102 protein-coding genes, 1 tRNA gene and 1 pseudogene (1 of these 104 only partly in view) are annotated in these 112832 nt (G+C 73.7%); 38 read left to right on the plus strand and 66 right to left on the minus strand.

What is annotated here, in order from left to right; translation table 11 throughout:
- Window positions 1-199: the 5' end (the start) of an SAV2148 family HEPN domain-containing protein gene (locus ACF1AK_RS00585; protein ID WP_391496589.1), read on the minus strand. It extends 1082 nt beyond the left edge of the window; 199 of the gene's 1281 nt are visible here — the first part of the coding sequence; the start codon lies at window positions 197-199; its stop codon lies off the left edge, out of view.
- Window positions 200-688: 489 nt separating this feature from the next.
- Between ACF1AK_RS00585 and glgX the strand changes: the two genes are divergently transcribed.
- From glgX to treZ, 4 genes are all read left to right on the plus strand, one after another.
- A complete protein-coding gene (gene glgX / locus ACF1AK_RS00590; protein WP_391496590.1) occupies window positions 689-2836 on the plus strand; it encodes a glycogen debranching protein GlgX in 2148 nt (715 codons plus the stop codon).
- A 95-nt stretch (window positions 2837-2931) separates the two neighbouring features.
- Window positions 2932-3669 (plus strand): hypothetical protein, encoded by a 738-nt coding sequence (locus ACF1AK_RS00595; protein WP_391496591.1) that lies wholly within the window; start codon window positions 2932-2934, stop codon window positions 3667-3669.
- A gap of 80 nt (window positions 3670-3749) precedes the next feature.
- Window positions 3750-6281, plus strand: a complete 2532-nt coding sequence (gene treY / locus ACF1AK_RS00600; RefSeq protein WP_391496592.1) for a malto-oligosyltrehalose synthase — start codon at window positions 3750-3752, stop codon at window positions 6279-6281.
- Window positions 6278-7996, plus strand: a complete 1719-nt coding sequence (treZ, locus tag ACF1AK_RS00605) for a malto-oligosyltrehalose trehalohydrolase (RefSeq protein ID WP_391496593.1) — start codon at window positions 6278-6280, stop codon at window positions 7994-7996. The genes treY and treZ overlap by 4 nt, the downstream gene beginning before the upstream one ends.
- Before the next feature lie 7 nt (window positions 7997-8003).
- On the opposite strand, the gene ACF1AK_RS00610 is transcribed toward treZ, so the two are convergent.
- Window positions 8004-8897 carry a transketolase family protein gene (locus tag ACF1AK_RS00610; RefSeq protein ID WP_391496594.1) on the minus strand — a complete coding sequence of 298 codons (894 nt, stop codon included), beginning with the start codon at window positions 8895-8897 and terminating at the stop codon, window positions 8004-8006.
- A gap of 65 nt (window positions 8898-8962) precedes the next feature.
- On the minus strand, window positions 8963-9664 hold the full coding sequence (locus tag ACF1AK_RS00615) for a transketolase (protein ID WP_391496595.1): 702 nt from the start codon (window positions 9662-9664) through the stop codon (window positions 8963-8965).
- Between the two features lie 54 nt (window positions 9665-9718).
- Between ACF1AK_RS00615 and soxR the strand changes: the two genes are divergently transcribed.
- Both soxR and ACF1AK_RS00625 read left to right on the plus strand, forming a co-directional pair.
- Window positions 9719-10222: a redox-sensitive transcriptional activator SoxR gene (gene soxR / locus ACF1AK_RS00620; protein WP_391496596.1), complete on the plus strand. Its 504-nt coding sequence runs from the start codon at window positions 9719-9721 to the stop codon at window positions 10220-10222.
- Window positions 10219-10623: a Scr1 family TA system antitoxin-like transcriptional regulator gene (locus ACF1AK_RS00625; RefSeq protein ID WP_391496597.1), complete on the plus strand. Its 405-nt coding sequence runs from the start codon at window positions 10219-10221 to the stop codon at window positions 10621-10623. Before soxR ends, ACF1AK_RS00625 begins: the two co-directional genes overlap by 4 nt.
- Before the next feature lie 64 nt (window positions 10624-10687).
- Here the strand turns inward: ACF1AK_RS00625 and ACF1AK_RS00630 are convergent, their stop codons facing one another.
- The 5 genes from ACF1AK_RS00630 to ACF1AK_RS00650 all read right to left on the minus strand — a co-directional run bounded on the left by ACF1AK_RS00630 (window position 10688) and on the right by ACF1AK_RS00650 (window position 15374).
- Window positions 10688-11206 (minus strand): hypothetical protein, encoded by a 519-nt coding sequence (locus ACF1AK_RS00630; protein ID WP_391496598.1) that lies wholly within the window; start codon window positions 11204-11206, stop codon window positions 10688-10690.
- Entirely contained in the window at window positions 11203-12591 is a 1389-nt protein-coding gene (locus ACF1AK_RS00635) for a DUF58 domain-containing protein (RefSeq protein WP_391496599.1), read from the minus strand. Before ACF1AK_RS00635 ends, ACF1AK_RS00630 begins: the two co-directional genes overlap by 4 nt.
- A complete protein-coding gene (locus ACF1AK_RS00640; protein ID WP_391496600.1) occupies window positions 12588-13667 on the minus strand; it encodes an AAA family ATPase in 1080 nt (359 codons plus the stop codon). The genes ACF1AK_RS00635 and ACF1AK_RS00640 overlap by 4 nt, the downstream gene beginning before the upstream one ends.
- 190 nt (window positions 13668-13857) lie before the next feature.
- The gene (locus ACF1AK_RS00645; protein WP_391496601.1) at window positions 13858-14397 is read right to left on the minus strand and encodes a hypothetical protein; all 540 of its coding nucleotides are present in this window, start codon (window positions 14395-14397) and stop codon (window positions 13858-13860) included.
- On the minus strand, window positions 14394-15374 hold the full coding sequence (locus tag ACF1AK_RS00650; protein ID WP_391496602.1) for a DUF4129 domain-containing protein: 981 nt from the start codon (window positions 15372-15374) through the stop codon (window positions 14394-14396). Before ACF1AK_RS00650 ends, ACF1AK_RS00645 begins: the two co-directional genes overlap by 4 nt.
- Before the next feature lie 157 nt (window positions 15375-15531).
- Here ACF1AK_RS00650 and ACF1AK_RS00655 point away from each other — a divergent pair, with 157 nt between their 5' ends.
- The gene (locus ACF1AK_RS00655) at window positions 15532-15771 is read left to right on the plus strand and encodes a hypothetical protein (protein ID WP_391496603.1); all 240 of its coding nucleotides are present in this window, start codon (window positions 15532-15534) and stop codon (window positions 15769-15771) included.
- A gap of 105 nt (window positions 15772-15876) precedes the next feature.
- Window positions 15877-16893, plus strand: coding sequence for a hypothetical protein (locus ACF1AK_RS00660; protein ID WP_391496604.1), 1017 nt, complete (start codon window positions 15877-15879; stop codon window positions 16891-16893).
- Between the two features lie 113 nt (window positions 16894-17006).
- On the opposite strand, the gene ACF1AK_RS00665 is transcribed toward ACF1AK_RS00660, so the two are convergent.
- The gene (locus tag ACF1AK_RS00665; protein ID WP_391496605.1) at window positions 17007-18098 is read right to left on the minus strand and encodes an RCC1 domain-containing protein; all 1092 of its coding nucleotides are present in this window, start codon (window positions 18096-18098) and stop codon (window positions 17007-17009) included.
- Between the two features lie 110 nt (window positions 18099-18208).
- Window positions 18209-18679, minus strand: a complete 471-nt coding sequence (locus ACF1AK_RS00670; RefSeq protein ID WP_391496606.1) for an SsgA family sporulation/cell division regulator — start codon at window positions 18677-18679, stop codon at window positions 18209-18211.
- A gap of 220 nt (window positions 18680-18899) precedes the next feature.
- Here ACF1AK_RS00670 and ACF1AK_RS00675 point away from each other — a divergent pair, with 220 nt between their 5' ends.
- On the plus strand, window positions 18900-20540 hold the full coding sequence (locus tag ACF1AK_RS00675; protein ID WP_391496607.1) for an alpha/beta hydrolase: 1641 nt from the start codon (window positions 18900-18902) through the stop codon (window positions 20538-20540).
- A 79-nt stretch (window positions 20541-20619) separates the two neighbouring features.
- Window positions 20620-21027, plus strand: coding sequence for a hypothetical protein (locus ACF1AK_RS00680; protein WP_391496608.1), 408 nt, complete (start codon window positions 20620-20622; stop codon window positions 21025-21027).
- On the opposite strand, the gene ACF1AK_RS00685 is transcribed toward ACF1AK_RS00680, so the two are convergent.
- Window positions 20979-21920: a LysR family transcriptional regulator gene (locus ACF1AK_RS00685; RefSeq protein ID WP_391496609.1), complete on the minus strand. Its 942-nt coding sequence runs from the start codon at window positions 21918-21920 to the stop codon at window positions 20979-20981. The two genes, ACF1AK_RS00680 and ACF1AK_RS00685, sit on opposite strands and share 49 nt — an antisense overlap.
- A gap of 77 nt (window positions 21921-21997) precedes the next feature.
- Between ACF1AK_RS00685 and ACF1AK_RS00690 the strand changes: the two genes are divergently transcribed.
- Complete coding sequence (locus ACF1AK_RS00690; RefSeq protein WP_391496610.1) at window positions 21998-22729, plus strand: hypothetical protein; 732 nt, start codon at window positions 21998-22000, stop codon at window positions 22727-22729.
- Here ACF1AK_RS00690 and coaE read toward each other — a convergent pair.
- The 4 genes from coaE to rpsA all read right to left on the minus strand — a co-directional run bounded on the left by coaE (window position 22713) and on the right by rpsA (window position 27972).
- The gene (gene coaE / locus ACF1AK_RS00695) at window positions 22713-23306 is read right to left on the minus strand and encodes a dephospho-CoA kinase (protein ID WP_391496611.1); all 594 of its coding nucleotides are present in this window, start codon (window positions 23304-23306) and stop codon (window positions 22713-22715) included. The two genes, ACF1AK_RS00690 and coaE, sit on opposite strands and share 17 nt — an antisense overlap.
- A gap of 33 nt (window positions 23307-23339) precedes the next feature.
- Entirely contained in the window at window positions 23340-23981 is a 642-nt protein-coding gene (locus ACF1AK_RS00700; RefSeq protein WP_391496612.1) for an MBL fold metallo-hydrolase, read from the minus strand.
- A 24-nt stretch (window positions 23982-24005) separates the two neighbouring features.
- Entirely contained in the window at window positions 24006-26249 is a 2244-nt protein-coding gene (locus ACF1AK_RS00705) for an MMPL family transporter (protein ID WP_391496613.1), read from the minus strand.
- Window positions 26250-26481: 232 nt separating this feature from the next.
- Window positions 26482-27972, minus strand: a complete 1491-nt coding sequence (rpsA, locus tag ACF1AK_RS00710) for a 30S ribosomal protein S1 (RefSeq protein WP_350543883.1) — start codon at window positions 27970-27972, stop codon at window positions 26482-26484.
- 418 nt (window positions 27973-28390) lie between these two features.
- Between rpsA and ACF1AK_RS00715 the strand changes: the two genes are divergently transcribed.
- Window positions 28391-29245 carry a class I SAM-dependent methyltransferase gene (locus ACF1AK_RS00715; protein ID WP_391496614.1) on the plus strand — a complete coding sequence of 285 codons (855 nt, stop codon included), beginning with the start codon at window positions 28391-28393 and terminating at the stop codon, window positions 29243-29245.
- A 3-nt stretch (window positions 29246-29248) separates the two neighbouring features.
- Window positions 29249-31756, plus strand: coding sequence for an ATP-dependent helicase HrpB (hrpB, locus tag ACF1AK_RS00720; protein ID WP_391496615.1), 2508 nt, complete (start codon window positions 29249-29251; stop codon window positions 31754-31756).
- 23 nt (window positions 31757-31779) lie between these two features.
- Here hrpB and ACF1AK_RS00725 read toward each other — a convergent pair whose 3' ends face one another.
- Window positions 31780-31983 (minus strand): DUF397 domain-containing protein, encoded by a 204-nt coding sequence (locus tag ACF1AK_RS00725; protein WP_391496616.1) that lies wholly within the window; start codon window positions 31981-31983, stop codon window positions 31780-31782.
- Entirely contained in the window at window positions 31976-32809 is an 834-nt protein-coding gene (locus tag ACF1AK_RS00730) for a Scr1 family TA system antitoxin-like transcriptional regulator (protein WP_391496617.1), read from the minus strand. The genes ACF1AK_RS00725 and ACF1AK_RS00730 overlap by 8 nt, the downstream gene beginning before the upstream one ends.
- Window positions 32810-32956: 147 nt before the next feature.
- On the opposite strand from ACF1AK_RS00730, the gene ACF1AK_RS00735 reads away from it, so the two are divergent.
- Both ACF1AK_RS00735 and ACF1AK_RS00740 read left to right on the plus strand, forming a co-directional pair.
- A complete protein-coding gene (locus ACF1AK_RS00735; RefSeq protein ID WP_391496618.1) occupies window positions 32957-33379 on the plus strand; it encodes an ATP-binding protein in 423 nt (140 codons plus the stop codon).
- Between the two features lie 102 nt (window positions 33380-33481).
- Window positions 33482-34300, plus strand: coding sequence for a DUF4037 domain-containing protein (locus ACF1AK_RS00740; RefSeq protein ID WP_391496619.1), 819 nt, complete (start codon window positions 33482-33484; stop codon window positions 34298-34300).
- A 128-nt stretch (window positions 34301-34428) separates the two neighbouring features.
- Here ACF1AK_RS00740 and ACF1AK_RS00745 read toward each other — a convergent pair whose 3' ends face one another.
- Entirely contained in the window at window positions 34429-34887 is a 459-nt protein-coding gene (locus ACF1AK_RS00745) for a hypothetical protein (protein ID WP_391496620.1), read from the minus strand.
- Window positions 34888-35181: 294 nt separating this feature from the next.
- Here ACF1AK_RS00745 and ACF1AK_RS00750 point away from each other — a divergent pair, with 294 nt between their 5' ends.
- Window positions 35182-35733 (plus strand): hypothetical protein, encoded by a 552-nt coding sequence (locus tag ACF1AK_RS00750; RefSeq protein ID WP_391496621.1) that lies wholly within the window; start codon window positions 35182-35184, stop codon window positions 35731-35733.
- Between the two features lie 110 nt (window positions 35734-35843).
- Here the strand turns inward: ACF1AK_RS00750 and ACF1AK_RS00755 are convergent, their stop codons facing one another.
- The 6 genes and pseudogenes from ACF1AK_RS00755 to polA all read right to left on the minus strand — a co-directional run bounded on the left by ACF1AK_RS00755 (window position 35844) and on the right by polA (window position 42527).
- Window positions 35844-36521, minus strand: a complete 678-nt coding sequence (locus tag ACF1AK_RS00755) for a tyrosine-protein phosphatase (RefSeq protein WP_391497323.1) — start codon at window positions 36519-36521, stop codon at window positions 35844-35846.
- Between the two features lie 36 nt (window positions 36522-36557).
- Window positions 36558-36863, minus strand: a pseudogene (locus ACF1AK_RS00760) (NUDIX domain-containing protein); the annotation flags it as partial.
- 67 nt (window positions 36864-36930) lie between these two features.
- Window positions 36931-37692 (minus strand): GNAT family N-acetyltransferase, encoded by a 762-nt coding sequence (locus ACF1AK_RS00765; RefSeq protein ID WP_391496622.1) that lies wholly within the window; start codon window positions 37690-37692, stop codon window positions 36931-36933.
- Window positions 37693-37806: 114 nt separating this feature from the next.
- Window positions 37807-38913, minus strand: coding sequence for a DUF3103 family protein (locus ACF1AK_RS00770; protein WP_391496623.1), 1107 nt, complete (start codon window positions 38911-38913; stop codon window positions 37807-37809).
- Between the two features lie 155 nt (window positions 38914-39068).
- Window positions 39069-39758 (minus strand): hypothetical protein, encoded by a 690-nt coding sequence (locus tag ACF1AK_RS00775; protein ID WP_391496624.1) that lies wholly within the window; start codon window positions 39756-39758, stop codon window positions 39069-39071.
- An 87-nt stretch (window positions 39759-39845) separates the two neighbouring features.
- Window positions 39846-42527, minus strand: coding sequence for a DNA polymerase I (polA, locus tag ACF1AK_RS00780; protein WP_391497324.1), 2682 nt, complete (start codon window positions 42525-42527; stop codon window positions 39846-39848).
- 374 nt (window positions 42528-42901) lie between these two features.
- On the opposite strand from polA, the gene ACF1AK_RS00785 reads away from it, so the two are divergent.
- The 6 genes from ACF1AK_RS00785 to ACF1AK_RS00810 all read left to right on the plus strand — a co-directional run bounded on the left by ACF1AK_RS00785 (window position 42902) and on the right by ACF1AK_RS00810 (window position 49656).
- Complete coding sequence (locus ACF1AK_RS00785) at window positions 42902-43315, plus strand: PaaI family thioesterase (protein ID WP_391497325.1); 414 nt, start codon at window positions 42902-42904, stop codon at window positions 43313-43315.
- A gap of 544 nt (window positions 43316-43859) precedes the next feature.
- Window positions 43860-45089 (plus strand): branched-chain amino acid ABC transporter substrate-binding protein, encoded by a 1230-nt coding sequence (locus ACF1AK_RS00790; RefSeq protein ID WP_391496625.1) that lies wholly within the window; start codon window positions 43860-43862, stop codon window positions 45087-45089.
- 134 nt (window positions 45090-45223) lie between these two features.
- Window positions 45224-46153 (plus strand): branched-chain amino acid ABC transporter permease, encoded by a 930-nt coding sequence (locus tag ACF1AK_RS00795; protein ID WP_391496626.1) that lies wholly within the window; start codon window positions 45224-45226, stop codon window positions 46151-46153.
- A gap of 5 nt (window positions 46154-46158) precedes the next feature.
- Window positions 46159-48093, plus strand: coding sequence for a branched-chain amino acid ABC transporter permease (locus ACF1AK_RS00800; RefSeq protein WP_391497326.1), 1935 nt, complete (start codon window positions 46159-46161; stop codon window positions 48091-48093).
- A 7-nt stretch (window positions 48094-48100) separates the two neighbouring features.
- Window positions 48101-48943 (plus strand): ABC transporter ATP-binding protein, encoded by an 843-nt coding sequence (locus tag ACF1AK_RS00805; protein WP_391496627.1) that lies wholly within the window; start codon window positions 48101-48103, stop codon window positions 48941-48943.
- On the plus strand, window positions 48940-49656 hold the full coding sequence (locus ACF1AK_RS00810) for an ABC transporter ATP-binding protein (protein WP_391496628.1): 717 nt from the start codon (window positions 48940-48942) through the stop codon (window positions 49654-49656). The genes ACF1AK_RS00805 and ACF1AK_RS00810 overlap by 4 nt, the downstream gene beginning before the upstream one ends.
- 45 nt (window positions 49657-49701) lie before the next feature.
- Here the strand turns inward: ACF1AK_RS00810 and ACF1AK_RS00815 are convergent, their stop codons facing one another.
- Window positions 49702-50373, minus strand: a complete 672-nt coding sequence (locus ACF1AK_RS00815) for an ANTAR domain-containing response regulator (RefSeq protein ID WP_391496629.1) — start codon at window positions 50371-50373, stop codon at window positions 49702-49704.
- Window positions 50374-50464: 91 nt separating this feature from the next.
- Between ACF1AK_RS00815 and ACF1AK_RS00820 the strand changes: the two genes are divergently transcribed.
- Window positions 50465-50547 (plus strand) — tRNA-Leu (locus ACF1AK_RS00820).
- A gap of 102 nt (window positions 50548-50649) precedes the next feature.
- Window positions 50650-51435, plus strand: a complete 786-nt coding sequence (locus ACF1AK_RS00825) for a helix-turn-helix domain-containing protein (RefSeq protein ID WP_391496630.1) — start codon at window positions 50650-50652, stop codon at window positions 51433-51435.
- A 43-nt stretch (window positions 51436-51478) separates the two neighbouring features.
- Here ACF1AK_RS00825 and pyk read toward each other — a convergent pair whose 3' ends face one another.
- A complete protein-coding gene (gene pyk / locus ACF1AK_RS00830; protein WP_391496631.1) occupies window positions 51479-52909 on the minus strand; it encodes a pyruvate kinase in 1431 nt (476 codons plus the stop codon).
- 285 nt (window positions 52910-53194) lie between these two features.
- Here pyk and ACF1AK_RS00835 point away from each other — a divergent pair, with 285 nt between their 5' ends.
- From ACF1AK_RS00835 to ACF1AK_RS00845, 3 genes are read left to right on the plus strand one after another with little or no spacing between them, the layout of a single operon-like run.
- Complete coding sequence (locus tag ACF1AK_RS00835; RefSeq protein WP_391496632.1) at window positions 53195-54274, plus strand: hypothetical protein; 1080 nt, start codon at window positions 53195-53197, stop codon at window positions 54272-54274.
- A gap of 30 nt (window positions 54275-54304) precedes the next feature.
- Entirely contained in the window at window positions 54305-55948 is a 1644-nt protein-coding gene (locus ACF1AK_RS00840; RefSeq protein ID WP_391496633.1) for a substrate-binding domain-containing protein, read from the plus strand.
- Complete coding sequence (locus ACF1AK_RS00845; RefSeq protein ID WP_391496634.1) at window positions 55935-56501, plus strand: hypothetical protein; 567 nt, start codon at window positions 55935-55937, stop codon at window positions 56499-56501. Before ACF1AK_RS00840 ends, ACF1AK_RS00845 begins: the two co-directional genes overlap by 14 nt.
- 80 nt (window positions 56502-56581) lie before the next feature.
- On the opposite strand, the gene ACF1AK_RS00850 is transcribed toward ACF1AK_RS00845, so the two are convergent.
- Window positions 56582-59692, minus strand: coding sequence for an AAA family ATPase (locus tag ACF1AK_RS00850; protein ID WP_391496635.1), 3111 nt, complete (start codon window positions 59690-59692; stop codon window positions 56582-56584).
- Window positions 59693-60340: 648 nt separating this feature from the next.
- Here ACF1AK_RS00850 and ACF1AK_RS00855 point away from each other — a divergent pair.
- On the plus strand, window positions 60341-61018 hold the full coding sequence (locus ACF1AK_RS00855) for a LuxR C-terminal-related transcriptional regulator (protein WP_391497327.1): 678 nt from the start codon (window positions 60341-60343) through the stop codon (window positions 61016-61018).
- Between the two features lie 203 nt (window positions 61019-61221).
- Complete coding sequence (locus ACF1AK_RS00860; protein ID WP_391496636.1) at window positions 61222-63048, plus strand: bifunctional metallophosphatase/5'-nucleotidase; 1827 nt, start codon at window positions 61222-61224, stop codon at window positions 63046-63048.
- Between the two features lie 65 nt (window positions 63049-63113).
- Here the strand turns inward: ACF1AK_RS00860 and ACF1AK_RS00865 are convergent, their stop codons facing one another.
- Both ACF1AK_RS00865 and ACF1AK_RS00870 read right to left on the minus strand, forming a co-directional pair.
- Complete coding sequence (locus tag ACF1AK_RS00865; RefSeq protein WP_391496637.1) at window positions 63114-64088, minus strand: BtrH N-terminal domain-containing protein; 975 nt, start codon at window positions 64086-64088, stop codon at window positions 63114-63116.
- Complete coding sequence (locus ACF1AK_RS00870) at window positions 64085-64894, minus strand: MerR family transcriptional regulator (protein ID WP_391496638.1); 810 nt, start codon at window positions 64892-64894, stop codon at window positions 64085-64087. The genes ACF1AK_RS00865 and ACF1AK_RS00870 overlap by 4 nt, the downstream gene beginning before the upstream one ends.
- Window positions 64895-65076: 182 nt before the next feature.
- Here ACF1AK_RS00870 and ACF1AK_RS00875 point away from each other — a divergent pair, with 182 nt between their 5' ends.
- Window positions 65077-66003 carry an NADP-dependent oxidoreductase gene (locus ACF1AK_RS00875; protein ID WP_391496639.1) on the plus strand — a complete coding sequence of 309 codons (927 nt, stop codon included), beginning with the start codon at window positions 65077-65079 and terminating at the stop codon, window positions 66001-66003.
- 44 nt (window positions 66004-66047) lie between these two features.
- Entirely contained in the window at window positions 66048-66980 is a 933-nt protein-coding gene (locus ACF1AK_RS00880; RefSeq protein ID WP_391496640.1) for an AraC family transcriptional regulator, read from the plus strand.
- 7 nt (window positions 66981-66987) lie between these two features.
- Here ACF1AK_RS00880 and ACF1AK_RS00885 read toward each other — a convergent pair whose 3' ends face one another.
- From ACF1AK_RS00885 to hisI, 20 genes are all read right to left on the minus strand, one after another.
- Window positions 66988-67869 carry an SAM-dependent methyltransferase gene (locus tag ACF1AK_RS00885; RefSeq protein WP_391496641.1) on the minus strand — a complete coding sequence of 294 codons (882 nt, stop codon included), beginning with the start codon at window positions 67867-67869 and terminating at the stop codon, window positions 66988-66990.
- Window positions 67870-68041: 172 nt separating this feature from the next.
- Window positions 68042-69499 (minus strand): aldehyde dehydrogenase family protein, encoded by a 1458-nt coding sequence (locus ACF1AK_RS00890; protein ID WP_391496642.1) that lies wholly within the window; start codon window positions 69497-69499, stop codon window positions 68042-68044.
- A gap of 88 nt (window positions 69500-69587) precedes the next feature.
- On the minus strand, window positions 69588-70454 hold the full coding sequence (locus tag ACF1AK_RS00895; RefSeq protein ID WP_391496643.1) for a helix-turn-helix domain-containing protein: 867 nt from the start codon (window positions 70452-70454) through the stop codon (window positions 69588-69590).
- 465 nt (window positions 70455-70919) lie between these two features.
- Window positions 70920-72380, minus strand: a complete 1461-nt coding sequence (locus ACF1AK_RS00900; protein ID WP_391496644.1) for a glutamate synthase subunit beta — start codon at window positions 72378-72380, stop codon at window positions 70920-70922.
- Complete coding sequence (gene gltB, locus ACF1AK_RS00905) at window positions 72373-76974, minus strand: glutamate synthase large subunit (protein ID WP_391497328.1); 4602 nt, start codon at window positions 76972-76974, stop codon at window positions 72373-72375. Before gltB ends, ACF1AK_RS00900 begins: the two co-directional genes overlap by 8 nt.
- A 444-nt stretch (window positions 76975-77418) precedes the next feature.
- Window positions 77419-78141 carry a VIT1/CCC1 transporter family protein gene (locus ACF1AK_RS00910; RefSeq protein ID WP_391497329.1) on the minus strand — a complete coding sequence of 241 codons (723 nt, stop codon included), beginning with the start codon at window positions 78139-78141 and terminating at the stop codon, window positions 77419-77421.
- Between the two features lie 168 nt (window positions 78142-78309).
- Window positions 78310-79311, minus strand: a complete 1002-nt coding sequence (gene lgt, locus ACF1AK_RS00915) for a prolipoprotein diacylglyceryl transferase (RefSeq protein WP_391496645.1) — start codon at window positions 79309-79311, stop codon at window positions 78310-78312.
- A 155-nt stretch (window positions 79312-79466) separates the two neighbouring features.
- Complete coding sequence (locus tag ACF1AK_RS00920) at window positions 79467-80330, minus strand: DsbA family protein (protein ID WP_391496646.1); 864 nt, start codon at window positions 80328-80330, stop codon at window positions 79467-79469.
- A gap of 65 nt (window positions 80331-80395) precedes the next feature.
- Entirely contained in the window at window positions 80396-80857 is a 462-nt protein-coding gene (locus ACF1AK_RS00925) for a MauE/DoxX family redox-associated membrane protein (RefSeq protein WP_391496647.1), read from the minus strand.
- 120 nt (window positions 80858-80977) lie between these two features.
- Window positions 80978-81274 carry a hypothetical protein gene (locus ACF1AK_RS00930; protein ID WP_391496648.1) on the minus strand — a complete coding sequence of 99 codons (297 nt, stop codon included), beginning with the start codon at window positions 81272-81274 and terminating at the stop codon, window positions 80978-80980.
- A 211-nt stretch (window positions 81275-81485) separates the two neighbouring features.
- Window positions 81486-82295 (minus strand): tryptophan synthase subunit alpha, encoded by an 810-nt coding sequence (gene trpA / locus ACF1AK_RS00935; protein ID WP_391496649.1) that lies wholly within the window; start codon window positions 82293-82295, stop codon window positions 81486-81488.
- Between the two features lie 2 nt (window positions 82296-82297).
- On the minus strand, window positions 82298-83557 hold the full coding sequence (gene trpB / locus ACF1AK_RS00940; protein ID WP_380286793.1) for a tryptophan synthase subunit beta: 1260 nt from the start codon (window positions 83555-83557) through the stop codon (window positions 82298-82300).
- Window positions 83558-83612: 55 nt separating this feature from the next.
- Window positions 83613-83762 carry a tryptophan biosynthesis modulator TrpM gene (gene trpM, locus ACF1AK_RS00945; RefSeq protein WP_374119904.1) on the minus strand — a complete coding sequence of 50 codons (150 nt, stop codon included), beginning with the start codon at window positions 83760-83762 and terminating at the stop codon, window positions 83613-83615.
- A gap of 10 nt (window positions 83763-83772) precedes the next feature.
- Window positions 83773-84579, minus strand: a complete 807-nt coding sequence (gene trpC, locus ACF1AK_RS00950) for an indole-3-glycerol phosphate synthase TrpC (protein WP_391496650.1) — start codon at window positions 84577-84579, stop codon at window positions 83773-83775.
- Between the two features lie 189 nt (window positions 84580-84768).
- The gene (locus ACF1AK_RS00955) at window positions 84769-85221 is read right to left on the minus strand and encodes a DUF2752 domain-containing protein (protein WP_391496651.1); all 453 of its coding nucleotides are present in this window, start codon (window positions 85219-85221) and stop codon (window positions 84769-84771) included.
- A 90-nt stretch (window positions 85222-85311) separates the two neighbouring features.
- Window positions 85312-85560 carry an HGxxPAAW family protein gene (locus ACF1AK_RS00960; protein WP_391496652.1) on the minus strand — a complete coding sequence of 83 codons (249 nt, stop codon included), beginning with the start codon at window positions 85558-85560 and terminating at the stop codon, window positions 85312-85314.
- Between the two features lie 174 nt (window positions 85561-85734).
- Complete coding sequence (locus tag ACF1AK_RS00965) at window positions 85735-86379, minus strand: TIGR02234 family membrane protein (protein WP_391496653.1); 645 nt, start codon at window positions 86377-86379, stop codon at window positions 85735-85737.
- A 20-nt stretch (window positions 86380-86399) separates the two neighbouring features.
- Entirely contained in the window at window positions 86400-86846 is a 447-nt protein-coding gene (locus tag ACF1AK_RS00970; protein WP_387673408.1) for a hypothetical protein, read from the minus strand.
- Window positions 86847-86913: 67 nt separating this feature from the next.
- Window positions 86914-88428, minus strand: coding sequence for an anthranilate synthase component I (locus ACF1AK_RS00975; RefSeq protein WP_391496654.1), 1515 nt, complete (start codon window positions 88426-88428; stop codon window positions 86914-86916).
- Window positions 88429-88484: 56 nt separating this feature from the next.
- Window positions 88485-88856, minus strand: coding sequence for a phosphoribosyl-AMP cyclohydrolase (gene hisI, locus ACF1AK_RS00980; protein WP_391496655.1), 372 nt, complete (start codon window positions 88854-88856; stop codon window positions 88485-88487).
- A gap of 168 nt (window positions 88857-89024) precedes the next feature.
- On the opposite strand from hisI, the gene ACF1AK_RS00985 reads away from it, so the two are divergent.
- From ACF1AK_RS00985 to ACF1AK_RS00995, 3 genes are all read left to right on the plus strand, one after another.
- Window positions 89025-89669 (plus strand): hypothetical protein, encoded by a 645-nt coding sequence (locus ACF1AK_RS00985; RefSeq protein WP_391496656.1) that lies wholly within the window; start codon window positions 89025-89027, stop codon window positions 89667-89669.
- 82 nt (window positions 89670-89751) lie between these two features.
- A complete protein-coding gene (locus ACF1AK_RS00990; protein ID WP_391496657.1) occupies window positions 89752-90390 on the plus strand; it encodes a TIGR03085 family metal-binding protein in 639 nt (212 codons plus the stop codon).
- Window positions 90391-90512: 122 nt separating this feature from the next.
- Window positions 90513-91298, plus strand: a complete 786-nt coding sequence (locus ACF1AK_RS00995; RefSeq protein WP_391496658.1) for a VOC family protein — start codon at window positions 90513-90515, stop codon at window positions 91296-91298.
- A 244-nt stretch (window positions 91299-91542) separates the two neighbouring features.
- On the opposite strand, the gene hisF is transcribed toward ACF1AK_RS00995, so the two are convergent.
- The 8 genes from hisF to hisD are packed head-to-tail and all read right to left on the minus strand — an operon-like array spanning window position 91543 to window position 97315.
- Window positions 91543-92313 (minus strand): imidazole glycerol phosphate synthase subunit HisF, encoded by a 771-nt coding sequence (gene hisF / locus ACF1AK_RS01000; RefSeq protein WP_391496659.1) that lies wholly within the window; start codon window positions 92311-92313, stop codon window positions 91543-91545.
- Window positions 92310-92750: a Rid family hydrolase gene (locus tag ACF1AK_RS01005; protein WP_391496660.1), complete on the minus strand. Its 441-nt coding sequence runs from the start codon at window positions 92748-92750 to the stop codon at window positions 92310-92312. Before ACF1AK_RS01005 ends, hisF begins: the two co-directional genes overlap by 4 nt.
- The gene (gene priA, locus ACF1AK_RS01010) at window positions 92747-93472 is read right to left on the minus strand and encodes a bifunctional 1-(5-phosphoribosyl)-5-((5-phosphoribosylamino)methylideneamino)imidazole-4-carboxamide isomerase/phosphoribosylanthranilate isomerase PriA (protein WP_380286808.1); all 726 of its coding nucleotides are present in this window, start codon (window positions 93470-93472) and stop codon (window positions 92747-92749) included. The genes ACF1AK_RS01005 and priA overlap by 4 nt, the downstream gene beginning before the upstream one ends.
- 20 nt (window positions 93473-93492) lie before the next feature.
- Window positions 93493-94128 carry an imidazole glycerol phosphate synthase subunit HisH gene (gene hisH / locus ACF1AK_RS01015; protein WP_391496661.1) on the minus strand — a complete coding sequence of 212 codons (636 nt, stop codon included), beginning with the start codon at window positions 94126-94128 and terminating at the stop codon, window positions 93493-93495.
- Window positions 94129-94161: 33 nt separating this feature from the next.
- Window positions 94162-94314, minus strand: coding sequence for a hypothetical protein (locus tag ACF1AK_RS01020; protein WP_380286810.1), 153 nt, complete (start codon window positions 94312-94314; stop codon window positions 94162-94164).
- On the minus strand, window positions 94311-94904 hold the full coding sequence (hisB, locus tag ACF1AK_RS01025; RefSeq protein ID WP_391496662.1) for an imidazoleglycerol-phosphate dehydratase HisB: 594 nt from the start codon (window positions 94902-94904) through the stop codon (window positions 94311-94313). The genes ACF1AK_RS01020 and hisB overlap by 4 nt, the downstream gene beginning before the upstream one ends.
- A gap of 6 nt (window positions 94905-94910) precedes the next feature.
- Entirely contained in the window at window positions 94911-96011 is a 1101-nt protein-coding gene (locus ACF1AK_RS01030) for a histidinol-phosphate transaminase (RefSeq protein WP_391496663.1), read from the minus strand.
- On the minus strand, window positions 96008-97315 hold the full coding sequence (gene hisD, locus ACF1AK_RS01035) for a histidinol dehydrogenase (RefSeq protein WP_391496664.1): 1308 nt from the start codon (window positions 97313-97315) through the stop codon (window positions 96008-96010). The genes ACF1AK_RS01030 and hisD overlap by 4 nt, the downstream gene beginning before the upstream one ends.
- Window positions 97316-97418: 103 nt before the next feature.
- On the opposite strand from hisD, the gene ACF1AK_RS01040 reads away from it, so the two are divergent.
- The 3 genes from ACF1AK_RS01040 to ybaK are packed head-to-tail and all read left to right on the plus strand — an operon-like array spanning window position 97419 to window position 100289.
- Entirely contained in the window at window positions 97419-98999 is a 1581-nt protein-coding gene (locus ACF1AK_RS01040) for an oxidoreductase (RefSeq protein ID WP_391496665.1), read from the plus strand.
- A gap of 52 nt (window positions 99000-99051) precedes the next feature.
- A complete protein-coding gene (locus ACF1AK_RS01045) occupies window positions 99052-99780 on the plus strand; it encodes an LON peptidase substrate-binding domain-containing protein (RefSeq protein WP_391496666.1) in 729 nt (242 codons plus the stop codon).
- 14 nt (window positions 99781-99794) lie between these two features.
- Window positions 99795-100289: a Cys-tRNA(Pro) deacylase gene (gene ybaK, locus ACF1AK_RS01050; protein WP_391497330.1), complete on the plus strand. Its 495-nt coding sequence runs from the start codon at window positions 99795-99797 to the stop codon at window positions 100287-100289.
- 91 nt (window positions 100290-100380) lie between these two features.
- On the opposite strand, the gene ACF1AK_RS01055 is transcribed toward ybaK, so the two are convergent.
- The 6 genes from ACF1AK_RS01055 to ACF1AK_RS01080 form a co-directional block, all read right to left on the minus strand.
- Entirely contained in the window at window positions 100381-101100 is a 720-nt protein-coding gene (locus ACF1AK_RS01055; RefSeq protein WP_391496667.1) for a hypothetical protein, read from the minus strand.
- A gap of 79 nt (window positions 101101-101179) precedes the next feature.
- Complete coding sequence (locus tag ACF1AK_RS01060) at window positions 101180-101992, minus strand: ABC transporter permease (protein ID WP_380286819.1); 813 nt, start codon at window positions 101990-101992, stop codon at window positions 101180-101182.
- The gene (locus ACF1AK_RS01065) at window positions 101989-102987 is read right to left on the minus strand and encodes an ABC transporter ATP-binding protein (RefSeq protein WP_391496668.1); all 999 of its coding nucleotides are present in this window, start codon (window positions 102985-102987) and stop codon (window positions 101989-101991) included. Before ACF1AK_RS01065 ends, ACF1AK_RS01060 begins: the two co-directional genes overlap by 4 nt.
- Window positions 102988-103051: 64 nt before the next feature.
- Window positions 103052-104332, minus strand: a complete 1281-nt coding sequence (locus tag ACF1AK_RS01070) for an NYN domain-containing protein (RefSeq protein ID WP_391496669.1) — start codon at window positions 104330-104332, stop codon at window positions 103052-103054.
- 243 nt (window positions 104333-104575) lie between these two features.
- Window positions 104576-105604, minus strand: coding sequence for an aspartate-semialdehyde dehydrogenase (locus tag ACF1AK_RS01075; protein WP_391496670.1), 1029 nt, complete (start codon window positions 105602-105604; stop codon window positions 104576-104578).
- Window positions 105605-105701: 97 nt separating this feature from the next.
- Window positions 105702-106592 (minus strand): dihydrodipicolinate synthase family protein, encoded by an 891-nt coding sequence (locus ACF1AK_RS01080; RefSeq protein ID WP_391496671.1) that lies wholly within the window; start codon window positions 106590-106592, stop codon window positions 105702-105704.
- A 72-nt stretch (window positions 106593-106664) separates the two neighbouring features.
- Between ACF1AK_RS01080 and ACF1AK_RS01085 the strand changes: the two genes are divergently transcribed.
- Window positions 106665-107552 carry a LysR family transcriptional regulator gene (locus tag ACF1AK_RS01085; RefSeq protein ID WP_391496672.1) on the plus strand — a complete coding sequence of 296 codons (888 nt, stop codon included), beginning with the start codon at window positions 106665-106667 and terminating at the stop codon, window positions 107550-107552.
- A gap of 33 nt (window positions 107553-107585) precedes the next feature.
- Here ACF1AK_RS01085 and dnaE read toward each other — a convergent pair whose 3' ends face one another.
- From dnaE to ACF1AK_RS01100, 3 genes are all read right to left on the minus strand, one after another.
- A complete protein-coding gene (dnaE, locus tag ACF1AK_RS01090) occupies window positions 107586-111131 on the minus strand; it encodes a DNA polymerase III subunit alpha (protein ID WP_391496673.1) in 3546 nt (1181 codons plus the stop codon).
- A 209-nt stretch (window positions 111132-111340) separates the two neighbouring features.
- Complete coding sequence (locus ACF1AK_RS01095; protein ID WP_391496674.1) at window positions 111341-112033, minus strand: hypothetical protein; 693 nt, start codon at window positions 112031-112033, stop codon at window positions 111341-111343.
- Between the two features lie 70 nt (window positions 112034-112103).
- Window positions 112104-112724: a dienelactone hydrolase family protein gene (locus tag ACF1AK_RS01100; protein ID WP_391496675.1), complete on the minus strand. Its 621-nt coding sequence runs from the start codon at window positions 112722-112724 to the stop codon at window positions 112104-112106.
- Between the last annotated feature and the right edge of the window lie 108 nt (window positions 112725-112832).

The following is a 112832-nucleotide window of genomic DNA, read 5'->3' on the forward strand; positions in this document are numbered from 1 at the left end:
GCACGCGCTGGTAGGCGTCCTCCCACTCGGCGCCGGACCAGGCGAGCGCGGGGACCTCGACCGGACCGCCCTGGGCCGGGACGAGCGAGCGTCCGCCGGTCAGGGCGGGCCGCATGACCACCGTCGGCGCCTCGCTGCGGGCGCTGCCCCGGTCGGGGCCGCCGGGCCCACCGCCACGGCCGCCGGCGGGGAACACCATGCGCCACCTCACCTGGTTCCTGCTGGGAGCCGCCCGGGGCCGCTCGGAGCTGTCTGCCTGCCGTCCGGCCGGCCGGCGGCGCGGTGCGCCGCCCGGCGCACCGGCGGTTCGCCGCCGGTCCGTCTGATGGACCGCCACGAGCCCCGGACGGCCGGACGATCAAGGGTACTGCCCGCCGCGAACCGCCCGCAGCCGGTTGGAGCACGGCAGCGGCCGGCCCCCGGCGGTCCACCGCGGCCGTCCCGTCCGCCCCACGCGTCCCGCGGGCCCCACGACGCCGGCGTGACACCCCCGGGACGCCGTGGGGACACCCGTTCGGGCGAACACGGCGCGAATGGCCCCGCCGTCGGGGAAGGCGTCGGGGAGTATGCGGACTGTGCCACGACCGTGTGCCGTACGTCACGACCCCCGGCCGGTCCGCCCCGCGGTCCGGCCCCGACCATCGGACCGTCCGTCAGCCCTCCTTGTGCGTGAGGAAGTCGAGGAACCATGCAGGTCTGGCCAGGGACCCCCTACCCGCTCGGCGCCACCTACGACGGGGCCGGCACCAACTTCGCGGTCTTCTCGGAGAGCGCCGACCGGATCGAGCTCTGCCTGCTCGACGAGGACGGCTCGGAGACGGCCGTCGAACTGCGCGAGACCGACGCCTTCGTCCGGCACGCCTACCTCCCCGGCGTCCAGCCCGGCCAGCGCTACGGCTTCCGCGTCCACGGCCCGTACAACCCGGGCCTCGGCCAGCGGCACAACAGCGCCAAACTGCTGCTGGACCCGTACGCCAAGGCGATGAGCGGCCACATCGACTGGGACGAGTCCGTCTACGGCTACCACTTCGGCGCCCCCGAGCGCCGCAACGACCTCGACTCCGCCCCGCACACCATGCACTCGGTGGTGATCAACCCGTACTTCGACTGGGGCACCGACCGCCCGCCGCGCACCGACTACCACCGCACCGTGCTCTACGAGGCCCATGTGAAGGGCCTGACCAAGCTGCACCCGGGGATTCCCGAGGAGATCCGCGGCACCTACGCGGGCGTCGCCCACCCCGCCGTGATCGAGCACCTCGCCAAGCTCGGGGTCACCGCGATCGAGCTGATGCCGGTGCACCAGTTCGTCCGCGACCACCGGCTGCGCGACCTCGGCCTGGCCAACTACTGGGGCTACAACACCATCGGCTTCTTCGCCCCGCACTCCTCGTACTCCTCCACCGGCGACCGCGGCCAGCAGGTGCAGGAGTTCAAGTCGATGGTGAAGGCCCTGCACGCGGCCGGCATCGAGGTCATCCTCGACGTCGTCTACAACCACACCGCCGAGGGCAACCACCTCGGCCCCACCCTCTCGCTGCGCGGCCTGGACAACGTGTCCTACTACCGCCTCGCCCGCGACCAGCGGTTCTACGAGGACACCACCGGCACCGGCAACAGCCTGCTGATGCGCAGCCCGCACGTGCTCCAGCTGATCATGGACTCGCTGCGCTACTGGGTCACCGAGATGCACGTGGACGGCTTCCGCTTCGACCTCGCCGCCACCCTCGCCCGGCAGTTCCACGAGGTGGACCGGCTCTCCTCGTTCTTCGACCTCGTCCAGCAGGACCCGGTGGTCTCCCAGGCCAAGCTGATCGCCGAGCCCTGGGACCTCGGCGAGGGCGGCTACCAGGTCGGCAACTTCCCGCCGCTGTGGACGGAGTGGAACGGCATGTACCGGGACACCGTGCGCGACCTGTGGCGCGGGGAGAACGCCACCCTCGCCGAGTTCGGCTCCCGGCTCACCGGCTCCTCCGACCTCTACCAGGACGACGGCCGCCGCCCGATCGCCTCGATCAACTTCGTCACCTGCCACGACGGCTTCACCCTGCGCGACCTGGTCTCCTACAACGAGAAGCACAACGAGGCCAACGGCGAGGGCAACCGGGACGGCGAGTCCTTCAACCGCTCCTGGAACTGCGGCACCGAGGGCCCCACCGACGACCCGGCCGTCGAGGAGCTGCGGGCGCGCCAGCAGCGCAACTTCCTCGCCACCCTGATGCTTTCCCAGGGCGTGCCGATGCTCTCCCACGGCGACGAGTTCGGCCGCACCCAGCAGGGCAACAACAACGCCTACTGCCAGGACAACGAACTCACCTGGGTGCACTGGCCGCAGGACGACGGGGCGCGGACCCGGCTGCTGGAGTTCACCCAGCGGATGGTCTGGCTGCGCCGCGACCACCCGGTGTTCCGGCGCCGGCGCTTCTTCCACGGCCGCCCGGTCCCGGGCCGGCCCGCCGGGGAGGGCGGAGGCGGCGGCGAGTACGAGGACCTCACCGACATCGCCTGGTTCACCCCCGCCGGGGAGGAGATGACCAAGCGCAACTGGGGCGCCAGCTACGCGAAGTCGCTCACCGTGTTCCTGAACGGCTACGCCATCTCGGAGCCGGACCGGCGCGGCGGGCGGATCGTCGACGACTCCTTCCTGCTGATGTTCAACGCGCACTTCGAGCAGTTGGAGTTCACCGTCCCGGCCGGGCACGGACAGGAGTGGCAGGTGGTGGTGGACACCGCCCGCCCGCAGCTGCCGCCGCCCGGCTCCGGGGCCCGGGTCAAGGCCGGGGACACCCTCTGGCTCACCGACCGCTCGCTGATGGTGCTGCAGCGTCCCGCCTGAGCCACGGCGGTGTCCCGGTTCTCCGGCGGCCCTTGCGTCCCCTCCGCCTTCCGGGTGACGGTGGTCACCCGGAAGGATCGCGAGGGGGAGCACGCATGTCGGCCGAGGACGTCAACCCGATCTGGTACCTCCTGCTGCTGCCCCACTCGGCCTTCGACGCCGTCCGCCGCCGCTTCCCCGTACCGTCCGACCGCGCCCTGCGGGCCCGGGCCGTCTCGCCCGAGGCGCAGGCGGCCCGGGCCCGCGAACTCGCCCGGATCGACGCCCTGGTCGCACGCCTCGGCGGCGTGCCGGGCGTGACCCACCTCCTCACCCGGCTCAGCGACCGCTGCTTCCGGACGGACCACTCCTACGCCTCGGGCGTCCGGCAGTGGCACATGGTCGGCCAGATCACCGGCGCCGCGTACTTCGCCACCGCCCTGGACGTGCCCGAGCTGCTGCGCCGGATCCGGGCCGCCGAGGTGGCCGACTGGGGCAGCGGCCTGTGGGACGACCCCCGGCTGCCGGAGCGCCCCGGCTCGATCGCCGAGGCGCTGGCCTTCCACCGGGACGGCGGACTGCGCGCGGACGGGACGCGGCGCCCCTCGCCCAGGATCGCCGTGGCCGGGATGACGCTCGACTGGGACCTCCCGCACAGCCCGCTGCCCGACCCGGGACCGCTGCCCGGCGCGGTGCTGTACTCCTGGCAGCGCGACGACCCGGACGCGGTGGAGAAGGTGCGCGCCGCGCGGAGCGGGCACGGGCTGGTCCTGAGGCTCACGTTCCACGAGCACTGGAACGCCGACCTCCGGTACTACTACGGGGTGCGCAAGCGACGGCGCCGGGGCCGCTGAGCACCCCCGACGCCCACCGCTCACCTGTTCGGATCAGCAACGGGTCTTGCCCCCGCGCCCCGCCGGGTAGGCATGGAGGCATGACCAACGCCGCCGAGCCCGCGCAGCCCCGCCCGGCCGCCTCCGTCCCGTCGTTCGACCCCGCCCGCCGACCGGCCACCGCCCAGAGCGTCGCCCCCGCCGCCGTCCCGACCGCCTCGTACCGCCTCCAGCTCCAGCCCGGCTTCACCCTGCGCGACGCCACCGCCGCCGTCCCCTACCTGGCCGCCCTCGGCGTCTCCCACCTGCACCTCTCCCCGCTGCTGGAGCCCGTGCCCGGCTCCGCCCACGGCTACGACACCGTCGACCACGGCCGGGTCGCCGAGCAGCTCGGCGGCGAGCCGGCCCTGCGCGCACTGGCCGAGGAGGCGCACCGGCACGGCCTGCGGCTGCTCGCCGACGTGGTGCCCAACCACATGGCCGTGCCCGTCCCCGAGCACCTCAACCGGCCGCTCTGGCAGGTCCTGCGGGACGGCCCCGACTCGCCGTACGCCCGCTGGTTCGACATCGACTGGCAGGCCCTGCCCGGTCCGCCGGACGCCCCCGGGCACGGCCGGATGCTGCTGCCGCTGCTCGGCGACCGGCTCGGCGCCGTCCTCGACCAGCTCGCCGTGGACGGCGACACGCTCCGCTACCACGACCACGTGCTGCCGCTGCGCCCCGGCACCGAGCACCTGCCGCTGCCCGAGCTGCTCGCCCGCCAGTGGTACCGCCTGGCGTGGTGGCGGCTGGCCCGCACCGAGCTGAACTACCGGCGCTTCTTCACCGTCAACGAGCTGATCGCCGTCCGGGTCGAGGACCCGGAGGTGTTCGAGGCCACCCACGGCGTGCTGCTGCGGCTGCACCGCGAGGGCGTGCTGGACGGCTTCCGGATCGACCACCCGGACGGGCTCGCCGACCCGCGCGGCTACCTGGAACGGCTCGCCGAGGCCACCGGCGGCACGTACACGGTCGTCGAGAAGATCCTCACCGGCGACGAGCGGCTGCCCGCCGACTGGCCGTGCGCCGGCACCACCGGGTACGACGCGCTGCGCCGGATCGACGGCGTGCTCACCGACCACGCGGGCGCCTGCCGGCTCGCCGGGGCGTACGAGGCGTTCCTCACCGGCGCTCCCCCGGGCGGCGAACCCTGCGCCGACCCGCACCCGGCGCTGGCCGCCGCCCGGCGCGGGCGGGCCGACATGACCGGGCCAGAGGGCGAGCTGGCCGCCGAGGTGGAGCGGCTGGTGCGCCTCGCCGTCCGGCTCGGCGCCACCGACCCCGCGCACGCCGACCACCCGCCGTGGCGGCTGCGCGCCGCGCTGCGCCGGCTGCTCACCGGCTACCCCGCCTACCGGCCCTACACGCGGCCCGGGGAGCCGCTGCCGGAGGCCTCCGCCGCCCAGTTGCACGAGGCCCTCGCCTCCGACGGCGGCCCCACCGACGCCACCGACCGCTTCGTCGCCGCCCTCGCCGAGGGCGCCCTCGGGCGCGGCCCCGAGCAGGACGAGTTCGCCGTCCGCTTCGCCCAGACCGCCGCCGCCGTCGCCGCCAAGGGCGTCGAGGACACCGCCTTCTACCGGTGGAACGCGCTGCTGAGCCTCAACGAGGTCGGCGGCGAACCCGCCCGGCCCGGGGTGCGTCCGGAGGACTTCCACGCCTGGTGCCACTACGTCGAACGGCACTGGCCGCACACCATGACGGCGCTCTCCACCCACGACACCAAGCGCAGCGCCGACGCCCGCGCCCGGCTCGCCGTCCTGGCCGAGCAGCCCGAGGCCTGGGCCGCCGAGGCCGCCGCCTGGTCCACCGCGGCCGGTCCCGGGGCCGGGGCCGGCTCCCGCTTCGACCCCGACAGTGACTGGCTGCTCTGGCAGACCCTGGTCGCCGCCTGGCCCGTCACCCCCGAACGGCTGGTCGCCGCCGTGCTCAAGGCCGCCCGGGAGGCTAAGCTCCACACCTCGTGGACGACCCAGAACGTCCGCTTCGAACGCGCCCTCGCCGACCGCGTGCACGCCGTCTTCGGCCATCCCGGGCTGCTCCCCCGGATCGAGGGGTACGTGGCCGCGCTCGCCCCGTACGCCCGGTCCAACACGCTGGCCGCCGCCCTGCTGCACCTCACCGTGCCCGGGGTGCCCGACCTCTACCAGGGCAGCGAGGAGCCGCTGTACACCCTGGTCGACCCGGACAACCGGCACGCCGTCGACCTCGGGGCGCTGGCCGTGCGGCTCACCGACTCCGCCACCGCCCGCCCCGGCGACCTGGCGCGCGAGAAGCTGCACCTCACCACGACCGCCCTGCACCTGCGCCGCGCCCACCCGCTGGGCACCCACCGGCCGCTCACCGCCGTCGGCCCGGCCGCCGGGCACCTGCTCGCCTTCGGGCGCGGCCCGGACGTCGTCACCGCCGTCACCCGCCTGCCGTACGGGCTCGCCCGCGCCGGCGGCTGGCGCGGCACCGAGCTGCACCTGCCCGCCGGGGACGAATGGACGGACGCGCTGACGTCGCGCCGGTTCGCCTCCGGACCCGTCCGGTTGAAGGACCTGCTGGCGGACCTTCCGGTGGCCCTGCTGACCAGGAGGGGCGCCGCATGAGGCACGAGGTCTGGGCACCGTACGCCGCCGAGCGGGTCGAGGTGGCCGTCGACGGCGCCCACCACCCGCTGGCCAGGGACGACACCCGCGCCGGGTGGTGGCACGGCGAGGCGCCCGACGGGGACTACGCGTTCGTGCTGGACGGCGGCCGCCCGCTGCCCGACCCCCGCTCACCCCGCCAGCCGCACGGCCCCGACGGCCCCAGCCGCGCCGTCGACCACGCCGCGTTCACCTGGTCGCAGACCGGGTGGCGCGGCCGCCCGCTCGCCGGCGCCGTCCTGTACGAACTGCACATCGGCACCTTCACCGCCGCCGGCACCTTCGACGCGGCGGCCGAACGCCTGGACCACCTGGTCGAGTTGGGCATCGACTTCGTGGAGCTGATGCCGCTCTGCCCGTTCCCCGGCAAGCACGGCTGGGGGTACGACGGCGTCTCGCTGTGGGCCGTGCACGAGCCCTACGGCGGACCGGAGGGCCTGAAGCGCTTCGTCGACGCCGCGCACCGCAGGGGCCTCGGCGTCGTCCTCGACGTGGTGCACAACCACCTCGGCCCGGCCGGCAACTACCTGCCGATGTTCGGCCCGTACTTCACCGACCGCCATCACACCCCGTGGGGCTCGGCGGTCAACCTGGACGCACCGGGGTCCGACGAGGTGCGCGGCTACCTGATCGGCAGCGCGCTGGCCTGGCTGCGCGACTACCGGATCGACGGCCTGCGGCTGGACGCCGTGCACGCCCTCGCCGACGACCGGGCCGTGCACTTCCTGGAGGAACTCTCCCGGGAGGTCGACCGCTTGGCGGTGACGACCAACCGCCCGCTGTTCCTGATCGCCGAGTCCGACCTCAACGACCCGCGCACCACCACCCCGCGCGAGGCCGGCGGACAGGGCCTCACCGCCCAGTGGAGCGACGACTTCCACCACGCCCTGCACTGCGCCCTCACCGGCGAATCCCAGGGCTACTACGGGGACTTCGCCGCCGCCCCGCTCGCCGCCGTCGCCAAGGCCCTGACCCGGGGCTACTTCCACGACGGCAGCTGGTCCTCGTTCCGCGGGCGCCACCACGGCCGCCCGTTCCCGCCCGCGCACGGGGAGCGGCTGCTCGGCTATCTGCAGACCCACGACCAGATCGGCAACCGGGCCCTGGGCGACCGGATCTCCACCAGCCTCTCCCCCGGCCGGCTGGCCTGCGGCGCCGCGCTGGTGCTCACCTCGCCGTTCACGCCCATGCTGTTCATGGGCGAGGAGTGGGGCGCGGCCACGCCCTGGCAGTACTTCACCGACCACACCGACCCCCACCTCGCCGAGGCCGTCCGCCGGGGCCGGCGGCGGGAGTTCGCCGAGCACGGCTGGGCGGCGGACGCGGTGCCGGACCCGCAGGAGCCGGCCACCGTGCTGCGCTCCGTCCTCGACTGGACCGAGCCGAGGCGCGCTCCGCACGCCGGACTGCTGGAGTGGTACCGGGAGTTGATCCGGCTGCGCCGGGCCTGCCCGGAGCTGTCGGATCCCGATCTGGCGGCGGTGCGGGTGGACACCGACGAGGCCGCCGGGTGGCTGGTGGTCCACCGGGGCCCCTACCGGGTGGCCGTCAACCTCGGCGCGGCGGCCGTCACGCTGCCCCGGGCGGGAGAGCCGGTCGCGGCCTTCGGGCGGACCGAGTCCGCCGGAGGGCGGTTCACCCTGCACCCCGACTCCGTCGCCCTGCTGAAGGACTGACGTTCCGTCACTGGAGGAACGTGCCGATCCGGTCCCGCAGGCCGGGCGCGTCCAGGCCGTAGGCGGCCAGGTGCTCCGGGACCGAGCCGTACTGCCGGTGCTCGCCGCGCGGCACCCCGAGGGACAGCAGCCGGTGCGGGCGGTCGGCGAGCGCCTCGTGCGCCTCGTTGGCGGAGGTCCCGGCCAGGTACGGCTCGACCAGCACCACGTCCGCGTTCCCCTCGGTGGCGGCCCGCAGCGCGGCGCCGTCGAACGGCCGGACGGTCGCCGCGTACAGCACGGTGACGTCCAGGTTCCCGGTGGCGGCGAGCACGGCGTCCAGCATCGGGCCGACCGCGAGCACGGTGCCGCGGCTGCCGCGCCGGACCACGGTGAACCGGCCCGGCTCGATCCGGGTGGCGTGCTCGTTGGCGTGGTCGGAGAGGCGGACGTACACCTTGCGGTCGCCGTCGGCCGCCGCGTGGCGCAGCAGCTGCTCCGCCTCGTCCGGGTGACCGGGCACGTGCACCGTCCAGTCGGGCAGCGTGTCCAGCAGTGCGACGTCACCCGGCGCCATGTGGGTGCGACCGCCGGCGGGCCAGTCGTACGAGCCGGCCGCGCTCACCAGCACGGCGCCGACGCCCTGGTGGCCGAGGTCCAGCTTCACCTGCTCGAAGGGACGCTCGACGAGGAAGCTGGCGAAGGTGTGGGCGATCGGGCGCAGCCCGGTGAAGGCCAGGCCGGCGGCGGCGCCGATGAGCAGCTGCTCGCGGATGCCGACGTTGATCAGCCGGTCCGGGTGCCGCTCGGCGGCGGCGTGGAAACTCGCGGCGCTGATGTCGGCCAGGACGACGGCGAGGCGCTGGTCCTCGTCCAGCAGCTGGGAGGTGGTCTCGATGAAGCGCTCGCGCATGGTTTCCATGAGGTGCTCGGCCCTTTCCGGCTCAGGAGTTCTACGGCTGTTCTTCGGCTCAGGAGTTCTTGGGCTCAGGAGTCCTTCGGCTCGACGCGGGCCACCACGACCCGCGGCCGGCCCGGGTGCTCGGCGGTGTAGGCGGCGTACAGCGCCTCGTGGTCGCGCCCGTCCACCGTCTCCGCCGACCAGCCCTCGGCGGCGAAGCGTGCGGCGATGCCGCCCCGCCAGCCGTGGGTGGCGGAGGAGTTGTCGATCACCAGGGTGTGCAGCCGGTCCAGCCCGGCGGCTCCGGCGAAGGCCACCGCCTCGTGGTTGGAGCCCTCGTCGAACTCGGCGTCCCCGATCAGCACCCAGACCGCCGGGTCGGTGAGCCCCTGGGCCCGCAGGCCGAGCGCCGTGCCGACGGCGATCGGCAGGCCGTGGCCGAGCGAGCCCGAGCTGATCTCCACGCCGGGGATCAGCAGCCGGTCGGGGTGGTGGCCCAGCGGCGAGTCGTAGGCGCCGAAGCTCGGCAGCACCACCGGGTCGATGAAGCCCTTGGCGGCGAGGACGGCGTAGTACGCCATCGGGCCGTGGCCCTTGGACAGCAGGAAGCGGTCCCGGTCCTGCGCGTCGGCGGTCTCCGGGGTCACCCGCAGGACGCGGTCGTAGAGCACCCACAGCGCGTCCAGGGTGGAGGTGGCGGCCGGACCGTGCTTCTCGTCGCCGGTCATCAGAGCCATCAGGCCCGACAGCTCGGCGAAGCCGAGGGGGGCGGGGGTCGTCGTCTTCATGCCCTCGATGCTGCTACTTGAAGTCGACTTCAAGTCAAGCGCTACAGTGGCCCCATGAGCGCCCACGGCCCCAGCCGGCACGACCTCCTCACCATCGGCCAACTCGCCGACCGCAGCGGCCTCGCGGCCTCCGCCCTGCGGTACTACGAGAAGCTGGGACTGATCCACGCCACCCGCACCACCGGCAACCAGCGCCGCTACATCCGCGGCACCCTGCGCCGGATCGCCTTCGTGCGGGCCGCCCAGCGGGTCGGCCTGTCGCTGGACGAGGCGAAGGTCGCCCTGGACCGCCTCCCCGAGCACCGCGCCCCCAGCGGCGCCGAGTGGGACGGCGTCGCCCAGTCCTGGCAGAGCCGGATCGACGAGCAGATCGCGGAGTTGGAGCGGCTGAAGGCCAAGCTCACCGGCTGCATCGGCTGCGGCTGCCTCTCCCTCACCCGCTGCGCGCTCTACAACGCCGCCGACCGCGCCGGCGCCGCCGGCCCGGGCGCCCGCTACCTGCTGACCCGCGACCCCGCCACCGGCCCGGAGCCGGCGGGGGGCGACTTCACGGAGTGACGCACCGCATCGACCTCTTCCGCTCCGACGACCTCCCCCCGGCCGTCGCCGCCGCCGGCCAGCGCGAGGCCCTGCGGGCACGGCGGCCGTCCATCCGGAAGGCTTGGGTGGACGCCGGCGAGTCCACCGCGGAGCTGGAGTTGAGGCCGGCCCTCCGCATGCAACGGCAGGCCGTTCTCGATCGCCACGACCCACCCCAGCCATGGGCGGTCATCGGCGAGGCCGCCCTGCGACGGCCGGTCGGCGACGAGAGCATCATGTCCGAACAGCTGAACCACATCGCGGCGATGGCCGAGGAACGCCCGAACATCACGGTTCAGGTGCTTCTCACGTTCACCACCACCGCCTGGCGCTCCTTCCGCACTGCCGTCCGCACCGGCCAACTCCCCACCCAGGCCTGAGCACATCCCCTCTGTGCCCCGCCGGAAGCGTCCGGCGGGGCGCAGAGCCGTCCGACGTCCTGCGTCAGGGCCTCCGGTCGTGGGGCCGCAGGGCGAGGCCGACGCCGGTGGCGGCCGCCACCACTCCGAGGAGGGCCACCGGGCGGGACCACTCGCCCGCTCCGGTGTCGGCGAGCGCCACCGGGAGGACGAGGGCCGAGGCTGCCAGGGCGGCGAGGGCGTGGGTGCGGTGCGGGCGGCGGCGGACGGGGCCGAAGGCGTCGACGAGCAGGAGGTAGGCGGTCAGCAGCACGGCCACGGCGGCGCCCCGCCAGAGGCCGGGCTCGCCGATCGCGGCGAGCAGGACGCAGCCGGTCGCCAGCGCGGTGGTGCGGCGGGTGGCCAGCCGGGCGAGCCCGGTGGTGGGCCGGCGTTCCGGCTCGGGCGGCGGCGGGGCCGCCCAGGTGGCCGCCGCGAGCAGCGCCACCAGTCCGATCGGCCCGACCAGGGCGGCCGCGCCGTCGTCGGCGCCGATCCCGGCGCACGCCAGCAGCAGGGCGTCGGCGACGACGCACAGCAGGACCCTCTCCCACCACGTCGTCATCGGGAGCCCCCCGCGATCCGGCGGCGCAGCAGCGGCGCGAGGGCGAGGTCCAGGGCCTCGCCGGGAACGTAGCGGGCGACCGGCACGCCGCGCCCGCGCAGGGCGGCACGCATCGCCTCGCGCTCGGCGCGCCAGAGCCGCAGGGCCACCGCGCCCGTCTCGTCGTCCGGCTCGACGACGGGCTCGCCCGCCGGGATCTCCACCACGACCAGCGGGTTGCCGCGGTCGCCGATGCGGCCGAGCACCTCCAGGATCCGTTGGTCGGCGAGCGGGGTGAACGCGTAGACCAGGGCATGGCCCGGCAGGGCGGGCAGCGGCAGCCGGGGCAGCACCGGACCGCGGTGGACGCGGTCCTGGCGCACCTCCAGCACGCTCTCCACCATCCGGTAGAGCTGGCGGTCGCCGGTGGCGGCGGTGAGCCACCGCAGCCGGCCGCCCACCGTGACCAGGCCGACCCGGTCGTGGCGGCGCAGGTAGGCGCGGGTCAGCCCGGCGGCCGCGCGCAGGCTCTCGTCCAGGCTGGACAGCCCGGTGACCGGGTCGTGGATGTCGTCGAGGGTGTCCAGCAGGACGACGGCGTCGGAGGCCCGCTCGGCGGCGAACTGGTTGATCTGGATGCTGCCCCGGCGGGTGGTGGAGGGCCAGTGGATGCGCCGCTGGCGTTCACCGGGGACGTGCGGGCGCACGCCGGTCACCTCCACCCCGGCGCCGTCGTGGCGGGTCGTGTGCTCGCCGATCCGCTCGGGCAGCCGGACCGGGACCGGGGTGAGCCGGGCCTGCGCGGGCACCGGGAAGACGTCCGCGGTGCCGAGGTCGGTGCGCAGGGTGCGGCGGGCGAGGGAGCCGGCGTCGTGGACGTCGATGTCCACGGTGCCCAGGCTCCAGCGGCCCCAGCTGTCGGCGCGCAGGCCGAGGTCGACACCGGTGGGGCGCACGGTCAGCGCCTCCAGCGCGACGCCGGGGCCCAGGGCGATGACGGGATCGAGCGGGCCGGTCCGCCCGTCGTGCCGGACCGTGATGCGGACGGTGATGCGTTCGCCCTCGAAGCAGCGGCGCGGCTCCACGCCGAGGGTGGTGGCCAGTTCGGCGGGGCGGCTGCCGCCCGGGGCGGCCAGCGCGAGCAGGACGGCGGGGGCGGCGCCCAGGGCGAGCAGCCAGGCGTGCCCGGTGACCAGGGCGGCCGCGGTGGCGACCGTGGCGACGGTGAGCAGCCGCAGGGTCCGCTCGGCGGGCCGCCAGTGCGGCGAGGGCGCGGTGGCGGGCAGGCCTTCCGCGGAGGCCCGGGCGCTGCGGGCGACGATGCGGGCGATCACCGGATCGGCGGCGGCCACCGGCTCGACGGTCGGCTCCGCGACCGGCTCGGCCGGCGGCTCGGCTGCGCTCACCGCGCGCCGTCCCCGCCGGTCCCGGCGCCCGACCCGGCGCCCGTCCCGGCGACGCGCGGCAGCGTCTGCGGCGCCGGGACGGTGGCCACCACCCGGGCCACCACCTCGTCCGCATCGATCTGGCGCACCCACAACTCCGGCTTGAGGGTGATGCGGTGGGCCAGTGCCGGGACGGCGAGCTCCTTGACGTCCTCCGGCGTCAGGTAGTCGCGGCCCTCCAGCACCGCCCGGGCGCGGGCCAGTTGCACCAGCGCGAGACCGCCCCGGGGCGAGGCGCCGACCTCGATCTGCGGATCGTTGCGGGTGGCGTCGACGAGCGCGATCACGTAGTCGACGAGGTCGTCGTCGACCTCGACCCGCTCGACCGCGGCCCGCACCGCGAGCAGCTCGGCGGGGCTGCTGACGGTGTCGAGCACCGCCTCCGGCGCGGAGCGGTCGAGCCGGGCCCGGAGCATCGCGGCCTCCAGGCCGGTGGACAGGTACCCCATCCGCACCCGGAGCAGGAACCGGTCCAGCTGGGCCTCGGGGAGGGAGTAGGTCCCCTCGTACTCGATCGGGTTGGCGGTGGCGATCACCGCGAAGGGCTGCGGGAGGCGGCGGGTGGCGCCGTCGACCGAGACCTGCCCCTCGGCCATCGCCTCCAGCAGCGCGGCCTGGGTCTTCGGCGGGGTGCGGTTGATCTCGTCGGCCAGCAGCAGCTGGGTGAACAACGGGCCGGGCCGGAAGACCATCTCGCCGCTGTGCTGGTCGTAGAACGGCGCGCCGGTGACGTCGGAGGGCAGCAGGTCCGGCGTGAACTGGATGCGGCGGAAGTCCAGGCCGAGCGTGGTCGCGAAGGAGCGGGCCAGGAGCGTCTTGCCGAGGCCGGGAAGGTCCTCGATCAGGACGTGGCCGCCGGCGACGATGCCCAGCATCACCAGCCGCAGCGCTTCGGGCTTGCCGACCACGGCGCGTTCGATCTCCTTCAGCACCGCGCGGGCACGGTCCCCGGCCTGCTGCGGCGTCAGCACGCCGGGCCCGTCCTGGGCCGCGTGCTCGGCGCTCGGGTCGGCGGGGGCCTGCGGGGCGGCGGTCATGGCACTCCTGACGGGACGGTCGGGCCGGGCGGCTGCGGCCTGTTGATCGGACTGGTAGGACGGGTAGGGCGGGTGGCGCTGAAAGGACGACGCGGAACCGGACGGTTTCGGGCGACAGGGCCGCCGGAATCGACGGAATCCACGGGATCCGGCGGGATCCGGCGGCTGCGACCGGCCCGGACCGGGACGGCTACAGGGACTCCAGCCGGTCGACGAGCGCCAGCAGGACGTCCCGGGGGAGGGCCGGCGCCGGGGGCTCGCCGGCCGGGTCGATCCAGGGCCACAGGCGCGGCCCGAGCAGCTCCGCGGCCCGGTCCCGGTCGGCGGTCAGCGAGACCTGGTGGGCCTCCGACAGCCGGGCGGCGAACAGCCGTTGGAGCCGGCCGCGCAGCGGCTGGGCGTCGCCGTCCGGGGTCAGCCCCTGGCGCACGGTCCAGCGCCAGTCGGCGAGGCCGGGCTCGTGCGCGTCCAGCAGTCGCGGCCGACGGCGCAACCCCACGTCCAGGCTCCCGCCACCGGCGACGTAACGGCCGGTGAGGAGCGCGGCGACGGTGATCAGGACCGCTCCGGCGCCGGCCGCCGGCAGGCCGCCGACCAGGCCGAGCAGCACCTCGGCCAGCACGGCGGTGACGGCCAGTTCGCCGAGGCTGTGCCGGACCGAGCCCGGCCGGATCCGGCCCGGCCCGTCCTCGGGCGCCCCGGCGGTGCGGCGGGCGGTCCCGGCGTTCACCGGTGGCTCCGGGGCGCGGCGTGACGGCCGGCGGCGGGCTGTCCGCCGCCCGCCGCGGCCAGGCGGGCGGCGATGGCGTCCAGGGCGGCGCGGGCCCGGCGGACGTGGCCGTCGTCCATCGGGTGGGAGGAGAACCGGGCCTCCCGGAACAGTTCGGTGAGCACATGGGCGGGGGCGCGGTCGACGCGGTCGTCCGCCACGGCCCGCTCCAGCAGCTCCGCCGGGCTGTCACCGATCCGCCGTTCCAGTCCGGAGGCCGCCAACGAGCCCTCCATCGCGGCGTAGCAGGCGATCACGGCGGCCCGGGCGTCGGCGCCGTGCAGGGACCGCAGACCGGTGGCGACGGCGGCCGCGAGGACGTCCTCCTCGGGAGCGACCCCGCCGACGGCGGGCAGCGGCCGCGACCGCCGCCGGGAGCGGCCCAGGCCCCGCAGCAGCCGCACCAGCGACACCACCAGGAGGACCGCGAGGACCGCGACCAGCCCGTACAGCAGCAGGGCCACCAGGGGTGTGCCGTCGCCCGGCCCCTCGTTCTCCTCCGGAGGGGGCGAGCGGGTGATCTCCGGCAGCGGCTCCAGCTCCCGCCCGCGCGTCTCCTCCTCGGACCGGGTGCGGCCGTGGAGGACGAACATCAGCACCGGGACCAGCACGGCGGCGCCGCCCAGCAGCACGACCACCGCCTCGCGCAGGCGCTCGGCCCGCGGCGTCGGCCCGACCAGGGGGCGGACCTCCTCGCGGAAGCGCGCGGCGAACCGGCCGACGGTCCCCGCCCAGCCGAGGGCGAGCAGCCCCACGAAGCCGAGGGCGCCGACCGGCGGGTCACCCGGCGTCCCCAGCAGGCCGCCGTCCGGGCGCAGGGCCGCGGCCGCGAGCAGCAGGCCACCGCCGGCCAGGAGCAGCGGTACCGTCCTGCCGGTGGCGGCTCCCCCGCCGTCCCGGCGGCGCCGGGCTCCGTCCGGCGACACGTTCTCGGTCATGCAACCCCCGGTCCCCGCGCGTGCGTTCGACGAACGCGCGTCGAAGCGTCGCACACCCACGGTCCCGCTGTCATCCCTCCTCCCGGCCGGCGGGGAGGCCGTCCGGCCCGGCGGGGTGCCGGACGGACGGTGAGCGCGTAGCGTCCGCGGCCATCGCGTGCCGCGCCACCGCACCGCCGCGCCACCGAGGTCCGAGGCTTCACGGCGTGCCGGCGGACGGCCCGCCAGGGACCGGCTGGACGGCGGCCTCGCCTTCACCCCGGACGAACTCCGCTGGATCCTCGGCGACTTCACCGAGGTGGAGATCCGCCCGATGGTGCCGCAGGAGCCCGGTCCGGGGCTGTTCGGGCTGCCCGTGCTGCTCACCGCGCTGTTCCGCAGGCCGCCCGCCGGGTGAGGCTTGCGCGGGCGCGGGCCCGGGGTAGAAGTAGGGGCGGGGGCGGGCCGTCCGGTGCCGGGCGGCCTGCCCGTGGAGCAGGGGAACGAGAGGGGACGGGACGCGATGTCCGCCGAGGAAACAGCGTGGGACGCCGCCGTCGGGCGCGGACTGGGCTTCCTGCACGGGGCGCTGGGGCCCGGCGGACTGCCGTCCGCCAGGCCCGGCGTCGACCCGGAGCTGCGCGCGCCGCTCAGCGGCGCCGACGCCCGCCGGCGCCTGCTGGTCACCCACGGGGTGGACCTCGGGTTCGACCCGGACCACGAGGGGTTCTCCGCGATGTGGGGGCTCGCGCTGCTACGGCCCGGCAGCGAACGGCCCGAGGAGCGCGAGCTGGTGGCCGCGCTGGCCGAGCAGGCCGTCCGCCACCGCGAGCCGGGGCGGCACCGGTTCCGCATGTTCCCGCCCGGCGTGCCGTTCGCCGCCGACACCGACAGCACCGCGGTCGCGGTCTCCGGGCTGGCCCGGCACGGGCTGCTCGCCCCGGACCAGCAGGCCGAATTCGCGAGGGAGCTGCTGGACACCCGGATCGGTCCGGACGACGGTCCGATACCGGCCTACTGGGAGGACACCGACCGGACGGCCTCGCGCGGCCGCCGCTACGACGCCGTCACCGCCGCCAACATCCTCTTCGCCCTCCATCTGCCCGGCGCCGCAGGCCGGTTGCCGCACCCGGCGGCCGAGGCGACGCTCCGCCACGTCCAGCAGCACCTGGCCGGCCCTCGCACCGGCACCCGGTACTACGCCTCCCCCGAGGCCTTCCTGCACGCCGCCGCCCGGGCGGCCACCCTGGTGCCGGCGCTCGCCGCACCGGCGCGGCGGGCGGTCGAGCACGTCACCACCCAGTTCGCCGACACCCCGCTCGAACTGGCCCTGCTCGTCCTGGCCGGCGAGCACACGGGCGTCACCGCGGACCTGCCCGGGCTGCGCCGGCGGCTCGTCGACGCGCAGCTCCCGGACGGCTCCTGGCCGGCCGGCGGCTACTTCCGCACCGGGAGCGTGCCGCTGTACTTCGGCTCGCCGCACCTCACCACGCTGTTCGCCGTCCGCGCCCTGCGCCCGGAGACCCCACCGGGGCGCTGACCCCCGGCGGACCGGGTCGACGGCCAACGGGTCGATGACGGACCGGATCGGCGGCGGACCGGATCGACGACGGACCGGATCGGCGGCCGCGGCCCCGGGCGGGCGGGGCCCGGTCAGTGGGCGAGGCTGAAGTCGCCGCCGACCGGTGCGGCGATCCGGTCGGCCCGGGTCAGGTCGGTGCGGGTGGGCACCGGGGTACTGCTGCCGGTCGTGCCGCCGTCGCCGAGCTGGCCGGAGCCGTTGCCGCCGCACGAGCGGACCGCGCCGTCGGCCAGCAGGACGACGGTGTGCTCGCGCCCGCCCGCCACGAGCCGCACACCGGCCAGGCCCGGCACCTCCACGGGGGTGGTGCGGAAGGTGGTGGTGCCGTCGCCGAGCTGGCCCGAGGTGTTCTGCCCCCAGGCCTTGAGGCGGTGGTCGCTTCCGGTGACGGCCAGGCTGTGGTGGCAGCCCGCCGCGATCCAGGTGACCCCGCCGGACCAGCCGCCCTGGGTGTGGACCGGGGTGTAGCGGTTGATCGTGGTGTTGTCCCCGAGCTGGCCGGCGGCGTTGAAGCCCCAGGCCCGGACGGCGCGCCCGCCGGCCACGGCGAGGCTGTGGTTGGCGCCGGCCGCGATCCGGGTGACCCCGTCCAGGCCGGAGACCTGGACCGGGACGGTGCGGCTGGTCGAAGTGCCGTCGCCGAGCTGGCCGTTGCCGTTGTGGCCCCAGGCCCACACGGTGCCGTCCGCGCGCAGCGCCAGGCTGTGGTTGAGGCCGGCGGCGATCGCGATCACCTCGTCGAGGCGCCTGACCCGGACCGGGACGCAGCTGTCGGCGTGGGAGCCGTTGCCGAGTTGCCCGTGGGTGTTCCGGCCCCAGGCGACCACGGTGCCGTCCTCGCACAGGGCCAGGCTGTGCGCGCCGCCGGCGGCGACCTGGGTGGCGTCGCCGAGGTTGACGACCAGGTCGGGCACGCCGCGGGCGGAGACCGTGCCGTCGCCGAGCTGGCCCGAGCCGTTGGCGCCCCAGGACTGCACGGTGCCGTCGGCCAGCAGCGCCAGCCCGTGCCCCGTCGCCGCGCCGGTCCCGCCCGCGGCGATCCCGAGCAGGGCGCCGGCCGGCCCGAGCACGCTGGTGGCCCTGGTGTGCTGGGACGCCCAGGAGCCGTCGCCGAGTTGACCGGCCCGGTTGTTGCCCCAGGCCTTGAGCCGTTTGTCCGCCACTTCTTCTCCCGGCGTGTGCAGGGGCGGCCGCAGCGCCGCACTCACGGATGGCGGCGCGACCACCGCGCCCCACAGGTAGCCCAACAGACACCCACAGTAATCGGGTGTGCTCACGGCCCGGGTGAGGCGGCGCCGCCGCCGCGCAGCCTGCGCAGCAGCCCGTCGAGGTCGAGGCGGGTCCGCTCGCGGCCGGCCGGGACGAGGCTCTCGGTGCGGGCCAGGAAGGCGCGGACCAGCTCGGCGGGGGCGCGCAGGACGACGCTGCCGCCCTCGCCGGTCAGGGTGATGAGGACGGCGCCGGGGTGCTCGCCGCCGCCCGGGCGGACGGTGACGCTGCCCAGGCCCGCCGGGGCGTGCAGGCCGGCGGCCAGCAGCTCGCGGGCGAAGACCCAGCTGATCGGGGTGGCGAGGTCGGTGTGGCTGTCGAGGACGACGGCGTACGGATCGGCGGCGCGGTAGCGCAGCCGGGCGGGGACGGCGAGCGTCAGGCCGGGCCGGACCTCGACCCGGAGGTCCAGCTCGACCGCGCAGCCCTCGTCGGCGGCGCGCTGCGCGGGGACGCGCGGAGGCTCGTACGTCATGACCGCCCCCCGGTGTGCAGAATCGATTCTTCACAAGCGCCACAGGCGGAAAAGTCAGGGCTCACGGCAGGAACAACGAGCCGCCCCGGCTTCGGCAACCCCCGCCGCGCAGCGGTCACCCGGGTGACGCCGGAACGGACCAGTCCGGCGGGCGGGCCGCCCGCCCCCGGCCTAGGCTTCCGAGGCGGAACCACCCTGGCGCCCTCGGAACGGAACCCCCATGCACCCTGTCGTACGCGGCGCCGGAGCGCTGGGCCTGGCCGCGGCGCTGGCCGGCGGCCTCACCGCATGCCAGAGCGGCCCCGTGGCGGCCTCCGCGAAGGTCGAACCGACCACCGCCGCGACCACCCCCGCCGCACCGGCCACCCCCACCGCGACCGAGCCCCCGACCGCCACCCCGAGCGCCGCCCTCCCGGCGCTGCCCGCCGCGCTCACCGCCCAGCGGCCCGGCTGGCAGGCCTGCCCCGCGCCGTCCGCGGCCCAGGGCGGCGGCCAGGCCCCGGGCGCCCCCTGGGAGTGCGCCACGGTGAAGGCGCCCCTGGACTACGCCGAGCCGGACGGCAGCGGCGTCGACCTCGCCCTGATCCGGCTGCCGGCCACCGGCGGCCAGCCGAGGATCGGCTCGCTGCTCTTCAACTTCGGCGGCCCGGGCGCCTCCGGCGTCGCCACCCTGCCCGCCCTCGCCGAGGACTACGCCGACCTGAACACCCGCTACGACCTGGTGAGTTTCGATCCGCGCGGGGTCGGCGACAGCGCGGGCGTGCGCTGCCTGGACGACGCCGCCACCGACGCCTCGGCCGCCGTGGACGCCTCGCCCGACGACGACGCCGAGGTGCGGGCGCTCGACGAGGCCACCGCCGCGTACGCCCACGCCTGCCGGGACAACTCCGGCGCCCTCCTCGCGCACGTCGACACCGTCTCGGCCGCCCGCGACCTCGACCTGCTGCGCCAGGTGCTCGGCGACGACCGGCTGCACTACTTCGGCTTCTCCTACGGCACCGAACTCGGCGGCGTCTACGCCCACCTGTACCCGCACACCGTCGGCCGCCTGGTGATGGACGCCGTCGTCGACCCGACCCAGGACCCGGCGCAGAGCTCGCTCGGCCAGGCCGAGGGCTTCCAGCTCGCCCTGGAGAACTTCATGACGGCCTGCGCCGAGCAGGCGGGCGAGGCCTGCCCGACCGGCCCGGGCGGCGCCCAGGGCACCCAGCGGATCACCACCCTCCTCCAGGGCCTGGACGCCGCCCCGCTGCCCGCCGAGGGCGGCCGCACCCTCACCCAGGACCTCGCCGTCACCGGGATCGCCGCCGCGCTGTACAGCGAGGCGAGCTGGAACGCCCTGGCCGTCGGCCTCCAGGAGGCACTGGAGGGCGGCGCCGGCACCACCCTGCTCGCCCTCGCCGACGCCTACCTGGGCCGCGACGCCCAGGGCCGCTACAGCAATCTGTTCGCCGCCAACCGGGCCATCAGCTGCGTCGACGACCGGCAGCGCTACACCGCCGCACAGGTGCGGGAGCAGCTTCCGGCGTTCCGTCAGGCCTCGCCCGTCTTCGGCGACTTCGCCGCCTGGGGGCTGACCGCCTGCGCGGGCTGGCCGGTGGCCGGCCTCACCGACCACCCCGACGTCAGCGCCCCCGGCGCACCGCCGATCGTGGTCATCGGCAACACCGGCGACCCGGCCACCCCGTACGAGGGGGCCCGCGCCATGGCGCAGGGGCTCGGCGCGGGCGTCGGGGTGACCGTCACCCTGCGCGGCCAGGGCCACGGCGGCTACGACACCGGCAACGCCTGCCTCAAACAGGCCGTCGACCAGTACCTGCTGGACGGCGTGGTACCCGCCGACGGCACCACGTGCTCGTAGCAAGCCGTCATCAACCTCCCACCCCGGTCGGGGACTTCACGGCACGACGCCCTACCGTGGGCCCCGGAAAGGGGACCACATGACCGCCAACCCGCCACGGCTGCAGGGCAATCGCTGCCTCCTCGACCGCGCACGCCCGTTCCCCGAACGGGTCACCCGGCTGGTCCGGGCCTGGGAGGACGACGGCCGGGCCGGCTACCGCCTGGTCGACGGACGGGCGTTGCTCGCCCTCTACTGCTGGCACCTGGACGCCACCCGGCGCGGCACCGCCGACGACGACCCGGCCACCACCGCGTACGTGGCCGCGGCCTTCGCCGCCAACGGGGGCGCCGACGGCTGGGACGAACTGCTGCGCGAACGCGCCGACTGCACCTGCCACGGCCAGAGCTGGCGGCTGGAGAACATCTCGGTCTGCCTGGGCTGTCTGCGCTACGTCTGCTACCGGGTCGACGGCCCGTGCTGCCCCGGCGCCCGCATCGTCGGCTGATCCCCGCCCGGGTCCCCGGTCAGCAGACGGGCCAGCAGCGCGGCCGGCCCCTCCGGCAGGGCGCCGTGGACGAGTTCGGTGCGGTGCACCAGCCGGGGCGCCCGGACCGGCACGCCCACCACGCCCGGCGTGCCCGCCAGGGCGGCGGCGGGCAGCAGGACCGGCCCGTGCCCGGCGGCGACCAGGGCCAGCAGCCCGCGGACGTCGGTGCCCAGGTAGCGGGCGGCCGGCCGGTAGCCGTCGACGGCGGTCACGGCCCGCAACCGGGCGCCGCCCGGGGCGAGCCCGGGGGCGTCCAGCCAGCGGGCGGCGGACAGGTCGGCGAGCGCGAGCCCGCTGCGCCCGGCCAGCGGGTGGTCCGCCGGAAGGGCGACGGCCAGCGGCTGCTCCGCGACCGCGACGGTGGCGAGCGGGCCCACGTCGGGCAGCGGGAGCGGGTCGGACGGCGCGGCCGGGCCGTCGACGAGCGCCAGGTCGACGGCGCCGGCGGCGACCTCGGCGGGCAGGTCGTCCTGGGCGACCACCCGCACCGTCAGGTCCACCGTGGGATGCACCCGGCGCACCTCGGCGAGCGCGTGCCCGACCTGCGCCCCGAGCGCCAGCGGCGTGGCCCCGACGGTGAGGCGGGCGCTCGCGGCACCCGCCAGGCGCGCGATGTCGGCCCGCGCCGCATCGATCCTCAGCAGCAGTGCGGAGGCGTGCTCCAGCAGCCGTGCTCCCGCCTCGGTCGGACCGACCGGGCGCCGGTGCAGCACCGCCGTGCCGAGGTCCGTCTCCAGCGCGGCGACCTGCTGGGAGACCGCGGACTGGGTGTAGCCGAGCGCACGGGCCGCCTCGGAGAACGAGCCCAGCCGGACCACGGTCACGAAGGTGCGCAACTGCTGGGGTTCCACGCGCCATCACCTCCACTGATCGAGGAGTAAGGAATCATCGTTGGCGCTGATCCAGCGCCGCCCGTCAGGATAGCCGTATGACGCCTCCCGCTCCCCGCCTCGCCCTGGTCGGCGACCGCTCGACCGCCGTCCGCTCGCACACCCGCGTCCCGGCCCTGCTCGACGCGCTCGCCGAGCGCGACCAGCTCGTGCTCGACGCCTACTGGATCCCCACCGAGGACGCCGCCGCCCCCGGCGCGCTGGACGGCTTCGACGCCGTCTGGCTGCTCCCCGGCAGCCCGTACCGCAGCGAGGACGGCGCGGTCGCCGCCGTGCGCACCGCCCGCGAGCGGCGCATCCCCTTCCTCGGCACCTGCGCCGGCTTCCAGCACGCGGTGCTGGAGTACGCCCGCCACGTCTGCGGCCTCGACGGCGCCGCGCACGGCGAGAACCACCCCGGCGGGGCGGACCTGGTGGTCGTGCCGCTCAGCTGCTCCCTGGTGGGCCACGAGGGCGCGGTGCGCGTGACGCCCGGCTCGCTGGCCGAACGCGTCCTCGGCGCACCGCGCACGGTGGAGCGCTACCACTGCGGGTACGGACTCAACGACGCCTACCGGGAGCGGCTGACCGCGGGAGGCCTGCGCTTCAGCGGCACCGACGACACCGGGGCGCTGCGGATCCTGGAGCTGCCCGCCGAGACGCACCCGTTCTTCCTGGCCTCGCTGTTCCAGCCGGAGCTGGCCGGCGACGGCACCCGGGCCCATCCGATGATCCGGGCCTTCGCCGCCGCCGCGGTGCGTGCGGCGGACGGCGTCACCGGCCGGCGGTGAGCTGCTCCCACACCTCGGCCACCCTGGGCGCGAGCTCCTCCAGCGGGCCGCTGTTGTCGATCACCAGGTCGGCGATCGCCAGCCGGTCGGCCCGGCTCGCCTGGGCGGCCATCCGGGCGCGGGCCTCCTCCTCGGTCATGCCGCGCAGCCGGACCAGCCGCTCGACCCGCACCTCGTCCGCCGCGTCGACCACGATCACCCGGTCGTAGAGCGGGCCGAGCCCGTTCTCGGCGAGCAGCGGGACGTCGTGCACCACCACCGCGTCCGGCGCGGCCGCCGCCTCCAGCTCGGCGGACCGCGCCCGGACCAGCGGGTGGACGATCGCGTTCAGGGCCCGCAGCCGCTCCGGGTCGGCGAAGACGATCGCACCGAGCGCCGGCCGGTCCAGCGAGCCGTCCGCCGCGAGCACGCCCTCGCCGAACTCGGCGGCCACCGCATCGAGGCCCGCGGTGCCGGGGGCGACCACCTCGCGGGCGATCACGTCGGAGTCCACGATCACCGCGCCGTGGGCGGCGAGCAGCCGCGACACCTCGCTCTTGCCCGCGCCGATGCCGCCCGTCAGTCCGATCTTCAGCATGGCGCCAGGCTACCGGCGGACCTCACCTCGCGGTCACCCCAGGTCGAGGCTCTCCCCCTCGCCGAGGGTGTGCAGCTGCGCCCCGGTGCCCGGCCCGCCGGGGCCGACCAGACGGGTGTGCACCGCCAGCCCGGCCGTGCTGAGCACCGCGTCGTGCACCGGAACGGCCTGCCGCGGCCCGGCCTCGCGCACGTAGTCGACCAGTTCGGCGACCTTGGTCCAGGGCGCGGCGATCGGCAGCAGCAGGGTGTCCACCGGCTGCGGCGGCACGGTCAGCGCGTCCCCGGGGTGGAACAGCCGCCCGTCGAAGAGGAACCCGATGTTGCGCACCCGGGGGATCTCCGGGTGGATCACCGCATGCCACTCGCCGTGCACCGTGACGCCGATCCCGCCGAGGTCGAAGGCGTCGTCCTCCCCGACCGCGGTCACCCGCCGGGCCACCCCCTCCAGCTTCCGGGCGACATCCGGGTTGGTCCACACCCGCAGCGCCGGGTCCGCCTCCAGCGCGGCCCGCAGCGGGGCCTCCTCGAAGTGGTCGGCGTGCTCGTGGGTGATCAGCACGGCGTCCGCTCCCGCCAGGACGGCGGGGTCGGTGAACATCCCGGGGTCGACGACGACCGTCGTCCCCCCGTGCTCCAGGCGTACGCAGGCATGTCCGAACTTGGTGATCCGCATGCCCCGCACGGTACTCCCGAACCGCTACGGCGCGGTGGCGGCCAGCTCCTTCCCGGCGACGGGCCGCGGCGAGGGCAGCACCGCCGGCGCGATCCGCGGCAGCTCCACGTGCTCGCTCAGCCCGAACCGGTCGTGCAGCCGGCGCAGCGGGGCCGGCGCCCACCAGTTGAACTCGCCGAACAGGCTCATCGCGGCGGGCACCAGCAGGCAGCGCACCAGCGTGGCGTCGACCGCCACGGCGACGGCCAGGGCGATGCCCATCTGCTTGACCATCAGCATGTCGCCGAGCGCGAAGCCGGCGAAGACGATCACCATCAGCAGCGCCGCCGAGGTGATGATCCTCCCGCTGCGCTGGACGCCCAGCTCCACCGACCGGGTGCAGCTGTGGCCCTTGTCCCGCAGTTCCTTGATCCGTGAGAGCAGGAAGACCTCGTAGTCCATCGACAGCCCGAAGGCGAAGGCGAACACCAGCACCGGGATGAAGGTCTCCAGACCGCCGGTCGGGCTGAAGCCGAGCAGTCCGCTGAACCAGCCGTCCTGGAAGACCAGGGTGAGCGCGCCGAGCGAGGCGCCCAGCGACAGCAGGTTCATCACCAGCGCCTTGACCGGCATCACCACCGAGCCGGTCATCAGGAACAGCAGGATCAGGGTGCCGAGGGCGACCAGGCCGAGCGCGATCGGCCCGCGGGTGTGCAGTTCGTCCTGGAAGTCGACCACCGAGGCCGCGCCGCCGGTCACCTCGGTGGTGAGCCCGCCGCGGTCGGCGCGCAGCTCCTTCACCACCTGCTTGGCCTGCCCGCCCTGCGGGTCGCCGTGCACCAGGACGTCGATGGTGGAGACGGTGTCGCTCACCGGGGTGACGGCGCGCACGCCGCTGACGCCCGGCAGCTGGGCCACCACGTCGTCCGCGTAGGCCTGGGCGACGGCGGCGCCGCTTTCCACCACCACCGTGATCGGGGCGGCGGAGGCCTGCGGGAAGCGCTGGTCGATCGTCTCGGCGACCTGCCGGCCGGCCGAGGAGGCGGGCAGCACGGAGGCGCCGGAGTTGCGCATGTCGGCGTGCAGGAACGGCGCGCCGGCGGCCATCAGCAGCGCGGTGCAGACCAGCGCCACCGGCACCGCCCGCTTGCCGACCCGGCGCACCGTCCGGCTGAAGAAGCCCTCGTCGGGCACGGGCGCCGTGGGGGCCTTGATCCGGCTCCCGGCGAAGCCCAGCAGCGCGGGGATGAGGGTGAGCGCGGCGGCGACCGCGATCACCACGACGCTCACCCCGGCCGCCGAGACGGCGGCGAGCACCGGGCTGGTGAAGACGAACAGGCCGGAGAGCGCGACGGCCACGGTCAGTCCGGAGAAGGCGACGGTGCGCCCGGCCGTGGCGGCGGTCCGCTCGACGGCGGCGGCGATCGTCGCGCCGTGGCCGCGTTCCTCGCGGAAGCGGTTCACCATGAGCAGCGCGTAGTCGATCGACAGGCCGAGGCCGAGCACGGTGGCGATGGGCAGCACGCTGGTGTCGATGTCCATGATCCGGCTGAATCCGAACATGGCCAGCAGCGCGCCGCCGACCGAGGCCACGGCGCCGATCACCGGCAGGCTCGCGGCGGCCAGGCCGCCGAAGACCAGCACCATGACGATCAGGGTGAGCGGCAGGGTGACGATCTCGCCGAAGCGGGTGTCCTTCTCGGTCTGCTTCTTGACCTCGTCCTGGAGCACCAGGTCCCCGCCGACGGTCACCTTCCCGCCCTCGGCCCGGACGTCGGTCTGAATGGCGGAAAGCCGCTGGGTGACGGTGCTGGTCTGGGCGGAGGTGCTGGTGTCGGACATCCGCACCGAGACCAGGCTCGCGGTGCCGTCGGCCGAGCGGAGCGCGGCGGCGCCCGGGCCGGGGCCGTAGGCGTCGGTGGCCGAGGAGACCCCGGGCAGGGCGGCGATCTCGGCGGTGGCGCGGGTCACGGCGTCCCGGACGGCCGCGTCGTCCACCGGCCGGCCGTCCACCACCGCGGTCACGGTGCCCCTGGCCGGGTCGGCGGCGGTGACGACGGCGCTGCCGCGGTCCGCCTCGGAGGAGGCGGAGGAGGCGCCGGCCACCGAGCCCTCGAAGACCCGCCCGCCGATCAGCACGCCTATCACCAGCACGACGGCCCAGAAGCCGAGCACCCAGCGTCGCTGCCGGTAGCAGAACCGGCCGAGGGCGGCGAGGCGCCCGCCGACCTGCTGGCCGGCGGACGGGCGGGCGGGGGCGGCGGAGGACACGGCGGAGCGAGGGCTCATGTGCGGGGGGTGCCTAGCGTGCGGGGCCGGGTGAGCGGCCCATCGGGCAACTCCTCCCACGGTAGGCGGCGTTCACCGAATCACCCATAGGTATTCAATGAGCCCCTCATCACAAAAATTCGCCACATAAGGAATAAATAATGAAGGTCGAAAAACAATGAACCCCGCTCGGAAACCGAGCGGGGTTCATCGATGACGCTAGGCGCTAGTCACGCACCAGCGGGGCAGAGCCTCAGCTCTGGCCGCCGGCCAGCTTCTCGCGCAGGGCGGCCAGGGCCTCGTCCGAGGCCAGGGCGCCGGAGCCCTCGTCGCTGCTGGACGAGTAGGAGCCACCGGCGGCGGCGGCGACGGCGTCGCCACCCTCGGCAGCGGCCTCCGCGTCGGCCTCGCGGCTCTTGATGACCTGGGCCTGGTGCTGCTCGAAGCGGGCCTGGGCCTCGGCGTACTGCCGCTCCCACTCCTCGCGCTGCTTCTCGAAGCCGGGCAGCCAGTCGTTCGCCTCGGGGTCGAAGCCCTCCGGGTAGATGTAGTTGCCCTGGTCGTCGTAGGACGCGGCCATGCCGTACAGGGTCGGGTCGAACTCGACCTCGGCCGGGTTGGCACCCAGCGCCTCGTTGGCCTGCTTCAGCGAGAGGCTGATGCGGCGACGCTCCAGGTCGATGTCGATGACCTTGACGAAGATCTCGTCGCCGACCTGGACGACCTGCTCCGGGATCTCGACGTGGCGCTCGGCCAGCTCGGAGATGTGGACCAGACCCTCGATGCCCTCGTCCACGCGGACGAACGCACCGAACGGAACCAGCTTGGTGACCTTACCCGGGACGACCTGACCGATCTGGTGGGTCCGGGCGAACTGCTGCCACGGGTCCTCCTGGGTCGCCTTCAGCGACAGGGAGACGCGCTCGCGGTCCATGTCGACGTCCAGGACCTCGACCGTGACCTCCTGGCCGACCTCGACGACCTCGGACGGGTGGTCGATGTGCTTCCAGGACAGCTCGGAGACGTGGACCAGACCGTCGACGCCACCCAGGTCCACGAAGGCACCGAAGTTGACGATCGAGGAGACGACGCCGGAGCGCACCTGGCCCTTCTGGAGGGTGGTGAGGAAGGTCTGGCGGACCTCGCTCTGGGTCTGCTCCAGCCAGGCACGGCGGGACAGGACCACGTTGTTGCGGTTCTTGTCCAGCTCGATGATCTTGGCCTCAAGCTCCTTGCCCACGTAGGGCTGGAGGTCGCGGACGCGGCGCATCTCGACGAGCGAGGCCGGGAGGAAGCCACGGAGGCCGATGTCGAGGATGAGACCACCCTTGACGACCTCGATGACGGTACCGGTGACGATGCCGTCCTCTTCCTTGATCTTCTCGATCGTGCCCCAGGCACGCTCGTACTGAGCGCGCTTCTTGGACAGGATGAGACGACCCTCCTTGTCCTCCTTCTGGAGAACCAGGGCCTCGATGTTGTCGCCGACGGCGACGACCTCGTGCGGGTCGACGTCGTGCTTGATCGACAGCTCGCGGGACGGGATGACGCCCTCGGTCTTGTAACCGATGTCGAGGAGGACCTCGTCACGGTCGACCTTCACGATGACGCCCTCGACGATGTCGCCATCGTTGAAGTACTTGATGGTCTCGTCGATCGCGGCCAGGAACGCCTCGGCGTCGCCGATGTCGTTGAGCGCGACCTGCGGGGTGGTGCTGAGGGAGGAGTCGGTGGGGCTCGTCATTAGGAAAAGGGCTCCGGTACGGACATGAAAGTCGTAGGTAATGCCACGCGGAGGGCCCGTATCGCTCCCACCGAAAGCCGGACAGCCAAGAACACGGAGCACCGGGATTCCCGCAGCAACGGGAGATCGGCGTCCGTCTTGCGACCGTGGGGTCTTCGACAGATGCGAGCGCGACCTGCTCCGTCCGAGGCGCGCAGGCCCGCAGCGCAACTTGTAGCATACGGGGACGGCCAGGCACGGTCAACGCCAAGAACGGCAAGACGGTGGAGCCCGGTATGGATCAGGCCATATCCTCCGATTGCGCACCTCGATGGGTGGCGGCCGCTGGGAGGACCCTTCCCCGGATGCCACCGCCGGGACACCGGACCTCTCGGACCGGTTCACGGCAGCGGCGCTTCCGCAGACGACACCCTACGCGATGGGCCTTCTCACCGTGACCGGCACCCCCCTCCCCGACCCCCATGATCTTGACGAGGACGGCGACGACGCGGTAAGGCGCTCCGCCGGCACCGGCGAGAGCAGCCGCGCCAGCCGCCACTGGTGGGACCGCAACGCCGACGAGTACCAGGACGAACACGGCGCGTTCCTCGGCGACGACCGGTTCACCTGGTGCCCCGAGGGCCTCGACGAGGCCGACGCCCGGCTGCTCGGCGACGTCACCGGCCGCACCGTCCTGGAGATCGGTGCCGGCGCCGCCCAGTGCTCGCGCTGGCTGGCCGGCCGCGGCGCCCGCCCGGTCGCCCTCGACATCTCGCACCGCCAGCTCCAGCACTCGCTGCGGATCGACCTCGCCCGCGGCGCCGCACCCGTCCCGGTCGTCCAGGCCGACGCCGCCGTGCTGCCCTTCGCCGACGCCTCCTTCGACCTCGCCTGCTCCGCCTACGGCGCCGTCCCGTTCAGCGCCGACACCGCCGCCCTGATGCGCGAGGTGCACCGGGTGCTGCGGCCCGGCGGGCGCTGGGTCTTCTCGGTCACCCACCCGATCCGCTGGGCCTTCCCCGACGAGCCGGGCGTCGAGGGCCTCACCGCCGTCGCCTCCTACTTCGACCGCACCCCCTACGTCGAGGAGGACGAGCAGGGCCGCGCCACCTACGTCGAGCACCACCGCACCCTCGGCGACCGGGTCCGCGAACTCGTCGCGGCCGGCTTCCGGCTGCTCGACCTCGTCGAGCCCGAGTGGCCGGACGGGCACGAGCAGGAGTGGGGCGGCTGGTCGCCGCTGCGCGGGCGGTTCATCCCCGGCACCGCGATCTTCGTCGCCGAGCGGGACTGACGCGTGCACCCGTCCTGGCGCGAGCTGCCCGTCCGCACCGCCCTGCCCGCCCTGGCCGGCGCGCTGGAGGAGCACGGCGCCGCCGTCCTCGCCGCCCCGCCCGGCACCGGCAAGACGACCCTCGTGCCGCTCGCCCTGGCCGGGCTGCTCGGTTCCGGGCCCGTTCGCCGTGTCCTCGTCGCCGAACCGCGACGGCTCGCCGTCCGGGCCGCCGCCCGGCGGATGGCCTGGCTGCTCGGCTCCACGGTGGGCGCCGAGGTCGGCTTCACCGTGCGCGGCGAGCGGCGCGTCGGGCCGGACACCGTGGTCGAGGTGGTCACCACCGGCGTGCTGCTCCAGCGCCTCCAGCGCGACCAGGAGCTGGCGGGCGTCGACGTCGTCGTGCTCGACGAGTGCCACGAACGGCACCTGGACGCCGACACCGCGCTCGCCTTCCTGCTCGACGTGCGCGCCGCCCTGCGGCCCGAGCTGCGGATCGTCTGCGCCTCCGCCACGTCCGACACCGCCGCCTGGGCGGAGTTGCTGGACGGCGCGCCGGTGGTCGAGGCGCACGGCGTCTCGCACCCGGTGGAGGTCGTGTGGGCGCCGCCGCCGCGCGCCGTCCGGCCCGCGCACGGCACCCGGGTGGACTTCGCGCTGCTCGACCACGTCGCTTCCGTCGTCCGGCGGGCCCTGAGCGAGCGGGAGGGGGACGTGCTCTGCTTCCTGCCCGGCGTCGGCGAGATCGCCCGGGTCGCCGGGCAGCTCGGCGGCGTGCCGGCCGAGGTCCTGCAACTGCACGGCCGCGCCCCGCAGGCCGTGCAGGACGCCGCCCTCGCGCCGTCCGACGGGCGCCGCGTCGTGCTGGCCACCGCCGTCGCCGAGTCCTCGCTCACCGTCCCCGGTGTGCGGGTCGTGGTGGACGCCGGGCTCGCCCGCGAACCGCGCACCGACCACGCGCGCGGGCTCTCCGCCCTGGTGACCGTCCGCGCCTCGCTCGCCGCCGCCCGCCAGCGCGCCGGCCGCGCCGGCCGCGAGGCCCCGGGCACCGTCTACCGCTGCTGGCACGAGGCCGAGGACGCCCGCGCCGCCCGCTTCCCCACCCCCGAGATCGCGCTCGCCGACCTGACGTCCTTCGCCCTCCAGGCCGCCGTGTGGGGCGACCCGGACGCCACCGGGCTCGCCCTGCCGGACCGGCCCCCGGCGGGGGCGATGGCCGCCGCCCGGGAGACCCTGCTCGCCCTCGGGGCGGTCTCCGCCGACGGCCGGGCGACGAAGCGCGGCGTCCGCCTCGCCCGCACCGGGCTCCACCCGCGGCTGGGCCGGGCCCTCGTCGACGGGGCGCCCCTGGTCGGCGCCGACCGGGCCGCCGAGGTGGTCGCCCTGCTCTCCGAGGAGCCGCCGCGCGCGCTGGGGGACGACCTCGCCGCCGTCCTGCGCACCGTCCGCACCGCGCGGGACCCGTACGCGGGCCGCTGGCGCGAGGAGACCCGCCGCCTGCGCCGCGCCTCCGGTTCCGAACCCTCCACCGCCCTTCCCGACTCCACGGCCGTCGGCCTCGTCGTCGCCCTCGCCTTCCCCGAACGCATCGCCCGCGCCCGGGTGGAGCGGCCCGCCCCGGGCGAGCGCAGCCCGTACCTGATGGTGTCGGGGACGGCGGCCGAACTCGCCCCCGGCACGGCGTTGGGGTCCCTCCCCTGGCTCGCCGTCGCGACGGCCGACCGCCCGGCCGGATCCCCTTCCGCCCGGATCCTGAACGCCGCCGCCCTCGACGAGGAAACCGCCCGCCAGGCCGGAGCGCCACTCCTCACCCAGCGCGCCGAAGTCCACTGGGACACCCGGCGAGGCGAGGTCGTCTCCCGCCGGGTGGAGTCCCTCGGCGCCGTCGAACTCGCCGAGAAGCCGCTCAGCAACCCCGACCGGGCCCTCGTCCGCGCCGCCCTCCTCGAAGGCCTCACCCGCGAGGGCGTCAGCACCCTGCTGACGTTTCCGTCCAACCTGCGCGAGCGACTGGCCTTCCTCCACACCGCCATCGGCGCTCCCTGGCCCGACGTCAGCGACGAGGCCCTGCTCGCGCGTGCCGACGAGTGGCTGGAGCCCGAACTCTCCCGCGCCCGCCGCCGATCGGATCTCGCGAGGATCGACACCACGGCGGCCCTGCAACGCCTCCTGCCGTGGTCGACCGGCGAGGCGGGCCGCTTGGACGAACTCGCCCCCGAACGCATTACGGTGCCGTCAGGCTCGAAGATCCGCGTCGACTACACCACCGAACGCCCGGTGCTGGCCGTCAAGTTGCAGGAACTCTTCGGATGGAAGGCCGCTCCCGCCCTGGCCGCCGGGAGGATCCCGCTCACCATCCACCTCCTCTCCCCCGCCGGCCGCCCCGCCGCCATCACCGGAGATCTGGCGTCCTTCTGGCACAACGGCTACCCCGCCGTCCGCGCAGATCTGAGAGGCCGCTACCCCCGCCACCCCTGGCCCGAGGACCCGACGACGGCAGAGCCCACCAAGCGCACCAACGCCCGGAAGTAGAGCTCAAGAGGAGGCCCCGTGCGTCAGGCCTCGCCGAACTCGCCGACTCGAACAGCCGCAACGAACGACTGCCACGCGTCGGTCGAATAAGCCAGTGCAGGGCCCTCGGGATCCTTGGAATCCCGGACCGGCACCTGGCCCGACGACCCGATCATCACCTCGACACATTGCCCCTGCTGGGCGCTGTACGAGCTCTTGCGCCAAGCAGCGCTGCGCAGGTCATCCATGGTCAAAACCCCTCCGCACTTCTCGAATGAACTCGATGCTCGCCGCCCGGGACAGCGCCTCCACCTGGAGGTGATCGTACTCACTGGCCCACTCGGCCAGTGTCTCCGGATCGCGCTCGAGGAAGCCCCGCTTCTGAGTCTCCCCATAGCCAACCATGGATCTGTTCTGCATGGTCAGCAACGTAACCGGGTGAGCAAACGGCCTGACTTCACCCAGCGAGAAGGGACTGATCTGCACAAGCACGCGGGGCCGAGCCGCAAGCGCCTCAAGGTGCCGCAACTGCTCGGCCATGACTTCTCGGCTACCGATGGACCGCCGCAGCGCCCCTTCGTCTATGACCACATGGATGTGTGGTGCGGGATCACAAGCAAGGATCCTCTGCCGGTGGAGCAGCAACTCGGTTCGCTCATCGGCCTGCTGCTGCGTTGCAACACCCCGGCCGACCAGCGCCCCCTGATATGCCCGGATGTACGCGGGAGTCTGTAGCAGGCTCGGAACGATGTTGATCTCGAACAGCCGCATCGCCACAGCCTTCGACTCGTCGAGCAGGTACTCCTCGAAGCCCTCGAACAGGATGCGCCGACCCGACCTGCTCCACTCCGCCAGGAACCTCTTCTCCACACCGAACGCTCTGTCAAGTTGTGTTGCGATTCGTCGAGTTGCTTTCCTTCGGCCATTTTCAAGGGCGGAGATGTGCGACGACGTACACCCGACCAGCCCCGCAAGGTGCTCCTGTGTCCACCCTCGCTGCTCACGCGACCTGCGGACGAGCGCTCCGAACTCGGCCGCCGGGGAGCCCTGCGGATCAAGTTCCCTCTTGTTCAAGGCGATTCACCCTACCAATCAAACAGCATCGACAAGTTGAATACCTCCAGATCCTAGAGCACAGTGGATGCGCCGGGTAGTCGCATCGCTACACACCGAAGCGACGCCTTGACGCTCCTCCCTCCCACCCCCACCGAGGACTCCGCCATGCTCGCTTCCTGCCGTCCCCGTACGTTCGCCGCCCGCCTCGACTCCCGCACCTCCTCCACGCCCATCGCCCGCCAGCTGCTCCGCGCGTACCTCTCCGCGCTGCCCACCGGCGACCGCTACTCCGATGTCGCCGAACTCCTTCTCGGCGAGTTGTTCGCCAATGCCGTCCAGCACTCCCACGCCCCCGGCGACCGCCTCATCGAGGTCCGCTTCGCCCTCATCAACTCCCGCCTGCGCCTGGAAGTCCACGACGCCGGCAGCAACCGACCCGCCCTCCGCGCCACCACCACGGACGACGAGCACGGACGCGGCCTCCTCCTCATCAACGAACTCGCCGAGCGCTGGGGCTGCTGCCCCCGCGCGGGCGGGGTCGGCAAGTTCGTCTGGGCCCTGGTCGCCCCCGCCCTCGTCACCGCCTGAAGGCGCACCTCCCTCCCTCGTTGCGCAGGAAGTCGGCCACACCGACTTCCTGCGCAGCAGCAACGGTGAGCCGGTTGCGTCGGCGAGTGACAGACTCGCGCCATGCGGACGATCATCGAGGACATGGCTCGCGACTTGGTGCAGGTGCCGGGCGTGGTCGGGGTGCTGCTCGGCGGCAGCCGGGCGCGCGGAGAGCACCGGCCCGACTCGGACTGGGATCTCGGCGTCTACTACCGCGGCGAGCTCGACGTCGCCGCGTTGCGCGCGCTGGCCGGGCCGGGCGTGGACGTCGCCGCTCCGGGCGGCTGGGGGCCCTGGGTGAACGGCGGCGCGTGGCTGCGGGTCGACGGGGTCGCGGTGGACTGGATCCTGCGGGACCTGGACCGAGTCGAGCAGGTGTGGGCCGACTGCTGCGAGGGCCGGTACGAGGTGGGGGTGCAGGCGGGTCATCCGCTCGGGTTCTGGTCGCCCTGCTACGCGGGCGAGGTGGCGCTGGGGCAGGTCCTGACCGACCCCGGTGGAGAGCTGACCGACCTCCGGCGGCGGACCGCGAGGTACCCGGAGCGGTTGCGGGAAGCGCTGACGGCGGGGGCCTGGGAGGCGGAGTTCCTGGCCGGTGCTGCGGCGAAAGGCGCCGCACGGGCCGACCTCCTCTACGTCTCCCTGTGCCTGTCGCGAGCGGTCGGCGTGCTGGTGCAGGCGCTGTACGCCGCGGACCGGCGCTGGTGCCTGAACGAGAAGGGCGCCCTGGCTGTCGTCGAGACGCTGCCGGCAGCACCACCGGACTTCGGCGCGCGCGTCCGCAGCATCCTGGGATGCCCGGGCGGGACTCCCGAGGAACTGAGCGCGACGGTGATCCGGGCCCAGACACTGGTCCAGGAAGCCCTCACGATGCTGAGAACACCCACGGCGCAGGCGTGATTCGGCTCGCGGCCGCCCCGCCTCGTCGGCGAGGAGGTCAAACCGCGCGGCCCCATCGAGACCGAAGCAGCCCGCCGCCTCGCCGACGGCCTCAAGGACGAGTAGCCACCCGGCTACCCCACACCTTCTCAGCCGAGGCGGCGCCAGTTGATCCACGAGCCGTTGCCGTTGCGGATGATCTCGTACAGGTGGCCGTCGGCCCAGCGGGCCTGGAAGTACAGGGTGTCGGGGTCATCGGCGTACACCCGGATCTCGCTCGTGAGGTTGCCCCCGAACGAGACCCAGTCGCTGAGGACGCCCGACGGGCTGATCCACCGCGCCCACATGGCGTTGTCGGTCCCGACCGCGAAGACGTGGTCGACGCCGTTGATCGTGTAGTAGAGGGGGTCGCCCAGGGCGCCGCCGCACTTGACCGGGCCGCCGGCCACGTCGAGGGACCTCACCTCGATCTTGGTGGTGCTGCAGTGGACGCGGGGGAACTTCGCGGGGACGGCAGCCTGTGCCGCCGTCGCGGTGGCGACCGCACCGCCCAGCGTCGCGCTCAGGAGCGCCACCGCGACGGCGGCGGTCTTCTTGATCCTCATCATCCGTGTCTCCCCAGTGGTGGTGGTCACGCGCTACTGACCACCCGACGCGCTGTCGCCGCCACCCGGTTCGGTCCCGTCCGCCGGGGCGCCCCGATCCTGCCCCATCGGGCACGGCGGCGATCCGCCACGCCGCGCGGTGACACGCCACTCGGTGAGCCGGACGGAGGAGGAGCGGTTCACCCGCCAAGGGGAGCCGGTCCCTCCCCACGGCGGAGGCGGCGACCGGGGGCGGGCTGGAAGGTTGGAGGCAGTCGGGAATCAGCCTGATCGTCCTGCTCTCACGAAGGATTGACCATGCGAAAGCTCACCACCGCCCTCGCGCTCACCACTGCGGCCGTGTCCCTCGCGGCCGGGACGGCGGGCACCGCCGCGGCCGCGCCGGCCACCCCCGTACCGACCCAGCACCTCGTGCTGCACAGCTGGACCCTGCTCAACGAGTACGGCCCGGGTCCCAACCCGGGCGAGCGGCTCACCGCGCGGGTCAGCGCCCGTGCGGTCGACGGCCACACCCAGGGGCACGTCGTGGTGCAGCACGTGTTCGAGAAGACCGGCACCACCCGGGCCGAGTTCGACGTCGACTGCCTGACCGTCGACGGGAACGGTGCCATCACCGTGACCGGGCCCGTCTCGCAGGTCGTGGTCACCCCGTTCGGGGGCGAGCCGTACCTCTTCGAGGAGGGCCGGCACCCCGAGGCCGGCCTCACCTTCTACCCGACCGACGAGCAGCACCAGCGTCGGGTCGGCTGGAACCGGACCAACCCCCGGACGCACTCCGAAGTCGTCAAGTGCGGCGCGGTTCCGGCCGGCCTCTGGGTCATCGACGGCGGAACCTTCCTGCGCCGCTAGTGCTGTGACCGCATAGGTTCATCCGGCCCCGTCCGGCTCCCGGCGACCTACCACCGCGCCCACGGCGTCACCTACTTCCACGGCTGCTACTCCGTCGGCGACGGAACGGCTCAGGTCAGGCGGGCCAGCGCCTCCAGTTCGGACCCCTTGGCGCCGTGCGCGATGAGGTAGGCAGGGAGGGAGCCGTGGTGGCTTCGGATCCAGACCAAAGCCCGCCGGATGTGGTGGGCGGCGACCGATCGGGTGCCGTGAGTCAGCCCCGATGACGCCCCCGGACCGGTCAGGCCCAACGCGGGATTGGAACGCAGGAAGTCCCCAATGACCTCGGCTTCGGACGCACCCAGCAACGTCTGAACAACCGCGACCACAACACCCGTACGGTCCTTCCCCGAGGCGCAGTGCACCAGGACAGCCGGTCCATCGGCCGCCAGGAGCCTGCGGATCACCGCTACCACCGACCGTCCGGCGTGCTCGGCCATCGAGGGATAGAGCTCCAGCTGCTCAGCGGGCCATCTCTGTTCGGCGTACACCGGAACATGCAGGCACTCGAAACCGAGGCCGTGCAGCTCATCCGGCCGCTCCGCGACCTCGGGAACACTCCTCAGGTCCACGACCGTGCGCACCCCCAGACCACCCAGAGACCGCGCTCCCTCGACCGTCAACTCACCCAACGCACCGGAGCGGTAGAGCACACCCCGGGGCAAGGAGCCGACCCCTCCGGCATCCCGGAAGTTCCTCACACCGACAAGGGCGGCTCGCACCGCGCCGCTTCCCACGCCGTCAACCATCACCTCGCCACGCTACGCCATCCGCTGGGGGGACCCGCATATACCCTCCTGGCGGACCTCGCCGTCGTCGTAGGCGAACACGTGGCGGGGGTCGGTGTAGGTGCCGACGATCCCGGTGATCTCGATCTCGATGCCGGTCTCCTCGCGCGTCTCGCGCACGCCGCAGCCGGCGATCGACTCGCCGATGTCCATCCTGCCGCCCGGCAGCGCCCACATGCCGTTGTCGGTACGCCGCTGGAGAAGAACCCGGCCCGCGGCGTCGACCACGACCACGGATGCGGCCGGGACCAGGGAGTTGGCCTCGGGGGCGCCGGGGTCGTCCTCGTAGTCACGCCTGGGCATGATCCACCACCTCCGTCATGGGTTTACAGTCCAGACGCGCGCACAGGAAGTCGGGCCCACCGACTTCCTACTCCGAGGCCCACCAGGTCGAGGGCGATGCGACCGCGTAGCCCAGGGACTCGTAGAGCGGGCGGCCCAGCTTGGAAGCGGTGAGGGTGGCCGGGAGGTCCGCGACGTGGGCGAGGGCGCCGAGCATCACGGCGCGGCCGACGCCTCGGGAGCGGAAGGCGGACGAGGTGGCGATCCAGTAGTGGCCGGCGAGGCCGTCTGCCACGACGCTCACGCCGGCGCCCGCGGGCACGCCGTCGACCGAGGCGATGAACACGTCCACGCCCGGCTGTTCGATCAGCGCGGTCGGGAAGAGCTCACCGGCGCGGTAGGGCTCGAAGCCGGCCAGGTCGAAGCCCTCGATCACGATCCGCTCGGCCGCCCGGAGGTCCTCGGGCCGCCGCACCCGCGTCACGTCCAGTGCCGGGGCGTCGACGGGTCCGGGCAGGCGCAGCATGATCGGCATCTGCCAGGTGCGCAGGCCCAGGTGGCTCAGGTCCGTCGCGCCGAACGGATCCTCGACGGTCACCGGACCTGCGGCCCGGCGGACCAGTTCGCCCACCTCGGCCACCTCGTCCGGGTCGAGGTCGGGCTCCTGGATCAGGATCCGCCCGCCGGCCCGCTCGTCGCCGTGGACGGCGAGGAACCCGCGGCGCCGGATCACCTCGTGGCCCCGGGACACGCCGGTGGCGGTCCAGAAGGCAGCGGAGTTGCGGGCCTGGCGCGTCGGCGCCCCGGTCGGGGAGGTGAGCTGGCCGGTCGTCGTGGATTCCGTCGTCACCGGGCCCACGGTAATACGAAACTGACTCCGTGACACGGCCTGGTCAACAACGGGCCGACCGGGCCGGCGCGGCGCACGGGCGCGCGGCGCCGGCCCGGTGGCGGCGGGGGCCCGTCAGAGCTGGCTGACCCAGTACGGCTCGACGGTCATCCAGCCGTTGCCCCGGGCGCCGTTGAGCCGGCCGGTGCTGGTGCGGGCGAGGGTGTACCAGGACTCGACGTAGTCCGGGTCGTCGACCCACCAGGAGGAGGGCAGCGCCGCCAGGACGGCGTTGACCAGCGGGATGTAGGCGCCCTGGTCGGCGATGGTGAGCAGGACGGCGGCGACGGCCTGGGCGAGGGCCAGGTAGTTGGTGTCGCCGTCGTCCTCCATCAGGACGACGTCGGCCAGGTTGTACTTGTAGTTCGACCAGTTCACCAGGATCTGGTTGGGGTAGTACACCGTGCCGTCGTACTGGAGGTACGGCATGGCGACGGAGTCGACCCGGACCTTGCCGTCCTGGCCGAAGCCGGTCACCAGGCTGAACATCTCGGCGGCGCCCTTGAACCAGGGCTCCTCGTCGTCGTTCACCTCGACGGCGGTGATCTTGGTGCCCCACCAGCCGGACGCGGCCTGCGCGGCGGAGCCCAGGCCGTGGGCGGCGAACTCCCGCTGGAGCAGTTCGATTCCGGCGGTCGTCGCCTTGGCCGTGTCGAGGTCGACCAGGTAGACGGGGCGGGCGGGCAGGGTGCCGGCGTCGAGGCCGAGGGCCCGGCCGGCGGTGTCGTAGGCACGGACGGTGCGGGTGTGCTCGTCGGTGCCGGCGACGGCGACCAGCGGCGCGGCGCCCGCGTCGAGGGCGGCCCGCATCGAGGGGTCGGCGAGCTGGACGCGCAGCAGCGGGCCGAGGCCGGCGCCGAGGCCCTTGGCGTCGGCGATGCCGCGGTCCGCCCGCTCGGTGGCGGCGGCGAGGGCCGGGGAGCCGGCCGCCAGCGGGGCGAGTTCGGCGGAGGCGGAGGCGGTCGCGGTGCGCAGCCGCTCGCGCAGCGCGGGGTCGGTGAGGGAGGTGGCGAGGGTACGGGCGATCCCGTCCTCGATCGCGGTGACCCGGGAGGCGGCCGCCGGAGGGGCCGGGGCGGCCGGAGGGGTGGCCGGGGCGGCCACCGCCCGGCCCGCGCCGAACGCGAGCAGGGGCAGGGCCGTGAGCGCGACGACGGCGCGTCGCACACGGGAGGGGGACATGAGGGTTCTCCAGGCTCGTCGGGTGAGGCGTCGGAGCTGCGGTGCGGACCGGCGCCGCGATCAAGAAGCGACGGCGCCATGACAAGTGAAGGGGTTCCCTGACCCGGTATCAACCCCCCGGGCGACAACGGCGGGCGAGGGCCCCTCGCCCCGGCTCACCCGCCGCCGGAGAAGCCCCCGCCGGAATTGGCCGAGCCCGAGCCGCCGTAGACCCAGCCGCCGGAGGAGGGCCGGGGGGTGGGGCGCACGCGCCGCTCGGTGCGGCGCAGCACGGGGACGCCGGCCGGGCCGAGCAGGTCCTCCAGGGCGCGCTGGAGCGCGTCGACGTCGGTGCCCTTCGGCGCCCGGTGCGGGCGTCCGCCGTCGCCGGCCGCGGCCACCACCGTGATGTCGAGGGTGCGGACGGCCGGTTCGGGGTCCCCCTCGTAGGGCTCCTCCACGACCTCGTCCAGCTGGACGCGCCGCAGGTCGGAGATCGGGGCCCAGGCATCCGCGCGGGCACCCCGGACGAAGCGCAGTCCGGTCGCGGCCCCGGCCGGGGCGAACTGCACCCGGCGGACCGACCGCAGCTCGGCGACCGCGACGAACGGCCACAGCACCAGCACGGCGGACACCCACAGCACCGCGCAGACGGTCACCGCGCCCACGAAGGTGGCACCGGCGATCACCGCGACCTCCACCAGCAGCGCGCCGGCGGGGAGGAAGGCGGCGCCGACGGCGAACGCGCCGGCCAGCATGCGCAGCACCAGGAGCGCGGCGGCGGGCCAGGAGCCCCCGCCCGGCTCGAACACGAGGTCGACGGTGGTACCGTCACGGCCGCGGCGGAGCACCTCATCGGCAGGCATGCCGCCAGGGTAGGACCGCCCCGCGCCGCCGGAAAGGCCCCGGGCGCGGCCTCGACGAGACCGCGCCCGGGGCTGCTTGACGAACCGTCAGTGCGCGGCCGCCTCCCAGTCGGCGCCGACGCCGACCGAGACGTCGAGCGGGGCGCGCAGCGGGTAGGCGCCGGCCATCTGCTCGCGGACGACCGCCTCGACCGGCTCGCGCTCGCCGGGCGCCAGCTCCAGCACGATCTCGTCGTGGACCTGGAGCAGCATCCGGGAGGTCAGCCCGGCGGTGCGCAGCGCCTCGTCGACCCGGAGCATGGCGATCTTCACGATGTCGGCGGCCGAGCCCTGGATCGGGGCGTTGAGGGCCATCCGCTCGGCCATCTCGCGGCGCTGGCGGTTGTCGCTGTTGAGGTCCGGCAGGTAGCGGCGACGGCCGAGCAGGGTCTCGGTGTAGCCGGTGGCGCGGGCCTCCTCGACCACCCGGTGCAGGTAGTCGCGCACGCCGCCGAAGCGCTCGAAGTAGGTGTCCATCAGGCCCTGGGCCTCGGCGGGCTTGATGCCGAGCTGCTGGGAGAGCCCGTAGGCGGAGAGCCCGTAGGCGAGGCCGTAGGACATCGCCTTGATCTTGCGCCGCATCTCGGCGTCGACGGCGCTGCCCGGCACCTCGAACACCTGGGAGGCGACGGTGGTGTGGAGGTCCTCGCCGCTGGCGAAGGCCTCGATCAGCGCCTCGTCCTCGGAGAGGTGGGCCATGATCCGCAGCTCGATCTGCGAGTAGTCGGCGGTGAGCAGCGACTCGTAGCCCTCGCCGACGACGAAGGCGCGGCGGATCATCCGGCCCTCCTCGGTGCGGACCGGGATGTTCTGCAGGTTCGGGTCCTGCGAGGAGAGCCGGCCGGTGGCGGCGACCATCTGGTTGAAGGTGGTGTGGATGCGTCCGGCCGGGGAGACCGTCTTGAGCAGGCCCTCGACGGTGGTGCGCAGCTTGGCCTGGTCCCGGTGGCGCAGCAGGATGACCGGCAGCTCGTTGTCGGTCTGGGTGGCGAGCCAGGTGAGCGCGTCGGCGTCGGTGGTGTAGCCGGTCTTGATCTTCTTGGTCTTCGGCAGGGCGAGCTCGCCGAAGAGGATCTCCTGGAGCTGCTTGGGCGAGCCGAGGTTGAACTCGTGGCCGGCCGCGGCGTGCGCCTCCTCGACCACCCGCTGGATCTCGGCGGCGAACTGGGCCTCCAGCCCGGTCAGCCAGTCCCGGTCGGCGGCGATGCCGGTGCGCTCCATGCGGGCGAGCAGGGCGGCGATCGGCAGTTCCATGTCGCGCATCAGCTCGGTGGCGCCGACCTCGGCGAGGCGGCCGTCGAAGAGCGCGGCGAGGTCGAGCACGGCGCGGGCCTGGAGCATCAGCGCCTGGGCGTGGGCGGCCGGGTCCTCCTCCGGGGCGTCGAAGGCGAGCTGGCCGGACTCGGCGGCGGGGGCCGGGGCGAGCGAGCGGCCCAGGTACTCCTCGGCGAGCACCTCCAGGGTGAAGGTGCGCCGGCCGGGCTTCTCCAGGTAGGCGGCGAGGGCGGTGTCGGCGACGACGCCCTCGACGCTCCAGCCGCGCTCGGCGAAGGCGCGCATGACCTGCTTGGCGATGTGCAGGGCCTTGGGTGCGGCCGGGTCGGCCAGCCAGCCGGCGAAGGCACGCTCGTCCTCCTCGGCGAGCAGCGCCGGGTCGAACCAGGCGGCGGTCTCCCCGGCGGCGAGCGCGACCTCGGTGACCTCGCCGCTGCCGAGCGCCCACTGGTAGACGGCGGCCAGCGCGACCGGGGACTTGTCGCTCGCGTGCTCCCGCAGCCAGACGGCGAGGGTGCCGGGGTCGGTGAGCAGCTCGCCGTCGACCTCGACCCCGGGGGCGAGCTCCACGGCCTCGGGCTCGGCGGCGGCCGGGTCGATGCCGAAGACCCGGTCGCGGAAGTTGGCGTTGCGGAACTCCAGCGACTCCATCAGCGCGCCGACGGCCGGCTGGTCGAACGGCGCGCGGGCCAGGTCGGCCACGCCGAGCGGGAGTTCGACGTCGCGGACCAGTTCGGTCAGGACGCGGTTGCGCCTGACCGAGTCGAGGTGCTCGCGCAGCTTCTCGCCGATCTTGCCCTTGACCTCGTCGGCGCGGGCGACCAGTTCCTCGAAGGAGCCGAACTGGTTGACCCACTTGGCGGCGGTCTTCTCGCCGACGCCGGGGATGCCGGGCAGGTTGTCGGACGGGTCACCGCGCAGCGCGGCGAGGTCGGGGTACTGCCGGGGGGTGACGCCGTACTTCTCGGCGACCTTCTCCGGGGTGTAGCGGGTGAGCTCGGAGACGCCCTTGGTCGGGTAGAGCACGGTGATGTGCTCGGTGACCAGCTGGAGGGAGTCGCGGTCGCCGGTGACGATGTCGACGTCGTAGCCGGCCGCCTCGGCGGCGGTGGCCAGGGTGGCGATGATGTCGTCGGCCTCGAAGCCCTCGGCGGTCAGCCGCGGCACGTTCATGGCGTCGAGCAGCTCGCCGATCAGGCCGACCTGGCTGCGGAACTCGTCCGGGGTCTTGGCCCGGTTGGCCTTGTAGTCGGGGAACTCCACCGAGCGGAAGGTCTGGCGGGAGAGGTCGAAGGCGACCGCGAGGTGGGTGGGGGCCTCGTCCCGGACGGTGTTGGCGAGCATCGAGGCGAAGCCGTACACCGCGTTGGTGGGCTGGCCGGTGGAGGTGTTGAAGTTCTCCACGGGCAGCGCGTAGAACGCCCGGTAGGCCATGGAGTGCCCGTCGAGCAGCATCAGGCGGGGCCGCGATCCGGCTCCGCCGCCACCCGGCGCGCCCTTGTCCGTACTCTGCGTAGCCACGTCAACGTCCGTTCCTGCCGATTCCACTACCGGCCACCGATCCTAGGGCCCGCCACCGACAAAAGGGGCATGCCGGGGGCGGGCGCCCCTCCCGTGCGCTCACGCCCCGGGCGCCACACCCGTTCACCGCGGTCAGCACCACTACCGCCGAGTAGGACGGTCGTACGATCACAGGCAGCACGACGACGCGACCCCCGAGCGGCAGGAGCTCCCCCATGACCGACCCGGCCCCCGACGCAGCCACCACCACCGCCGACGCGGCCCCCGACGGCCCCGTCCAGGCCCCCTTCCTCGACGTCTCGCCGGAGATGCTGGAGCACTTCGCCAGGCTCGGCGTGGAGCCGGCCGCCTTCTCCGGCGGACGGCTCGGCGAGAAGCTCGGCATCCGGATCGTCGAGGCCTCCGGCGACCGGGTGGTCGGCACCATGCCGGTGGACGGCAACCAGCAGCCGTACGGCCTGCTGCACGGCGGCGCCTCGGCGGCGCTGGCCGAGACCCTGGGCTCGGTCGGCGCGATGCTGCACGCCGGCCCCGGCCGGTACGCGGTGGGCGTGGACCTGAACGCCACCCACCACCGCTCGGCCACCTCCGGCCTGGTGACCGGCGTGGCGACCGCGGTCTTCAAGGGCCGCACGGCCGCCACCTACGAGATCGCGATCACCGACGACACCGGCAAGCGGGTCACCAGCTGCCGCCTCACCTGCATGCTGCGCGACCTCTGACCCGATTCTTCGTCAAATCCCTTGCCCGCCCCCTTGTTTGACCTTCGACCGCCCTGGGCAGTCGTTGGTCTGGACAAGGGGGCGGCGGCATGTCCGGGCATTTTTTCCTGATGTAACACTGCGTAACAAGTAGGACTTCCAAGCAACAGACAGTTCCGGGGGCCGAATCGGACGAAAGCAGTACGCCATCCCTCCTGTCGTCCGATATTCGGACGCATATGCCCGGCGCCAACACCGCGGACACCCCTGTCCGATTATCGGCAAGGCCAGGAGTCACCTGCCCTTCTACGCCTTACAGGGGGCGAGTTGAAGCCGGGACCCCCGGCAGGAGCGGATCGATCGAACCGGAACGACCACATGGTGAGACGACTTCTCTGTGTGCTCATAACAAGAGAATCACAGCCTCGCTACACCACTGCCCGAGCCGCCGACCGACATCTAGAGTCACGGCCAGTCACCGCGCCACCGGAATGGGCCAGGCCCACCGCGCATCCAGGCTCCCGCCGTTCAGGCGCGGCGCCCTCCTGAACCGAAGGGGACCCCCGTGCGTCATCGTTCAGCAGTTGTCGTGAGCATTGCCGTGATCGGCGCCCTCACCCTCACCGCGTGCGGTTCCCGCGACGACAAGAAGTCCGGGGACAGCGGCAAGGGCGGCGACACCACCGTCACCATCGGCGTCGACGCGCCGCTCACCGGCGACCTCTCCGCCCTCGGCCTCGGCATCCGCAACTCCGTGGAACTCGCCGTCAAGCAGGCCAACGAGAAGAACGAGGTCCCCGGCGTCAAGTTCAAGATCAAGGACCTCGACGACACCGGCAAGCCCGGCCCCGGCCAGCAGAACGCCACCCAGCTCGTCGGCGACAAGGACGTCATCGGCGTCGTCGGCCCGCTCAACTCCAGCGTCGCCCAGTCGATGCAGCAGATCTTCAACGACGCCAAGCTCGTCCAGATCTCCCCCGCCAACACCGGCGTCGCCCTCAGCCAGGGCGAGAAGTGGGCCACCGGCGAGAAGTCCCGCCCGTTCAAGACCTACTTCCGCACCGCCACCACCGACGCCGTCCAGGGCCCCTTCGCCGCCGACTACCTGGTCAAGGACGCCAAGAAGACCAAGGTCTTCATCATCGACGACCAGAAGACCTACGGCGCCGGCCTCGCCGCCACCTTCAAGGGCCAGTTCCTCAAGAACGGCGGCCAGATCGCCGGCGAGGAGCACGTCAACCCCGACGACCGCGACTTCGCCGCCGTCGTCACCAAGGTCAAGTCCTCCGGCGCCGAGGCCATCTACTACGGCGGCGAGTACCCCGCCGCCGGCCCGCTCTCCCTCCAGCTCAAGGACGCCGGCGTCGCCATCCCGCTGATGGGCGGCGACGGCATCCAGAGCGGCGACTTCATCAAGCTCAACCCCAAGGGCCAGGGCGACCTCGCCACCGCCGTCGGCCTGCCCGTCGAGCAGCTCCCCACCGCCGCCAAGTTCATCGCCGACTACAAGGCCGCCGGCTACAAGGACGCCTACGAGACCTACGGCGGCTACTCCTACGACAGCGCCTGGGCCATCATCCAGGGCGTCAAGGCCGTCGTCGCCGCCAACAGCGGCAAGCTCCCCTCCGACCCCCGCGCCAAGGTCGTCGAGGCCGTCCAGAAGGTCACCTTCGAGGGCGTCACCGGCAAGGTCTCCTTCGACGAGTTCGGCGACACCACCAACAAGCAGCTCACCGTCTACACCGTCAAGGACGGCAAGTGGGCCGTGGAGAAGTCCGGCACCTTCAACGGCTGAACCGCCCCCTGACCTGACGTCAGGAGCACCACAGCACACCGGAGTCAGCGCGCGGGGGACGCCACGAGCACCCCCGCGCGCACCCACATCCACCACCCACGCGGACACCCCACACGCACAACGGAGGCCCAGCGGTGCACGACCTACCGCAGCAGCTGGCCAACGGCCTGATCCTCGGCGCCCTCTACGGGCTCGTCGCGATCGGCTACACGATGGTCTACGGCATCGTCCAGCTCATCAACTTCGCCCACGGCGAGATCGTCATGGTCGGCGGCTTCGGCGCCCTGACCGCCTACCTCGCCCTCCCCGGCGGCACCACCCTGTGGCTGGCCCTACCGCTGATGCTGATCGCCGGCATCCTGGTCTCCACCCTCACCGCCGTCGCCGCCGAACGCTTCGCCTACCGGCCACTGCGCACGGCACCCCGGCTCGCCCCGCTGATCACCGCGATCGGCCTGTCCATCGCCCTGCAGCAACTGGTCTTCGCGTTCTACCCGGACGCCAAGAAGGCCCGGGTCTTCCCGAAGATCCCCGGCGACCCCTTCGAGATCGGCTCCGTCGCCATCCAGCGCAGCGACCTCTTCCTGATCGCCGCCGCCCCGCTCTGCATGATCGCCCTCGGCTGGTTCGTCACCCGCACCCGCTCCGGCCGCGCCATGCAGGCCACCAGCCAGGACCCCGACACCGCCAAGCTCATGGGCATCGACACCGACCGGATCATCGTCATGGCCTTCGCCATCGGCGCCGCCTTCGCCGCCGTCGCCGCCGTCGCCTACGGCCTGCGCAGCGGCCAGGTCGACTTCCGGATGGGCTTCCTGCTCGGCCTCAAGGCCTTCACCGCGGCCGTCCTCGGCGGCATCGGAAACATCTACGGCGCCATGCTCGGCGGCCTCACCCTCGGCCTCGCCGAAGCCCTCGCCACCGGCTACATCCAGCACCTGCCCGGCATGCACCTCTTCGGAGGCGGCGCCTGGAAGGACGTCTGGGCCTTCGTACTCCTCATCGTCGTCCTGCTCGTCCGGCCCCAGGGCCTGCTCGGCGAGCGCGTCGCGGACAGGGCGTGAGCACCATGACCACCACCAGCACCGAAACCACCCCGGTCATCCCGCTGCCCGGCCGCACCGCCGCCCTGCTCACCGGCACCGGCGCCCTCGCCGTCAGCGGCTCCGCCCTGATGGCCTGGACCTGGACCGCCGACTACCCCGGCGACCTCACCTACTACGGCTCCCCCGCCGGCCTCCAGTGGCTCGCCCTCACCGCGGGCCTCGTCACCCTGCTCCTGCTCCTCGCCACCCAGGGCGTCCCCGGCCTGCGCTGGGCCGCCCCCCGGCACAGCCACAACGCCGTCCTGTTCGCCGCCACCGGCGCCCTCGCCGTCGGGTGGTTCTCCGCCGTCTCCATCGCGAGCGACCTCGGCGGCCTCGCCAACCTCGAACCCGGCGGCTGGGTCCTCGCCGCCGGCTCCCTGCTCGCCGTCGCCGGCGCCCTCGGCCTGCCCCTCGACCGGCGCACCGCCGTCCCGCTGCGCATCCTCGACCGGCGGCTCTTCCTGCTCGTCCCGGTCGCCCCGGCCGTCTGGTTCGCCACCCACGCGATCCCCGACGACAAGCCCGTCGCCCCCGTGCTCACCGCCCTCGCCGGCGGCCTCGCCATCGCCACCGGCGCCGTCCTGCTCGTCCAGCTCGGCCACCTCGCCAACACCTGGCTGCGGCTCGGCACCGTCCAGCGCCCGCTGCCCGCCCCCCGCGAGCTGCCCTCCTGGGCCGAGGTCGGCCTGATCGTCGTCGCCTTCGCCGTCGGCCTGTTCGCCATCACCTTCGGCATCGACACCGAGTACGGCGAACTCTTCACCGGCTACCTGCTGCTCGCCGCCTCCGTGGTCGCCGCACTCGGCCGCTCCGGCCTGATCGCCCGGCTGCGCGCGCTGACCGTCAAGTACCAGGCCGTCACCACCGGCGCCGCCTTCGCCGCCGCCGCCAGCTTCCCCTTCACCCAGACCAGCGACCAGTACACCTCGGTCGCCACCAACATCCTGATCTTCGCCACCGTCGCCCTCGGCCTCAACATCGTCGTCGGCCTCGCCGGCCTGCTCGACCTCGGCTACGTCGCCTTCCTCGGCGTCGGCGCCTACAGCGCCGCCCTGGTCTCCGGCTCCCCCGCCTCGCCGATCCACGTGCAGTTCCCGTTCTGGGCCGCCGTGCTCACCGGCGCCGTCGTCTCCATGGTCTTCGGCGTCGTCATCGGCGCCCCCACCCTGCGACTGCGCGGCGACTACCTCGCCATCGTCACCCTCGGCTTCGGCGAGATCTTCCGCATCACCATGCTCAACCTCAACGGCACCACCGGCCCCAAGGTCACCAACGGCTCCAACGGCATCCCCCGGATCCCCGACCTCCAGATCCTCGGCTGGGACCTCGGCAAGCCCACCACCGTCTTCGGCGTCGAACTCGGCCGGTTCTCCAACTACTACCTGCTGATGCTGCTCGTCACCGCCCTCGTCGTGCTCGTCTTCGCCCGCGTCGGCAACTCCCGCATCGGCCGCGCCTGGGTCGCGATCCGCGAGGACGAGACCGCCGCCGAGGCCATGGGCATCAACGGCTTCCGCCTCAAGCTCCTCGCCTTCGCCCTCGGCGCCTGCCTCGCCGGCCTCGCCGGCACCGTCCAGGCCCACGTCAGCTACACCGTCACCCCCGACCAGTACACCTTCGCCGAAGCCCTGCCGCCCAACTCCGCCTTCCTGCTCGCCGCCGTCATCCTCGGCGGCATGGGCACCATCAGCGGCCCCCTCGCCGGCGCCACCCTGCTCTTCCTCATCCCGAAGAAGCTGGAATTCCTCGCCGACTACCAGCTGCTCGCCTTCGGCATCGCCCTGATCGTCCTGATGCGCGTGCGCCCCGAGGGCCTCATCCCCAACCGGCGCCAACAGCTGGAGTTCCACGAGGCCGCCGCCCTCCCCGCGCAGTCCACCGGCGACACCGTCGCCCTCACCAAGGCAGGGGCGTGACCCCCCGATGACCACCACCGACGCCCCCGCCCCCGCCGGCGCCGCACCCGGCTCCGCCGCACCCCTGCTCGACGTCTCCGGCGTCACCATGCGCTTCGGCGGCCTCACCGCCGTCAACAACGTCTCCCTCACCGTCGGCCGCGGCGAGATCATCGGCCTCATCGGCCCCAACGGCGCCGGCAAGACCACCTTCTTCAACTGCCTCACCGGCCTCTACGTCCCCACCGAGGGCACCGTCGCCTACCAGGGCACCGTCCTGCCGCCCAAGCCCCACCTCGTCACCCAGGCCGGCATCGCCCGCACCTTCCAGAACATCCGGCTCTTCGCCAACATGACCGTCCTGGAGAACGTCCAGGTCGGCCGGCACAGCCGCATGCGCCAGGGCCTGTTCTCCGCCGTCCTGCGCGGCCCCGGCTTCCGCCGCTCCGAGGCCGAGAGCCGCGACCGGGCCATGGAGCTCCTGGAGTTCACCGGCCTCGCCGGCAAGGCCGACCACCTCGCCCGCAACCTCCCCTACGGCGAACAGCGCAAACTGGAGATCGCCCGCGCCCTCGCCTCCGACCCCGGCCTGCTGCTCCTCGACGAGCCGACCGCCGGCATGAACCCCCAGGAGACCCGCGCCGCCGAGGAACTCGTCTTCGCCATCCGCGACCGGGGCGTGTCCGTCCTCGTCATCGAGCACGACATGCGGTTCATCTTCAACCTCTGCGACCGCACCGCCGTCCTGGTCCAGGGACAGAAGATCGTCGAGGGCGACCGCGAGACCGTCCAGAACGACGAACGCGTCATCACCGCCTACCTCGGCGCCCCGCTCGAAGGCACCGCCCCCGCAACGGAGACCGACCAGTGACCGCACTCCTCGAAGTCCAGGACCTCCGCGTCGCCTACGGCAAGATCGAGGCCGTCAAGGGCATCAGCTTCACCGTCAACCAGGGCGAGGTCACCACCCTGATCGGCACCAACGGCGCCGGCAAGACCACCACCCTGCGCACCCTCTCCGGCCTGCTCAAGCCCACCGCCGGCAGCATCACCTTCGACGGGCAGCCGCTCGCCGCCGTCCCCGCCCACAAGATCGTCGCCCTCGGCCTCGCCCACTCCCCCGAGGGCCGGCACATCTTCCCGCGGATGACCATCGAGGAGAACCTGCTCCTCGGCGCCTTCCTGCGCAGCGACACCGACGGCATCGCCAAGGACGTCGAACGGGCCTACGGCCTCTTCCCCATCCTCGGCGAACGCCGCAAGCAGGCCGCCGGCACGCTCTCCGGAGGCGAGCAGCAGATGCTCGCGATGGGACGGGCCCTGATGTCCCGGCCCAAGCTGCTGATGCTCGACGAGCCCTCGATGGGCCTGTCGCCGCTGATGATGCAGAAGATCATGGCGACCATCGTCGAGCTCAAGGCCGACGGCACCACCATCCTGCTGGTCGAGCAGAACGCCCAGGCCGCGCTCTCGCTCTCCGACCGCGGCTACGTCATGGAGACCGGCTCCATCGTCCTCCAGGGCACCGGCGCCGACCTCCTGCACGACGAGTCGGTGCGCAAGGCCTACCTCGGCGAGGACTGACCCCCGTACGGCGAAGGGCCCGGCGTTGCACGCCGGGCCCTTCCGCTACTCCGCCGCGGCCGCGCCGCCCGCGGCCTCCTCGGCCTTCTTGCGGTCCTGCGCCGCACCCTCCTCGATGACCGCCTCGGCCACCGCCGCCATCGTCATCCGGCGGTCCATCGACGTCTTCTGGATCCACCGGAACGCGGCCGGCTCGTTCAGCCCGAACTTGGTCTGCAGCACGCTCTTCGCGCGGTCCACCAGCTTCCGGGTCTCCAGCCGCTGGGTGAGGTCCGCGATCTCCTCCTCCAGCGTCCGCATCTCGGTGTACCGGGACACCGCCATCTCGATCGCGGGCACCAGGTCGCTCTTGGAGAACGGCTTGACGATGTACGCCATCGCCCCGGCGTCCCGCGCGCGGTCCACCAGCTCCCGCTGCGAGAACGCGGTCAGCATCAGCACCGGCGCGAGGTGCTGCTCGTGGATCTGCTCGGCCGCGGACAGCCCGTCCAGCACCGGCATCTTCACGTCCAGGATCGCCAGATCCGGCTTCAGCTCCTCGACCAGCCGGACCGCCGTCGCGCCGTCCCCGGCCTCCCCGACGACGGTGTACCCCTCCTCCTCCAGCATCTCCTTCAGATCGAGACGGATCAGCGCCTCGTCCTCGGCGATCACGATCCGGGTGATCTGGGGCGAATCGGTCTCAAGCGGCTCGGCCTGCTCGTCGGCGGTGCTCACGGGGCTCCTCGTTCCGGCGGGGTACTGCATGCACGAGGGTACCTAGCTGCGCCGAACGATGCGCGCAGGGTATCCTTCACGGGCATGACTTGCCGGGTTGGTGGAAGGGCAGACACGATCGCCTCAAAAGCGATTGCCTGAAAGGGCGTGTGGGTTCGAATCCCACACTCGGCACAAGATTTTCCTTACATTCCCAGGTGATGGAAATTTCATCACATCGAGTGGCATTCAGAGGGCCCCCTGCCACGGCCCGCACTCCGTCCGAGACTGTCGCACATGACCACGAATTCTGTGCGCGAACAGGCCGTCCTCCTCCTCCGCGGAGGTATGGCGAACACCGAGGTGGCTCGCCGGTTCGGCGTCCCACCCGGCACCGTCTCCTGGTGGAAGCACCAGGACCGCGCCAAGCACGGAGAGCTCCCCGGCCGGAAGCGCTCCACCTGCGCCCACTGCTTCGGCGACGCACTTGACCGTCCCGCGTACGCCTACCTTCTCGGCCTCTACCTCGGCGACGGGCACATCACCTGGCCGGAACAGCACCGCAGCCCCAGTCTATTCATCACCTGCGATGCCAAGTGGCCCGGCATCATCGACTCCGTCGATCGGGCCATGCGCCGGGTGATGCCACGCAACAGCCCCTGCAGGATCCGGCGGACAGGCTGCTACGTGGTCAAGCTCTACTCGCAGCATCTGTACTGCTATTTCCCGCAGCACGGGCCCGGCAACAAGCACGAGCGCACCATAGCCTTGGAGCCCTGGCAGCAGGAGATCGTCGGCGCCCACCCGTGGGACTTCCTGCGCGGCCTGATCCACTCTGACGGCTGCCGCATCACCAACTGGGCCACCAAGCGGGTCGACGGCGTCGTCCGCCGCTACGAGTACCCGCGCTACTTCTTCACCAACACCTCGACCGACATCGTCCGTCTCTTCACCGACACGCTGGACGCGGTCGGTGTGCAGTGGAAGGCCTCGATCCCCCGGCCGACCGGCCAGGTCAACGTCTCCGTCGCCCGCAAGGAGTCCGTGGCCCTCATGGACGCCCACATCGGCCCCAAGTGCTGACGGCGGCGCGGCCCCGCTGGAGGGCCGCGCCGCTGGAACGGGGTCAGTCGTCCAGGGTCCCCACGTGGTGGACGCGGACGAGGTTGGTGGAGCCGGCGAGGCCGGGCGGGGAGCCGGCGGTGATGACGACGATGTCGCCCTTCTGGCAGCGGCCGAGGGAGAGCAGGGCGGCGTCGACCTGTTCGACCATCTCGTCGGTGGTGGGCGCGAACGGGCCGAGGAAGGTCTCCACGCCCCAGGTGAGGGCGAGTTGGCTGCGGACGGCCGGTTCGTAGGTGAAGGCGAGCACGGGGATCGGCGAGCGGTAGCGGGTCAGCCGGCGGGCGGTGTCGCCGGACTGGGTGAAGGCGACCAGGTACTTGGCGTGCAGGAAGTCGCCGATCTCCGCGGCCGCGCGGGCGACGGCGCCGCCCTGGGTGCGGGGCTTGTTGCTGGGGGTGAGCGGGGGCAGTCCGGCGGAGAAGACGTCCTGCTCGGCGGCCTCGATGATCCGGCCCATCGTGCGGACCGTCTCGGACGGGTACTTCCCGACCGAGGTCTCGCCGGAGAGCATCACCGCGTCGGTGCCGTCGAGGACGGCGTTGGCGACGTCGGAGGCCTCGGCGCGGGTGGGCCGCGAGGAGTTGATCATCGAGTCGAGCATCTGGGTCGCCACGATGACCGGCTTGGCGTTCCGCCGGGCCAGGGTGACCGCCCGCTTCTGGACCATCGGCACGTCCTCCAGCGGCATCTCCACGCCGAGGTCGCCGCGGGCCACCATGACGCCGTCGAAGCGGTCGACGATGGAGTCGAGGTTCTGCACCGCCTGCGGCTTCTCGATCTTGGCGATGACGGGGACCCGGCGCCCCTCCTCGTCCATCACCCGGTGGACGTCCTCGACGTCCTGCCCGCTGCGGACGAAGGAGAGCGCGACGAGGTCGGCGCCGGCCCGCAGGGCCCAGCGCAGGTCGGCGATGTCCTTCTCGCTGAGCGCGGGCACCGAGACGGCGACCCCGGGGAGGTTGAGGCCCTTATGGTCGGAGACCAGGCCGCCCTCGACGACGACGCAGCGGACCCGCGGTCCGGCCACCTCGACGACCTCCAGGGTGACCCGTCCGTCGTCGACGAGGATCCGCTCGCCGGCGGTGACGTCCCCGGCGAGGCCGGGGTAGGTGGTGCCGCAGCCGTTCTGGTCTCCCTCGACGCCGTTGTCGGTGGAGATGGTGAACTCGTCGCCGCGTTCGAGAAGTACCGGCCCCTCGGTGAACGCCCCGAGGCGGATCTTCGGGCCTTGAAGGTCGACGAGCACGCCGACGCTGCGGCCGGTCTCGTCCGCGGCCTTGCGGACCCGGCGGTAGCGCTCCTCGTGCTCGATGTGGGAGCCGTGGCTCAGATTGAATCGGGCGATGTCCATCCCGGCGTCGACCAGGGACTTGATCTGGTCGTAGCTGTCGGTGGCGGGCCCGAGGGTACAGACGATTTTTGCTCGGCGCATAGTGCTGAGAGTAGGCATTACCGACGCGTAACGTCGATGTGGGTCCGGACAACGGGATGGCCGTTGCCGTAAGGAGAGTTGAACAATCTGACACGGCGTCGGACCGGCGTGCGAGAGGTCCCCCGGCGTTCGCCGCGACCCGCTCCCTGATGCGATTCCGTGAAGGGGTGTTCACCCCCGGTTCACCGTCACTTCGGCCGGCGCTCGTGGCACGGCGGGACGCTCGTCACCCGGGTGAGGTGCCCGGCGTGACGGAGAACGTGCGACGAGGGGGAATCGTCCGGCATGAAGCGTGCGTTCGGGGTGCTGGTGGCACTGGCGCTGCTCGGCGGGGTGGCGTTCGCGCTGCTGCGGCCGTCGGATAAGACCGAGAAGGCCGAAACCATCACCGGTCTCATCGGCTCGGAGAAGCAGGATTTCTTCCAGGACAAGGACGTCAAGGCCGAGTTGGCGGCCCAGGGGCTCATCGTGAACACCCTGCCCGTCGGTTCCTGGCAGATGGTCGACAAGCTGGACGGGCAGGACTTCGCCTTCCCGGCGAGCAAGGCGCCGGCCGACAAGATCCGGGAGAAGAAGGGCATCGCCGAGCTGAGCCCGGCACCGTTCTACTCGCCGCTGGTGGTGGTGGCCCACGAGGCGACCGCCAAGGCGCTGGAGGCCGGCGGGATGGCGGTCCTGGACCCCGCCACCCATGTGTGGAACTTCAAGATGGACGTCTACCTGGACGCGCTGCGCAAGGGCAGGACGTGGGAGGACCTCTCCGGCGGCAAGTCCCAGGGCGAGCTGCGCGGGACCATCATGATGGCCACCACCGACCCCAACGACTCCTCCTCCGGGGCGATGTACCTGGCGCTGCTCTCCTCGCTGGAGAACAAGGGCCCGGTGTCGAGCGACGAGGAGGTGGCGAAGGTGAAGGACCTGCTGCATACCGCGATCGTGAAGCAGGGCGAGAAGCAGCAGTCCACCGACCTGCTGTTCAAGGGCTTCACCTCGGGCGTCGGCCGGCCGCTGTCCCTGGTGTACGAGTCGGAGGCGGCCGAGTTGGTGCTGCAGAACAAGGCTCCCGACGACACGGTGGTGCTCTACCCGGACACCACGATCTTCTCGGACCACACGCTGGTCGGGTTCAGCAAGGGCGGGCGGAAGCTGGCGGGGCTGCTGCAGAGCAACACCAAGCTGCGGGAGGCCGCGACCCGGCACGGCTTCCGCATCCAGGGGGACGTCACGGCGTTCGGCGCCCAGCTCAAGAGCCGGGCCGACTCGTTCCACCTGTCGCCGGACCTCAACCGGTCGGGGATCGGCCACGCCGCCGTCCCGGTGTACGACGTGCTGAAGAAGCTGACCGAAGTCGCGACGAAGAACTGAGCGGGAGACATGGCGACAGGGAAGGCCCCGATGGCGGGGAAGCAGCGGGGCGGGGTCCGGGGGCTGACCGCCGGACTGGCGGTGCTGGCGGCGATGGTGACGGCGTGCACGTCGTCCGCCGCACCGAAGCCGGACCCGACCAGACCTCCGGCCCCGACCGCGCAGGCGGGGGTGCTGCGGGTGCTGGCCGGCAGCGAGTTGCAGGACATGGCGCCGATCCTGGAGCAGGCGCAGAAGGAGACCGGGGTGACCGTCCAGTTCTCCTGGACGGGTTCGCTGGACGGCGCGGAGGCGGTCTCCGCCGGCTCGGCGGACGGGAAGTACGACGCGCTCTGGTTCCCGTCGAACCAGTATCTGCGGCTGGACGAGAAGAGCCGGCCGAAGCTGCTGTCGGAGAGCCCGGTCATGACGTCGCCGCTGGCGTTCGGGATCCGCTCCTCGGTGCTGGGCGAGCTGGGCTGGGGGGACGGCTCGTCGGTGACCTGGGGCAACCTCGCGGAGGCCGCGGCCGCCGGGAAGCTGTCCTACGGCATGGCGGACCCGTCCCGGTCGAACTCGGGCTTCTCCGGGCTGGTGGCGGTGGCCTCGGCGTTCTCGGCCGCGAACGCGGCGCTGACCGAGGCGGACGTGGCGAAGGCCACCCCGCAGCTGAAGCAGTTCTTCGCCGGGCAGAAGCTGACGTCCGGGTCGTCGGGCTGGCTGACCCAGGCGTACACCCAGGCCGAGCAGGGTTCGGTCGGGGCGCTGGTGAACTACGAGTCGGTGCTGATGTCGTTGAACAGGACGCTGCCGCCGAACCAGCAGCTCACGGTGGTGCGTCCGACGGACGGTGTGGTGACGGCCAGCTACCCGTTGACGCTGCTGAGTTCCGCGCAGCCCCGGGAGCAGGAATCGTTCCGCCGGCTGACCGAGTACCTGCTGAAGGAGGACGTGCAGAAGCGGATCTCGGAGCAGACGCTGCGTCATCCGGTGACGGCGGGGGTGGCCCCGGCGGCGGGGGTGCCGACGGACCGGCGGCGGGAGCTGCCGTTCCCGGGCAGTCTGGCGGTGGCGAACCAGTTGCTGGCCTCGTACCAGAACGAGCTGCGGCGGCCGTCGCGGACGGTGTACGTGCTGGACACCTCGGGTTCGATGGCCGGGGAGCGGCTGGCGTCGCTGAAGTCGGCGATGGGCCGGCTGACCGGGTCGGACGACTCCCGGGGGGTGCGGCGGTTCCGTGACCGCGAGGAGGTCACGCTGATCTCGTTCGCCTCGAAGGTCAAGTCCACGAAGACGCACACCGTTCCGGCGGGTGCGGCGGCGCAGCAGGAGCTGGCGTCGATCAACGCGGACGTGCAGGCGTTGTCGGCGGAGGGCGGTACGGCGGTGTACTCGTCGCTGGAGGAGGCGTACCGGGTGATCGAGCGGCAGCAGGCCGCGGCGAAGGACGACCGGTTCACGTCGATCGTCGTGATGACGGACGGGCAGAGCAACGAGGGCGCGTCGGACCAGGACTTCAAGACGTTCCACGCGGGGTTGTCGCCGGCGCTGAGGTCGGTGCGGGTGTTCCCGATCCTGTTCGGCGACGCGGCGAAGGCGCAGTTGCAGGGGATCGCGGATCTGACGAGCGGCAAGCTGTTCGACGGGACGGGTTCGCTGGACGGCGCGTTCGAGGAGATCCGTGGCTACCAGTGACGGTGACGACGAGGGGGGCGGGGGACTGCTGGGGTATCTGGGGTCGGCCCGCAACATCGCCGGGTGCGGGGCGGGTGCGGTAGGGCTGGGGCTGCACTTCGCGGGCTACGGCGGGGCGTGGTGGCCGGGGATCGTGGCCGCCCTGTACGGGGCGGTGGCGCTGCTGTGGCCGCCCTGGACGACCGGCGACACCCGCGGGACCAGGGGCGCCCGCGGGACCAGGGGCGCCGGCGGGACCGGGGACACCGGCGGGACCGGCACGCCCCGGCCGCCGGAGCCGCCGCGGTCGTGGCCGCAGTTGGAGGAGTTGGCGGTGTTCGTGGGTTCGGCACCGCTGCCGCCCTCGGCGAACGTGCCGGGTCTGCTGGTGCGCCTGCGCTCGGCCGGGCCGGGGCCGACCACGGAGCCGATCGTGGTCCGTCGGCTGCCGTTGGCGGTGGACGGGTACCTGCGGGCGTTGACGTGGCAGCCGTGGGTGTCGGACGGCGCGGATCCGGCGGCGGAGCTGGCGCGCGCGGTGGACGAGATGGCGGCGCTGGTGCCGGCGCCCTGACCGTCGGGTCGGGGCGGGGCGGACGGTGGAGCGGCCGGGCCCGGGTCTTCCGGGTGCCGGCCGCTCCGGCGTCGGGCGGGTCAGGCTTCGAGGGCCCCGGACAGCTCCAGGCGGCGGCGCACGCCCAGTTTGCGGAAGCTGTTGGTGAGGTGGGTCTCGACCGTGCGGACCGCGAGGTGGAGCATGGCGGCGATCTCGGCGTTGGAGTGTCCGGCCGCGGCGAGGCGGCAGATGCGCAGTTCGCTGTCGGTGAGGGCTTCGGCGCCGGCGTGGTCGGCGCGGCCGATGCGGGCGCCGGAGGCGCGCAGTGACTCCAGGGCGGCGGCGCGGTGGCGGACGGCGCCGAGGCGTTCGGCCCGTCCGGCGGCCTCGCGCAGGGCGCGGCGGGCGGCGCCGCGGCGGCCCCCGTCGGCGAGCAGCCGGCCGTAGGTGATGAGGGCGGGGATGAGCTCGGTGCCGATCTCGGCGGTGCGCAGCAGGTGGACGGCTTCGGCGGCGAGGTCGAGGCCGTGGCGTCCGCCGGTGGCGGCGGCGAGGGCGCGCAGGGCGCGGCCGACGGTGCGGGGGGTGCCCCAGACCCGGGCGAGCCGCAGCTCCTCCTCGGCGAGGGCGACGGCGGGTCCGGGTTCGCCGAGTTGGAGGTGGCATTCGGAGGCGAGGGAGCGCCAGGGGGTGACGATGGGGCTGCGGACCTGGCGTTCGCCTTGGCGGCGGCCGCATTCGAGGAGGTCGGCGAGGGCTTCGGCGGGTTCGCCGGAGGCGAGGCGGAGCAGGCCGCGGGCGTGGAGGTACTCGTTCCATTCCCAGGAGTCCTGGGCGCGGTCGGCGGCGACGGCGCGGGCGAGGCCGTGGGCCTGCCAGAGGCGGCCGGTCTCGACGAGGGCGATGACGCTCTGGGCGACGAGGTGGGCGTTCTGCTGGCCGAGGAGTTCGGCGTAGCGGCCGGGGGCGGTGTCGTCGGGGGCGGGGCGGGGGGCGGGGGTGGTGGCGGTCCACCAGGAGGGGCCGGGGGCGGCGGGGCGGTCGGTGGAGCCCACGGTGTGCAGCCGGGGCAGCCCGGGGGGTCCCCAGGGGGTGGCCGGGAGGAGGGCGGGGGCGGGTGGTGCGGCGGAGGGTGCGGGGGTGGGGGCGGGTCCGGGGGCGGTGAGGGCGTAGTCGTCGAGGAGGGCCTGGTACTCGCCGCGCATGATCCTGGTTTCGGCGCGGACGCTGAGCAGGCACTGGTAGCCGGGGTCGAGGGGGCCGCCGCGGTAGCAGGCGAAGCCGCGGGCGACGATCTCGTCGGCCTGGTCGAGGAGGTCGGCCCACTGGGAGAGGGTGGCGAGGGAGACCAGCAGGTAGGAGCGGCAGAGCGGGTCGACGGGGGCCTCGTCGAGTTCGCGGATGCGTTCGGTGACCTCGGTGGCGGAGAGCAGGCCGCTGGTGGCGTCGAATTCGGTGAGCAGGGCGAAGGCGGGCGGGGCGAGGCGGTGGGGGGTGCGGGCGGCGAGGCGTTGGACGCCTTCGACGACCTGGAGCCAGCTGCGGCCGTCGTGGGCGGCGATCTGGGCGGTGGCGGCCTGGACGGCGTGCAGGACGTCCTCCTGGTCGACGAAGCGGTGGGCGAGTTCGTCCATGAGTTCGATGGCGGCGGTGGTGTCGCCGCGGGTGGCGAGGACGGCGCCGAGGGTGTTGGCGGCGCGGAAGACGCCTTCGTCGGTCTGCTGGAGGTGGACGGCTTCGGCGAGGTGGCGCAGGCCGACGGTGCGTTCGGCGGGGCCGAGAGTGACTTCGAGGCTGCCGAGTTCGGTGAGCAGCAGTCCGCGCTGGCGGTCGCTGAGGGGTTCGGCGAGGACGCGGCGCAGCAGGGCGGCGGCGTCGGCGGGGTGGTCGGCCTCGGCGGCCTGGCGGGCGGCGCGGCGCAGGGTGTCGGCGGCCCAGCGGGGGGTGGGGGCGGGGGTGAGCAGGAGGTGGCCGGCGACGGTTTCGTCGGGGGCGCCGGTGCGGTGGAGGTGTTCGGCGGCGGCGAGGTGGACCTCGGCGCGGTGGCCGGGGGCGTGGCCGGTGAGGACGGCGTCGGCGAGCAGGGGGTGGGCGAAGCGGGGCCAGTGGCCGGGGCCGGGGGTGTCGAGGTGGTGGTGGAGGGTGAGGTGGGCGAGCCAGCCGGTGAGCCGGCCGGGGTCGGCGCCGGTGAGGTCGGCGAGCAGGGGGACGGGGTCGAGGGGCGGGGTTCCGGGGGCGGGGGTGGTGTCGGCGGCGGGGTGTTCGCGCATCCGGGCGAGGACGCGGGCGACGGTGACGGCGTGGTCGCCGGCGCCGTGCAGCCAGGCGTCGACGGCTTCGGCGAAGGCGCCGCCGGGCAGGGCGCCGCAGCGTTCGGGCAGGGTGGCGGGCCGCTGGGGCGCGCCGGGCCGGTGTCCGCCGGGGCCCTCGCCGTCCGGGCCCCCGCCGTGCAGGCCCTCGCCGTCGGCCGGGTCCGTGGCGAGGTCGGCGAGCAGTGCGGTGAGCAGCAGCGGGTTGCCGCCGCTGGCGCGGGCGCAGTCGGCGGCGAGGCCGGCGGGGGTGCCGGGTCCGAGGTGCTGCCGGGCGATCCGGACGGCGGCGGGGGTGCTGACCGGGGCGAGCCGCAGGGTGGTGGCGAGGTCGGGGGCGAGGTCGCGGGCGAAGCGGCCGGGCGGGGTGCCGAGGGTGGCCTGGCGGTGCTCGGTGGCGATCAGCAGGGCGGGCAGCCGGTCGATCCGGCGGGCGACCTGGCGCAGCCAGCGCCGGGAGGGTTCGTCGGCGAGGTGGATGTCGTCGACGGCGAGCAGCAGCGGGTGGTGGGTGCTGTGCAGGCGGAGCAGGGACCAGAGGGTGGCCTCGGCGGTGCCGGCGCCGGTGCCGGGGCCGGCGGTGGCGGTGGGGTCCGCGGCCGCCGCGGCGCCCCAGTGGCCGTAGGGGCCGGCGGGGGCGGGGCCGGTGTCGAAGAGCTGGCGGGCGGCCGCGTAGGGGGTGGCGGTCTCCTCGGCGGAGCAGCGGGCGCGCAGCACGGTGGTGCCGTCGGCGGCGGCGCGGCGGGCGGCCTCGGCGAGCAGGGCGGTGCGGCCGGTGCCGGTGGCGCCGGTGACCAGCAGGACGTGGCCGGTGCCCCGGCGGGCCGCGGCGGCCCGGTCCGCGATCTGCCGCAGCTGTGGTTCGCGTTCCGCGAGCCGGGTGGACGTGGTGGTGCTCATCCCCGGTTTCCCCTCTCTCCCCTTCTGCCCTTCCCGGCCGCCTGACCTTGTCCGAAGGGGCAGTATCCGCCGTTGTACCGGGAAATCGGCTTGACGTGCTAACCACGCGTTACTGGTGAGTCCGGTTCTCCCCGTGACACGACGGGCCCCGGTGAACCCGGCCGGTGTCACGGATCGGCCCGGAAGGGCGTGCTCCGGTTGTCCCGGGGGCAGTGCGCCCGCCCCTTTGACCACCTGCGGGACCGGATCCGTTGCCCCCGCCGGTCGGCGGGGACTGCCCGGCGGGCCCGATCTCGTGGTGGACCACGATGGCCGGGAGGCTGCCCGGGCGGGAAGCATGGAGGCAGTTTCCGGGGCATGGGCAGCGCCTCCGGATCGCCGTCGAAACGGCCGGCCGTCCCGGGTGGGGCGCAATGCCCCAGGGTTCGGGGTCCACCGGGTGGCCGGGCCGGCTTCTCCAGGAGGGGGCCAGATTTGACTGTTCTGCACACCGAGTACGACCGCCGTGGTACGGCGGTGCGGGCTTCGGCGTCCGCCACGCGCACGGTGCCGCCGCAGCGCCCGGTGGCGTCCCGTGCGGTCGCCGGGGCCGTGGCCGTGCCGGGCACGGCCACGGCCGCGCACGCCCAGACGTCCGCCGCCCAGGCGGTGCGCGGCGCCACGGGCACCACGCGGCCGGCCGTCGCCCAGGCGGCCCGCGCCTCGACGGTGCCGGTCGCCGTCCAGGCCGCCGATCCGCTCTCCCGCGCGGGCGCCGAGGCGCAGCTGCGCCGTTTCCCGGGGGTCGCGGTGGTGGACCCGACGGGTGCGCCCGCGCCGGGCACGGTGACGGTGCTGGTCGCCGAGTCGGCCGACGCGGCCGCGACGGCGGCGCTGCGCCGGCTGGTGCGCGGTGCCGGGCAGCGGGTGGTGCTGGTGGTCGAGCGGCTGCGCGAGACCGAGTTGATGGAGGCCGTCGAGTGCGGCGTGGCGGCGATCCTGTGGCGCCGGGAGGCGACGCCGGACCGGCTGGGCCGGGCCGTGCTGGCCGCGGCCCGGGGCGACGGCGATCTGCCGGCGGATCTGCAGGGGCGGCTGATCGCCCAGGTGGGCCGGCTGCAGCGGTCCGTGCAGGGCATGCCGGGGCAGGCCCCGACGGGTCTGTCGGAGCGTGAGTCCGATGTGCTGCGGCTGGTCGCGGAGGGGTGGGACACCGGGGAGATCGCGGCCCGGCTGTCGTACTCGGAACGGACCGTCAAGAACGTGCTGCACGGTCTGACCACCCGTCTCCAGCTGCGCAACCGGGCGCACGCGGTGGCCCACGCGGTCCGCGAGGGGTACATCTAGAGCGGATCCCGGCCGGGTGCGGGCGGGCAGGTGGGGAAGTACGCGCACCTGCCCGCCCGTGTCATGAGCGAGTCGCCAAGATCTCATCTGCCGGACAGGTCGGGGGGCTATCCCCCGGCCCGGGGGCACGGCACACTTCTACGCGCGTACTTCTACGCGCGTCACCGAGGTCCGTTCCGTAGTCCCACCGGGAGAGTCGTCCAATGCCCCTGAACCGCCGTGACTTCGTCACCCGGTCCGCCGCCACCGCCGCCGGCGCCGCCCTCACGAGCAGCGCCGCCCTCGCCGCCGCCACCCCCGCCGCGGCGGCCGGACCGGACGAGGCCCGTGCCAAGGGCCGGACCAAGCGCCAGGCCTTCACCGTGATGGGCACCACCGACCTGCACGGCCGGGTGCTCAACTGGGACTACTTCACCGACGCGGTCTACGCCGACAAGGCGCACAACGAGGTCGGCCTCGCCAAGATCTCCACGCTCGCCAAGCAGGTGCGCGAGGAGAAGGGCTGGGACCGCTGCCTGCTCATCGACGCCGGTGACACCATCCAGGGCACCCAGCTGACGTACTACTACGCCCGGGTCGAGCCGATCGCCACCGACGCCGACACCGCGCCCGAGCACCCGATGGCGCTCGCCATGAACACCATGGAGTACACCGCCGCCGCGCTCGGCAACCACGAGTTCAACTACGGCATCGACACCCTGCGCGCCTACGAGGAGCAGCTGGACTTCCCGCTGCTGGGCGCCAACGCGCTGAACGCCCGCAACGACAAGCCGGCCTTCCCGCCGTACGTGATCCGCAAGCTGAAGCTCGGCAACGGCCCGGCCCTGAAGGTCGGCATCGTCGGCCTGACCAACCCGGGCATCGCGATCTGGGACAAGGCCAACGTCGCCGGCCGGATGACCTTCCCGGGCATCGTCGAGACCGCGCGGACCTGGGTGCCGAAGGTGAGGGCGGCCGGCGCGGACGTCGTCGTGGTCGCCTGCCACTCCGGCACGGACGAGGCCACCTCCTACGGCGACCAGCTGCCCTGGCCGGAGAACGCCTCGGTGGCGCTGGCCGAGCAGGTGCCGGGCATCGACGCCGTCCTGGTGGGCCACGCCCACAAGGAGATCGCCCAGCGCCTGGTCGTCAACAAGGAGACCGGCCGGACGGTCGTGCTCTCCGAGCCGCTGTGCTGGGGCCAGCGCCTGACCTGCTTCGACTTCGAGGTCGAGTTCGACAAGGGCGCGTGGAAGGTCGTCTCGCTCTCCTCCCGGGTGCTGAACTCCAACACCGTCCCGGAGGACCCGGAGATCGTCGGCCTGATGACCGAGCAGCACAAGAAGGTCGTCGCGTACGTCAACCAGGTCATCGGCACCGCCAGGACCGAGCTGTCCATCGCCGAGGCACCGTTCAGGGACACCCCGATCATCGACCTCATCGGCAGGGTCCAGGCCGACGTGGTGCGCGCCGCGCTGGCCGGCGGCGAGTACGCCAAGCTGCCGGTCCTCGCCCAGGCCGCGCCGTTCAACCGCACCGCGGTCATCCCGTCCGGCCAGGTCAAGCTGCGGGACGCGGCCGGCCTGTACATCTACGAGAACACCCTGGAGGCCCGCCTCCTGACGGGCGCCCAGATCAAGGACTACCTGGAGTTCTCGGCGAAGTACTACGCCCGGCTCGCCCCGGACGCGCCGGTCGACAGGGCGACGCTCACCAACGCGCAGAACACCCCGGACTACAACTACGACGCCGTGTACGGCGTCTCCTACGACATCGACATCTCCCAGCCGGTCGGCTCGCGGATCGTCAACCTCTCCTTCGAGGGCAGGCCGATCGACCCGGCCGCCCGGTTCGTCCTCGCGGTCAACAACTACCGCGCCAACGGCGGCGGCAACTTCCCGCACGTCGCGGCGGCCCCGAAGCTGTGGGCCAACTCGGACGAGATCCGCAACGCGATGATCGCCTGGGTGAAGGAGAAGGGCGTCATCGACCCGGCGGACTTCTTCACCGAGTCCTGGCGCCTGGTGCGGGACGGCCGGCCGGTCTTCTGACGCGCCCGGTCCGACCGCACCACCGGACCGGCCCCGGGGCGCTCGCCCCGGGGCCGGTCCCGTGCTCAGACGGCGAGCAGCGCCAGCTCCCCCATCGCCTCGCGCTCGATCCGCGCCAGGTCCCCCAGCAGGCGCCCGGCCCGCTCCAGCTGCGCCGCGTCCCCGGACTCCCCCGCCGCGCCGATCAGCGCGGCCACCTCGGTCCAGCCCGCCGCGGCCTCGGCGTACCGGTCGCGGGCGCCGCGCACCCGGGGGTCGCCGAGCAGCTCGGCGCTCTCGCCGAGGAAGTCCCGGTAGAGGTTGCGGAACAGCGCGCCGCCCGTCCCGGCCAGCTCCATCAGCCGGGCCGCCTGCGGCAGCCGGATCCCCGGCCGGTCGGCCCGGTCCAGCCAGCCCGGCACCAGCGCGGCGGCCTTGGCGATACCGCGGTGCCCGAGGTTGGCGATCGGCGGGTGGAGGAACGCCGCCGCACACGCGGCCATCGCCGGGGCCAGCAGGCCCCGCACGTCCGGCGCTGCGCCGCGCCGGGCGAGCGTGAAGGAGCGGTGGCGGGCGGTCATCGGGCCGCGTTCGGCGCGCGCCGCGGCGAGCGAGGCCAGGCTGGTGGTGACCGCGCCGCCCTGCTGCGCGGTGTCCACCAGGTGCGCGTCCCGCGCGTCGTAGCCCTCCATCGCGACCACGTGCCCGCCGAAGTGCACCTTGGAGGTGAAGTACTCCAGGTGGTAGCTGTCCAGCTGGAGCCCGACCGGGCGCCCGGCGTCCAGCTCGGCGGCCACGTTCTGCCAGGCCCGGCGGGCGGAGGCGGTCTCCCGGACGTCCAGCTCCAGCCCGAGCCGGGCGGCCAGCGCGCGGGTCAGCTCGAAGGGCTTGACCCGGCCGCCGAGGAACGGGAAGTCCATCCCCCGGCCGTCCCAGTAGACGAACGACAGCCCCGCCCCGAGCCCGAACAGCATCGGCTCCGACAGGTCGATGCCCTCGTGGCGCAGCAGCACGCCCAGTGCCGTCGTCTCGCAGTGCGTCCCGCCGCGCGACCCGCTCACGCCGCCTCCTCCGTCCGCTCCTCGACCCGGACCACCAGCCGGGTCGTCCACTCCTCCGCCGGGGCCTCCCCCGGTCCGACCAGGTACGCCTCCCGCACCGGCGCCAGCGGCCGCAGCCCGCGCTCGTGCACGGCGGCCAGCAGGGCGTGGTAGGCGAGCGGCAGTTGGGAGTACGGGCCGTGGTGGACGGTCTCCACCACCGGCCCGCCGGGCAGCACCTCGTGCTCCAGGCCGGCCACCTCGTCCGCCTCGGCGCCGACGGCGATCCGCATGCCCTCCCCGAGGTCCAGCGGGAACAGCCCCCACAGCGGCGGCCGCCACGGCGTGCCGTCCAGGTGCGCCAGCAGCCGCCCCACGCACCCGCCGACCCGCTGCGCCAGCTCGCCCGGGCCCGCCACCGCCCGCACGACGGCGAGCCCGCGCCGCGGCTCCCGGCCGAGGGCGATCTCGTAGCCGGGCAGGCCGCCGCCGTCCGCGAGGCGTTCCAGCAGTTCCAGGCGGGCCCGGTCGCGGCTGATCCGCTCGGCGACCCGGTCGCGTTCGGCGCGCAGCAGCCGGCCCCGCTCCGGCTCGCCGGCCGCCATGGTCGCGGCGATCACCGCGAGCGGCAGGTCGAGGTCGCGCAGCAGCGCGACGGTGAGCGCGTCGCGGGCCTGGGCGGGGGCGTAGTAGCGGTAGCCGGTCGCGGGGTCGACCCGGGCCGGTGGCAGCAGGCCCGTGTCGTCGTAGTGGCGGAGCTGTTTGACGCTCAGCCGGCAGAGGCGGGCGAAGCGCCCGATGGTGAGGAAGTCGTCCTGGTCTCGCACGGGCCCATGGTGGACCCTCCCCCCGTGGGAGGGTCCACTCCGCGTGCCCTCCGCCCCGGGCGGCCGGCGGGCGAGACGCCGGGACATCTTTCCGAGACAGCAGGATATTCAGCCGCGCGCGGGGCCTGCCTACCGTTGATCACGTCACCGAGAGCACGGTCTTCCCGAGAAGGAGCAGTCCCATGCGCGCAGTCACCCAGAAGTCCTTCGGCGGTCCCGAGGTCCTGGAGCTCGTCGAGATCGAGCGGCCCGCCCCGCGGGGCGGCGAGGTCCTGGTCCGGGTGCACGCCAGCGGCGTCAACCCGGTGGACGCGGCGGTCCGTTCGGGTGCGTTCCCGCTGCTCGGCGAGCCGCCGTTCGGGGTCGGCTGGGACATCTCCGGCGTGGTCGAGCAGGCCGGTCCCGGTGCCCGCTTCACGGCCGGTGACGAGGTGTTCGGGATGCCGTTCTTCCCGCGCGCCGCGACCGGCTACGCCGAGTACGTGGCCGTGCCCTCGCGTCAGGTGGCCCGCAAGCCCGCCGCGCTGGACCACGTGCAGGCCGCCGCGCTGCCGCTGGCCGCGCTGACCGCCTGGCAGGGCCTGGTGGACGCGGCGCGGCTCGCCGAGGGGCAGCGGGTGCTGATCCACCGGGCTGCGGGCGGCGTCGGCCACCTCGCGGTGCAGATCGCCAAGGCCCGCGGCGCGCACGTGACCGCCCTCGCGAGCGGGCCCAAGCACGACTTCGTGCGCTCGCTGGGCGCCGACGAGGTGGTCGACTACCGCGAGGAGGGCTTCCTGGGCCGGGTCGGGCAGGTGGACGTGGTGTTCGACTCCTCCTCGCAGGGCACCGCCTCGCTGGAGGTGCTGCGCGAGGGCGGCGTGCTGGTCTCGATCATGGAGCACTGGAACACCGCGCTGGCCGCCGAGGTCGAGGCCGCCGGGCGGCGGTTCGCCGGTGTCTCGGTGGAGCCGGACTACGCCTCGCTGGAGGCGATCGCCGCACTGGTCGACGAGGGCCGGATCCGGCCGCACATCGCCGAGACCTTCCCGCTGGAGGACGCCGGCAAGGCCCACGAGCTGATCGCCGCCGGCCGCACCCAGGGCAAGATCGTCCTGACCGTCGGCTGAGCCGTAGGGTGCTCGGGGACACCACTGCGACCGGGGGAGACCAGGTGGACATCCTGACCGAGGCACTGAGCTCGATGCGGACCGGGCAGCCCGCCTCCGTCCGCACCGAGGGACGGGCCCCGTGGGGGCTGCGGCTGCCCCCGGTCGCCGGCGCCGGGTTCCACGTGGTGCTCCACGGCACCTGCTGGCTGGTGCCGCTGGAGGACGACGCGGCCGGGCCGATCGCGCTCGGCCCGGGGGACGTCGTCTTCCTGCGGGACGGCCGCGGCCACGTCCTCGCCGACCACCCGCAGACCCCGGCCGTCCGCGAACAGCCCTCGCACTTCCGGCCGGGCCTGCCGATCGGCACCGTCAGCGTGGGCGGCGACGGGCCGCGCACCAGCCTGCTGTGCGGCAACTACCACCTCGACCAGGCGCGGCCGCACCCGCTGGTGCGGCAGCTGCCGGAGATCGTCCACCTGCGGACCCGGCACGGGCGCCACCCCGAGCTGAGCGCGGCCGTCCAGCTGCTCGGCGCCGAGCTGGACAACCCGCGGATCGGCTCGACCGGCATCGTCCCGGCACTGATCGACTCGCTGCTGCTGTACATCCTGCGGGCGTGGTTCGAGGAGCAGCCGCCCGCCACCGCCGCCGGCTGGGCGGCGGCGCTCGGCGACGCGGCGGTGGCCCCGGCGCTGACCGCGATCCACGAGGCGCCGTCCGCGGCCTGGACGGTGGAGTCCCTGGCCGCCCGGGCCGGGCTCTCCCGGGCGGCGTTCGCCCGCCGCTTCACCAGCCTGGTCGGCGAGCCTCCGATGGCCTACCTGACCCGCTGGCGGATGACCACGGCGGCCCGGCTGCTGCGCGAGTCGCAGGCCCCCCTCACCGCCGTGGCCGCGCAGACCGGTTACGGCTCGGAGTACGCCTTCGCCAAGGCCTTCAAGCGGGAGTTCGGCCTGGCGCCGGGCGGCTACCGGCGCGGGACCCGGGCCGCCTGAGGCCGGCTCAGCCCTTCCGGCCGCCTCCCGGACCGCCGGGCTTCTCGCCGACGGCGGCCCAGATGCCGATCTGGGAGTCGGTGGGCTGCTCGGGGGTGTCGGGGCGCCAGAGGGGGGCGGTGACCAGGCCGGGGTCGGCCAGGGTGAGGCCGTCGAAGAAGCGGAGCACCTGGTCGCGGCTGCGCATGGTCAGCTGGGCGGAGGCGCTGCGGTAGACGGCGGGGCCGCGGCCGGCGTCGGCGGTCGGGGTGAAGTCGAGGGTGCCGTGCGACAGCACGAGGCGGCTGCCGGGCGGCAGGGCGTCCACCAGGGTGTGCACGATGCCGTACGGGTCGTCCTGCTCGTCGATGAAGTGCAGGACGGCCACGAGCAGCAGCCCCACCGGCTCGCCCGAGTCCAGTGCCCGGCGGACCTCGGGGGTGGCCAGGATCGCGGCCGGGTCGCGCAGGTCGGCCTGGACCACCGAGGTGCTGTCCGGGGTGGTGCCGCTCAGCAGGGCGCGGCCGTGCACCAGCACGATCGGGTCGTTGTCGAGGTAGACCACCCGGGCGTCCGGCCGGACCCGCTGGGCGACCTCGTGGGTGTTCCCGGCGCTGGGGATGCCGGTGCCGATGTCGACGAACTGCCGGATGCCCTCGCCGGCGAGGTGGCGCACCGCGCGGCCGAGGAAGGCCCGGTTGGCGAGCGCGCTGAGCCGCACCATCGGGCTGATGGCGAGCACCTGCTCGGCGGCCTCGCGGTCGGCCGGGAAGTTGTCCTTGCCGCCGATGTAGTAGTCGTACATCCGGGCGGGGTGCGGGATCTCGGGGCGCAGGTCGGCGGGCGGCCGTACCTCGTCGCCCTCGTCACCGACGAGCCACTCCCGGCCGATGTCCTGAAACCCGGTCACCCCTGCCACCCCTTCGGTCCGTTCCGGTCACCCGCAGTCGAACGCGGTCGAACACAGTCCCCACTGGTCCCCGCACGATCCGACAGGCGCAGCATAGGGCAGCCCTGCCGGGCAAGTGGAACCCGGCCGTCCCCTCCGTCGCGGGAGCGGACGGAGCGGACGGCCGCAGCCGTCAGAACGGGAAGCGGCTGCGCCCGTGCTGGATCGAGATCCACTTCACGGTGGTGAACGCGTCGACCGTGGCGTCGCCGTTCAGCCGGCCCACGCCCGAGTTCTTCTCGCCGCCGAACGGCACCACCGGCTCGTCCGCGATGGTCCCGTCGTTGACGTGGATCATGCCGGTCTCGATCCGCTGGGCGACCCGCACGCCGCGCTCGACGTCGGCCGTGTGCACCGCGCCGCTGAGCCCGAACGGGGTGTCGTTGGCGATCCGCACCGCCTCGTCCTCGCCGTCGAACGGCACCAGCAGCACGACCGGCCCGAACAGCTCGTTCCGCAGGATCGGCGCGTCGGCCGGCAGGTCGCCGAGCACCACGGGCTCCATCAGGCTGCCGGTGGTGGTGCCGCGCAGCAGCGCGGTGGCGCCGGCGGCGACCGCCTGGTCGACCTGCGCGGTGAGGGCGTCGGCCTGGACGGGGTTGATCAGCGGGCCGATGTGGGTGGCCGGGTCCCGGGGGTCGCCGACCTTGAGGGTGGCGACCTTGGCGACGAACTTGCGGGTGAACTCCTCGGCCACCGCGCGGTCGACCAGCACCCGGTTGGCGGCCATGCAGACCTGCCCCTGGTGCACGAAGCGGCTGAACACGGCCGCGTCCACCGCGTAGTCGAGGTCGGCGTCGTCCAGCACGATCAGCGCGCTGTTGCCGCCCAGCTCCAGGACGGTCCGCTTGAAGTGCGCGGCGGCGACGGTGGCGACGTGCCGGCCGACCTTGTCGGAGCCGGTGAAGGAGATCACCTTGGGGATCGGGTGCTCGATGAACGCGTCGCCGATCTCGGCGATGTCGGTGACCACGACGTTCAGCAGACCGGCGGGCAGGCCCGCCTCCTCGAAGATCTTGGCGATCAGGGTGCCGCCGACCACCGGCGTCTCCTGGTGCGGCTTGAGCACCACGCCGTTGCCGAGCGCCAGCGCCGGGGCGACCGCCTTCATCGACAGGAACAGCGGGAAGTTGAACGGGCTGATCACGCCGACGACGCCGACCGGCAGCCGGTAGAGCCGGTTCTCCTTGCCGTCCACCGGGGAGGGCAGCAGCCGGCCCTCGGCGCGCAGCGACAGCTGCATCGCCTCGCGCAGCATGTCCTTGGTGAGCGAGAGCTCGAACCAGGCCTTGACGGCGGTGCCGCCGAGCTCCGCCATGATGTCCCGGGTGATCTCCTGCTCGCGGTCCTCCAGGATCCGCAGCGCGCGTTCGAACACCAGCCGGCGGGTGTAGGGGTTGGTGGCCGCCCATTCCTTCTGCGCCAGCGCCGCGGCCCGGTAGGCCTGGTCGACCTCCTCGACGGTGGCGACCGTGATGGCGGCGATCTTGTCGCCGGTGAAGGGGTCGACGTCGACGATGTCCCAGGAGCCGCTGCCCTCGCGCCACTCACCGTCGATGTACTGCAGCGCCAACTCGGAAAGGTACGACATCTGATCCCTCTCATGCCTACGGGAACGCACGACCATCGCTCGCGGTCGTTCGCGATCAGATCTGATCGGGGCTCATCGTACTTATCCGTCAGAGTTCTTGGCGTACGGAGCGAAGAAGTTCTCGTGTCCGCTCGGGGGAGAGACTGTCCGCCACCAGACCGTCCATGGCGTCCGCGTACTCGGCGACCTCCGCCGGCTTGTCCAGGTACAGGGCGGTGGTGAACTGCTCCAGGTAGACGATGTCCGGCAGTTCCTGCTCGTCGAAGGCCAGGACCGAGAACGCCCCGCCCTCCGCCCGCAGTCCGCCGAAGCCCAGCGGCATCACCTGGAGTTCGACGTTCGGCAGGTCGGTCAGCTCCAGCAGCCGGTCGACCTGCGCCCGCATGGGCTCCGGCCCGCCCCAGGGCCGGCGCAGCACGGCCTCGTCCAGCACCGCGACCAGCCGCGGTGCCCGCTCGGCGGTCAGCACCTCCTGGCGTTTGAGCCGCACCTCCACCCGCCGCTCGATCTCGGCCGCCTCGGTGACGTGCCCGCCGTGGGTGATCACCGACCGCGCGTAGTCGGCGGTCTGCAGCAGCCCGTGGACGAACTGCACCTCGTAGCTGCGGATCTCGGTGGCGGCCTCCTCCAGCCCCAGGTAGTTCTGGAACCAGCCCGGCAGGACGTCCCCGTAACCGTGCCACCAGGACGTCGCGTTGGCCGCCCGCACCAGCCCCAGCACCGAGGCCCGTTCCGGCTCCGCGTCGACCCCGTACAGCGTCAGCAGGTCGGCGACGTCGCGCTCCTTGAAGCCGACCCGGCCGAGTTCCATCCGGCTGATCTTGGACTCGGAGGCCCGGATCGAGTACCCGGCCTCCTCCCGGCTGACGCCGCGGGCCTCCCGGAGCCTTCGTAGTTGCGACCCCAGCAGCAGACGCCGCACCGTGGCACCACCACCCGCCTGAGTCGCACCCATCGCCTCAACCCTCCGCACCTCGCGCAGCCCCCCGGCCGTCGGCCGCAGTCTTCCATCAGGGACCGACAAACAACAGTCCTCGGAACACCCTCTGCGGAGCCGTCGGCCTCCGCCGTGACCGCCCGGACGACCGCCGTCCGGATACGCGCGGTAGCCGACCCGTAGCTCCCCGGAACGCACTCTAGTCCCCCGCCGTCGCCGTGGACATCCCCAACCCCCCGATGTCCCCCCGGGAACCACAACTCGGCCGGAATCGACAACGGTTGACGCGGCCCGAGCACGCCGCCGGCCTCCCCCGCCCCCCTTCCCCGGGGAACCGGCCCGCCCCCGGGAAACGCGAAAGGCGCCTGCCCCCAAACTGGTCGGGGATGTGGGCAGGCGCCATGGACCGCGGTGGCCCGGCGACGCTGACGGGGTGCGGCTCGGTACGACCCGGCAGTGCGGCGCCGGGCTACCTGGACCGGATCAGACCACCAGGGGGCGGTCCGTCGGCCGGATCGGTGCGGGCAGCGGGGTCTTGCCGCCCAGGTAGGTGTCGACCGCCGCGGCGGCCGAGCGGCCCTCCGCGATGGCCCAGACGATCAGGGACTGGCCCCGTCCGGCGTCACCGCAGACGTAGACGCCATCGACGTTGGTGGCGAAGCGGCCGTCGCGGGCCACATTACCGCGTGCGTCGAGGTCCACGCCCAGCTGCTCGACCAGACCGTTCTTCACGTCCGTCCCGGTGAAGCCCATCGCCAGGGTGACCAGCTGCGCCGGGATGACCCGCTCGCTGCCCGGCACCTGCTCGAACTTCCCGTCCTTGAACCGCACCTCGACGAGGTGCAGCTCCTGGACGTTGCCGTCCTCGTCGCCGGTGAAGCGGGTGGTGGAGACGGAGTAGACTCGCTCGCCGCCCTCCTCGTGCGCCGAGGTGACCTTGTAGGTCATCGGCATGGTCGGCCACGGCTGGCCGGCCGGACGCTCCTCGCCGGGCCGCGGCATGATCTCCAGCTGGGTGACGGAGGCCGCCCCCTGCCGGTGCGCGGTGCCGACGCAGTCCGCGCCGGTGTCGCCGCCGCCGATGACCACGACGTGCTTGCCCTTGGCGCTGATCGGCGACTCCACGAAGTCGCCCTCCTGCACCTTGTTGGCCAGCGGCAGGTACTCCATGGCCTGGTGGACGCCCTTGAGCTCGCGCCCGGGCACCGGCAGGTCGCGGGCGGTGGTGGCGCCGGCCGCGACGACCACCGCGTCGAAGCGCTCGCGCAGCTGCTGCCCGGTGAGGTCCTCGCCGACGTGCACGCCGGTGCGGAAGCGGGTGCCCTCCGCGCGCATCTGCTCGATGCGGCGGTTGATGTGGCGCTTCTCCATCTTGAACTCGGGGATGCCGTACCGCAGCAGGCCGCCGATCCGGTCGGCCCGCTCGTACACCACCACCGTGTGACCGGCCCGGGTGAGCTGCTGGGCGGCGGCCAGGCCGGCCGGACCGGAGCCGATCACGGCGACCGTCTTGCCGGACAGCCGCTCGGGCACCTGCGGGGTGACCCCGCCCCGGTCCCAGGCCTTGTCGATGATGGTGACCTCGACGTTCTTGATGGTCACCGCGTCCTGGTTGATGCCGAGCACGCAGGCCGACTCGCAGGGCGCCGGGCAGAGCCGCCCGGTGAACTCCGGGAAGTTGTTGGTCGCGTGCAGCCGCTCGATCGCGCCCGTCCAGTCGTCCCGGTAGGCGAGGTCGTTCCACTCGGGGATGAGGTTCCCGAGCGGGCAGCCGTTGTGGCAGAACGGGATGCCGCAGTCCATGCAGCGGCCGGCCTGCTTGGTGATGATCGGCAGCAGGCTGCGTTCGACGTAGACCTCGTTCCAGTCGCGCAGTCGCACGTCCACCGGACGCCGCTCGGCCAGCTGCTTGGGCGTGGTCAGGAAGCCCTTGGGGTCAGCCATGTGCCGCCTCCATCATCTTGCGAGTGGTCTCGGCCTCGGAGAGGCCATCGCGCTCAGCGGCGTCCTTGGCGGCGAGCACGGCCTTGTAGTCGGTCGGCATGATCGTGGAGAAGCGGGAGACCCCGCTGCCCCAGTCCGCCAGGAGCTCGGCGGCGACGGTGGAGCCGGTCTCCTCGTAGTGCTGCTGCACGGTCTCGCGCAGCCATTCGCGGTCCGCGGCGCTCGGGGCCTCGATGCCCACCATGCCGCTGTTGACGTTCGCGGGGCGCAGGTCCAGCACGTAGGCGATGCCGCCGGACATGCCGGCCGCCAGGTTGCGTCCGGTCTCGCCGAGGATGACGACCCGGCCGCCGGTCATGTACTCCAGGCCGTGGTCGCCCACGCCCTCGACGACCAGGGTGGCACCCGAGTTGCGGACGGCGAAGCGCTCTCCGGCCTTGCCGCGCAGGTGGATCCGGCCGCTGGTGGCGCCGTAGCCGATGGTGTTGCCGGCGATGACGTGGTTCTGCGCGTCGTTGCCGATCGCCGCCGCGTCGCGGGCCGGACGGACCACGATCACGCCGCCGGACAGGCCCTTGCCGACGTAGTCGTTGGCGTCGCCCTCCAGGCGCAGCGTGATGCCGCGCGGCACGAAGGCGCCGAAGGACTGGCCGGCCGAGCCGGTGAAGGTGACGTCGATGGTCCCCTCCGGCAGGCCCTCGCCGCGGTACCGCTTGGTCACGTGGTGGCCGAGCATGGTGCCGACGGTCCGGTTGACGTTGCGGATCGGCAGCTGGATGCGGACGGCCTCGCCGTTCTCCAGGGCGTCCTGGGCCAGGTCGATCAGCTGGTTGTCCAGGGCCTTGTCCAGCGCGTGGTCCTGGGTGGTGGTGCGGTGCAGGGCCGCGCCCTCGGGCAGCTCGGGCACGTGGAAGAGCGGGGCCAGGTCGAGCCCGGCGGCCTTCCAGTGGCCGATCGCGGCCTCGGCGTCGATGTGCTCGGCGTGGCCGACGGCCTCCTCGACGGAGCGGAAGCCCAGCGAGGCCAGGATCTCCCGGACCTCCTCGGCGATGAACTCGAAGAAGTTGACCACGAACTCCGGCTTGCCGGAGAACCGCTCGCGCAGCACCGGGTTCTGGGTGGCGACGCCGACCGGGCAGGTGTCCAGGTGGCAGACGCGCATCATGATGCAGCCGGAGACCACCAGCGGGGCGGTCGCGAAGCCGAACTCCTCGGCGCCCAGCAGGGCGGCGATGACGACGTCGCGGCCGGTCTTCAGCTGGCCGTCGGTCTGCACCACGATCCGGTCGCGCAGGCCGTTGAGCAGCAGGGTCTGCTGGGTCTCGGCGAGGCCGAGCTCCCAGGGGCCGCCCGCGTGCTTGAGCGAGGTGAGCGGCGAGGCGCCGGTGCCGCCGTCGTGGCCGGAGACCAGCACGACGTCGGCGTGCGCCTTGGAGACGCCGGCCGCGACCGTGCCGACGCCGACCTCGGAGACCAGCTTCACGTGGATGCGGGCCTCGGGGTTGGCGTTCTTGAGGTCGTGGATCAGCTGCGCCAGGTCCTCGATCGAGTAGATGTCGTGGTGGGGCGGCGGCGAGATCAGTCCGACACCCGGGGTGGAGTGCCGGGTCTTGGCGACCCACGGGTACACCTTGTGGCCGGGCAGCTGGCCGCCCTCACCGGGCTTGGCGCCCTGGGCCATCTTGATCTGGATGTCGTCGGCGTTGACCAGGTACTCGGAGGTGACGCCGAACCGGCCGGAGGCGACCTGCTTGATCGCCGAACGGCGCTCCGGGTCGTGGAGGCGCTCCGGGTCCTCGCCGCCCTCGCCGGTGTTGGACTTGCCGCCGAGGCGGTTCATCGCGATGGCCAGGGTCTCGTGCGCCTCGCGGGAGATCGAGCCGTAGGACATGGCGCCGGTGGAGAACCGCTTGACGATCTCGGGGACCGGTTCGACCTCCTCGACCGGCACCGGGGTGCGGCCGAGCGCGTCGAGCTTGAACAGGCCGCGCAGCGTCATCAGCCGCTCGGACTGCTCGTTCACCCGGTCGGTGTACTGCTTGAAGATGTCGTAGCGGCGGTTGCGGGTGGAGTGCTGCAGCCGGAAGACGGTGTCCGGGTCGAACAGGTGCGGCTCGCCCTCGCGGCGCCACTGGTACTCGCCGCCGATCTCCAGCGCGCGGTGCGCGGCCGGGATGCCGGAGGCCGGGTAGGCCTTGGCGTGCCGGGCGGCGGTCTCCTTGGCGATCTCGTCCAGGCCGATGCCGCCGAGCTTGGTGGTGGTGCCGGCGAAGTAGGCGTCCACCAGCTCCCGGGAGAGGCCGATCGCCTCGAAGACCTGGGCGCCGCGGTAGGAGGCGACGGTGGAGATGCCCATCTTGGACATCACCTTGAGCACGCCCTTGCCGAGCGCCTTGATCAGGTTCTTGATCGCCTTCTCGGGCTCCACGCCCTGGATGAACACGCCCTGGGCGACCAGGTCCTCGACCGACTCCATGGCCAGGTACGGGTTGACCGCGCCGGCGCCGTAGCCGATCAGCAGCGCGACGTGGTGCACCTCGCGGACGTCGCCCGCCTCGACCAGCAGCGACACCTGGGTGCGCTGCTTGGTGCGGATCAGGTGGTGGTGGATCGCCGAGGTGAGCAGCAGCGAGGGGATCGGGGCGTGTTCGGCGTCGGAGTGCCGGTCGGAGAGCACGATGATCCGGGCGCCGTCGGCGATGGCCGCGTCGGCCTCGGCCGCGATCGCGGCGAGCCGGGCGGCCAGGGCCCCGCCGCCGCCGGCGACCTTGTACAGGCCGGACAGCGTGACGGCCTTGAGGCCGGGCTGGTCGCCGTCCGCGTTGATGTGGACCAGCTTGGCCAGCTCGTCGTTGTCGATCACCGGGAAGGTGATGCCGACGGAGCGGCAGGACGCGGCCTCGGCGGCCAGCAGGTTGCCCTCGGGGCCGAGGTTGGACAGCAGCGAGGTGACGAGCTCCTCGCGGATGGCGTCCAGCGGCGGGTTGGTGACCTGCGCGAAGAGCTGCACGAAGTAGTCGAACAGCAGGCGCGGCTTCTCGCTCAGCGCGGCGATCGGCGAGTCGGTGCCCATCGAGCCGAGCGCCTCGGCGCCGGTCTTGGCCATCGGCGCCAGGATGACCCGCAGCTCCTCCTCGGTGTAGCCGAAGGTCTGCTGGCGGCGGGTGACCGAGGCGTGGGTGTGGGCGATGTGCTCGCGCTCGGGGAGCTTGGCGAGCTGGATCTGGCCGCCGGCGACCCACTCCTCGTAGGGGTGCTCGGCGGCGAGCGCCGACTTGATCTCCTCGTCCTCGACGATGCGGTGCTCGGCGGTGTCGACGAGGAACATCCGGCCGGGCTGCAGCCGGCCCTTCTTGACCACCCGGGTCTGCTCGATGTCGAGCACGCCGACCTCGGAGGAGAGGACGACCAGGCCGTCCTCGGTGATCCAGTAGCGGGCGGGGCGCAGCCCGTTGCGGTCCAGCACGGCGCCGATCCGGGTGCCGTCGGTGAAGGTGACGCAGGCCGGGCCGTCCCAGGGCTCCATCAGGTTGGAGTGGTACTGGTAGAAGGCGCGGCGGGCCGGGTCCATGGTGGCGTGGTTCTCCCACGCCTCCGGGATCATCATCAGCACGGCGTGCGGCAGCGAGCGGCCGCCGAGGTGCAGCAGCTCCAGGACCTCGTCGAAGGAGGCCGAGTCGGAGTGGTCCGGGGTGCAGATCGGGAAGATCCGCTCCAGGCCCTGCCCGTTGCGGTTGGCCGGGATGAGGTCGGTGGCGAGCTGCGACTCGCGGGCGGTCATCCAGTTCCGGTTGCCCTTGACGGTGTTGATCTCGCCGTTGTGCGCGACGAACCGGTACGGGTGGGCGAGCGGCCAGCTCGGGAAGGTGTTGGTGGAGAAGCGCGAGTGCACCAGGCCGAGCGCGGAGGCGTAGAGCCGGTCCGACAGGTCGGGGAAGAAGGGCTCCAGCTGGCCGGTGGTCAGCATGCCCTTGTAGACGATGGTGCGCGCGGACAGCGAGGGGAAGTAGACCCCGGCCTCGCGCTCGGAGCGCTTGCGGACCACGAAGGCGATCCGGTCCAGCGCGAGGCCGGCCTTGCCCTCGCCGGCCAGGAAGAGCTGGCGGAAGCGCGGCATCACGCCGCGCGCGGTGGCGCCCAGCAGGTCGGGGGTGACCGGGACGTCGCGCCAGCCGAGGACGGTGAGGTCCTCCTCGGCCGCGATCGCCTCGATCCGGGCGACGGCGGCGGCGTCCTCGTCGTCGGCGTCGGGCAGGAAGGCGATGCCGACCGCGTAGGACCCGGCCTCCGGGAGGTCGAAGGAGACCTTGGCGCGCAGGAAGGCGTCCGGGATCTGGGTGAGGATGCCCGCGCCGTCCCCGGAGTCCGGCTCGGCGCCGGTGGCGCCGCGGTGCTCCAGGTTGCGCAGGACGGTCAGCGCCTGCTCGACGACGGTGTGGTCGGCGGTGCCGGTCAGCGTGGCGACGAATCCGACGCCACAGGCATCGTGCTCGTTACGCGGGTCGTACAGGCCCTGAGCAGCAGGTCGCGCATCCGGAACGAGCGCGTACGGCGGGCGGGTGGCGCCGGCCTGGGGCTCGTTGGCGGAGTGCATGGATGCAGACAGCATCGGCTCTCCCGTCGTCGTCTTTCGAAACTGGTGCAGTAGGGACGACGTTGGCCCTGATGCGATTGAGGCACGCACGTTACATGATGCCGAAGGTCCCGGGAAGCGGAGCATTGCGTCCACATCGCGGACTGATCCGCAGGTCACCGGGCGGGTGAGGGGACGTGCCACACCGCACGTCCCGACGATTGTGCCCGGCCCTCCACGGCCTGAAACAGGGCCGGAATCCCGTGGTTCCGGTGGCCCGTCACAGCGACCTGCGATTCCATCCCGGCGCTTGACCCGCGGATGCGATTCTTCGGTCAATGAGCCCACATGGCGAGACAAGACCAGGCGCGGCCGGGTGACCGTGTGTGCAACCTCACCCGTTCAGCTGCATAACAATGCAACGGCACCGTGCCCGGCCGGTCCCTGCGGCGGCCCGTCCGGCCGTCAGCCGACCTGCCCGCCGATCAGCGCGCCCAGCAGATAGGTCACCCCGGCCGCGATCCCGCCCAGCGCCAGCTGCCGCAGGCCGCTGTACCACCAGCTGCGCGCCGTCACCCGGGCCACCACCGCCCCGCAGACGAACAGTCCGGCCGCGGCGACCAGCAGCGCCGGCAGCAGCGAGGTCGCGCCCAGCAGGTACGGCAGCAGGGGCAGCAGCGCACCCACCGCGAAGCAGACGAACGAGGAACCGGCCGCCACCCACGGCGAGGGCAGGTCGTCGGGGTCGACGCCCAGCTCCTCCCGGGCGTGGATCGCGAGCGTCTGCTCCGGGTCGGCGGACAGCTGCCGCGCCACCTCGTGGGCGAGGTCCGGGTCCACCCCGCGCTCGACGTACAGCTGGGTCAGCTCGGCCAGCTCGCCGTGCGGATTGCGGCGCAGCTCCAGCCGCTCGACCTCGATCTCGGCCTGCACCAGCTCCCGCTGGGAGGCCACCGAGGTGTACTCGCCCGCCGCCATCGAGCAGGCGCCGGCCGCCAGCCCGGCGAGGCCGGTGAGCACGACGGTGCTGTTGGAGACGGCGCCGCCGACCACACCGGTCATCAGCGCGAAGTTGGAGACCAGGCCGTCCATCGCGCCGAACACCGCCGGACGCAGCCAGCCGCCGTTGACGTCCCGGTGGTGCCCGGCGGCAGGTATCCGGGGGTGGGGTCCGCTCTCGTGTTCCAGGGCGGTCGCAGTCACGGCCGTTCCCCTCCGTCCATCGGTCCGATCGCCTACCTGTCGACCGTAGCCCTGTTGAGCTGGGCATTTCCAGCAAAGTAAGGCTGTCCGAACATGGCTCCGGCCACCCTGCGCACGGGGTGCGGGGCGGCCGGGAGCGGGGGTCGGTGCAGGTCAGGCCGGGTGCTTGGCACCCTTCTCCAGAGGGTCCGACGCCTCGGCGCGGCCGTCCGGCGGCCCGTCACCCTCCGGCCGGTCGTTCTTCGGTCCCTCGTTCTTCGGCCGGTCGTTCTCCGGTCGGTCCTTCTCCGGCTCGTCGGCCGGGGCCGCGGCCTCCGCCTCGGCCCGCGCCATCGGGTCGATGCTCGCCGGGTCCTCCCGGCCCGGCCGCTTCTTCCCGACGACGACGAAGTACGCCACCGCGCCGAGGAAGACGAGGATCGCCACCCAGTCGTTCAGCCGCAGGCCGAGGATGTGGTGCGCCTCGTCGACCCGCAGCCACTCGGTCCAGAACCGGCCCGCCGTGTACCCGGCCACGTACAGCGCGAAGGCCCGCCCGTGGCCCAGGGTGAACCGCTTGTCCGCCCAGATCACCAGGGCGGCGACGCCCACGCACCAGAGCGACTCGTAGAGGAAGGTGGGGTGGTGGACCGTGGTGACCACCTCACCGCCGGGGAGCGTCTTCGTGATCTCCAGGCCCCACGGCAGGGTGGTCTCCCGCCCGTACAGCTCCTGGTTGAACCAGTTGCCCCAGCGGCCGAGCGCCTGGGCGAGCGCGATGCCCGGGGCGATCGCGTCGGCGTAGGCGGGCAGCGGGACGCCGCGGCGCCGGGCGCCGATCCAGGCACCGACCGCGCCCAGCGCGATCGCGCCCCAGATGCCGAGGCCGCCCTCCCAGATCTTGAAGGCGTTCCAGGGGTTCTTCCCCTCGCCGAAGTACAGCTGGTGGTCGGTGATCACGTGGTACAGCCGGCCGCCGACCAGGCCGAACGGCACGGCCCAGACCGCGATGTCGCCGACGGTGTGGCGGCCACCGCCCCGGGCGACCCAGCGCTTGCTGCCGAGCCAGACGGCCACGACGACACCGAGGATGATGCAGAAGGCGTAGGCGCGCAGCGGGATCGGTCCGAGGTACAGGACACCCCGCGACGGGCTGGGAATGTAGGCGATATCCATGGCAGCTCCGACGCTACAGGGTCGGCGGCCCGTCCAGGGCACCCCGGCGGGTCACAGTCGGGCACAGATCGGTGCGCGGACCCGGAGCACGGCCCGCCGCCGCCCCCTCCGGACGGGGAGGGGGTGGCGGCCACCCTGCAGCGTACGCGCCCGGTTCAGCCGGCGTTGGGCGAGGGGTTGTTGGCCTCCGAGGCGGTGCTGGTCGGCGCGGGCGACTGGCCGTGGGTGCCCGGGGTGCCCAGCTGCTTGCCCTGGTTGGCGGCGTCCACCCACTTCACCAGGTTGGCCGGGGTGATCTCCTCGTTGTTGAACTTGGGGTAGACCGGCTGACCGTTGAGCAGCACGGTCGGCGTGGACTTGAAGTTGGACTTGTCGAAGTCCTGCTGCACCGCGGAGACCCAGTCGCCGAACTTCAGATCGTTGACGCAGGACTCGAAGGCCGGTGTGACCAGGCCGTCGACCTGCTTGGCGAGGTTGATCAGGGTCGCCTTGTTCCCGAAGGCGTCGTTGGTCTCGTCCGGCTGGTTGCGGTAGAGCACGTCGTGGTAGTCGCGGAAGTGCCCGGCGTCCTGGGCGCAGCCGAGCGCGTTGGCCGCGTACTTGGAGCCCTTGCCCGGCACGGCCCGGTCGATGAACGAGACGATGTGGTAGTTGGTGAAGATCTTGCCCGCGTCCTCCAGCTGGCTGATGGTGGGCGAGAACTCCCGCTCGAAGACGCCGCAGGCGGGGCAGCGCGGGTCCTCGTAGACGGTGAGGACGGACGGCGCGTTGTCCGAGCCCACCGGGACGACCAGGTTCTTGTCCCCGATCGTGCCGGCCGGTACGGCGGTGGGCGTCTCCGGCGTGGAGCGCTGGTCCTGCACCACGACGCCGGTGACCACGGCGGCGGCGATCACCGCGAGCGCCACTCCGCCGATGACCAGCTTCCGCTTCCGCCGGCCGCGGGCCTCCTCCTCGGCGCGTTCCGCCAGCATCCGCTCACGGGCGGTGCGCTTGCCTTCTCGGTTCTTCTCGCTCATCAGCCTTGGGATCCAGGTTCGGGGGTGGGGGTGCGGGTGGCGGGTCCGGGGGGTGGGGCGGGTGCTCAGCCCGCCAGCAGGCCGTCCACCGAGAACTTGGTGCGGGGCCACCGGAGCAGCCAGCCGGCCAGCAGCAGGAATCCGGTGTCGCGCAGGATCTCTTGCAGGTACTCGGTCTGCGAGGCGTCGACCGCCCCGCCCCCGCCGAAGCAGCCGCAGTCGATCGAGATGCCGCGCGCCCAGGCGGAGGCGATGCCCCCGATGAAGGCGAGCAGCAGCACCGCGGAGACCGCCGCGGCCACCCGGGTGCCCAGGCCGGCCAGCAGCAGCAGGGCGAGCGCCAGCTCCAGGAAGGGCAGCCCGTGGCCCACCGGTTTGACCAGGGACTCGGGCAGGATCTCGTACGCGCGCACCGCCTGGGCGGCCTCCGCCGGGTCGGCGATCTTCGCCAGCCCGGCCCAGCCCCAGACCACGGCCAGGCCCAGCCGGGCGGCCGTGCCGATCCACTCCGTCGCCGGCCCGGCCATCCGGACAACCCCCTCGGGAAACACCGTCACGCCCCTATGAACCGCTCCCGGGGACGCCGGGTTCTTCCGGTTTTCGGAGTTAAGCCGAAAGAGTGAAGGTAAAGACACTCTGAGGTGATTTCACCCTAACGAGTGATCAGGGTCGCAGCCGAACGGCCACCCCAGGTCGTACCGGTCGACGTCGTGACGGTCGGCGTGCCCGGAGCCGCCGGGCCCGGCGGGGCCCGGGCGGGCGGCCAGCGCGGCCGCCGCCTCCATCCGGACCGCCTCCGCGCAGACGTGGGCGTCCCGCTCGGCGCGCTCCACCCCCCGCCTGGCCAGCGCCGGCCCGACCGCGCACTGCGCCCCGAAGGCGGCGCCGAGTGCCAGCGCGGCCGCGGCCGCCCGCAGCAGCACGGCTCGCTGAAGACCGGGCATCGGCCGACCCCTTCCGCTCGCTTGGCCCCCGGGCACGTCGCTCGTGCACTCGTCCCTCCACTCAACGCCGCCCAACCGCGGGCTGGTGCGCGTGCCCGCCACTGTTCACCCGTTCGGGTCGAGGGGGTGACCGAACGGGTCCGGGAACGGCGAAGGCCCGCCGCCCCGGGCGGGGCGGCGGGCCGTCGGGCACCGCGGACGGAGGGGCGGCCTACCGCCGACGGACGCCCTGGGCCAGTTCGCCGGCCAGTTCGCGCACCGCCGCCAGCGCGGCCCGCTCGTCCCCGTCGGCGTCCAGGATCCGCTGCACGAACGCCGAACCGACGATCACGCCGTCCGCGAACCCGGCCACCTGGGCGGCCTGCTCCCGGGTCGACACGCCGAGACCGACGCAGACCGGCAGGTCGGTGGTGGCCCTGGTCCGGGCGACCAGGTCCTCGGCCAGCTCGCCGACCTGGGCCCGGCTGCCGGTCACGCCCATCACCGCGGCCGCATACACGAAGCCGCTGCCGGCCGCCGTGACCTCGGCCAGCCGCTTGTCCTTGCTGCTCGGCGCGACCACGAACACGGTGTCCAGACCGTGCTCCCCGGCCGCCTTGCGCCACTCCTCGGACTCCTCCACCGGCAGGTCCGGCAGGATGCAGCCCGCCCCGCCGGCCGCGGCGAGGTCGGCGGCGAACCGCGCGACGCCGTACCGGTCCACCGGGTTCCAGTACGTCATCACCAGCACCGCCGCGGCGGGGTGCGCGGCGGCGACCTCCTGGACGGTGCGCAGCACGTCCTTGATCCGCACGCCGGCCCGCAGCGCGATGTCGTCGGCGGTCTGGATGGTGGGGCCGTCCAGCACCGGGTCGGAGTGCGGCAGGCCGATCTCGACGACGTCGCAGCCGCCCTCGATCAGCGCGCCGACCGCCCGGATGCCGCCGTCCACGGAGGGGAAGCCGGCCGGCAGGTAGCCGATCAGCGCGGCGCGGTCCTCGGCCTTGGCGGCGGCGAGGACGCCACTGAGCTTCGAAGCCATGGTCACTTACCCCCGTGGGCGGAGCCGGCGCCCGGCTCGTCGTAGAGGCCGAAGTACTCGGCGGCGGTGTGCATGTCCTTGTCGCCGCGCCCGGAGAGCGAGACCAGGACGGTGGCCTCGGGCCCGAGCTCGCGGCCCAGCTCCAGGGCGCCGGCCAGCGCGTGCGCGCTCTCGATCGCCGGGATGATGCCCTCGGTGCGGGACAGCAGCCGCAGCGCCTGCATGGCGGCGTCGTCGGTGACCGGGCGGTACTCGGCCCGGCCGGTGTCCTTCAGCCAGGCGTGCTCCGGGCCGACGCCCGGGTAGTCGAGGCCGGCCGAGATCGAGTGCGACTCGATGGTCTGGCCGTCCTCGTCCTGCAGCACGTAGGTGCGCGAGCCGTGCAGCACGCCCGGGTCGCCCTTGGTGAGGGTGGCCGCGTGCCGCGGGGTCTCGGCGCCCTCGCCGGCCGCCTCGCAGCCGATCAGGCGCACCCCGGCGTCCGGGATGAACTCGTGGAAGATGCCCATCGCGTTGGAGCCGCCGCCGACGCAGGCGACGACCGCGTCGGGCAGCCGCCCGGTGCGCTCCAGGACCTGCTCGCGCGCCTCCACGCCGATGACCCGGTGGAAGTCGCGGACCATCATCGGGAACGGGTGCGGCCCGGCCACGGTACCGAACAGGTAGTGGGTCGAGTCGACGTTGGCGACCCAGTCGCGGAACGCCTCGTTGATGGCGTCCTTGAGGGTGCGGCTGCCGGACGTCACGGCCACCACCTCGGCGCCGAGCATCCGCATCCGGGCGACGTTCAGCGCCTGGCGCCGGGTGTCGACCTCGCCCATGTAGATGGTGCAGTCGAAGCCGAACAGGGCGCAGGCGGTGGCGGTGGCCACGCCGTGCTGGCCGGCGCCGGTCTCGGCGATGATCCGGGTCTTGCCCATCCGCTTGGTGAGCAGGGCCTGGCCCAGCACGTTGTTGATCTTGTGCGAGCCGGTGTGGTTGAGGTCCTCGCGCTTGAGCAGGATGCGCGCGCCGCCGGCCTCGGCGGAGAACCGCCGCACGTCGGTCAGCGGGCTGGGCCGGCCGGTGTAGTCCTTGAGCAGCGCGTCCAGCTCGGCGGCGAAGGCCGGGTCGGCCTTGGCCTTCTCGTACTCCTCGGCGACCTGCTCCACGGCGGCGACCAGCGCCTCCGGGATGAAGCGGCCGCCGTACGCGCCGAAGTAGCCGCGTGCGTCCGGCACCTCGGCGCCGGGCAGGTAGTCCTTCTCGGACCGTTCGGACATGGTGAAGTCCCTCGGGAAGATGACGACGGTTGACGGTGACGTCCGCCGGCTGCGGTCAGCCGGACGTCACGCGCCATCGCCGCCCCGGCACCTGCCCGGGCTCGCAGCCGATGACGTAGCGCACCCGTCGGCCCAGCACCCGGCGCGCGGGCGCGCGGCAGCCGCGCGGGCGGCAGCCGGGGGCGAGACGGGTGGCGATCTTCATGGCGGCGGGATCAGTCCTTGTGCCGGATCGCCGGGTGGGCGCCGGCCGCGACCAGGTCGGCCACCGCGGCCCGCGGGTCCTTGCCGGTCACCAGCGACTCGCCGACCAGCACCGCGTCCGCGCCCAGGTTGGCGTAGGAGATGACGTCCAGCGGGCCGCGCACCCCGGACTCGGCGACCTTGACGATGTCGTCCGGGATCGCGTGGACGACGTTGCCGAAGGTGTTGCGGTCCACCTCCAGGGTCTTGAGGTTGCGGGCGTTGACGCCGATGATCCGCGCGCCGGCGTCCACCGCGCGCTTGATCTCCTCCTCGTCGTGCACCTCGACCAGCGGGGTGAGGCCGATCGACCCGGCCCGCTCGATCAGCGACACCAGGGCCGGCTGGTCGAGGGCCGCGACGATCAGCAGCGCGAGGTCGGCGCCGTGCGCGCGGGCCTCCCACAGCTGGTAGGCGGTGACGATGAAGTCCTTGCGGAGCAGCGGGGTGTCCACCGCGGCCCGGACGGCGTCCAGGTCCGCCAGCGACCCGCCGAAGCGGCGCTGCTCGGTCAGCACGCTGATCGCGGCGGCACCGCCGGCCGCGTAGTCGATCGCCAGCGACGCCGGGTCCGCGATCGCGGCCAGCGCGCCCTTCGACGGGCTGGAGCGCTTGACCTCGCAGATCACCCGGACACCGTCGCCGCGCAGCGCCGCCACGCCGTCCTTGGCGTCCGGGGCCTTGGCGGCGAGCTCCTTGAGCTCGTCCAGCGAGACCCGGGCCTGCCGCTCGGCGAGGTCCTCGCGGACCCCTTCGACGATCGAGTCGAGCACACTCACTCGGGCGCCCCCATCATGTCTGCCAGTCCTGGTCCTGCTGGCGAGGAGCCGGACGGCCAGCGGGCCTCCGGCCCTTCGATGGTATCGGCAAGGGGGAGCGCACAGCGCATCCGCCCGGCGCGCGTCTCACGGTACGGACCCCCGGACACGCCCGCGAACTGCGGCTTCACACCATCGCCACCCCGGCGGTCAGAGCGGCGGCGGGGCCAGGCCGGCCCCGATCGGCAGGTTGCGGACCACCGTGAAGACGAGGACGAGCAGCCCCACCAGCACCCAGCGCCGGGGCCCGAGCGCCGGCCGGGGGCCGGGCAGGGCGCGCAGCGCCGCCCAGAGCCAGCGCACCCAGAGCACCGCCAGCACGGCGAACAGCAGCACCGCCACGGCGTTGTCGTGCAGCGCCCCGCTGAGGTCCCCGTGGGCCAGCGCGTGCACGCAGCGCAGTCCGCCGCAGCCGGGGCACCACCAGCCGGTGGCCGCCAGGAAGGGGCAGTCGGGGTAGTGCCCGGGGACGTTGGGGTCCACCGCGGCGACGTACCCGGCGGGGAGGGCCACGGCGGCCGCTGCGGCGAGCGGCGGCACCAGCCGGCGCGGCGCGGAGGGCCGGGCGGAGGCGGTGGGGGCGGGGGCGGCGTTCACGCCCATGATTGTGCCCCGCCGCGGTGCGTTTCCGGCCCCACCGGCACACGCGGAACGGCGGCCCGAGGGCCGCCGTTCACGCGGAGCGCCGGTCGGTCAGGCGGAGGCGGCGGCCAGCGCGGCCTGCTCCTCGTGGGTGTACACGTTGGTGCTGGGCTGCTTGCCCATGCCCGCCATCGACATGGCCTTGCCGACCACGCCGCCGAGCAGGACGACCACCAGGCCGGCCCAGGTGAGCAGCACCGACGGCAGGATCATCGCGACGCCCGCGACGCAGAAGCCGAGGAACGAGATGGTCACGCCGGTCCAGGCGGCGGGGGTGTGGCCGTGTGCTGCTGCTGCCATTGGATGGTGCTCCTACGCTCTCGGGGGCCCGGCCGGGCCTGCTCGGCCCCTCCCGGGTTGACGTGTCCCATGGACGTCTCCATTGTGCCGGGCCACACACCGGCGTCCCAAAGGGGGTGGCGGGTCTATCGCGTCACAGTGCGCCGCCCGCGTCCGCGCCGGTCAGCGCGCCGGTCAGCGCGCCGTCGGATCCTCGCCGCGGTCCAGCGCCTTCCACAGGTCCGCCGGGCTGTCCGCGGCGGCCGTCCGCCGCTTCGCCGGCGCCTTGCCGGCCGGCGCCTCGTAGCGGCTGCCCATGGCCGGCCAGCCGCGCCCGTACCGGGCGGTCAGCAGCCCGGCCAGCGCCAGCAGCAGCCCGCCCAGCAGCGCCACCCACGGCCAGCCGGTGTGCCCGACCCCGGTCGCGGCCGAGCCGGTGAGCGCGAGCTTGCGGGCCGCCTCGGCGTCCAGCGCGGCGGTGTCCCCGGCGCCCGCCGCGGCGGCGGCCGCCGCGCCCAGCCCGGCCAGCACGGTCAGTGCCCCCACCGCGATCCGGCCGGCGCCGCGCACCGCGAACACCGCCACCGCCGCCGCCAGCGCCACCAGCGCCAGCCCGGCGGGCAGTTCGGAGATCTTCCCGCCGGTGACGGAGACCTCCAGGGTCCCCGCCGTCCCCTCGGCCCAGATCCGGCCGGCGGCGGTCAGCACCAGCACCGCGCCCAGCACGGTGAGCAGCAGCATCACCCCGAGGGTGCGCCGCCCGGCCCGCGCGGCGGGCGCGGGCGCGGCGGCGGGGCCGGGGTCGGCGGGCACGGGGTCGGCAGGGGCTTCGGCGCTCACCGTTCCAGTGTCCCCCGTCCTCACCCCGCCGCCGCACCCGGGGTGGGCGGCTCGGTGGGGAAGTCGCCGGTCTCCAGCACCAGCGTCCGCTCCCCCAGCGGCAGGAACAGGTCGTTGCCGAAGGGCACCCGCTCCGCCTCCCGGTACCCGGTGCCGGGCAGCGGACGGCTGTGCACCGTGCAGACCCCCTCCGCCGGGTCCACCACGACGTACAGCGGGACGCCCGCGGCGGCGTGGAAGCGGTGGCGTTCGGCCCGTTCCGGCGCCGGGAGCACGTCCAGCACCACCAGCGCGTCCACCGCCCGGTAGTGCCCGGCCGGGTCCGGCACCGCCCCGGGGGCGAGCAGCACGAGCGCGGCCGCCCGCCCCTCCAGGCGCACGTCCGCGAGGACGCCGCCGTGGCCGCCCGGCTGCCGCACCAGCTGCTCCCTGGCGGCGGTCACGATCCGCCGCTGCACGTCCGGCATCCTGCTGTCCCTTTCCGCTGCGGCGGCCCCCGCGGACTGCGCGGGGGCCCACGTCCTGGGGCGTGTCCTACGGCCTACGCAGCGTATTCGCCGTGGCGACCGCGCGCAGGACGGCGGCGGCCTTGTTGCGGCATTCGGTGTCCTCGCCGTGCGGGTCGGAGTCGGCCACCACACCGGCGCCGGCCTGGACGTACGCCGTGCCGTCGCGCAGCACCGCGGTGCGGATCGCGATCGCGGTGTCGGAGTCCCCGGCGAAGTCCAGGTAGCCGACGCAGCCGCCGTACAGGCCGCGGCGGGTGGGTTCCAGTTCCTCGATGATCCGCATCGCCCGCGGCTTGGGCGCGCCGGACAGGGTGCCGGCCGGGAAGCAGGCGGTCAGCACGTCGAAGGCGGTCCGGCCCTCGGCGACCTTGCCGGTCACCGTGGAGACGATGTGCATGACGTGGCTGTAGCGCTCGATGTGCATGAAGTCGACGACCTCGACGCTGCCCGGCTCGCAGACCCGCCCGAGGTCGTTGCGCCCGAGGTCGACCAGCATCAGGTGCTCGGCGCGCTCCTTGGGGTCGGCGAGCAGTTCGGCGGCCAGCTCGGCGTCCTCGTGCGGGGTGGCGCCGCGGTGGCGGGTGCCGGCGATCGGGTGCAGCATCGCCGCGCCGTCGGTGACCTTGACCAGCGCCTCCGGGCTGGAGCCGACCACGTCGAAGCCGCCCTCGGCGCCGCCGTCCGGGCCGGGGAAGCGGAACAGGTACATGTACGGGCTCGGGTTGGTGGTGCGCAGCACCCGGTAGACGTCGAGCGCGGAGGCCGGGCAGGGCGCCTCGAACCGCTGCGAGGGCACCACCTGGAACGCCTCGCCGGCCCGGATCCGCTCCTTGATCTCCTCCACCGCGGCCCGGTAGGGCTCCCCGCCGAACGGCGAGCGGACCTCGCCGGGGCCGCTCGGGGTGAAGGTGGCCAGGCCCGGGTCGACCGGCTTGAGCAGGTCGGCCTCCATCGCGTCGAGCCGGGCGACGGCATCCGCGTGGGCCTCGTCGACGCCGCTCGCCAGGTCGTTGTGGTTGACCGCGTTGGCGATCAGCAGCACGGTGCCGTCGGCGTGGTCGAGCACCGCGAGGTCGGTGGCGAGCAGCAGGGTCAGCTCGGGCAGCTTGAGGTCGTCCGGGTTGAGGTCCGGCAGCTTCTCCAGCCGGCGCACCACGTCGTAGCCGAGGTAGCCGACCAGGCCGCCGGTGAGCGGGGGCAGGCCGTCGTCGGCGTGGCGCGGGGTGTGCAGGGCCCGCAGCGCGGCGCGCAGCACCTCCAGCGGGTCGCCGGTGGTGGGGATGCCGACCGGCGGGGTGCCGAGCCAGCGGGCGTCGCCGTCCGGGCCCGCGGTCAGGGCGGCGGCGCTGCGCACGCCGACGAAGGAGTAGCGCGACCAGCTGCGGCCCTGCTCGGCGGACTCCAGCAGGAAGGTGCCGGGGCGCTCGGCGGCGAGGCTGCGGTAGAGGCCGATCGGGGTGAGGCCGTCCGCGAGGAGCCTGCGGGTGACCGGGATGACCCGGGTGTCGACGGCGAGCTTGCGGAAGGCTTCGAGGTCCATGGCGGGCGGCACCTTACGACGGAGGGACGGAAGGGGTGGGTCGGCCGGGCGGGCGGTCAGCCGAGCGGGAGCACGCCGGCGTCGAAGCAGGTGCGGTCGCCGGTGTGGCAGGCCGCACCGGTCTGGTCCACCTTGACCAGCAGGGTGTCGCCGTCGCAGTCCAGCGCGACCGACCTGACCTGCTGGACGTGGCCGGAGGTGTCGCCCTTCACCCAGTACTCCCGGCGGCTGCGGCTCCAGTAGGTGCAGCGGCCGGTGGTGAGGGTGCGGTGCAGCGCCTCGTCGTCCATCCAGCCGAGCATCAGCACCTCGCCGGTGTCGTACTGCTGCGCGACGGCCGGGAGCAGGCCGTCCTCGGTGCGCTTGAGCCGGGCGGCGATCTCGGGGGCCAGGGCGGTGGAACCGGGGGCGGCGGGTGAGGTGGGCATGGGGCCATTGTGTCAGCCCGGTCCGGGCCGCCGGGCAGCCGTCCGGATCGCGGCCGGGCCCCGCGGGCCACGGCGGGCGGGGCCGCCGGGCGCCGGGCCGACCATCCGATCGAACGAGTTGTGGAAACCGCCTGCCGCACGGCCCCGCTCTGCGCCATTCTCGTGGTCATGACCTCCGAGCAGCGCGCTTCCGGACCGGCCGGACCGCCGGACGACGGCGACGACGACCGCCCCCGCCCCGGGGGCACCTCCGACACCCGGCCGTCCCGGGGCCTGCTGATCGCCGTCGCGGCGGTGCTGGCGGTCCTGCTCGCGGTGGTGGCGACGGTCCTGCTGTGGCCCGAGGACGAGCCGGCGCCCGAGCCGCCTCCGCCCTCCCCCACCACGGCCACGCCGGCGCCCACTCCCACGCCGTCCCCGACGCCCACCCCGACGCCGACGCCGGCCCCGGCCAAGGTGGTGCCGTACAGCTTCTTCCCCGTCGGCAGTTGCCTGGACCACCCGCAGCTGAGCAAGACCGTCACCAAGCCGGAGCCCCGCCCCTGCGAGGAGAAGCACGACGGCGAGGCGATCGCCGACCAGCTGCTGCCCGAGGGGCTGTCCGGCGACTACCAGGTCGCCGGCGCGATGCGGGACGGCTGCAAGGAGGCCCAGGCCGCCGCCGAGGCCCGGCAGGGCGGCGGCGGGCCGTACTACAGCTATCCGGTGGGCCCGAGCTACACCTTCTACCAGCAGGGCTGGCGGGACTACACCTGCATCCTGACGGCGAGCAACCGCCCCGGCTCCACGAAGCTGAGCGGGCAGCTGCGCTGACCCGGCGTCAGCCCGCCGGGGGCGGGCGGCCGATCGCCGCGGACCCGGGAACGATCAACGCGGCAGACCCTAGGGTGGAGGCATGTCGAACCACGCCCACGCCGAGCGCCACCGTCTGGCCGAACTGCTGGCCGCCGCCGGGCCGGACGCGCCCACCCTCTGCGCCGGGTGGTCCACCCGGGACCTCGCCGCCCACCTGGTGATCCGCGAGCGGCGGCCGGACGCCGCCGCCGGCATCCGGATCGGGCCGCTGGCGGGCTGGACCCGCCGGGTGCAGGAGTCGTACGCCGAGCGGCCCTACGAGGAGCTGGTCCGCCTGTTCCGCTCCGGCCCGCCGGTCCTCTCGCCGTTCTCCCTGCCCGGCGCGGACGAGGCGGCCAACACCGTCGAGTACTACGTGCACGCCGAGGACGTCGCCCGGGCCGGTGACGGCCCCGGGCCGCAGCCCGTGCCGCCCGGCCGGGCCGAGGCGCTCTGGCGCCGGCTGCCGCTGATCGCCCGGCTGGAGGCGGGCCGCCGCTCCCCGGTGCGGCTGGAGCTGAGCCGCCCGGACGGCACCAGTCTGACCGTCGGCCCGGCCGGTCAGCCGCCGGTGCGGATCACCGGGGAGCCGGGCGAGCTGCTGCTCTTCGTCTACGGCCGCGGCGCCCGCGCCGAGCTGACGGTGGACGGCGCCCCGGACGCCGTCGAGGCGCTGCGCCACGTCCTGCCGCTCCCGTAGCCGGCCGCCCCGGCTGCGGATGTCGGTGGCGGGGTGCAGACTCGCAGGTGGCAGTGGCCGGGCGGGTACGCCCGCCCGGCCGGTCGTACCCGTCTCCCTGCCCCTCGAAGGGACGCGACACCATGCTCACCACCGACTTCCCCGCCGGCTCCCCCTGCTGGATCGACCTCGGCAGCCCGGACCCGGCCGCCGCCGCCACCTTCTACGGCACGGTCTTCGGCTGGACCTTCCGGTCCGCGGGCCCGGAGGCCGGCGGCTACGGCTTCCTCCAGCTGGCCGGCAGGACGGCCGCGGCCGTGGGCCCGCTCACCGAGGAGGGCGCGCACTCCGCCTGGACGACGTACTTCCGCACGCCCGACGCCGAGGCCACCGGCAAGGCCGTCGAGCAGGCCGGCGGCGCCGTGCGGGTCCCGGCCCTCGACGTGATGGACGCCGGGCGGATGGCCCAGCTGACCGACCCGCAGGGCGCCGAGTTCGCGGTCTGGCAGCCCGCCGCGGTGCCCGGTCTGGACGTCGTCTCCGAGGACGGCGCGCTGATCTGGGTCGAACTGCACACCAGCGCGGTGGACGCGGGCCACGCCTTCTACCAGAAGGTGTTCGGCTGGCGCTCCGAGGACTTCCCCGCGCCCGGCATGACGTACAAGGTGCTCTCCCCGGCCGAGGGCGATCTGCGGGCCACCGCCTTCGGCGGCATCGCCCCGGTGATGGGCGAGGCCCAGCCGCCCAGCTGGACCCCGTACTTCGGCGCCTCCGACGTGGACGGCGTGGTCTCCCGGGCCACCGGCGCCGGCGGCACCGTGCTGATGGGGCCGGAGGACGTCCCGGACGTCGGCCGGATCGCCTGGCTGGCCGATCCGTTCGGCGCCCCGTTCGCGCTGATCAAGGGCGAGCCGCCGAAGGACTCCTGACCGCTTCCGCCGCTCCGCCCCTGCGCCGTCCTCGCCGACGAGCAGCGCAGGGGCGGGCCGTGCGGCGGACGGGGCGGACGGGAGCTGGCCCGGGGGCACCCTGCTGGCCGAGCTTCGCCGCGCGGGCCCGCCCGCCGGGTCCACCACGCGCTGCACGCGCCGGCCGGGGCCTGACCGGGCCGGGCCGGCGCAGCACCACCGTGCTCTCGCTGCCCGGCCTGCCGGAGCCGGCCGAGGGGGATCCCTAACGGACCGGGTGCCCGGCCTCCCGCAGCGCGTCCTTGACCTCGCCGATCCGCAGGTCGCCGAAGTGGAAGACGCTGGCGGCCAGCACCGCGTCCGCGCCCGCCTCCACCGCCGGGGCGAAGTCGGCGAGCTTGCCGGCCCCGCCGGAGGCGATCACCGGCACCGACACGGACGCGCGGACGGCCCGGATCAGCTCCAGGTCGTAGCCGTCCTTGGTGCCGTCGGCGTCCATCGAGTTGAGCAGGATCTCGCCCGCGCCCAGCTCGGCGGCGCGCCCGGCCCACTCGACGGCGTCCAGGCCGGTGCCCTTGCGGCCGCCGTGCGTGGTGACCTCGAAGCCGGAGGCGGTCACGGTGCCCTCGGGGCAGCGGCGGGCGTCCACCGAGAGCACCAGCACCTGGCGGCCGAACCGCTGGGCGATCTCCCGGACCAGCTCGGGCCGGGCGATGGCGGCGGTGTTGACGCCGACCTTGTCGGCGCCGGCCCGCAGCAGCTTGTCGACGTCCTCGACGGCGCGGATGCCGCCGCCGACGGTCAGCGGGATGAAGACCTGCTCGGCGGTGCGGCGGACCACGTCGTAGGTGGTCTCGCGGTCGCCGGAGGAGGCGGTGATGTCGAGGAAGGTCAGCTCGTCGGCGCCCTCGGCGTCGTAGAGCTTGGCCATCTCGACCGGGTCCCCGGCGTCGCGCAGGTTCTGGAAGTTGACGCCCTTGACCACGCGGCCGGCGTCGACGTCCAGGCAGGGGATGACACGTACTGCGAGGGTCACGGCTGATTGCCTTCCAGAGCTTCCAGGGTTGCGGCGAGTCCGGCGCGGTGGGCGTCGAGTTCGATCTCGACGAGCATCCGCGAGTCGACCAGGCTCTCGACCACCACGACGGCGGCCGCCGGGCGCACCGCGCCGAAGAGCTCGTGGTGGGCACGGCCCGCCGCGTCGATGTCACGGGCGTGGGTGAGGTACATCCGGGTGCGGACCACGTCGTCCGCCGTCAGACCGTACGCGGCCAGGGCCTCCAGCGCGTTGCCGAAGGCGGCCCTCGCCTGCTCGTAGGGGTCGCCCTCGCCGGACAGCACCCCGTCCGCCAGCGGCCGGGCACCGGCCACGTGGACGTGGTCCCCGGCGGCGACCGCCTGCGACGCGCCGAGCAGGTCCTCCCAGTGCGAGAACCCGCCGAGCCGGCCGCGTACGATCCGACGTTCCGTCATCCCGAAACCGCCTCCAACGCCTCTCCCAGGGTGAACTTCTGCTCGTAGAGTGCCTTGCCCACGATGGCGCCCTCGACTCCCTCGCCGACCAGGCCGGCGATCGCCCGCAGGTCGTCCAGCGAGGAGACGCCGCCGGAGGCCACCACCGGCCGGTCGGTGGCGGCGCAGACGTCGCGCAGCAGCTGCAGGTTGGGGCCGGTCAGGGTGCCGTCCCGGTTGACGTCGGTGACCACGTAGCGGGCGCAGCCCTCGGCGTCCAGGCGGGCCAGCACGTCGAAGAGCTGGCCGCCCTCGCTGGTCCAGCCGCGGCCGCGCAGGGTGGTGCCGACCACGTCCAGGCCGACGGCGATCCGCTCGCCGTGCTCGGCGATGGCCTTGGCGACCCACTCGGGGCTCTCCAGGGCGGCGGTGCCGAGGTTGACCCGGGTGCAGCCGGTGGCCAGGGCGGCGGCCAGCGACGCGTCGTCGCGGATGCCGCCGGACAGCTCGACCTTGATGTCCAGGGTCTCGGTGATCTCGCGCACCAGGTCCCGGTTGGAGCCGGTGCCGAAGGCGGCGTCGAGGTCGACCAGGTGCAGCCACTCGGCGCCGGCGTCCTGCCAGGCGAGGGCGGCGGCGAGCGGCTCGCCGAAGGAGGTCTCGGTGCCGGAGGCGCCCTTGACCAGGCGGACGGCCTGGCCGTCCCGGACGTCGACGGCGGGCAGCAGTTCGAGGCGGCTCATGATCTGAAACTCTTCCGTCGTCAGAGGGTGCTGACCCAGTTGGTCAGCAGGGCGGCGCCGGCGTCGCCGGACTTCTCGGGGTGGAACTGGGTGGCCCACAGCGGCCCGTTCTCGACGGCCGCGACGAACGGCTGCCCGTGGGTGGCCCAGGTGACCAGCGGCGGGTTGATCCGCGCGCTGTGCGCCTCCAGCTCCCAGCTGCGCACCCCGTAGGAGTGGACGAAGTAGAAGCGGGTGTCCGCGTCCAGGCCGGCGAACATCCGGCTGCCCTCGGGGGCGTCCACGGTGTTCCAGCCCATGTGCGGCACGACCGGCGCCTCCAGCGGCTCCACCGTGCCCGGCCACTCGTCGCAGCCGGCGGTCTCCACGCCGTGCTCGACGCCCTTCTCGAAGAGGATCTGCATGCCGACGCAGATGCCCATGACCGGCCGGCCGCCGGCCAGCCGGCGCCCGATGATCCAGTCCCCGCGGACCGACTTCAGACCGCGCATGCAGGCCTCGAAGGCGCCGACGCCGGGGACGAGCAGGCCGTCGGCGTCCATCGCCGCCGCGTAGTCGGAGGTGACGGTGACGTCGGCCCCGGTCCGCTCCAGGGCGCGCTGCGCCGAGCGGAGGTTGCCCGAGCCGTAGTCGAGCACCACGACGTTCTTGCCCATGTTCAGGTGTCCAGTCTTTCGTTCGCTCGACGGTTACAGGCGCATGAGGCCCGAGCCCAGGCACATCACCGCGCCCAGGGCGAGCACGAGGATGACGCCCTTGGACTGCTTCTGCTTCCAGAACGAGATGACCCCGCCGGTCAGGAAGAGCCCGGCGAAGATGAGGACGATCGCGGCCTTGCTCACAGCGCACCCTTGGTCGACGGGAGGATGCCGGCCGCGCGCGGGTCGCGCTCGGCGGCGTAGCGCAGGGCCCGGGCCAGCGCCTTGAACTGGCACTCCACGATGTGGTGCGCGTTGCGCCCGTACGGCACGTGGACGTGCAGCGCGATCTGCGCCTGGGCCACGAAGGACTCCAGGATGTGCCGGGTCATGGTGGTGTCGTAGGTGCCGATCATCGGCGCCATCTTCTCCGGCTCGCTGTGCACCAGGTAGGGGCGGCCGGAGAGGTCGACGGTCACCTGGGCGAGCGACTCGTCCAGCGGCACGGTGCAGTTGCCGAACCGGTAGATGCCGACCTTGTCGCCGAGCGCCTGCTTGAAGGCGGCGCCGAGCGCGAGGGCGGTGTCCTCGATGGTGTGGTGGGTGTCGATGTGCAGGTCGCCGTCGGTCTTCACGGTGAGGTCGAAGAGGCCGTGGCGCCCGAGCTGGTCGAGCATGTGGTCGTAGAAGCCGACCCCCGTGGAGATGTCGGTCTTGCCGGTGCCGTCCAGGTCTATCTCGACCAGGACGGAGGTCTCCTTGGTGGTGCGCTCGACGCGTCCGATGCGGGTCATTCGGGGTTACAGCTCCTTGATCACGGTGGCGACGGCGTCCAGGAAGGCGTCGTTCTCGGCGGGGGTGCCGGCGGTGACGCGCAGCCATCCCGGAACGCCGTTGTCACGGACCAGGACGCCGTGGTCGAGGATGGCCTGCCAGACGGCGTGGGTGTCGGCGAAGCGGCCGAACTGGACGAAGTTGGCGTCCGAGTCGGTCACTTCCAGGCCGAGCCCGCGCAGCGCCTCGACCAGCCGGTCGCGCTCGTCCTTGAGCCGGCCGACGTAGCCGAGCAGGGTGTCGGTGTGCTCCAGGCAGGCCAGTGCGGTCGCCTGGGTGACGGCCGACAGGTGGTACGGCAGGCGGACCAGCTGCACCGCGTCCACCACCGCCGGGTCGGCGGCCAGGTAGCCCAGGCGCAGCCCGGCCGCGCCGAAGGCCTTGGACATGGTGCGCGAGACCACCAGGTTGGGGCGGCCCTCGATCAGCGACAGCAGCGAGGCGCGGTGCGAGAACTCGACGTAGGCCTCGTCGACCACCACCAGGCCGGGCCGGGCGGCCTGCGCGGCCTCGTACAGCCGCAGCACGGTGCCGGCGTCCACCGCGGTGCCGGTCGGGTTGTTCGGCGAGCAGACGAACACCACGTGCGGGCGGTGCTCGGCGATCGCCGCGACGGCCGCGTCCAGGTCGATGGTGAAGTCGGCGTTGCGCGGGCCGGAGATCCAGCCGGTGCCGGTGCCGCGGGAGATCAGCGCATGCATCGAGTACGAGGGCTCGAAGCCGAGCGCGGTGCGGCCAGGCCCTCCGAAGGTCTGCAGCAGCTGCTGCAGCACCTCGTTGGAGCCGTTGGCGGCCCAGACGTTCTCCCGGGCGACGGCGTGGCCGGTGGTGCGGGTGAGGTACGCCGCCAGGCCGTCGCGCAGCTCGACCGCGTCCCGGTCGGGGTAGCGGTTGAGGTTGCGGGCGGCCTCGGCGACCCGCTCGGCGATCCGGGCGACCAGTTCCCCGGGGAGCGGGTACGGGTTCTCGTTGGTGTTCAGCTGGACCGGGACGTCGAGCTGCGGGGCGCCGTAGGGCGACTGGCCGCGCAGCTCGTCCCGGACGGGGAGGTCGTCGATCTTCGTCACGCGCCCGGCACACTCCATCCGAATCGGGCCTTGATCGCGTCACCGTGACCGGGCAGGTCCTCGGCGTCCGCCAGGTTGACGACGTGCTCGGCGATGCCGGCCAGCGCCTCGCGGTCGTACTCGACGACCTGCACGCCGCGCAGGAAGGTCTGCACGGACAGCCCCGAGGAGTGGCAGGCGCAGCCGCCGGTGGGCAGCACGTGGTTGGAGCCGGCCGCGTAGTCGCCGAGCGAGACCGGGGTGAACCGGCCGAGGAAGATCGCGCCGGCGTTGCGGACCTTCGCGGCGACCGCGTGCGGGTCCCGGGTCTGAATCTCCAGGTGCTCGGCCGCGTAGGCGTTGACCACGGTCAGGCCCTGCTCCAGGTCGTCGACCAGGATGATGCCGGACTGCCGGCCGCCCAGCGCCTCGGCCACCCGCTCGCTGTGCCTGGTGCGGGCGACCTGCGCCTTCAGCTCGGCCTCGACCGCGTCGGCCAGCGCCACCGAGTCGGTGACCAGCACCGAGCCGGAGGTCGGGCCGTGCTCGGCCTGGCTGATCAGGTCGGCGGCGACGTCCACCGGGTCGGCGCTGTCGTCGGCGAGGACGGCGATCTCGGTCGGGCCGGCCTCCGAGTCGATGCCGATCCGCCCGGCGAAGTAGCGCTTGGCGGCGGCCACGTAGATGTTACCGGGGCCGGTGACCATGTTCACCGGCTCGCACTCCTCGGTGCCGAGCGCGAACATGGCGACCGCCTGGGCGCCGCCGACCGCGTACACCTCGGTGACGCCGAGCAGCGCGCAGGCCGCCAGAATGGTCGGGTGCACCCGGCCGCCGAAGGCCTTCTGCGGCGGGGAGGTCACCGCGATGCCGCGCACGCCCGCCTCCTGGGCCGGCACCACGTTCATCACAACGGAGGACGGGTAGACGGCCAGACCGCCCGGCACGTACAGCCCGACCCGGTCGACCGGCACCCAGCGCTGGGTCACCGTGCCGCCCGGCACCACCTGGGTGGTGCGGCCCTCGCGGCGCTGGTCCCCGTGCACGATGCGGGCGCGGCGGATCGACTCCTCCAGCGCGGCGCGCACCTTCGGCTCCAGCCCCTCCAGGGCCTCGGCGATCTGCCCGGCCGGCACCCGGGTGGTCTCCAGCCGCACGCCGTCGAAGCGCTCGGTGATCTCGATCAGCGCCGCGACCCCGCGATGATGCACGTCCTCGGCGATCGGACGCACCTTCTCCAGGGCGGCCGCGACGTCGAAGTCGGCACGGGGCAGCAGGTCGCGCGGGTCGTCGAGCGAGCCGCGCAGATCGATTCGAGAGATCACGCCACCCAGTGTAAGGAGTGGCCGGAACCGGCGGTCCCGCATTTCAGTCCGTGATACGAAGGGCGAGACGGCCGGGGGAGGCCGGGGACGACTGGGGGGAACCGTGACGGATCGGGCACCGGACGACTGGACGGCCGCCGAACAGGCGCTCTGGCACGCGTTCCGACACGGCCGGATCCACGATCTGCGCACCGGCGACGCGGCCGAGGACGACCCGTTCGGCGAGGCCGCCTGGGGCTCCGGGCGGACGATCCGCGCCCAGGTGCTCTCCCGTCTGCTGCTGGACGGGCCCGCCGCCGTCCCCGGCCGGGTCGCCTCGCTCAAGCTCACCGGCGCCCTGGTCACCGGGCCGCTGCGGCTGGCCGGCGGCACCATCGGGCACTACGTCGAACTGCACGACTGCCGCTTCGAGCAGAAGATCCTCATGTCCGAGGCCGAGGCCGGCACCCTGCGCCTGGTCGGCTGTCTGGTCCCCCGCCTGGAGGCCTCCCGGCTGGTCACCTCCGGGGACCTCCACCTGGCCCGCTGCCGCATCCCGCAGGGCGTCCGGCTCACCGACGCCCGGATCGGCACCGACCTGCTGCTCAACCAGGCCGTGCTGGGCGGCGACCGGTTCGGCCGGGCACTGTCCGCCGACGGCCTCGCCGTCAGCCAGGACTTCGAGGCCGAGCGGCTGGAGTCCGTCGGCGAGGTGAGCCTGCGCACCGCCCGGATCGGCGGCCGGCTCTCGCTGCGCGGCGCCCTGCTGCGGGCCGTCCCGGACAACCCCAACGCGCTCAACGCCCCCCGGATCATCGTCGGCCACACGCTGTACCTCAGCAGCTCCGCCGACCGCGGCTGGACCGACTCGCAGTCCTACTACGGCTCCGGCTACGGCCAGGTGGTCCCGCCGAACGCCGACAGCACGCCGTTCCGCGCGTACGGACGGGTCCGGCTCTCCGACGGCCGGTTCGAGAACGCCTGCCTGATCTCCGGCGCCGAGTTCCACCTCGGCGAGGGCGACGAACTGGCCCTGCGCCGGATCCAGACCCCCGAACTGCGGTTCACCTGCCGCACCCCGCCCAGTGGCACCGTCTCGCTCTCCCGCGCCCGGATCGGCAACCTCGTCGACGCCCCCGACGCCTGGCCGCAGGGCGGGCACCTCGGCCTCACCGGCTTCACCTACGAGTGCCTGCGCCCGGCCGCGCCGTTCACCGTCCAGCAGCGGATCGCCTGGCTGGAGAGCGCCTCGGTGGACTTCCAGCCCGAGTCCTACGAGCAGCTCGCCGCCGCACTGCGCCGCGACGGCGCCGACGACGACGCCCGCACGGTGCTCTACGCCAAGCAGCGCCGGCGCCGGCGCACCCTGCCGCTGCCGGCCCGGATCTGGGGCCGGGTCCAGGACGCCACCGTCGGCTACGGCTTCCGCCCCGGCCGGGCGGCGCTGTGGCTGCTGCTCGCCTGGGCGCTCGGCAGCCTCTACTTCGCCACCCACGCGCTCCAGCCGCTCAAGGCCGACGAGCGCCCGCACTGGAACCCGGTGCTGTACGCGCTCGGCCAGCTGCTGCCGGTCGTCGACCTCGGCCAGAGCGGCTGGAACCCCGGCGGCACCGCCCAGTGGGTCTCCTCCGGCCTGGTGATCGTCGGCTGGGTGCTCGCCACCACGGTCGCCGCCGGCGCCAGCCGGATGCTCCAGCGCGGCTAGCGCGGCCAGGGCCGTGAAGGCCCGGCCGGTCCGGGGAACTACGCTGTCCGCCGTGACAGAACGGCTTCCGCTCTTCCCGCTGAACACCGTGCTCTTCCCGGGCCTGGTGATGCCCCTGAACGTCTTCGAGGAGCGCTACCGCCGTCTCGTCGCCGATCTGCTGGAGCAGCCCGAGGACCGGCCGCGCCGCTTCGGCGTGCTCGCCATCAAGGACGGCCGCGAGGTCGCCCCGGTCCGCCCCGAGGACGGCCCGGCCGGCCCGCTGGCCGGCCTCGGCACCGCCACCGGCGACCCGCTGGAGGCGCTCCACCCCATCGGCTGCGTCGCCGACGTCACCTCCGTCCAGGCGCAGCCCGACGGCCGGTACGAGCTGCTGGTGACCGGGACCACCCGGTTCCGGCTGCGGTCCGTCGACGTCGCCGGCCCGTACCTCACCGGTGAGCTCGACCCCATCGAGGAGCGCACCGGCGAGGGCTCCGGCGCGCTCGCCGCCGAGGTCGAGCGGGTCTTCCGCACCTACCAGCGCCGGCTCGCCGGCGCGCGGGAGGCCAGCACGGTCGGCCGCCAGGAGCTGCCCGGGGACCCCCAGGTGCTGTCCTACCTGGTCGCCGCGGCCGCCGTCCTGGAGGTCCCGCTGAAGCAGCAGCTGCTCGCCTGCCCCGACAACGCCCAGCGGCTGCGCGCCGAGCTCGACCTGCTGCGCCGCGAGACGGCGGTGCTCAGCTGGCTGCCGTCGCTGCCCGCCGTCAACCTCACCCGCCAGTCCTTCAGCCCCAACTGATGACGGAGGCCCCCGTGGCCAAGAAGCCGAAGAAGGGCGGCCGGGGAACGCCCGCGACGGCCGCCCTGGAGAGCGCCGCCGTACCGTTCACGGTCCACTCCTACGAGCACGACCCGGCCGCCGCCTCCTACGGCGGCGAGGCCGCCGAGCTGCTCGGCGTCCCGGCCGAGCGGGTGTTCAAGACGCTGGTCGCCGACGTCGACGGCGTCCTCACCGTCGGCGTCGTCCCGGTCACCGGGCAGCTCGACCTCAAGGCCCTGGCCGCGGCGGTCGGCGGCAAGCGCGCCGCGATGGCCGACCCGGCCGCCGCCGAGCGCAGCAGCGGCTACGTCCTCGGCGGCATCTCCCCGCTGGGCCAGCGCCGCCCCCTGCGCACCGTCGTCGACGCCAGCGCCCTCGCCCACCCCACCGTCTACGTCTCCGCCGGCCGCCGCGGCCTCGAAGTCGAACTCGCGCCCGCGCACCTCGTCACCCTCACGGGCGCCCGCACCGCCCCCATCGCCCGCTGACCCTCCCGGGGCGCTCGCGGCGGGGGCGCACCGGGCGGCGCGGCGCAGGGGCCGGGGCCGCACCGTTCCCCGGCCGGCCCGCCGGGTGCCCTCAGCCCTCCCGGCGTTCCTCCGCCGGGGCCCCGGCGTCCACGGTCACGGGCCCCGGCATCCAGTACGGCGGCGGGTCCTCCTCCCGCTTCCCGAACGCCGCCGACAGCGCCAGCAGCACCACCATCGCCGCCATCGGCCACGCCAGCACCGCCCCGTACGCCCCGAGGTCGATGTCCGCCTGGAAGTGCCCGCCGTTGCCGACCCGCCGTGCCTCGGCGACCAGGTCACTGCCCGGCCCGAGCCACCGCCCGAGCCCCCAGGCCCCCACCGACGCGAGCAGCCCGCCGACCGCCAGCCCGGCCGCCACCGCGATCCCGCCGCCGCGCTTGCGGGTGACCAGGAAGGCGCCCAGCGCGGTCAGCAGTCCCATCCCCAGCCCGAGCAGCACGAACACGCTGTCGGCCCCGGCCCGCTGCTCCCCCTCCGGGTCCCCGTAGAGGATCTTGTTGCCGTCCACCACCAGCGGCACCCTGGGCGCCAGCCAGGCCCACAGCGCGCCCATCACGACCCCCAGCACCAGACAGGCCAGCACCGTGGCCGCCCCGATCCTCAGCTCGGGCAGCAGCCGCTGCACCGGCGGCTCCGCCGGCCGCGCCCCGCCGCCCGCCGGGTCCGGCCCGGGCGGCAGTGCGTACGGATCACGGAGAGCGTGCGGAGCGGGCACGGCGTCCGCCGGGGCGGCGTCCGCGGGATCCGGAGGTGTGTTCGGTACGGTCACGCCCCCATCGTTTCACGGTCGGCGGCCCCGCGGCCCGGCCACCCGCCGCCCGGGCGCCCGGGTGCCCGGCCCGGTCCGGCTACCGCCGGGTCGCCCGCCGGTACGCCCAGGTGGCGACGGCCAGCGACACCACGCCCACCCCCGCGCACACCGCGAGGTCCCCGAGCACCGCCGCCCAGTCCGGCGACGGCCGGAACGTGCGGGCGAACGCCTCCACCGCATAGGTGGACGGCAGCAGGTCGCGCAGCCACAGGACCGGCTGCGGCAGGTGGTCCACCGGCAGGACGCCGAGCAGCAGCGCCGCCGACATGCCCAGCTGGCCGAGCATGGTGGCGATCTCCTGCTTGGGCGCGAGCAGCCCGCAGGCCGCGCCGAGCCCGGAGAGCGCCGCCCCGGCCAGCGGCACCACCGCGAGCAGCACCCACAGCTGCCCGAGCGGCAGCCCGAACATCACCGCGCCGACCCCCGCCGTGACCAGTGTCCCGGGCAGGGTGAACGAGGCGAACGCGGCGGCCGCGCCGAGCACCACGGAGGCGGCCGGCACCGGCAGCGTCGCGTAGTGGTCCAGCCCGCCGCTGGCCCGCAGCCGGCCGAAGTACTGGGCGAGCAGGTTGAGCGCCACGAAGGCGACCACCAGCACGCTGGAGCCGGACACCACGTAGCGGGCGGCCGAGGTCTGCCCGGCGTCGACGACGCCCCGCATCATCACCAGGATGCCGAGCGACTGGAAGGTGGCCACGAACAGCAGCGGGATCCGCGCCACCCGGGCGCGGGCGAGCTGCGCCCGGTAGACGGCGGCGAGGGCGGGCAGCAGCCGGGCGGCGGGGGCGAGCGGGGCGGGCCCGCCGGCCGCGTCCGGGGTGGTCCGCGGCGGTGCCGAGAGCAGCGTCACTTGGCCAGTCCTCCGTGGCGGCCGCCCAGCTTGAGGTAGGCGTCCTCAAGGCTCGGGGTGGCCAGGGTGAAGTCGTCCAGGGCGGCGAAGGCCGGGCCGGTGGTGACGGCGGCGACCAGTTCGCGGGCCTGCTCGGGGGTGGTGCGCACGGTCCAGCGGCGGCCGGTGCGCTCGGCCCGTTCGGCGAGCGCCGCCACCGCGGGGACGGCCAGCGGGGCCTCGTCCCGCCAGACCAGGTCGAGCCGGACGTCGCCGTCGACCAGCGCCTTCAGGCCGCCGGGGGTGTCGCAGGCGATCACCCGGCCGTCGTCGATCACGGCGACCCGGTCGAGCACGGTCTCCGCCTCGATCACGTTGTGGGTGACCAGCAGCACGGTGGTGGAACGCTCGGCCCGGCGGCGTTCGACCGCCGACCAGACGGCGCGCCGGGCGACCGGGTCCATGCCGGTGGTGGGCTCGTCCAGGACGAGCAGCGGGCGGTCGCCGACCAGGGCGGCGGCGAAGCAGGCGAGCCGGCGCTGACCGCCGGAGAGCTTGGCGAGCGGCCGGTGGGCCAGTGGCTCCAGGGCGAGCTCGGCGATCACCTCCTCGGCGGCGGCGCGGGCCGCTGCCCGGCTCAGGCCGCGCAGCCGGCCGGTGGTCTCGGCGGCGAGGGCGACGGTCAGCTCGTCGAGCGCGGTGGACTCCTGGCCGAGGTAGCCGAGCAGCCGGGCGGCCCGTTCGGGGTGCCGGACCACGTCGTGGCCGAGGATCTCGATGCTGCCGGAGTCGGGGCGCAGCAGTCCGGTGAGCTGGCGGACCAGGGTGGACTTGCCCGCGCCGTTGGGTCCGAGCAGGCCGAAGATCTCACCCTGCCGGACGGTCAGGGTGATGCCGTCGTTGGCCCGGATCCCCGCGGCGGAGGCGCCGCGCCCGGCGCGGTACGTCCGGACCAGGTCGCGTACGGCACAGCACGGCGAGGTCTCCTGGGGTGCCCGCCCTGCCGACTCACTCACGACCGGAGACTCTACGCGGTGCAACGGGCGAACCGGACAACGGGGCCCCGGCCGCCCGGCCCGGTCAGTCGTCGACGACCGCGTCCCCGCCGGGGACGCGGGCGGCGAGCTCCTTCCAGAAGCCCGCCCGGATCGCGTAGCGGTCGTGCTCGTCGATCTGGTCGTCCTTGTGGGCGAGCAGCCCGAAGCGGGCGGCGTAGCGCAGCAGCTCGCCGTCGACCCGGTGCGGGATGCGCGGGTAGCCGGGCCACAGCACGGTGAGCCGTTCGACGTCGCCGATCCGGCTGGTCCAGCGGCGGGCGAAGACCTGGCCGACCTCGTGGGCGTCGCCGCCGATGGAGGTGATGTCCTCCTCGCGGTCGGCCCAGCGCTGCTCGGCGGTGGTGAGCTGGGCGAGGGTGGGCAGGCCGTCGCCGGCGGTGACGGCGGGCTCGGTGGCCGGCCGGTCGATCCAGCCCCGGTCGGAGGACCAGCGCAGCACCGGGCCGCTCTGCGGATGGCCGTTCTGCTGCTGGGCGACGGCGGCCTGGCGGTCCGCGCTGCGCCCGGCGAGGTCCTTGGGGGTGGGGACGACCTTGAGCCCGGCGGCGGCCGGCTGGGGGCTCCCGTTGACGGCGGGGACGGCCGTGGCGGCGGTGGCGGCGACGGCGACGGCGGGCTCGTCCTCGGCGGGACGGCCGGGCACCTGGGCGGCGGGCAGCGGGCCGGGCAGGGCGCCGGGGGGCGCCGCGGGCGGCGCGGCGAGGATCTTGGCGATGTCGTGCCGGGCTCCGGGGCCGGGGAAGACGCTGGAGGTGTCGCGGAGGCTGAACGACCCCTCGATCCACTCGCGGTCCAGCACCCGCCGCTCGTCGGCCTCGCCGACGAGGTCCTCCGACTGGTTGAAGTCGCCGTCGGCGGCCTGCAGGGCCCAGAGGTGGACGACGACGCCGTGCTCCTTGGCGGACATCATCCCGGGCAGCAGATCGCCGTCGCCGGTGATCAGCACGACCTCGGCGCAGGCCCGGTTGCGGGCGAGTTCGGAGAGTTCGGCGTGCATCGCGGCGTCGACGCCCTTCTGCACCCAGCGGCCCTCGGCCCGGGTGAGCGCGCCGAGCCGCACGGTGACCCGGGGCAGCACCCGCAGCCGCCGGTGCTCGGGCATCGGGCGCCGTTCGGGCGCGGCGTCGAACCAGTAGATCCGCAGCAGTGGCAGGCCGGTCTCGGCCTCGGCGCGCTCGCGCAGGGCGGCGATCAGCGCGGTGTGGTCGACGGTGACCTTGGAGCGGGAGGGGTCACCGGCGAGCAGGCTCGCGGCGGCGCCCAGCAGGTATCCGGCGTCCACCAGGACGACACAGCGGTCCATCGCGCACCTCTTTCCGCTCGCCCTCGGGTGGGGCTCCGCCGGGGCCGACGGTGCCGGGGTGGGCGCGGTGCGCCCGGCCCGGACGGAGTGGGGTGAGGGGGTGCCCGCGACCGCCCGGTCATTGCGTCACCTTTTTCCCCGGGATCCGCCCCCCGAACCTCGGCCGTCTCCGGCTTTCCCCCACACGGCACGAGGGGCCCCGTCCGATCCGGACGGGGCCCCTCCCGGTGCGGGTGCGCCCGCTCAGCCCTTGAGCTCGGCGGCGACCAGCTCGGCCAGCTGGACGGCGTTGAGCGCGGCGCCCTTGCGCAGGTTGTCGTTGGAGACGAACAGCGACAGGCCGTTCTCCACCGTCTCGTCGACGCGGATCCGGCCGACGTAGCTCGGGTCCTGGCCCGCGGCCTGGAGCGGGGTGGGGATCTCGCTCAGCTCGACGCCCGGGGCGCCGGCGAGCAGCTCGGCCGCGCGCTCGGGGCTGATCGGGCGCTCGAAGCGGGCGTTGATCTGCAGCGAGTGGCCGGAGAAGACCGGGACGCGCACGCAGGTGCCGGCCACCTTGAGCTCGGGGATGCCGAGGATCTTGCGGCTCTCGTGGCGGAGCTTCTGCTCCTCGTCGGTCTCGTTGGAGCCGTCCTCGACGATCGAGCCGGCCAGCGGGACGACGTTGAAGGCGATCGGGCGGCGGTAGACCTTGGGCTCGGGGAAGTCCACGGCCGAGCCGTCGTGGGCGAGTGCGGCGGCGCCGTCCACGACCTTGGCGGCCTGGTCCTGGAGCTCGGCCACGCCGGCCACGCCGCTGCCGGACACGGCCTGGTAGGTGGAGACGACGAGGGCGGCCAGGCCGGCCTCCTCGTGCAGCGGGCGCAGCACGGGCATGGCGGCCATCGTGGTGCAGTTCGGGTTGGCGATGATGCCCTTGGGGCGGTTCGCGACCGCCCCGGGGTTGACCTCGGAGACGACCAGCGGGACCTCGGGGTCGCGGCGCCAGGCGGAGGAGTTGTCGATGACGACGGCGCCGGCGGCGGCGACCCGGGGGGCGAGCGCCTTGGAGGTGGCACCGCCGGCCGAGAAGATCACGATGTCCAGGCCGGCGTAGTCGGCCGTGGCGGCGTCCTCGACGGTGACCTCGGTGCCCTTCCAGGGCAGCGTGCGCCCGGCCGAGCGGGCCGAGGCGAACAGCCGCAGCTGCTCCACCGGGAGGTCGCGCTGGGCCAGGATCTCGCGGACCACGCCGCCGACCTGACCGGTGGCCCCGACAATGCCGATCTTCATCCGACTACTCCTCATTGATCATGCTACTCACAGCCGCACTCCGCCCATCATGCCTTGTCACCGTGATCGGACGGCCTTGCATTCCACCCAGTGGGCGCTAGAGGTCCAGACCATTCGCCAGTTCCAGCGCCCGCGCGACCTCGTCCGGCCCGGCCGGCAGCAGCGGCAGCCGGACGTCCGGCGTCGGGATCAGCCCCTGCGCGTGCAGCACGCCCTTGACCACCGCCGGGTTCGGTGCGGCGAAGGCCGCCACCGCCAGGGCGGTCAGCCGGCGGCCCAGCGCCCTGGCGCGGGTCACGTCCCCGGAGCGCCACGCCCCGGCCAGCTCCACGAAGCGCGCGGTGGCCAGGTGCGCCGAGGCCAGGATGCCGCCGGCCGCGCCCAGCGCCAGCAGCGGCGCCAGGACGGCGTCGTCCCCGCCCAGCACCGAGAACCCCTGCGGCGCGCCGGCCAGCAGCTCCACCGCCGCCTGGTCCACCCCGCCGGTCGCGTACTTGACGCCCACCACGTTCGGCAGCGCGGCCAGCTCCAGCAGCGCCGCGCCGGACAGCGCCTGCCCGGTCCGGTACGGGATGTGGTAGATCACCAACGGCACCGGACTGGCCCCGGCCAGCGCCCGGAAGTGCGCGACCGTCCCGGCCTCGCCCGGCCGGACGAAGGACGGCACCGTCACCAGGGCGCCCGCCACCCCCGGCACCCGCGCGGCCAGGGCGGCCAGTTCCCCGGCGGCCGCGGCGGTGCCCGGCCCGCCCGCGCCGACCAGCAGGGGCACGCCGCGCGCGGCGCAGACCGACGCGCAGACCTCGGTGACCGCGCTCCGCTCGTCCGCGCTCAGCGCGGCCGGCTCCCCGGTGGTCCCGAGCGCGACCAGCCCGGCCGCGCCGTCGTCCAGCACCCGTCCCGCCAGCTTCTCCAGTGCGTCCAGTGCCACCGAGCCGTCGGCGGCGAACGGGGTGACCAGTGGGACGAGAATGCCTTCGAGTTCCATGCCCACGATCCTCCGGTCCGCCGATCCCCCAGGTCCAGTTCACGTTTCCGAAGCTTCTCGTAAGCTGAGCCGATGCTCGACGTCCGACGCCTGCGCCTGCTGCGCGAACTCGCCCACCTCGGCACCATCGCCGCCGTCGCCGAGGCGCTCAGCTTCAGCCCTTCGGCGGTCTCCCAGCAGCTGTCCGTCCTGGAGAAGGAGGCCGGTGTCCCGCTGCTGGAACGCACCGGCCGCCGGGTCACCCTCACCCCGGCCGGGCGCAACCTGGTCCGGCACGCCGAGGCCGTGCTCGAACGCCTGGAGCAGGCGGACGCCGAACTCGCGCACGCCCGCGAGGGGCTGGCCGGCCCGCTGCGGATCGGCACCTACCCGTCGGCGGCCCGCGCGATCATCCCCGCCGTCCTCGCCGAGCTGGCCGGCTGGCACCCGGGCCTGGAACCGATGGTCACCGAGGTCGACCCGGCCGCGGTCGCGGCGGCGCTGCGGGCGGGCGAGCTGGACGTGGCCCTGGTCCACGAGTACGACCTGGTGCCCGCCGACCCGGAGCCCGGCCTGGCGGTGACCCGGCCGGTCTTCACCGAGCCGATGTACCTGGCGGCCCGCGTCCCCGGCGCCGTCGCCGACCAGCGCACCGAGCCGTGGATCCTGGCCCCGCCCGGCACCCTGTGCCACAGCATGGCCGTCCGGGCCTGCGAGGCCGCCGGCTTCGCGCCCCGGATCCGCCACCAGATCGACGACTTCGCCACCGTGCTCGCCCTGGTCGCGGCCGGCCAGGGGGTCGCGCTGGTCCCGCACCTCGGCACCGACCGGCCCCCGCCGGGGGTCGTCCTCACCCGGCTGCCGATGTACCGCCGCACCCGTGCGGCCTTCCGCGCCGGCGCCGGAGCCCACCCGGCGATCTCCGCCTTCGTCTCCGCCCTGCACACCGCCGTCCCGGCCCCGCTGCGCAACTCCGCGTAGCGGCGGGGCGCGGCGGGGCCGGGACGGCGGGGGTCAGCCCGTCCCGTTGCCCGCCAGGCAGCTCGGGCCGAGCAGCTGCTTCAGGTCCCCGAACAGCGCCGGGTCCGACTTCACCCGGTGCCGGTCGAGCCGCAGCACCGTCGTCTTGCTGCGCGCCTCCAGCCGGACCCGCACCTCCGTGGTCCCCCGGTGGCTGCTCAGCACCTCGCCGAGCCGCGCCACCAGCGGGGGCGTCACCTTCCCGCTCGGGATGTTGATGATGATCGGCGCCTCGGCGTGGGCGTTCGACAGGTCCGGGACGGAGAGCTCCATCCCCATCAGCCGCGGCACGTCCTCGCGCTTGTCCAGCTTGCCGCGCACGAACACCACCGCGTCCTCGACCAGCTGCGAGGACACCAGCTGGTAGCTGGCCGGGAAGAACATGCAGTCGATCGAGCCCGCCAGGTCCTCGACCGTCGCGATCGCCCAGGCGTTGCCCTGCTTGGTCATCTTGCGCTGGAGGCCCGAGATGATGCCGCCGATGGTGACGATCGTCCCGTCCGGCCGCTCGGCGAGGTCCGCCACCGCGCAGTCCGCCTTGTCCGCGAGCACGTGCTCGATGCCGTGCAGCGGGTGCGAGGAGACGTACAGGCCGAGCATCTCCCGCTCCTGGGTGAGCAGGAAGGACTTCTCCCACTCCTCCTCGGAGAACACGACGTCCAGCCCGAAGCTCGGCTCGTCGCTCGACGCGTCGCCGCCGAACAGGTCGAACTGCCCCTCGGCCTCCTTGCGTTTGATGCCGACGACGTTGTCGATCATCGGCTCGAACTGCGCGGTCAGGCCCTTGCGGGTGTGCCCGAGCGAGTCGAAGGAGCCGGCCTTGATCAGCGATTCCACGGTCCGCTTGTTGCAGACCACCGACTCCACCTTCTCCAGGAAGTCCGGGAAGGAGGAGAACTTCCCCTTGGTCTTCCGGGTCCGGATCATCGACTCGACGACCGGACCGCCGACGTTGCGGATGGCGGTCAGGCCGAACCGGACGGTGGTGTCACCGTGCGGGGTGAAGTCCGCGTCCGACTCGTTGACGTCCGGCGGCAGGACGTTGATGCCCATCTTGCGGCACTCGTTGAGGTAGACGGCCGACTTGTCCTTGTCGTCCTTCACCGAGGTCAGCAGGCCGGACATGTACTCGGCCGGGTAGTTGGCCTTGAGGTACGCCGTCCAGTACGAGACGAGCCCGTAGCCCGCGGTGTGTGCTTTGTTGAACGCGTAGCCGGAGAAGGGGACGAGCACGTCCCAGACCGCCTGGATCGCCGCATCGGAGTAGCCGCGCTCCCGGCAGCCCTTCTGGAACGGAACGAACTCGGCCTCCAGGATCTCCTTCTTCTTCTTGCCCATCGCGCGGCGCAGCAGGTCGGCCTGGCCGAGCGAGTAGCCGGCCAGGATCTGCGCGGCCTTCTGCACCTGCTCCTGGTAGACGATCAGGCCGTAGGTGGGCCGGAGCACCTCCTCCAGGGGCTTCTCCAGCTCCGGGTGGATCGGGGTGATCTCCTGCTGGCCGTTCTTGCGCAGCGCGTAGTTGGTGTGCGAGTTGACGCCCATCGGGCCGGGCCGGTACAGCGCCAGCACCGCGGAGATGTCCTCGAAGTTGTCGGGCTTCATCAGGCGCAGCAGCGAGCGCATGGGGCCGCCGTCGAGCTGGAAGACGCCGAGCGTGTCGCCGCGCGCGAGCAGTTCGTAGGTCGGCTTGTCGTCCAGGGGCAGCTCAAGAAGGTTGATCTTGATGCCCTTGTTCTTCTCGATCGCCTTGACGGCGTCGTCCATGATCGTCAGGTTGCGCAGGCCGAGGAAGTCCATCTTGAGAAGGCCGAGGCCCTCACAGGTGGGGTAGTCGAACTGCGTGATGGTGACGCCGTCGGTGTGCCGGGTCCAGACCGGGATGTGGTCGGTCAGCGGCTCGGCGGACATGATGACGCCGGCCGCGTGCACGCCGGGCTGGCGGATCAGGCCCTCGATGCCGCGCGCGGTGTCGATCACCTTGCGCACGTCGGGGTCGGTCTCGTACAGCCCGCGGATCTCGCCGGCCTCGCTGTAGCGCGGGTGGGTCGGGTCGGTGATGCCGGACAGCGGGATGCCCTTGCCCATGACGTCCGGCGGCATCGCCTTGGTGATCCGGTCACCCATCGCGTACGGGTAGCCGAGGACCCGCGAGGAGTCCTTGATGGCGGCCTTCGCCTTGATGGTGCCGTACGTGACGATCATGGCGACCTTGTCGGATCCCCACTTCTCCGTCACGTACCGGATCACGTCACCGCGCCGGCGCTCGTCGAAGTCGATGTCGACGTCGGGCATGGAGATGCGCTCGGGGTTGAGGAAGCGCTCGAAGATGAGGCCGTGGGGGATCGGGTCGAGGTCGGTGATGCCCATGGCGTACGCGACCAGCGAGCCGGCCGCCGAACCACGGCCCGGGCCCACCGCGATGCCCTGGCCCTTCGCCCACATGATGAAGTCGGCGACCACGAGGAAGTACGCCGGGAACCCCATCTGGATGATGGTGTCCATCTCGTACTCGGCGAGCTTCTTGTGCTCCTCGTCGTACCCGTCCGGGAAGCGCCAGTCCATGCCCTCCCAGACCTTGGACCTGAAGAAGTCCGCCTCGGACTCGAAGCCCTCCGGGATCGGGAAGCGCGGCATGAGGTTGCGGAACTGGAACATGCCCTCGGTGTCGACCCGCTCGGCCACCAGCAGCTGGCTGTTGCGGCAGCCCTCCTGCCAGGCGTCCGACTGGTCCAGGGCGTACATCTCGGCGGCCGACTTGATGTAGTAGCCGGTGCCGTCGAACCGGAAGCGGTCCGGGTCGGAGAGGTTCTTGCCGGTCTGCACGCAGAGCAGCAGGTCGTGGGCTCCGGCGTCGGCCTCGGTGGTGTAGTGCGAGTCGTTGGTGACGACCGGCGGGATGCCGAGCTTCTTCCCGATCTCGATCAGCCCGTCGCGGACCCGCTTCTCGATGTCGAGGCCGTGGTCCATCAGCTCCAGGAAGTAGTTCTCCTTGCCGAAGATCTCCTGGTACTCGGCGGCCGACCGCAGCGCCTCGTCGAACTGGCCGAGGCGCAGCCGGGTCTGCAGCTCGCCGGACGGGCAGCCGGTGGTGGCCATCAGGCCGCCGGACAGCTCGGAGATCAGCTCCTTGTCCATCCGCGGCCACTTGACCAGCCAGCCCTCGGAGTAGGAGCGCGAGGTCAGCTTGAAGAGGTTGTGCAGGCCCTCCTTGTTCCGGGCCCAGATGGTCTTGTGGGTGTAGGCACCGGACGCCGAGACGTCGTCCTTCTTCTGGTGCGGCTGGCCCCACAGGATGCGCTTGGTGTTCGACCGGGACTCCGGGGCGACGTACGCCTCGATGCCGATCACCGGGGTGATGCCGGCGGCGGTGGCCTGTTTGTGGAACTCGGCCGCGCCGTACATGTTGCCGTGGTCGGTCATCGCGACATGGGTCTGGCCCAGCCGCTCGACCTCCTTGAACATCTGCTTCAGCCGGGCGGCGCCGTCCAGCATCGAGTACTCGGTGTGGACGTGCAGATGCGCGAACGGCTGATCGCTCAAGGCGGGGCCTCCGTAGGCTCGGTGCAGACAGGTGGGCCGGCGAACGCGCAGGTCACGAAGGGTGCCCGGAAACAGATGCGGTCCGAGCCGCTACCAGGGCCCGGACCAGCACTCACACGTTCACGTTCCTACTCTAGCCTCCGGACGCAGCTGTCCCCCGCCACTCGCCACGCCCCGAAGGATCGCCCACGTCCCACCCGCAGCCGCCGTCACCGGCCGTGCGGCCCGGTCAGGGCCGCCAGCCGCGCCGAGGCGGCGGCCCTGACCTCCGGCGTCTCCACCGGGTCCTCCCGGAGGCGGGCCAGCCGCTCGCGCACCTCGGGCCCGTCCGGCGCCCGCTCCACCCCCATCAGCCGCGCGGCGTCCTCGCAGTCCCACAGGCACTCCGCATAGATCCCCTCCAGCCCCGCCGGCTCGATCACCGCCAACGCCTCCAGGTACGCCACCCGCTCGTGCGAGTGCGGCGTCCACAGCCAGAACCGCCTGAGCAACGACGCCGCATCCGCGGCCCGCGCCCCGAACCGCGCCAGCGCCCGGGCGGTGTCCGCCGGCCCGCACCACCGCTTCTCCACCCAGTCCCGCTCCAGGCGCCCGACCAGCGTCTCGACGTCGCCCTCGGCGTCGTCCTCGGCGCCCCCCGCGGCCCCCTCGTGCCGCCGCCCGGTCCCGGCCTCCCCCGCCGGCTCCACCCGCACCCCGGTGTCCCGCACCAACCGCGCCAGGTACACCGCCCGCTGATCGGCGTCGTCCCAGCGCCAGTCCCACCGCACGCACCCCGCCACCACCTCGGCGGTCCCCCGCGGATCCTCCGCCACCATCCGCGCACCCAGCCCGCGCCCCCGCTGCACCATTCCGATCAACGACCCCGCCGGCGCGTACCGCCCGTCACTCATCCTCGTCACACCCCCATCCTCCCCGTCCCGCTGCCGCGGGAAGTCGGCCGGGCCGGCTTCCCGCGCCGGGAGGGGCGGGCTACCCGTCCAGCTCGGCCAGGAAGTCCAGGGCCACGGCCCAGGTCCGCCCGGCGGCCTCGGCGTCGTAGTCCGGCAGGTCGGGGTCGGTGAAGAGGTGGCCGGCGCCGTGGTAGCGGTGGATCTCGACGTCGGCGCCGATCCTGCGCATGTTCAGGTACCAGGCGTTCAGCCAGTCCTCCGGCTCGAACGGGTCGGGCTCGGCCACGTGGAGCTGGACGGGGACGGCGGTGGACGCGTCCTCGCGGATGTCGGAGGTGCCATGCAGGAGGAGCAGCCCGCGCGCGTTCTCGTCGGCGAGGGCGAGGTTCTGGGCGAGCGAGCCGCCGAGCGAGAAGCCGGCGTAGACGAGGGCGGTGCCGGGGGTCAGCAGCGGGGCGGCCGCGCCGACCGCCCGGCGCAGGAGTTCCTCGCTGCCGACCTCCTCCTTGTACGCCATGCCCTCCTCGACGTCGTCGAAGGTCCGCCCCTCGTAGAGGTCGGGGGTGTGCACGGTGTGCCCGGCGGCACGCAGCCGGTCGGCGGCGGCGTGGACGGCGGGACGCAGGCCGAAGGCGGAGTGCAGGAGCAGGATCTGGGCCACGGGGAAGGACTTCCTTGCAGCGGACGGGAACCCTCCCATCATCGCGCATGGCCGCCAGGTGGCCGCGCCCACCCGCCGCGGTGGCGCGACGCCCAGGGCCGGTGAATCGACGACGAACAGTCAGTTCTGCCTCTGGAACAGCCCATT

Origin of the sequence: Kitasatospora sp. NPDC015120 (assembly GCF_043080305.1) — a bacterium.
Taxonomy (GTDB): domain Bacteria; phylum Actinomycetota; class Actinomycetes; order Streptomycetales; family Streptomycetaceae; genus Kitasatospora.

Bases quoted from the DNA above. Each gene is read 5' to 3' on its own strand.
- glgX (WP_391496590.1), top strand. From the start codon at position 689: ATGCAGGTCTGGCCAGGGACCCCCTACCCGCTCGGCGCCACCTACGAC.
- ACF1AK_RS00595 (WP_391496591.1), top strand. From the start codon at position 2,932: ATGTCGGCCGAGGACGTCAACCCGATCTGGTACCTCCTGCTGCTGCCC.
- treY (WP_391496592.1), top strand. From the start codon at position 3,750: ATGACCAACGCCGCCGAGCCCGCGCAGCCCCGCCCGGCCGCCTCCGTC.
- treZ (WP_391496593.1), top strand. From the start codon at position 6,278: ATGAGGCACGAGGTCTGGGCACCGTACGCCGCCGAGCGGGTCGAGGTG.
- ACF1AK_RS00610 (WP_391496594.1), bottom strand. From the start codon at position 8,897: ATGGAAACCATGCGCGAGCGCTTCATCGAGACCACCTCCCAGCTGCTG.
- ACF1AK_RS00615 (WP_391496595.1), bottom strand. From the start codon at position 9,664: ATGAAGACGACGACCCCCGCCCCCCTCGGCTTCGCCGAGCTGTCGGGC.
- soxR (WP_391496596.1), top strand. From the start codon at position 9,719: ATGAGCGCCCACGGCCCCAGCCGGCACGACCTCCTCACCATCGGCCAA.
- ACF1AK_RS00630 (WP_391496598.1), bottom strand. From the start codon at position 11,206: ATGACGACGTGGTGGGAGAGGGTCCTGCTGTGCGTCGTCGCCGACGCC.
- ACF1AK_RS00640 (WP_391496600.1), bottom strand. From the start codon at position 13,667: ATGACCGCCGCCCCGCAGGCCCCCGCCGACCCGAGCGCCGAGCACGCG.
- ACF1AK_RS00650 (WP_391496602.1), bottom strand. From the start codon at position 15,374: ATGACCGAGAACGTGTCGCCGGACGGAGCCCGGCGCCGCCGGGACGGC.
- ACF1AK_RS00660 (WP_391496604.1), top strand. From the start codon at position 15,877: ATGTCCGCCGAGGAAACAGCGTGGGACGCCGCCGTCGGGCGCGGACTG.
- ACF1AK_RS00670 (WP_391496606.1), bottom strand. From the start codon at position 18,679: ATGACGTACGAGCCTCCGCGCGTCCCCGCGCAGCGCGCCGCCGACGAG.
- ACF1AK_RS00675 (WP_391496607.1), top strand. From the start codon at position 18,900: ATGCACCCTGTCGTACGCGGCGCCGGAGCGCTGGGCCTGGCCGCGGCG.
- ACF1AK_RS00680 (WP_391496608.1), top strand. From the start codon at position 20,620: ATGACCGCCAACCCGCCACGGCTGCAGGGCAATCGCTGCCTCCTCGAC.
- ACF1AK_RS00690 (WP_391496610.1), top strand. From the start codon at position 21,998: ATGACGCCTCCCGCTCCCCGCCTCGCCCTGGTCGGCGACCGCTCGACC.
- coaE (WP_391496611.1), bottom strand. From the start codon at position 23,306: ATGCTGAAGATCGGACTGACGGGCGGCATCGGCGCGGGCAAGAGCGAG.
- ACF1AK_RS00700 (WP_391496612.1), bottom strand. From the start codon at position 23,981: ATGCGGATCACCAAGTTCGGACATGCCTGCGTACGCCTGGAGCACGGG.
- ACF1AK_RS00705 (WP_391496613.1), bottom strand. From the start codon at position 26,249: ATGAGCCCTCGCTCCGCCGTGTCCTCCGCCGCCCCCGCCCGCCCGTCC.
- rpsA (WP_350543883.1), bottom strand. From the start codon at position 27,972: ATGACGAGCCCCACCGACTCCTCCCTCAGCACCACCCCGCAGGTCGCG.
- ACF1AK_RS00715 (WP_391496614.1), top strand. From the start codon at position 28,391: ATGGGCCTTCTCACCGTGACCGGCACCCCCCTCCCCGACCCCCATGAT.
- ACF1AK_RS00725 (WP_391496616.1), bottom strand. From the start codon at position 31,983: ATGGATGACCTGCGCAGCGCTGCTTGGCGCAAGAGCTCGTACAGCGCC.
- ACF1AK_RS00735 (WP_391496618.1), top strand. From the start codon at position 32,957: ATGCTCGCTTCCTGCCGTCCCCGTACGTTCGCCGCCCGCCTCGACTCC.
- ACF1AK_RS00740 (WP_391496619.1), top strand. From the start codon at position 33,482: ATGCGGACGATCATCGAGGACATGGCTCGCGACTTGGTGCAGGTGCCG.
- ACF1AK_RS00745 (WP_391496620.1), bottom strand. From the start codon at position 34,887: ATGATGAGGATCAAGAAGACCGCCGCCGTCGCGGTGGCGCTCCTGAGC.
- ACF1AK_RS00750 (WP_391496621.1), top strand. From the start codon at position 35,182: ATGCGAAAGCTCACCACCGCCCTCGCGCTCACCACTGCGGCCGTGTCC.
- ACF1AK_RS00755 (WP_391497323.1), bottom strand. From the start codon at position 36,521: ATGGTTGACGGCGTGGGAAGCGGCGCGGTGCGAGCCGCCCTTGTCGGT.
- ACF1AK_RS00770 (WP_391496623.1), bottom strand. From the start codon at position 38,913: ATGTCCCCCTCCCGTGTGCGACGCGCCGTCGTCGCGCTCACGGCCCTG.
- ACF1AK_RS00775 (WP_391496624.1), bottom strand. From the start codon at position 39,758: ATGCCTGCCGATGAGGTGCTCCGCCGCGGCCGTGACGGTACCACCGTC.
- polA (WP_391497324.1), bottom strand. From the start codon at position 42,527: ATGCTGCTCGACGGGCACTCCATGGCCTACCGGGCGTTCTACGCGCTG.
- ACF1AK_RS00785 (WP_391497325.1), top strand. From the start codon at position 42,902: ATGCTGGAGCACTTCGCCAGGCTCGGCGTGGAGCCGGCCGCCTTCTCC.
- ACF1AK_RS00800 (WP_391497326.1), top strand. From the start codon at position 46,159: ATGACCACCACCAGCACCGAAACCACCCCGGTCATCCCGCTGCCCGGC.
- ACF1AK_RS00805 (WP_391496627.1), top strand. From the start codon at position 48,101: ATGACCACCACCGACGCCCCCGCCCCCGCCGGCGCCGCACCCGGCTCC.
- ACF1AK_RS00825 (WP_391496630.1), top strand. From the start codon at position 50,650: ATGACCACGAATTCTGTGCGCGAACAGGCCGTCCTCCTCCTCCGCGGA.
- pyk (WP_391496631.1), bottom strand. From the start codon at position 52,909: ATGCGCCGAGCAAAAATCGTCTGTACCCTCGGGCCCGCCACCGACAGC.
- ACF1AK_RS00835 (WP_391496632.1), top strand. From the start codon at position 53,195: ATGAAGCGTGCGTTCGGGGTGCTGGTGGCACTGGCGCTGCTCGGCGGG.
- ACF1AK_RS00840 (WP_391496633.1), top strand. From the start codon at position 54,305: ATGGCGGGGAAGCAGCGGGGCGGGGTCCGGGGGCTGACCGCCGGACTG.
- ACF1AK_RS00850 (WP_391496635.1), bottom strand. From the start codon at position 59,692: ATGAGCACCACCACGTCCACCCGGCTCGCGGAACGCGAACCACAGCTG.
- ACF1AK_RS00860 (WP_391496636.1), top strand. From the start codon at position 61,222: ATGCCCCTGAACCGCCGTGACTTCGTCACCCGGTCCGCCGCCACCGCC.
- ACF1AK_RS00875 (WP_391496639.1), top strand. From the start codon at position 65,077: ATGCGCGCAGTCACCCAGAAGTCCTTCGGCGGTCCCGAGGTCCTGGAG.
- ACF1AK_RS00890 (WP_391496642.1), bottom strand. From the start codon at position 69,499: ATGTCGTACCTTTCCGAGTTGGCGCTGCAGTACATCGACGGTGAGTGG.
- ACF1AK_RS00895 (WP_391496643.1), bottom strand. From the start codon at position 70,454: ATGGGTGCGACTCAGGCGGGTGGTGGTGCCACGGTGCGGCGTCTGCTG.
- ACF1AK_RS00900 (WP_391496644.1), bottom strand. From the start codon at position 72,380: ATGGCTGACCCCAAGGGCTTCCTGACCACGCCCAAGCAGCTGGCCGAG.
- gltB (WP_391497328.1), bottom strand. From the start codon at position 76,974: ATGCACTCCGCCAACGAGCCCCAGGCCGGCGCCACCCGCCCGCCGTAC.
- lgt (WP_391496645.1), bottom strand. From the start codon at position 79,311: ATGGATATCGCCTACATTCCCAGCCCGTCGCGGGGTGTCCTGTACCTC.
- ACF1AK_RS00920 (WP_391496646.1), bottom strand. From the start codon at position 80,330: ATGAGCGAGAAGAACCGAGAAGGCAAGCGCACCGCCCGTGAGCGGATG.
- ACF1AK_RS00925 (WP_391496647.1), bottom strand. From the start codon at position 80,857: ATGGCCGGGCCGGCGACGGAGTGGATCGGCACGGCCGCCCGGCTGGGC.
- ACF1AK_RS00930 (WP_391496648.1), bottom strand. From the start codon at position 81,274: ATGCCCGGTCTTCAGCGAGCCGTGCTGCTGCGGGCGGCCGCGGCCGCG.
- trpA (WP_391496649.1), bottom strand. From the start codon at position 82,295: ATGGCTTCGAAGCTCAGTGGCGTCCTCGCCGCCGCCAAGGCCGAGGAC.
- trpB (WP_380286793.1), bottom strand. From the start codon at position 83,557: ATGTCCGAACGGTCCGAGAAGGACTACCTGCCCGGCGCCGAGGTGCCG.
- trpM (WP_374119904.1), bottom strand. From the start codon at position 83,762: ATGAAGATCGCCACCCGTCTCGCCCCCGGCTGCCGCCCGCGCGGCTGC.
- ACF1AK_RS00955 (WP_391496651.1), bottom strand. From the start codon at position 85,221: ATGGGCGTGAACGCCGCCCCCGCCCCCACCGCCTCCGCCCGGCCCTCC.
- ACF1AK_RS00960 (WP_391496652.1), bottom strand. From the start codon at position 85,560: ATGGCAGCAGCAGCACACGGCCACACCCCCGCCGCCTGGACCGGCGTG.
- ACF1AK_RS00970 (WP_387673408.1), bottom strand. From the start codon at position 86,846: ATGCCGGACGTGCAGCGGCGGATCGTGACCGCCGCCAGGGAGCAGCTG.
- ACF1AK_RS00975 (WP_391496654.1), bottom strand. From the start codon at position 88,428: ATGGACCTCGAAGCCTTCCGCAAGCTCGCCGTCGACACCCGGGTCATC.
- hisI (WP_391496655.1), bottom strand. From the start codon at position 88,856: ATGCCCACCTCACCCGCCGCCCCCGGTTCCACCGCCCTGGCCCCCGAG.
- ACF1AK_RS00985 (WP_391496656.1), top strand. From the start codon at position 89,025: ATGACCTCCGAGCAGCGCGCTTCCGGACCGGCCGGACCGCCGGACGAC.
- ACF1AK_RS00990 (WP_391496657.1), top strand. From the start codon at position 89,752: ATGTCGAACCACGCCCACGCCGAGCGCCACCGTCTGGCCGAACTGCTG.
- ACF1AK_RS00995 (WP_391496658.1), top strand. From the start codon at position 90,513: ATGCTCACCACCGACTTCCCCGCCGGCTCCCCCTGCTGGATCGACCTC.
- ACF1AK_RS01005 (WP_391496660.1), bottom strand. From the start codon at position 92,750: ATGACGGAACGTCGGATCGTACGCGGCCGGCTCGGCGGGTTCTCGCAC.
- priA (WP_380286808.1), bottom strand. From the start codon at position 93,472: ATGAGCCGCCTCGAACTGCTGCCCGCCGTCGACGTCCGGGACGGCCAG.
- hisH (WP_391496661.1), bottom strand. From the start codon at position 94,128: ATGGGCAAGAACGTCGTGGTGCTCGACTACGGCTCGGGCAACCTCCGC.
- hisB (WP_391496662.1), bottom strand. From the start codon at position 94,904: ATGACCCGCATCGGACGCGTCGAGCGCACCACCAAGGAGACCTCCGTC.
- ACF1AK_RS01070 (WP_391496669.1), bottom strand. From the start codon at position 104,332: ATGGACCGCTGTGTCGTCCTGGTGGACGCCGGATACCTGCTGGGCGCC.
- ACF1AK_RS01075 (WP_391496670.1), bottom strand. From the start codon at position 105,604: ATGAAGATCGGCATTGTCGGGGCCACCGGTCAGGTCGGCGGCGTGGTC.
- ACF1AK_RS01080 (WP_391496671.1), bottom strand. From the start codon at position 106,592: ATGGAACTCGAAGGCATTCTCGTCCCACTGGTCACCCCGTTCGCCGCC.
- ACF1AK_RS01085 (WP_391496672.1), top strand. From the start codon at position 106,665: ATGCTCGACGTCCGACGCCTGCGCCTGCTGCGCGAACTCGCCCACCTC.
- ACF1AK_RS01100 (WP_391496675.1), bottom strand. From the start codon at position 112,724: ATGGGAGGGTTCCCGTCCGCTGCAAGGAAGTCCTTCCCCGTGGCCCAG.